The organism is Lachnoclostridium sp. An169 (assembly GCF_002160525.1).
In the GTDB taxonomy this organism is placed as follows: Bacteria; Bacillota; Clostridia; order Lachnospirales; family Lachnospiraceae; genus Mediterraneibacter; species Mediterraneibacter cottocaccae.
In genome coordinates this window covers 1-114,540 of the sequence record NZ_NFKT01000015.1, presented here as the reverse complement: position 1 = coordinate 114,540, position 114,540 = coordinate 1, and the positions used below count along the sequence as shown (strand labels likewise).

118 protein-coding genes and 1 pseudogene are annotated in these 114,540 nt (G+C 50.5%); 84 read left to right on the top strand and 35 right to left on the bottom strand.

Annotated features, from left to right (window positions below):
• The first annotated feature begins 134 nt into the window (after nt 1-134).
• The 9 genes from B5F07_RS12095 to B5F07_RS12065 all read left to right on the top strand — a co-directional run bounded on the left by B5F07_RS12095 (nt 135) and on the right by B5F07_RS12065 (nt 5,030).
• Nucleotides 135-377 (top strand): type II toxin-antitoxin system Phd/YefM family antitoxin, encoded by a 243-nt coding sequence (locus B5F07_RS12095; protein WP_087161541.1) that lies wholly within the window; start codon nt 135-137, stop codon nt 375-377.
• Nucleotides 374-778: a type II toxin-antitoxin system VapC family toxin gene (locus B5F07_RS12090; protein WP_087161540.1), complete on the top strand. Its 405-nt coding sequence runs from the start codon at nt 374-376 to the stop codon at nt 776-778. The genes B5F07_RS12095 and B5F07_RS12090 overlap by 4 nt, the downstream gene beginning before the upstream one ends.
• 95 nt (nt 779-873) lie before the next feature.
• The gene (locus B5F07_RS12085) at nt 874-1,464 is read left to right on the top strand and encodes a GNAT family N-acetyltransferase (RefSeq protein WP_087161539.1); all 591 of its coding nucleotides are present in this window, start codon (nt 874-876) and stop codon (nt 1,462-1,464) included.
• Complete coding sequence (locus tag B5F07_RS23285; RefSeq protein WP_275533118.1) at nt 1,461-1,592, top strand: hypothetical protein; 132 nt, start codon at nt 1,461-1,463, stop codon at nt 1,590-1,592. Before B5F07_RS12085 ends, B5F07_RS23285 begins: the two co-directional genes overlap by 4 nt.
• A 168-nt stretch (nt 1,593-1,760) precedes the next feature.
• Nucleotides 1,761-1,952, top strand: a complete 192-nt coding sequence (locus tag B5F07_RS12080) for a GNAT family N-acetyltransferase (RefSeq protein ID WP_140398010.1) — start codon at nt 1,761-1,763, stop codon at nt 1,950-1,952.
• Nucleotides 1,953-2,085: 133 nt separating this feature from the next.
• Entirely contained in the window at nt 2,086-2,535 is a 450-nt protein-coding gene (locus B5F07_RS12075) for a GNAT family N-acetyltransferase (protein WP_242972516.1), read from the top strand.
• On the top strand, nt 2,532-2,666 hold the full coding sequence (locus B5F07_RS23090; RefSeq protein WP_140398009.1) for a GNAT family N-acetyltransferase: 135 nt from the start codon (nt 2,532-2,534) through the stop codon (nt 2,664-2,666). The genes B5F07_RS12075 and B5F07_RS23090 overlap by 4 nt, the downstream gene beginning before the upstream one ends.
• Nucleotides 2,667-2,840: 174 nt before the next feature.
• Complete coding sequence (locus B5F07_RS12070) at nt 2,841-4,136, top strand: ATP-binding protein (RefSeq protein WP_087161536.1); 1,296 nt, start codon at nt 2,841-2,843, stop codon at nt 4,134-4,136.
• Between the two features lie 36 nt (nt 4,137-4,172).
• The gene (locus tag B5F07_RS12065; protein ID WP_087161535.1) at nt 4,173-5,030 is read left to right on the top strand and encodes an AAA family ATPase; all 858 of its coding nucleotides are present in this window, start codon (nt 4,173-4,175) and stop codon (nt 5,028-5,030) included.
• On the opposite strand, the gene B5F07_RS12060 is transcribed toward B5F07_RS12065, so the two are convergent.
• Nucleotides 5,031-6,059 (bottom strand): AraC family transcriptional regulator, encoded by a 1,029-nt coding sequence (locus tag B5F07_RS12060; protein ID WP_087161534.1) that lies wholly within the window; start codon nt 6,057-6,059, stop codon nt 5,031-5,033. It lies immediately after the preceding gene.
• 189 nt (nt 6,060-6,248) lie between these two features.
• Here B5F07_RS12060 and B5F07_RS12055 point away from each other — a divergent pair, with 189 nt between their 5' ends.
• From B5F07_RS12055 to B5F07_RS12045, 3 genes are all read left to right on the top strand, one after another.
• Nucleotides 6,249-8,477, top strand: coding sequence for an alpha-L-rhamnosidase (locus tag B5F07_RS12055; protein WP_242972515.1), 2,229 nt, complete (start codon nt 6,249-6,251; stop codon nt 8,475-8,477).
• 138 nt (nt 8,478-8,615) lie between these two features.
• The gene (locus B5F07_RS12050) at nt 8,616-9,047 is read left to right on the top strand and encodes a MarR family winged helix-turn-helix transcriptional regulator (RefSeq protein WP_087161533.1); all 432 of its coding nucleotides are present in this window, start codon (nt 8,616-8,618) and stop codon (nt 9,045-9,047) included.
• 111 nt (nt 9,048-9,158) lie between these two features.
• Entirely contained in the window at nt 9,159-9,689 is a 531-nt protein-coding gene (locus B5F07_RS12045; RefSeq protein ID WP_087161532.1) for a hypothetical protein, read from the top strand.
• Between the two features lie 124 nt (nt 9,690-9,813).
• Here the strand turns inward: B5F07_RS12045 and B5F07_RS12040 are convergent, their stop codons facing one another.
• Nucleotides 9,814-11,118: an AAA family ATPase gene (locus tag B5F07_RS12040; RefSeq protein WP_087161531.1), complete on the bottom strand. Its 1,305-nt coding sequence runs from the start codon at nt 11,116-11,118 to the stop codon at nt 9,814-9,816.
• Between the two features lie 235 nt (nt 11,119-11,353).
• Here B5F07_RS12040 and mdcA point away from each other — a divergent pair, with 235 nt between their 5' ends.
• The 7 genes from mdcA to brnQ are packed head-to-tail and all read left to right on the top strand — an operon-like array spanning nt 11,354 to nt 18,952.
• Nucleotides 11,354-12,991, top strand: coding sequence for a malonate decarboxylase subunit alpha (mdcA, locus tag B5F07_RS12035; RefSeq protein ID WP_087161530.1), 1,638 nt, complete (start codon nt 11,354-11,356; stop codon nt 12,989-12,991).
• Between the two features lie 22 nt (nt 12,992-13,013).
• A complete protein-coding gene (locus tag B5F07_RS12030) occupies nt 13,014-13,313 on the top strand; it encodes a malonate decarboxylase subunit delta (protein WP_087161529.1) in 300 nt (99 codons plus the stop codon).
• 2 nt (nt 13,314-13,315) lie between these two features.
• Entirely contained in the window at nt 13,316-15,004 is a 1,689-nt protein-coding gene (gene mdcD / locus B5F07_RS12025) for a biotin-independent malonate decarboxylase subunit beta (RefSeq protein ID WP_087161528.1), read from the top strand.
• Nucleotides 15,001-15,723 (top strand): phosphoribosyl-dephospho-CoA transferase MdcG domain-containing protein, encoded by a 723-nt coding sequence (locus B5F07_RS12020; RefSeq protein WP_087161527.1) that lies wholly within the window; start codon nt 15,001-15,003, stop codon nt 15,721-15,723. Before mdcD ends, B5F07_RS12020 begins: the two co-directional genes overlap by 4 nt.
• Before the next feature lie 4 nt (nt 15,724-15,727).
• Nucleotides 15,728-16,612, top strand: coding sequence for an ACP S-malonyltransferase (locus tag B5F07_RS12015; protein ID WP_087161526.1), 885 nt, complete (start codon nt 15,728-15,730; stop codon nt 16,610-16,612).
• Complete coding sequence (locus B5F07_RS12010) at nt 16,612-17,547, top strand: triphosphoribosyl-dephospho-CoA synthase (protein ID WP_087161525.1); 936 nt, start codon at nt 16,612-16,614, stop codon at nt 17,545-17,547. Before B5F07_RS12015 ends, B5F07_RS12010 begins: the two co-directional genes overlap by 1 nt.
• Before the next feature lie 52 nt (nt 17,548-17,599).
• The gene (gene brnQ, locus B5F07_RS12005; protein ID WP_087161524.1) at nt 17,600-18,952 is read left to right on the top strand and encodes a branched-chain amino acid transport system II carrier protein; all 1,353 of its coding nucleotides are present in this window, start codon (nt 17,600-17,602) and stop codon (nt 18,950-18,952) included.
• Here the strand turns inward: brnQ and B5F07_RS12000 are convergent.
• The gene (locus B5F07_RS12000) at nt 18,930-21,839 is read right to left on the bottom strand and encodes a glycosyl hydrolase (RefSeq protein ID WP_087161523.1); all 2,910 of its coding nucleotides are present in this window, start codon (nt 21,837-21,839) and stop codon (nt 18,930-18,932) included. The two genes, brnQ and B5F07_RS12000, sit on opposite strands and share 23 nt — an antisense overlap.
• 220 nt (nt 21,840-22,059) lie before the next feature.
• On the opposite strand from B5F07_RS12000, the gene B5F07_RS11995 reads away from it, so the two are divergent.
• The 56 genes from B5F07_RS11995 to B5F07_RS11705 all read left to right on the top strand — a co-directional run bounded on the left by B5F07_RS11995 (nt 22,060) and on the right by B5F07_RS11705 (nt 79,556).
• On the top strand, nt 22,060-22,995 hold the full coding sequence (locus tag B5F07_RS11995) for an AraC family transcriptional regulator (protein WP_087161522.1): 936 nt from the start codon (nt 22,060-22,062) through the stop codon (nt 22,993-22,995).
• 570 nt (nt 22,996-23,565) lie between these two features.
• Nucleotides 23,566-24,060, top strand: a complete 495-nt coding sequence (locus B5F07_RS22635; RefSeq protein ID WP_162613122.1) for an RNHCP domain-containing protein — start codon at nt 23,566-23,568, stop codon at nt 24,058-24,060.
• A complete protein-coding gene (locus tag B5F07_RS11985; RefSeq protein WP_087161520.1) occupies nt 24,044-24,472 on the top strand; it encodes an RNHCP domain-containing protein in 429 nt (142 codons plus the stop codon). Before B5F07_RS22635 ends, B5F07_RS11985 begins: the two co-directional genes overlap by 17 nt.
• A gap of 350 nt (nt 24,473-24,822) precedes the next feature.
• Entirely contained in the window at nt 24,823-25,770 is a 948-nt protein-coding gene (locus tag B5F07_RS11975) for a hypothetical protein (protein WP_087161518.1), read from the top strand.
• Between the two features lie 23 nt (nt 25,771-25,793).
• Complete coding sequence (locus B5F07_RS11970; protein ID WP_087161517.1) at nt 25,794-26,198, top strand: DUF5655 domain-containing protein; 405 nt, start codon at nt 25,794-25,796, stop codon at nt 26,196-26,198.
• On the top strand, nt 26,195-27,082 hold the full coding sequence (locus tag B5F07_RS11965; RefSeq protein WP_162613121.1) for a damage-control phosphatase ARMT1 family protein: 888 nt from the start codon (nt 26,195-26,197) through the stop codon (nt 27,080-27,082). Before B5F07_RS11970 ends, B5F07_RS11965 begins: the two co-directional genes overlap by 4 nt.
• Nucleotides 27,083-27,116: 34 nt before the next feature.
• A complete protein-coding gene (locus tag B5F07_RS11960) occupies nt 27,117-27,845 on the top strand; it encodes an HAD family hydrolase (protein ID WP_087161515.1) in 729 nt (242 codons plus the stop codon).
• A 96-nt stretch (nt 27,846-27,941) separates the two neighbouring features.
• Nucleotides 27,942-28,535: a hydrolase gene (locus B5F07_RS11955; RefSeq protein ID WP_087161514.1), complete on the top strand. Its 594-nt coding sequence runs from the start codon at nt 27,942-27,944 to the stop codon at nt 28,533-28,535.
• A gap of 268 nt (nt 28,536-28,803) precedes the next feature.
• Nucleotides 28,804-29,817, top strand: a complete 1,014-nt coding sequence (locus B5F07_RS11950) for an aldo/keto reductase (protein WP_087161513.1) — start codon at nt 28,804-28,806, stop codon at nt 29,815-29,817.
• A 27-nt stretch (nt 29,818-29,844) separates the two neighbouring features.
• Nucleotides 29,845-30,321, top strand: coding sequence for a MarR family winged helix-turn-helix transcriptional regulator (locus B5F07_RS11945; RefSeq protein WP_087161549.1), 477 nt, complete (start codon nt 29,845-29,847; stop codon nt 30,319-30,321).
• Nucleotides 30,322-30,347: 26 nt separating this feature from the next.
• Nucleotides 30,348-31,124, top strand: coding sequence for an ABC transporter ATP-binding protein (locus B5F07_RS11940; RefSeq protein ID WP_087161512.1), 777 nt, complete (start codon nt 30,348-30,350; stop codon nt 31,122-31,124).
• A complete protein-coding gene (locus tag B5F07_RS11935; RefSeq protein ID WP_087161511.1) occupies nt 31,114-33,198 on the top strand; it encodes an FtsX-like permease family protein in 2,085 nt (694 codons plus the stop codon). The genes B5F07_RS11940 and B5F07_RS11935 overlap by 11 nt, the downstream gene beginning before the upstream one ends.
• Nucleotides 33,199-33,259: 61 nt before the next feature.
• Nucleotides 33,260-33,943 carry a response regulator transcription factor gene (locus B5F07_RS11930; protein WP_087161510.1) on the top strand — a complete coding sequence of 228 codons (684 nt, stop codon included), beginning with the start codon at nt 33,260-33,262 and terminating at the stop codon, nt 33,941-33,943.
• Nucleotides 33,940-35,043: a sensor histidine kinase gene (locus B5F07_RS11925; RefSeq protein ID WP_087161509.1), complete on the top strand. Its 1,104-nt coding sequence runs from the start codon at nt 33,940-33,942 to the stop codon at nt 35,041-35,043. The genes B5F07_RS11930 and B5F07_RS11925 overlap by 4 nt, the downstream gene beginning before the upstream one ends.
• A gap of 228 nt (nt 35,044-35,271) precedes the next feature.
• Nucleotides 35,272-35,643, top strand: a complete 372-nt coding sequence (locus B5F07_RS11915) for a hypothetical protein (RefSeq protein ID WP_140398008.1) — start codon at nt 35,272-35,274, stop codon at nt 35,641-35,643.
• A gap of 31 nt (nt 35,644-35,674) precedes the next feature.
• Complete coding sequence (locus B5F07_RS11910) at nt 35,675-36,181, top strand: pyridoxamine 5'-phosphate oxidase family protein (RefSeq protein ID WP_087161506.1); 507 nt, start codon at nt 35,675-35,677, stop codon at nt 36,179-36,181.
• Nucleotides 36,182-36,186: 5 nt separating this feature from the next.
• Nucleotides 36,187-37,002 (top strand): hypothetical protein, encoded by an 816-nt coding sequence (locus B5F07_RS11905; RefSeq protein ID WP_087161505.1) that lies wholly within the window; start codon nt 36,187-36,189, stop codon nt 37,000-37,002.
• A 198-nt stretch (nt 37,003-37,200) separates the two neighbouring features.
• Entirely contained in the window at nt 37,201-37,440 is a 240-nt protein-coding gene (locus B5F07_RS11900; RefSeq protein ID WP_087161504.1) for a hypothetical protein, read from the top strand.
• Nucleotides 37,441-37,821: 381 nt separating this feature from the next.
• Nucleotides 37,822-38,118, top strand: a complete 297-nt coding sequence (locus B5F07_RS11890; RefSeq protein WP_087161502.1) for a Dabb family protein — start codon at nt 37,822-37,824, stop codon at nt 38,116-38,118.
• A 34-nt stretch (nt 38,119-38,152) separates the two neighbouring features.
• Nucleotides 38,153-39,466, top strand: a complete 1,314-nt coding sequence (locus B5F07_RS11885; protein WP_087161501.1) for a pyrimidine-nucleoside phosphorylase — start codon at nt 38,153-38,155, stop codon at nt 39,464-39,466.
• Nucleotides 39,467-39,539: 73 nt separating this feature from the next.
• Nucleotides 39,540-39,827, top strand: coding sequence for a YabP/YqfC family sporulation protein (locus tag B5F07_RS11880; protein WP_242972514.1), 288 nt, complete (start codon nt 39,540-39,542; stop codon nt 39,825-39,827).
• Nucleotides 39,824-41,140 carry a sporulation protein YqfD gene (locus tag B5F07_RS11875; protein WP_204248841.1) on the top strand — a complete coding sequence of 439 codons (1,317 nt, stop codon included), beginning with the start codon at nt 39,824-39,826 and terminating at the stop codon, nt 41,138-41,140. The genes B5F07_RS11880 and B5F07_RS11875 overlap by 4 nt, the downstream gene beginning before the upstream one ends.
• Nucleotides 41,115-42,110, top strand: a complete 996-nt coding sequence (locus B5F07_RS11870; protein ID WP_087161499.1) for a PhoH family protein — start codon at nt 41,115-41,117, stop codon at nt 42,108-42,110. Before B5F07_RS11875 ends, B5F07_RS11870 begins: the two co-directional genes overlap by 26 nt.
• Nucleotides 42,107-42,607 carry an rRNA maturation RNase YbeY gene (ybeY, locus tag B5F07_RS11865; RefSeq protein ID WP_087161498.1) on the top strand — a complete coding sequence of 167 codons (501 nt, stop codon included), beginning with the start codon at nt 42,107-42,109 and terminating at the stop codon, nt 42,605-42,607. Before B5F07_RS11870 ends, ybeY begins: the two co-directional genes overlap by 4 nt.
• A 90-nt stretch (nt 42,608-42,697) precedes the next feature.
• Entirely contained in the window at nt 42,698-44,398 is a 1,701-nt protein-coding gene (locus B5F07_RS11860) for a polysaccharide biosynthesis C-terminal domain-containing protein (RefSeq protein WP_162613120.1), read from the top strand.
• 69 nt (nt 44,399-44,467) lie between these two features.
• Nucleotides 44,468-44,848 (top strand): hypothetical protein, encoded by a 381-nt coding sequence (locus B5F07_RS11855; RefSeq protein WP_087161496.1) that lies wholly within the window; start codon nt 44,468-44,470, stop codon nt 44,846-44,848.
• Between the two features lie 227 nt (nt 44,849-45,075).
• On the top strand, nt 45,076-46,089 hold the full coding sequence (locus B5F07_RS11850) for a LacI family DNA-binding transcriptional regulator (protein WP_162613119.1): 1,014 nt from the start codon (nt 45,076-45,078) through the stop codon (nt 46,087-46,089).
• A gap of 280 nt (nt 46,090-46,369) precedes the next feature.
• Nucleotides 46,370-47,668, top strand: coding sequence for an extracellular solute-binding protein (locus B5F07_RS11845; RefSeq protein ID WP_087161494.1), 1,299 nt, complete (start codon nt 46,370-46,372; stop codon nt 47,666-47,668).
• A gap of 145 nt (nt 47,669-47,813) precedes the next feature.
• Nucleotides 47,814-49,259 carry a carbohydrate ABC transporter permease gene (locus tag B5F07_RS11840; protein WP_087161547.1) on the top strand — a complete coding sequence of 482 codons (1,446 nt, stop codon included), beginning with the start codon at nt 47,814-47,816 and terminating at the stop codon, nt 49,257-49,259.
• Nucleotides 49,259-50,101, top strand: coding sequence for a sugar ABC transporter permease (locus B5F07_RS11835; protein WP_087161493.1), 843 nt, complete (start codon nt 49,259-49,261; stop codon nt 50,099-50,101). Before B5F07_RS11840 ends, B5F07_RS11835 begins: the two co-directional genes overlap by 1 nt.
• A 57-nt stretch (nt 50,102-50,158) precedes the next feature.
• Nucleotides 50,159-51,271, top strand: a complete 1,113-nt coding sequence (locus B5F07_RS11830) for a glycoside hydrolase family 53 protein (RefSeq protein ID WP_087161492.1) — start codon at nt 50,159-50,161, stop codon at nt 51,269-51,271.
• Nucleotides 51,272-51,329: 58 nt separating this feature from the next.
• Nucleotides 51,330-53,183, top strand: coding sequence for a hypothetical protein (locus B5F07_RS11825; RefSeq protein WP_087161491.1), 1,854 nt, complete (start codon nt 51,330-51,332; stop codon nt 53,181-53,183).
• Nucleotides 53,156-53,371 carry a hypothetical protein gene (locus B5F07_RS11820; protein ID WP_087161490.1) on the top strand — a complete coding sequence of 72 codons (216 nt, stop codon included), beginning with the start codon at nt 53,156-53,158 and terminating at the stop codon, nt 53,369-53,371. The genes B5F07_RS11825 and B5F07_RS11820 overlap by 28 nt, the downstream gene beginning before the upstream one ends.
• Before the next feature lie 138 nt (nt 53,372-53,509).
• Complete coding sequence (locus B5F07_RS11815) at nt 53,510-55,570, top strand: beta-galactosidase (protein ID WP_087161489.1); 2,061 nt, start codon at nt 53,510-53,512, stop codon at nt 55,568-55,570.
• Nucleotides 55,571-55,694: 124 nt separating this feature from the next.
• On the top strand, nt 55,695-55,916 hold the full coding sequence (locus B5F07_RS11810) for a DUF896 domain-containing protein (protein WP_087161488.1): 222 nt from the start codon (nt 55,695-55,697) through the stop codon (nt 55,914-55,916).
• Nucleotides 55,917-55,944: 28 nt separating this feature from the next.
• On the top strand, nt 55,945-56,481 hold the full coding sequence (locus tag B5F07_RS11805) for a 5-formyltetrahydrofolate cyclo-ligase (RefSeq protein ID WP_087161487.1): 537 nt from the start codon (nt 55,945-55,947) through the stop codon (nt 56,479-56,481).
• Nucleotides 56,451-56,633 (top strand): DUF4250 domain-containing protein, encoded by a 183-nt coding sequence (locus B5F07_RS11800; RefSeq protein WP_087161486.1) that lies wholly within the window; start codon nt 56,451-56,453, stop codon nt 56,631-56,633. The genes B5F07_RS11805 and B5F07_RS11800 overlap by 31 nt, the downstream gene beginning before the upstream one ends.
• A 26-nt stretch (nt 56,634-56,659) precedes the next feature.
• On the top strand, nt 56,660-58,126 hold the full coding sequence (gene miaB / locus B5F07_RS11795) for a tRNA (N6-isopentenyl adenosine(37)-C2)-methylthiotransferase MiaB (protein WP_087161485.1): 1,467 nt from the start codon (nt 56,660-56,662) through the stop codon (nt 58,124-58,126).
• Between the two features lie 183 nt (nt 58,127-58,309).
• Complete coding sequence (locus B5F07_RS11790) at nt 58,310-58,726, top strand: putative ABC transporter permease (protein WP_087161484.1); 417 nt, start codon at nt 58,310-58,312, stop codon at nt 58,724-58,726.
• A gap of 96 nt (nt 58,727-58,822) precedes the next feature.
• A complete protein-coding gene (gene mutS / locus B5F07_RS11785; RefSeq protein ID WP_330397802.1) occupies nt 58,823-61,474 on the top strand; it encodes a DNA mismatch repair protein MutS in 2,652 nt (883 codons plus the stop codon).
• A 29-nt stretch (nt 61,475-61,503) separates the two neighbouring features.
• Nucleotides 61,504-63,654, top strand: coding sequence for a DNA mismatch repair endonuclease MutL (gene mutL, locus B5F07_RS11780; protein WP_087161482.1), 2,151 nt, complete (start codon nt 61,504-61,506; stop codon nt 63,652-63,654).
• The gene (gene miaA, locus B5F07_RS11775) at nt 63,654-64,631 is read left to right on the top strand and encodes a tRNA (adenosine(37)-N6)-dimethylallyltransferase MiaA (RefSeq protein WP_087161481.1); all 978 of its coding nucleotides are present in this window, start codon (nt 63,654-63,656) and stop codon (nt 64,629-64,631) included. Before mutL ends, miaA begins: the two co-directional genes overlap by 1 nt.
• Before the next feature lie 72 nt (nt 64,632-64,703).
• Complete coding sequence (locus tag B5F07_RS11770) at nt 64,704-66,017, top strand: methionine gamma-lyase family protein (RefSeq protein ID WP_087161480.1); 1,314 nt, start codon at nt 64,704-64,706, stop codon at nt 66,015-66,017.
• Between the two features lie 29 nt (nt 66,018-66,046).
• A complete protein-coding gene (locus B5F07_RS11765) occupies nt 66,047-67,303 on the top strand; it encodes an NAD(P)/FAD-dependent oxidoreductase (RefSeq protein ID WP_087161479.1) in 1,257 nt (418 codons plus the stop codon).
• Nucleotides 67,296-68,870 carry an NAD(P)/FAD-dependent oxidoreductase gene (locus tag B5F07_RS11760; protein WP_087161478.1) on the top strand — a complete coding sequence of 525 codons (1,575 nt, stop codon included), beginning with the start codon at nt 67,296-67,298 and terminating at the stop codon, nt 68,868-68,870. Before B5F07_RS11765 ends, B5F07_RS11760 begins: the two co-directional genes overlap by 8 nt.
• A 252-nt stretch (nt 68,871-69,122) precedes the next feature.
• The gene (gene radC, locus B5F07_RS11755) at nt 69,123-69,833 is read left to right on the top strand and encodes a RadC family protein (protein ID WP_087161477.1); all 711 of its coding nucleotides are present in this window, start codon (nt 69,123-69,125) and stop codon (nt 69,831-69,833) included.
• Nucleotides 69,834-69,858: 25 nt separating this feature from the next.
• The gene (locus B5F07_RS11750) at nt 69,859-70,884 is read left to right on the top strand and encodes a rod shape-determining protein (protein ID WP_087161476.1); all 1,026 of its coding nucleotides are present in this window, start codon (nt 69,859-69,861) and stop codon (nt 70,882-70,884) included.
• A 1-nt stretch (nt 70,885) separates the two neighbouring features.
• Entirely contained in the window at nt 70,886-71,770 is an 885-nt protein-coding gene (mreC, locus tag B5F07_RS11745) for a rod shape-determining protein MreC (protein WP_087161475.1), read from the top strand.
• Nucleotides 71,771-71,784: 14 nt separating this feature from the next.
• Nucleotides 71,785-72,318, top strand: a complete 534-nt coding sequence (mreD, locus tag B5F07_RS11740; RefSeq protein ID WP_087161474.1) for a rod shape-determining protein MreD — start codon at nt 71,785-71,787, stop codon at nt 72,316-72,318.
• 40 nt (nt 72,319-72,358) lie between these two features.
• A complete protein-coding gene (locus B5F07_RS11735; protein WP_087161546.1) occupies nt 72,359-75,163 on the top strand; it encodes a penicillin-binding transpeptidase domain-containing protein in 2,805 nt (934 codons plus the stop codon).
• A 46-nt stretch (nt 75,164-75,209) separates the two neighbouring features.
• Nucleotides 75,210-75,854, top strand: a complete 645-nt coding sequence (locus tag B5F07_RS11730) for a septum site-determining protein MinC (protein WP_087161473.1) — start codon at nt 75,210-75,212, stop codon at nt 75,852-75,854.
• 48 nt (nt 75,855-75,902) lie between these two features.
• A complete protein-coding gene (gene minD / locus B5F07_RS11725; RefSeq protein WP_087161472.1) occupies nt 75,903-76,694 on the top strand; it encodes a septum site-determining protein MinD in 792 nt (263 codons plus the stop codon).
• An 11-nt stretch (nt 76,695-76,705) separates the two neighbouring features.
• Nucleotides 76,706-76,915, top strand: a complete 210-nt coding sequence (locus B5F07_RS11720; protein ID WP_087161471.1) for a cell division topological specificity factor MinE — start codon at nt 76,706-76,708, stop codon at nt 76,913-76,915.
• Nucleotides 76,906-78,048, top strand: a complete 1,143-nt coding sequence (locus B5F07_RS11715; RefSeq protein WP_442911414.1) for an FtsW/RodA/SpoVE family cell cycle protein — start codon at nt 76,906-76,908, stop codon at nt 78,046-78,048. Before B5F07_RS11720 ends, B5F07_RS11715 begins: the two co-directional genes overlap by 10 nt.
• A 16-nt stretch (nt 78,049-78,064) precedes the next feature.
• Nucleotides 78,065-78,460 (top strand): methylglyoxal synthase, encoded by a 396-nt coding sequence (locus tag B5F07_RS11710; RefSeq protein WP_087161469.1) that lies wholly within the window; start codon nt 78,065-78,067, stop codon nt 78,458-78,460.
• A gap of 106 nt (nt 78,461-78,566) precedes the next feature.
• Nucleotides 78,567-79,556, top strand: coding sequence for a D-alanyl-D-alanine carboxypeptidase family protein (locus B5F07_RS11705; protein ID WP_087161545.1), 990 nt, complete (start codon nt 78,567-78,569; stop codon nt 79,554-79,556).
• 117 nt (nt 79,557-79,673) lie between these two features.
• Here B5F07_RS11705 and B5F07_RS11700 read toward each other — a convergent pair whose 3' ends face one another.
• The gene (locus B5F07_RS11700; RefSeq protein WP_087161468.1) at nt 79,674-79,877 is read right to left on the bottom strand and encodes a DUF378 domain-containing protein; all 204 of its coding nucleotides are present in this window, start codon (nt 79,875-79,877) and stop codon (nt 79,674-79,676) included.
• A gap of 114 nt (nt 79,878-79,991) precedes the next feature.
• On the opposite strand from B5F07_RS11700, the gene B5F07_RS11695 reads away from it, so the two are divergent.
• The 7 genes from B5F07_RS11695 to B5F07_RS11665 all read left to right on the top strand — a co-directional run bounded on the left by B5F07_RS11695 (nt 79,992) and on the right by B5F07_RS11665 (nt 85,971).
• On the top strand, nt 79,992-81,389 hold the full coding sequence (locus B5F07_RS11695) for an HlyD family efflux transporter periplasmic adaptor subunit (protein WP_087161467.1): 1,398 nt from the start codon (nt 79,992-79,994) through the stop codon (nt 81,387-81,389).
• 50 nt (nt 81,390-81,439) lie between these two features.
• A complete protein-coding gene (locus tag B5F07_RS11690) occupies nt 81,440-82,132 on the top strand; it encodes a YggS family pyridoxal phosphate-dependent enzyme (protein WP_087161466.1) in 693 nt (230 codons plus the stop codon).
• A gap of 107 nt (nt 82,133-82,239) precedes the next feature.
• Nucleotides 82,240-82,788, top strand: a complete 549-nt coding sequence (locus B5F07_RS11685) for a cell division protein SepF (protein ID WP_087161465.1) — start codon at nt 82,240-82,242, stop codon at nt 82,786-82,788.
• Nucleotides 82,789-82,796: 8 nt separating this feature from the next.
• Complete coding sequence (locus B5F07_RS11680; protein ID WP_087161544.1) at nt 82,797-83,597, top strand: YlmH/Sll1252 family protein; 801 nt, start codon at nt 82,797-82,799, stop codon at nt 83,595-83,597.
• Nucleotides 83,598-83,662: 65 nt separating this feature from the next.
• Nucleotides 83,663-84,220 (top strand): signal peptidase II, encoded by a 558-nt coding sequence (lspA, locus tag B5F07_RS11675; RefSeq protein WP_087161464.1) that lies wholly within the window; start codon nt 83,663-83,665, stop codon nt 84,218-84,220.
• Nucleotides 84,221-84,235: 15 nt separating this feature from the next.
• Complete coding sequence (locus B5F07_RS11670) at nt 84,236-85,153, top strand: RluA family pseudouridine synthase (RefSeq protein ID WP_087161463.1); 918 nt, start codon at nt 84,236-84,238, stop codon at nt 85,151-85,153.
• 170 nt (nt 85,154-85,323) lie between these two features.
• Entirely contained in the window at nt 85,324-85,971 is a 648-nt protein-coding gene (locus B5F07_RS11665; protein ID WP_087161462.1) for a cytidylate kinase-like family protein, read from the top strand.
• A 134-nt stretch (nt 85,972-86,105) separates the two neighbouring features.
• Here the strand turns inward: B5F07_RS11665 and B5F07_RS11660 are convergent, their stop codons facing one another.
• The 3 genes from B5F07_RS11660 to B5F07_RS11650 all read right to left on the bottom strand — a co-directional run bounded on the left by B5F07_RS11660 (nt 86,106) and on the right by B5F07_RS11650 (nt 88,636).
• The gene (locus B5F07_RS11660; protein ID WP_087161461.1) at nt 86,106-86,840 is read right to left on the bottom strand and encodes a tRNA 2-thiocytidine biosynthesis TtcA family protein; all 735 of its coding nucleotides are present in this window, start codon (nt 86,838-86,840) and stop codon (nt 86,106-86,108) included.
• Between the two features lie 134 nt (nt 86,841-86,974).
• Entirely contained in the window at nt 86,975-88,069 is a 1,095-nt protein-coding gene (locus tag B5F07_RS11655) for a tyrosine-type recombinase/integrase (protein WP_087161460.1), read from the bottom strand.
• A 231-nt stretch (nt 88,070-88,300) separates the two neighbouring features.
• A complete protein-coding gene (locus tag B5F07_RS11650) occupies nt 88,301-88,636 on the bottom strand; it encodes a LysM peptidoglycan-binding domain-containing protein (RefSeq protein WP_087161459.1) in 336 nt (111 codons plus the stop codon).
• A 211-nt stretch (nt 88,637-88,847) separates the two neighbouring features.
• Here B5F07_RS11650 and lexA point away from each other — a divergent pair, with 211 nt between their 5' ends.
• Nucleotides 88,848-89,465: a transcriptional repressor LexA gene (gene lexA, locus B5F07_RS11645; protein WP_087161458.1), complete on the top strand. Its 618-nt coding sequence runs from the start codon at nt 88,848-88,850 to the stop codon at nt 89,463-89,465.
• A 137-nt stretch (nt 89,466-89,602) separates the two neighbouring features.
• Here lexA and rsfS read toward each other — a convergent pair whose 3' ends face one another.
• From rsfS to B5F07_RS11505, 28 genes are all read right to left on the bottom strand, one after another.
• Nucleotides 89,603-89,953 carry a ribosome silencing factor gene (gene rsfS / locus B5F07_RS11640; RefSeq protein ID WP_087161457.1) on the bottom strand — a complete coding sequence of 117 codons (351 nt, stop codon included), beginning with the start codon at nt 89,951-89,953 and terminating at the stop codon, nt 89,603-89,605.
• Nucleotide 89,954: 1 nt separating this feature from the next.
• A complete protein-coding gene (gene yqeK / locus B5F07_RS11635) occupies nt 89,955-90,527 on the bottom strand; it encodes a bis(5'-nucleosyl)-tetraphosphatase (symmetrical) YqeK (protein ID WP_087161456.1) in 573 nt (190 codons plus the stop codon).
• A complete protein-coding gene (gene nadD, locus B5F07_RS11630; RefSeq protein WP_140398007.1) occupies nt 90,527-91,219 on the bottom strand; it encodes a nicotinate-nucleotide adenylyltransferase in 693 nt (230 codons plus the stop codon). The genes yqeK and nadD overlap by 1 nt, the downstream gene beginning before the upstream one ends.
• Complete coding sequence (gene yhbY / locus B5F07_RS11625) at nt 91,188-91,481, bottom strand: ribosome assembly RNA-binding protein YhbY (protein WP_087161455.1); 294 nt, start codon at nt 91,479-91,481, stop codon at nt 91,188-91,190. The genes nadD and yhbY overlap by 32 nt, the downstream gene beginning before the upstream one ends.
• Nucleotides 91,482-91,514: 33 nt before the next feature.
• Nucleotides 91,515-92,798 carry a GTPase ObgE gene (gene obgE / locus B5F07_RS11620; protein ID WP_087161454.1) on the bottom strand — a complete coding sequence of 428 codons (1,284 nt, stop codon included), beginning with the start codon at nt 92,796-92,798 and terminating at the stop codon, nt 91,515-91,517.
• Between the two features lie 117 nt (nt 92,799-92,915).
• Nucleotides 92,916-93,200 carry a 50S ribosomal protein L27 gene (gene rpmA / locus B5F07_RS11615; RefSeq protein WP_087161453.1) on the bottom strand — a complete coding sequence of 95 codons (285 nt, stop codon included), beginning with the start codon at nt 93,198-93,200 and terminating at the stop codon, nt 92,916-92,918.
• 5 nt (nt 93,201-93,205) lie between these two features.
• Nucleotides 93,206-93,538, bottom strand: coding sequence for a ribosomal-processing cysteine protease Prp (locus B5F07_RS11610; protein ID WP_087161452.1), 333 nt, complete (start codon nt 93,536-93,538; stop codon nt 93,206-93,208).
• A 12-nt stretch (nt 93,539-93,550) separates the two neighbouring features.
• Nucleotides 93,551-93,859, bottom strand: a complete 309-nt coding sequence (rplU, locus tag B5F07_RS11605) for a 50S ribosomal protein L21 (protein ID WP_087161451.1) — start codon at nt 93,857-93,859, stop codon at nt 93,551-93,553.
• 150 nt (nt 93,860-94,009) lie between these two features.
• Nucleotides 94,010-94,429, bottom strand: a complete 420-nt coding sequence (locus B5F07_RS11600; protein WP_087161450.1) for a CBS domain-containing protein — start codon at nt 94,427-94,429, stop codon at nt 94,010-94,012.
• A gap of 19 nt (nt 94,430-94,448) precedes the next feature.
• Entirely contained in the window at nt 94,449-95,768 is a 1,320-nt protein-coding gene (locus B5F07_RS11595; RefSeq protein WP_087161542.1) for an aspartate kinase, read from the bottom strand.
• A 136-nt stretch (nt 95,769-95,904) separates the two neighbouring features.
• Nucleotides 95,905-96,393, bottom strand: a complete 489-nt coding sequence (ybaK, locus tag B5F07_RS11590) for a Cys-tRNA(Pro) deacylase (RefSeq protein WP_087161449.1) — start codon at nt 96,391-96,393, stop codon at nt 95,905-95,907.
• Between the two features lie 46 nt (nt 96,394-96,439).
• Nucleotides 96,440-97,633: a ribonuclease E/G gene (locus B5F07_RS11585; RefSeq protein ID WP_087161448.1), complete on the bottom strand. Its 1,194-nt coding sequence runs from the start codon at nt 97,631-97,633 to the stop codon at nt 96,440-96,442.
• Nucleotides 97,630-98,409, bottom strand: coding sequence for a TIGR03936 family radical SAM-associated protein (locus B5F07_RS11580; protein WP_087161447.1), 780 nt, complete (start codon nt 98,407-98,409; stop codon nt 97,630-97,632). Before B5F07_RS11580 ends, B5F07_RS11585 begins: the two co-directional genes overlap by 4 nt.
• On the bottom strand, nt 98,393-100,258 hold the full coding sequence (locus B5F07_RS11575) for a TIGR03960 family B12-binding radical SAM protein (protein WP_087161446.1): 1,866 nt from the start codon (nt 100,256-100,258) through the stop codon (nt 98,393-98,395). Before B5F07_RS11575 ends, B5F07_RS11580 begins: the two co-directional genes overlap by 17 nt.
• A 161-nt stretch (nt 100,259-100,419) precedes the next feature.
• Nucleotides 100,420-100,740, bottom strand: coding sequence for a hypothetical protein (locus tag B5F07_RS11570; RefSeq protein ID WP_087161445.1), 321 nt, complete (start codon nt 100,738-100,740; stop codon nt 100,420-100,422).
• A 166-nt stretch (nt 100,741-100,906) separates the two neighbouring features.
• Entirely contained in the window at nt 100,907-102,190 is a 1,284-nt protein-coding gene (gene hisIE, locus B5F07_RS11565) for a bifunctional phosphoribosyl-AMP cyclohydrolase/phosphoribosyl-ATP diphosphatase HisIE (protein ID WP_087161444.1), read from the bottom strand.
• A 43-nt stretch (nt 102,191-102,233) separates the two neighbouring features.
• The gene (gene hisB, locus B5F07_RS11560) at nt 102,234-102,824 is read right to left on the bottom strand and encodes an imidazoleglycerol-phosphate dehydratase HisB (RefSeq protein WP_087161443.1); all 591 of its coding nucleotides are present in this window, start codon (nt 102,822-102,824) and stop codon (nt 102,234-102,236) included.
• A gap of 15 nt (nt 102,825-102,839) precedes the next feature.
• The gene (gene hisD, locus B5F07_RS11555; protein ID WP_087161442.1) at nt 102,840-104,135 is read right to left on the bottom strand and encodes a histidinol dehydrogenase; all 1,296 of its coding nucleotides are present in this window, start codon (nt 104,133-104,135) and stop codon (nt 102,840-102,842) included.
• Nucleotides 104,136-104,137: 2 nt separating this feature from the next.
• The gene (hisG, locus tag B5F07_RS11550) at nt 104,138-104,785 is read right to left on the bottom strand and encodes an ATP phosphoribosyltransferase (RefSeq protein ID WP_087161441.1); all 648 of its coding nucleotides are present in this window, start codon (nt 104,783-104,785) and stop codon (nt 104,138-104,140) included.
• 12 nt (nt 104,786-104,797) lie between these two features.
• Nucleotides 104,798-106,048 carry an ATP phosphoribosyltransferase regulatory subunit gene (gene hisZ, locus B5F07_RS11545; protein WP_087161440.1) on the bottom strand — a complete coding sequence of 417 codons (1,251 nt, stop codon included), beginning with the start codon at nt 106,046-106,048 and terminating at the stop codon, nt 104,798-104,800.
• 75 nt (nt 106,049-106,123) lie between these two features.
• On the bottom strand, nt 106,124-106,657 hold the full coding sequence (locus B5F07_RS11540) for a Holliday junction resolvase RecU (RefSeq protein WP_087161439.1): 534 nt from the start codon (nt 106,655-106,657) through the stop codon (nt 106,124-106,126).
• Nucleotides 106,630-107,739: an RluA family pseudouridine synthase gene (locus tag B5F07_RS11535; RefSeq protein ID WP_087161438.1), complete on the bottom strand. Its 1,110-nt coding sequence runs from the start codon at nt 107,737-107,739 to the stop codon at nt 106,630-106,632. Before B5F07_RS11535 ends, B5F07_RS11540 begins: the two co-directional genes overlap by 28 nt.
• 33 nt (nt 107,740-107,772) lie before the next feature.
• Nucleotides 107,773-108,351 carry a hypothetical protein gene (locus B5F07_RS11530; RefSeq protein ID WP_087161437.1) on the bottom strand — a complete coding sequence of 193 codons (579 nt, stop codon included), beginning with the start codon at nt 108,349-108,351 and terminating at the stop codon, nt 107,773-107,775.
• A complete protein-coding gene (locus B5F07_RS11525) occupies nt 108,348-109,115 on the bottom strand; it encodes an SDR family NAD(P)-dependent oxidoreductase (RefSeq protein WP_087161436.1) in 768 nt (255 codons plus the stop codon). The genes B5F07_RS11530 and B5F07_RS11525 overlap by 4 nt, the downstream gene beginning before the upstream one ends.
• Nucleotides 109,116-109,126: 11 nt before the next feature.
• Nucleotides 109,127-111,028, bottom strand: coding sequence for a YgiQ family radical SAM protein (locus B5F07_RS11520; protein ID WP_087161435.1), 1,902 nt, complete (start codon nt 111,026-111,028; stop codon nt 109,127-109,129).
• 39 nt (nt 111,029-111,067) lie between these two features.
• Nucleotides 111,068-111,742, bottom strand: coding sequence for an HAD family hydrolase (locus tag B5F07_RS11515; protein WP_087161434.1), 675 nt, complete (start codon nt 111,740-111,742; stop codon nt 111,068-111,070).
• Entirely contained in the window at nt 111,736-112,488 is a 753-nt protein-coding gene (locus B5F07_RS11510; protein ID WP_087161433.1) for a pseudouridine synthase, read from the bottom strand. The genes B5F07_RS11515 and B5F07_RS11510 overlap by 7 nt, the downstream gene beginning before the upstream one ends.
• Nucleotides 112,485-113,870, bottom strand: a complete 1,386-nt coding sequence (locus tag B5F07_RS11505; protein ID WP_087161432.1) for an RsmF rRNA methyltransferase first C-terminal domain-containing protein — start codon at nt 113,868-113,870, stop codon at nt 112,485-112,487. The genes B5F07_RS11510 and B5F07_RS11505 overlap by 4 nt, the downstream gene beginning before the upstream one ends.
• A 278-nt stretch (nt 113,871-114,148) precedes the next feature.
• On the opposite strand from B5F07_RS11505, the pseudogene B5F07_RS11500 reads away from it, so the two are divergent.
• A pseudogene (locus tag B5F07_RS11500) lies at nt 114,149-114,540 on the top strand (hypothetical protein); the annotation flags it as partial.

Sequence of the window (114,540 nt, the reverse complement as noted above, 5' to 3'; positions counted from 1 at the left end):
AAAAATGCGTAACTGTTAATAACATACATGATGCATTGGCGATTTTAAATTGACTGAGATTGGCGTTTTTAATCCGACTCTGAATGGCGAAAATCGCCCGACGCTAACAGCTAAAAAATGACCGGAGGTGGAATATGAGAAAAGTAAATATGCTTGAAGCCAAAAGTAATCTTTCCAAATTAGTAAATATGCTTGAGACAAAACAGGAGGATGTAATATATCTGGCAAAAAATGGCACTGCAGTTGTACAGATGACGCTTATTCCGAACAGAGAAGAAGAAAAAAGAATAGGGGTTGCTGCCGGAAAGTTTACCGTGCCGGATGAATTTGACTTATGGGATACAGAAGTGGAGGAAATGTTTGGAGGGGAATTATGAAAATTTTGCTAGATACTCACATCATGTTATGGGCTTTATCCGGAGATTCAAAGCTTCCTGAAAAAGCGAGAGAAATGATCCTCGATAGCAGAAATGACATATACTACAGCCTTGCTTCTTTATGGGAAATAGAAATCAAACATCTGTCGCATCCGGAAGCACTGCCCATAACTGCAAAAGAAGTATCGGGATACTGCTTTCAGGCGGGATATCAGTCTCTTCCAGTCAGAGAAACACATATTTTTGCATTGGGATCCCTTTCGCGGGCAGAAGGGGCTCCTCCTCATAAAGATCCATTCGACCGCATTTTAATCTGTCAGGCTTTGGTAGATGACATGCTCTTTTTAACGCATGACTCATTAATCCCTGCTTACAATGAGGCATGTATAATAGCGGTCTGAAAAGCAGGAAAACCAGCCTTCCGCTTTTATAAGAAAAACGGGTTTTATGAAAAGGATGAACAGGTATTTATGGTATATGAAGGAGGAACTCACACATGAACACCCCTCACCTTGAAACCTCCCGTCTGGTCCTGCGCAGATTCACAGAAGACGATATAGACGCACTGTTTGACCTTCTTGGCGACGAGGAGGTCAATACATTTCTTCCCTGGTTCCCCACCCGGACAAGAGACGAGGCCGTGCAGTTCTATGAAGAGCGGTTTGCCCGGAACTATCGGAAACCTTCCGGATATAATTATGCCGTCTGCCTGAAAACGGATAATATTCCGATCGGATATGTAAACCTCAACATGAGTGACAGTTATGATCTGGGATATGGACTTGCAAAAAGATTCTGGCATCAGGGGATCATGACGGAAGCCTGTCAGGCAGTTGTCAGCCAGTTAAGGAAAGACGGCATCCCCTATATCACCGCCACCCATGATGTGAAGAATTCCAGGAGCGGAGGCGTTATGAGGCAGTTGGGCATGAAGTATCAGTATTCCTATGAAGAGCTGGTACAGCCGAAAAATGTTCTGGTCACATTCCGGATGTATCAGTTGAACCTTGACGGAAATCAGGAGAGAGTGTACTGGAAATACTGGGATGAATCGGAAGTGCATTTTGTAGAAAGGAGCCTGCTGTGAAAGAGATCATCTTAAGTGCTGACGGCGGCAGTATCGTATACTCTGTTCCCGTCAGAAATCTCGGATGGACAGGACTGGGTGATGAACTGCCGGAAGAATACAGAGACTTATCGTATTACAATTTTTAAATTTAACAGAGCGGTAACTGCGTCAACTATGATGTGTGATTTATTAGAGCAGATGAATAGTCAATAGAGTGTGAAAAATGGATTTAATTATACCAGAGTTTAATTTTTATGAGTCTTATAAGGAAGCAATAAAGGAATACAAAGAACATAATATAGATACATATGGTCATGCTTTCTAAAGGGTTAAAATATTCCAAAGAAGTTCTTGGATTAAAGAAAGTATTAATAACATGTGATGAAAGCAATATAGCATCAGCTCGAATTATAGAAAAAAATGGAGGAAAATTGCAGGATACTATTGTAAATGTTATTGATGATGTTGAAAGAAAAACGAAAAGGTATTGGATAGAAAATGTATAGTTAAGGGAGGGGACCGTTTTGAAACATGAAAGAGATATTTTATCACACGACTCACTAATCCCTGCTTACAATGAGGCTTATATAATAGCGGTCTGAAAAGCAGAAAAATAAAAAAAACAGGAGCAGATACATTATGGAACTTCGTGAACTCAGCAAAGAGAATATTGACGCGATCAAAAGTGTATTCCTGCAGATCTTTTCCGCAGAGCCCTGGAACGATACGTGGACGGATGAGCAGCTCCGGCTCTATATACTTGAGCTGATGGGGAACAGTAATCCTCTGCTGCTTGGGCTTTATGATGATGAGAGGCTGACAGGGATCGCGCTAGGAAGGATCAAGCACTGGTATACCGGGGCGGAATACTGGATCGATGAGTTCGGCATTCTCCCGGAATATCAGAAAAAAGGCACCGGTTCGGATTTCATGAGAAAGATAAAAGAGTTTCTCTCTGACCGGGACATAAAAAAAATCACACTCCTCACTGACCGGACATTTCCAGCTTTCCGCTTTTATAAGAAAAACGGGTTTTATGAAAAGGATGAACAGGTATTTATGGTATATGAAGGAGGAACTCACACATGAACACCCCCTGCCTTGAAACACCCCGTCTGATCCTGCGCAGGTTCACAGAAGACGATATCGACGTACTGTTTGACCTTCTTGGCGACGAGGAGGTCAACGCATTCCGCCCTTGTTTTGTAGAAAGGAGCTAGCTGTGAAAGAGATCATCTTAAGTGCTGACGGCGACAGTATTATATTCATGTCATTTAGTGTAATATTTCTAAAATATTTGATTAAAAATTCCACGAATATTTTATTGATTTTTGCATTAACAAATGTTATATTGTGCATAACAGATAGTCTGCATTATGTACGGAGGGATATCCATGTATCGTAAAATTTCACAATTCTTAGAAGCCTGGAAGGAGAGTAAGCACCGCAAGCCCCTGATCCTGCAGGGAGCAAGGCAGGTCGGAAAGACTTATTCTGTTCTGGAGTTCGGCCGTCTCCATTACGAAAATGTTGCCTACTTTAATTTTGAGACCAATCCAAAACTGAACAGGACATTTGAGGAGGATATCAGCCCTGACTATTTGATCCCGATTTTATCACATATCGCAGGGCAGACAATCGTCCGCGAAAAAACCCTGATTGTATTTGATGAGATACAGCTCTGTGAAAGGGCGCTGACTTCGCTGAAATATTTCTGTGAGATGGCTCCGGACTATCATATTATTGTAGCAGGGAGTCTTCTTGGCGTGGCAGTAAACCGGGCAAAATTTTCTTTTCCGGTAGGAAAAGTAGACATCAAAACTCTTTATCCCATGGATCTGGAAGAATTTATGCTTGCTCTCGGGGAAAAGGATCTGGTAGAGCAGATACGGAGATCATTCGACAGCGACACCCCCATGCCGGAGGCTCTTCATGATATAGCAATGAAGATATACCGCCAGTATCTCGTAATCGGCGGTATGCCGGAATGTGTGACGCAGTTCGCCGAAACGGGAGACTATATACTGGTGCGCCATACACAGGATACAATCCTGGCAAGTTATCTCAATGATATGAGCAAATATAATACATTAAATGAAATTAAAAAAACACGTCTTGCCTATGATAATATTACCGTACAGCTGTCAAAGAAAAACACCCGGTTTCAGTACAAACTGATCAAAAAAGGCGGGCGCGCTTCTGAATTTGAAAATGCGATCGAATGGCTCACTTTGTCAGGGATTGTTTCCCAGGTTTACAAAGTAGAGCAGATCAAAAAGCCTCTGGAAAACTACCGGGATATTGATTCTTTCAAAATTTATGTATCAGACCTGGGACTTCTCTGTGCAAAGAAAGATCTCTCTGCGAATGATATTCTCTACATGGTTGATGAGATCAATGATTTCAAAGGTGGTATGACTGAAAACTATGTAAATGTACAGCTTACGATAAACGGATACCGGACTTATTATTGGGAGTCAGCCCGCGGAGCAGAAATTGACTTTATTATACAGAGGGAAGGAAATCTCATCCCGATCGAGGTCAAATCTGCTGATAATACAAAAGCCAAGAGTTTGAAAATCTATATGGAGACATACAATCCGGCTTATGCGATCAAACTTTCGGCAAAAAATTTTGGCTTTGAAGATGGGAAAAAGACTGTGCCGCTCTATGCCGCATTCTGTATCTGAAAAAAACGTTTACGGAACGAGTGAGGAGTTACCGCAATGATATACCTTGACTATTTTACATTCCCGGACAGCGATGAGGAATTTGAGTTTTTCCTCAGGCAGAAACGAACCTGCTACGATACCTATTACCCCTTTCAGATCCTGTCCCGGCACCATTTCCACCGAATCGATTTCGATCCGGTGACGATCCTGTACGGCGGAAACGGTAGCGGCAAGACGACTGCCCTGAATGTGATCGCGGAGAAGCTCCGGATCTCCCGGGACAGACGCTTTAATCATTCCAACTTTTATGAGGACTATCTGAAACTCTGCCGTTGCGGGCTCAGAGGCGAGATCCCGCAGAACAGCCGGGTCATCACAAGCGACGACGTGTTCGACTACATGCTGGATATCCGCAGCATGAATGAGGGGATCGACCGGAAGAAAGAAGAACTGTTTGACGATTACCTCGATGCGAAGTATTCCGATTTCCGGATGCGGTCCCTGGATGATTACGAAACCCTGAAAAAAGTTCGAAAGGCAAGAAAGCTCACGCAGTCGAAGTATGTGCGCTCGGAACTGATGGATAATGTCCGGGAGTATTCAAACGGGGAGAGTGCTTTTCTCTATTTTTCCGAGAAGCTCACTGACAACGGTCTGTTTCTCCTGGATGAGCCGGAGAACAGCCTTTCTCCGGAAAAGCAGAGAGAACTTGTGAAATTTCTTGAAGACTCGGCTCGTTTCTTCGGATGTCAGCTTGTAATCTCCACCCATTCGCCGTTTCTTCTCGCTATGCGCGGAGCGAAGATCTACGATCTGGACAGTGACCCCGTAGATGTAAAACGCTGGACGGAACTGGAAAATGTCCGGCAGTATTATGATTTCTTTAAAGAACATGAGACGGAATTTTCCTGATCAGAAATGTCTCTTTTTCCGATATTCAGCCGGAGTACATCCCACATGCTTTTTAAAAGCCCGGATAAATGTCTCTGGATTTTTATACCCTGTCTTTTCACTGACAGAGGCAATGCTTAAGGAAGTGGAGCCCAACAGGTTCCGTCCTTCCTGAATCCGGATATTTGTCAGCAGGTCGGAGAATGTGCAGCCGAAGATATCTTTTATCATTCGGGAGCAGTGCTGCCTGGAAAAATGCAGACGGCACGCCAGGTCTTCCAGAGACGCGTTCGCGAAACCGTTTATCATATAGTCCAGAATCTCAGCTTCATAGTTTCCTTTCTGGCAGCGGACTCCCGGGAGTACAAGATCTTTCCTGTGGCGCCGCATCAGCTGGGTAAAGAAGATCGTCATCAGACTGCAGATAATCCGGTTGGAATACTCGTCCATCATCAGCTGCTCCGAATACATGTCAAGGATATAGTTTCGGATTACCTCATCTCCATCGGTATGAAAAAGCATGTAATCGATCTTGTTTCTTGTATAAAGGTTGTTAAAGAAAAACTGGGACAACTGGGTTTTATCCCGGATCGTATTCATGAAAATATCCATAAATGTACTCTGACGGATCAGAAGATTCAGCACAATACTGTCACTGTTTACCTCGATGCTGTGCTTGACGCCTGTCGCAAGAATACAGAGATCCCCTGCATTGAGATCGAACTGCTGTGTTCGGAAATGCTGCACGCACTGACCTGTCAGCACATAGATCAGTTCAAAGAAAGCGTGATCATGGAAAAACATGGGGGCATAGCGGGCGGATTTGCTGATCACAACATCCCTTCCGCTGTGTATGAAATCATTTTCCAGAAGCGTCGCCGGAGAATTCTCCTGATACATGGCATAACGGATGCCATCGGGATCCGCCGCATATTTCCGGACAAACAGATCAAAAGACAGTTCCCCCTTCTTTACGCGGTAAGAATCGCGGAACAGACATTCGTCCGGCTGCCACGCATTCAGGCTGTCAATTACCATCTCGTAGTTCAATATCTTGTCCTCCTGTCTTAAAATTCCCGAAAAAAGCTTCCCTGAAAAATAGTACCACTGCAGTTTTTGAATTACAAGCTTTTGTATTCCGAAAAGTCAATGAAATTGATTCCGACAAGTCATTGAAGGTTGATCTTTTGGACGACTATAATTAATCCATCAGAAATTAAAAGCGGACCGCAAAAATATATGAAACTGAGAAAGGACAGGGTGGCAATCATGGAATGGAAAGCAAAATGGATTAAACCGCAGAAAGATATGGGGGATGTAGTACCGGAATTCCACCGGACATTTTCTTGCGGAAAGGAAGTAGCGAAAGCGGTGCTGAAAATCACCGCCCTCGGTGTATATGAGGCGGCAATTAACGGAAAGAGAGTAGGAGAATTTATCATGGCTCCCGGTTGGACTACCTATGAGCACCGTCTTCAGTATCAGGAATATGATGTCACAAAACTGCTGAACATGCCGGGAACAGGGAACTGTTTTACTGTGCTTGTCGGAAAAGGATGGTACCGTGGAAGACTTGTGGGATGGCAGAGTTCTCCGGCGCAGCAGGAACTTCAGAAGAATCCTGCCGGACTTCTTGTTCAGTTGGATATCGAGTACAGTGACGGGACCTGTACACAGGTTCTTTCCGACAGCACATGGAAGGTACGGGAAAGCAGTATCCGGTTTTCCGAGATCTACGACGGAGAAATCTGTGATGCCGCTGCAGAGCAGAGTGCTCCGGAAGAAACGGAAGAGTTCGACGGCCCATTTGACCATCTGATCCCGCAGGAAGGGGAGGAAGTTCGCGAACATGAGCGCCTTGTCCCAAAGGAAATCTTCCGTACCCCTGCAGGCGAAGTTGTGGTCGATTTCGGGCAGGAGATTACCGGGTATGTGGAGATTTCAGTGAATGCGGAAAAAGGCGACGTAGTTGATCTTTCTTTCGCGGAAGTAATGGATAAAAACGGGAATTTCTATACAGAAAACTACCGGTCTGCAAAAGCGTTATACAGGTATACCTGCCGCGAGGGACAGCAGACATATAAGCCGAGACTGACATTTTACGGATTCCGCTATATCCGTGTCAACGCATTCCCGGGCGGACCGGAGCATGTAAGTCCGGATGCATTTACTGCAATTGCAGTATACTCGGATATAAAGCGGACCGGCAGTCTGCGTTCATCCGACCCGCTTTTAAACCGGCTGATCGAGAACATCTTCTGGTCCCAGAAAGATAATTTCCTGGATGTTCCCACAGACTGCCCGCAGAGAGACGAGCGTCTCGGATGGACGGGAGATGCACAGGCCTTTGCAAAGACAGCGGCCTATAACTTTGACACAGAAAAATTCTATACCAAATGGCTCGGTGATCTGGCAGCGGATCAGGGGGCAGACGGATACGTGGGATTTGTAATTCCGGATCTTTTAAAAGCTGATGATCCGAGCACTGCCTGGGGTGACGCGGCGGTTATCGTTCCCTGGGAGGTCTATCTGGCATATGGAAATAAAGAGATCCTGGAGAGACAGTATTCCTCCATGTGCGGATGGGTGCGCTATATAACGGAACACACCACAACGCCGGGACTCTGGACCGGAGGCACCCATTTCGGAGACTGGCTCGGACTGGATGCGGAAGAGGGAAGCTACAAGGGGGCAAGCCGGGACGACTTTATTGCCAGCGCATTCTATACACACGCAATCATGCTGGTGATTAAAGCCGGTAAAGTACTAGGAAAGGATACACGGTCTTATGAGGAACTTTATCACACCTGCCGGGATACTTTCCTTCGCACTTTCGGGGAATGTAAAACTCAGACAGAATGTGTTCTCGCCCTTCATTTTGACCTGACAGAGCAGAGAGAAAAAGTGAGTGCACAGCTGGCGGATATGATTCAGTCCTGCGGATGCCATCTGCAGACCGGATTTGTGGGGACGCCTTATCTGCTCCATGTGCTGAGTGAAAACGGTTATGAGGAGCTTGCCTACACCCTGCTTCTCAGACAGGAGTATCCGTCCTGGCTCTATCCGGTGACAAAAGGGGCAACCACGATCTGGGAACACTGGGATGGCATTAAGGAAAACGGGGATTTCTGGAGCAGTGACATGAACTCCTATAATCATTACGCTTACGGTTCCGTCGCAGACTGGATGTACGGCGTAATGGCGGGAATCAAACCGGTGGAGGAAGCGCCTGGCTATGAAAAGGTAAGGATCGCCCCGGTTCCGGACTCCCGTCTGGAGTGGTTCGAAGCTTCTCTCGATACAAGACACGGACATATCCGCTCAGGATGGTATCAGGAAAACGGCAGTTTCCGCTATGAGATCGATGTTCCGGTAGAGGCGGAGATCGTGATCGCAGGCAAGACTTATGACGCAGCGCCGGGAAGCTATATTTTCTACAGCAGTGCGAAGAAAGAAGCGCAGTGTTAGTACGGAAATGCAATGTCTAACAGGCATTTTCTCCTGAGGCGGCTCTTGACAAAAGTTCATTTTCCATTTATATTATAAATAGTTTAATAGTAAATCAAATTGCAAACGATTAAACAAGGATTTATCCTGGAGGGGAAAATGAATTATTCACTGGATACACTGCTGTATGGAATGCAGTTCCGCCGCCTGCTCGAGAAAGAGATGAAGCCCATAGAGACAGAGTACGGGCTGTACAGGATCGACATGCAGATTCTGCTTTACCTGAAACATTCCCATGAGCATAATACGTCGAAGGACATCATGCAGCTCAATATGTTTACGCGGGGACACATTTCTCAGTCCTTAAGCCGGCTGCAGAAACTCGGTTATGTGAAGATGGAGCAGGATCTCAATGACAGAAGATGTACGCATAATTATCTGACCGAAGAGGCGGACGCCGTAATCCGCAAGATTGAGAAGATTTCCAAAATAGTCTGGGAGATCATCATGGACGGCGTGACGGAAGAGGAACAGAAGGTTCTTTCCACCGTAGCGAAAAAGATGAACCGGAATATAGAAAAAGTTCTGTAAATCAGCAGAGTGCCTGGAGTAAGATTCGGGCACTCGTCTTTGTATTCATAAGGTTTAAAAATAAAATATTTCACATCCGGAGTTCAACCGGCAGGAAAGGAGAAGATGGGTATGGAAAAAACAATTATTTTTTATGAAGACACAAAAAAGAGCTGCTGTGACGGGGCCGCCAGATTTGCAGCGCAGGAAAATGTGGAGTGCAGGAAAATTTCGGAATATCAGGACAAAAAGCTGATTTTTGCAACCGGCGGCAGACTGGGATTCCTGTTTGAAAGCGAGAATGGAAAAGTGCCATACGATGTATCCCATGTCATCTGGAGAGTAGTAGCGGACAAAAAAGGTGATCATATGATCATGGTGACAGGAGGACAGCGGGAACTGGCTGCGATCCGTTCCGCTCAGGATGATATGGAAAAGAGAGGCTATCATGTGGCTCATATCTATATCCGCTATATTCTCGAAAAGTATAAACTTCGGGAAGAAAACGCTGTTCAGTGGATCATGACGGATATGGAGACCGGACAGTCCGGGAAGGATCTGCGGGAGAAATATCTGAATATGCCTAAGAAAGAACTGCGGAAAAGTCTGCGCAGGGAGAGGAAGGCTTACAGAAAATACCAGAAAAAGAATGCACAAATGTGAAAAGAAAATGGAGTTTCTTGACAAGAGAAGAAGAGTAGGTTCGAACCGATTTGATTTCTTGATTTTGGTCCTGCTCCTGGCGATAATACCTATTCTTTCGCCAGGGGCAGAATAAGTCGCCGGCTCAGATTTCTTTATGATCCGTCATCGTATTTCCAACCTTCTGCATCCACCCCTGGATCTGCGTGACAAAAATATTGCGGATCTCTTCGTTGGGTATCATAAGATTAAGTAAACTGCGGTTCTTCCGGTCCGGCATTCCGCATTGGGTCAGGTATCCGGTCATAAAAAGAACGCTCCACACATTTTCTATTGAACTGTAAATATCTTTATAAGTCAGTTCATTGCGGATTTCCTTTGTTATAAATTCTCCTGCAATCAGTTTTTCGATTTCATTTCTTGTGTTTGCAGAAGCCATTTCCAGTAAATGCCTTATAATATCGTTGCTGCTTGTATTTGACCAGTAAGATTCCGGATAGAGATCCGGGTCGCTTAACTTCTGATCGCAGTAGCTGATCACATCCCAGGGGCAGTAAACATCTGTACTGCCGAAATGATATCCGTCATACCATTCACGCACATCATGATAGGCATCCGATATACCGTAATATTCCAGAATCCCCTTTACCTCCGTGTCTGTAAATCCAAAATATTCATCGAACTGGACATCCAGAATAGATCGGACCTTCGGATTGTTTAATCCGGTAAATATACTTTCCTTTGAAACTCTAAGGCATCCGGTCAGTACGGCAAAATAGAGAGATTCATTTGTCTTCAGCGCCTGTTCGAATATATTGCGGATCAAAGAGATCATTTCGTCGTAATATCCGTTTTCGTTTGCTTTTGCAAGGGGGACGTCATACTCATCGATCAGTATGATCACCTTCTGACCGTAATGCTTCTGCAGAAGAGCAGAAAGGGTTCTCAGACTTCCCATCAGAGCGGCGTCAGACATTACAAACATTCCGCTGTCTGCGGTATCGGCTGTAATAAGCTGACGGTAAATAGTTTTTTCTTCGCTGTTCAACATCCTGCTGTCCAACAGATCATAAAAGCGCATGGCTTCGTTTCCGATGACAGAACAGATCAGCGATCTGGCAGTGCGGAAATCCGTCCCGTTTACACTTTTCAGGCTGACAGAGATTACCGGGAACTTCCCCATGTACTGATCACAGAGTTCTTTATCTCTTGAAATCTCCAGGCCATCAAACAGTGTCCTGTCGCAGCCGAGTTCCAGAAAGGAACGAAGCATGCTCATATTCAATGATTTCCCAAACCGTCTGGGACGGGTAAAAAGATTGACTTTTCCCCAGCTGGTTAAAAGTTCCCGGATCATACCAGTCTTATCCACATAGTAAAATCCTTCTCTGCGTATTTCTTCAAAATTTTCAATCCCCACCGGCAGTTTCATCTTTTCGGAACGTTTCATGTCGTCTGAGCACCTCTTTTCAGTTTGTCATCAACTAAACACATTCTATCATCTGCTCGAAGAAATAACAAGAACAGACGCACTTCTTTACTGAAACGTTATGCTATTTTTGATAACCAAATCGATATAGATATATAAATAAATATAATTTTACAGAATGAATGAAAAGTTTTATCCTGAAATCAGAAAACAGATCCAACCTTAAAAAATTCAGAAAGAAAGGTGTTGAGATATTATGTCAGAACAGCAATGGTCTGTCAGAAGAGATACAAAAAAGAAACGTCTGGAACAGGCTGACGGGCTGTGCAGAGGAAAGCAGATCGATACAGAGAAAATGACGGAATTTCTGGAAAACATCCTGTTCCCCGGTGATACGGTTATTCTCGAGGGCGACAATCAGAAACAGGCGTCTTTTCTCTCGGAAGCCCTGGAAAACTGTGACCCTGAGAGAGTCCATGATCTTCATATGGTCATTCCCAGCGTATCCCGTCCGGAACATCTGAACCTGTTTGAGAAAGGGATGGCTTCCCTTCTCGATTTTTCCTACGCAGGAAGCCAGAGCATGCGCATCGCACAGATGATCGAAGACGAAACACTGAGAGTGGGGGCTATCCATACTTATGTGGAGCTTTACGCCCGGCTCTTTATCGACCTGATTCCGGATATATGTCTGGTTGCGGCGGATGAGGCGGACCCGGAGGGGAACCTGTACACCGGCCCGAATACCGAGGAGACTCCGACGCTGGTGGAAGCCACGGCATTTAAAAACGGCATTGTGATCGCTCAGGTAAACCGTATACGTGACCGGGTGAGCCGGGTGGATATTCCCGGGGACTGGGTGGACTTTATCGTAGAGTCACCGGAACCTTACGAGATCAAGCCTCTTTTTACCAGGGATCCCCGCAACATCACGGAACTGCAGATCCTTATGGCTATGATGTGCATCAAGGGAATCTATGCAAGACATGGGGTTCAGTCTTTAAATCACGGGATCGGATTCAACACGGCAGCCATCGAACTGCTGCTTCCGACATACGGAGAACAGCTGGGACTGAAAGGGAAAATATGCAGCCACTGGGCGCTGAATCCCCATCCCACGCTGATTCCTGCCATCGAGAGCGGTTGGGTGAAAAGTGTATCCGCATTCGGAGGAGAACTGGGGATGGACCAGTATATCCGGGCACGGTCCGACATTTTTGCAACCGGATGCGACGGCTCCCTGCGCTCCAACCGGACGCTGACACAGCTTGCCGGACTTTACGCCATCGACCTCTTTATCGGCTCCACTCTGCAGATCGATGAGTACGGCAATTCTTCCACCGTGACCAGCGGAAGGCTCTCCGGTTTCGGCGGCGCCCCGAATATGGGAAATAATCCAGGCGGAAGAAGACATTCCACAAAGGCATGGCAGGATATGAGACAGGGAGACGATGAACTTGGCATGGGACGCAAACTGGTGGTACAGGTGGTTGAGACATATGGTTCCGGCGTTACTCCGGTATTCGTGGAGAAACTGGACGCCGTTGAGATCGGAAAGAAAGCCCACCTGCCAAATGCACCGGTCATGATCTACGGCGATGACGTCACGCATGTGGTGACCGAGCAGGGGATTGCCTATCTCTATCTGACGCAGGACAGGGAAAAACGGCGGAAAGCCCTTCAGGCGATTGCCGGAGTGACGCCCTTTGGAAGAGGGATCAGCAATGAGGAGACGGAAGCGCTCCGAAGGGAAGGAATCGTAGCTTTCCCACGGGATCTCGGTATCCGTGTGACGGATGCGAAGCGGAGCCTTCTTGCCGCGCAGAACATGGAACAGCTTGTGGAATGGTCCGGCGGACTGTACCGTCCTCCCGTACAGTTCAAGAGCTGGTAAACGAAAGGATGGTGCAGAAAATATGGAATGTCTGACATTTACTTACCCGGCAGAAAAAGAGGTCAGCAAATCCTCCCATGTGGGAGTCGTCGGGTCCGGGAATCTGGAGGTGCTTATGGAGCCTTCCGTTTCCGGGCAGGCAGAAGCAGAAGTAACAACAAGCCTGGACGGGAACCGGGAGATATGGAACTGTGTTCTGGAACGTTTCTTTCAGGAAAATCCGGTGGCTGTGCATCTGGAGATCAATGATTTCGGCGCAACTCCGGGAGTAGTCCGGCTACGGCTGCTCCAGGCGCTGGAGCTGGCAGAGGAGGTGGAGTGACAATGGTCAGAATTCATGCAAGTTTTACAGAACTCTCTGCAAGGGAGCGGGCGGAAAATCTTCTGGATACGGGCAGCGCCCGGGAACTGCTGGGACCTTTCTCCCATTTGAAATCTCCCCATCTGCTCAAGCAGGGAATCGTTCCCCAGAATGACGACGGAATGATCGTCATGAAAGGACGCTTCGAAGGCAGAGATACGGTAGTCATTGCCATGGAAGGAAAATTCCAGGGCGGCGGGATCGGAGAGATCTCCGGAGCCAAATTCGCCGCTGCCCTTCAGGAAGTGTTAAATGACAATCAGGCAGGACATCCGGTCTTTCCTGTGATCATCATGGACACCGGCGGTGTGCGCCTCCAGGAGGCAAACTACGGGCTGCTTGCGATAGCGGAGATCCAGGATCTTCTCGTATCTATCCGGGAATATGTACCTGTGATCGGACTGATCCCCGGAAAGGTGGGATGCTTCGGCGGCATGTCCATGACCTGCAGCCTGTTCAGCTATATTATTATGACAAAGGAAGGCCGTCTGACCCTGAACGGTCCGGAAGTCATCGAACAGGAAGCGGGAATCGAAGAGTGGGATTCTTCCGATAAAGCATTCACCTATCGGACCATAGGCGGGGAACACCGGGTGGCCCAGGGACTTGCAGATGTACTTACAGAGGACAGCCGGGAAGCCGTGCATCAGGCGGTGAAAAACTGCATGGAAAAAGGAATCCCGGTTCACCGCAGCACGATGGTGGAAGAGTACCGCGCGAAGATTGACAAGGCGGCGCCGGGAAATGCAGTTTCGAAGAAAGCGGTGCCAGCTAATGCAGCTTCGGAAAATACCAGGTCAGAAAATGTAGCGCCGGGGTCAGAAAAGAATTCTGCCGGACTGCGTGGCAGAGTTTGGTTTGAGGCACTGACAGAAGATGCCATCACCGGTAATCTGGGAAGTATCGGATCTGTCCTGTGCAGGGATATCATTCTCGGCAACAGAACATGCCGGGTGCTTGCCGTCACAGCAGATCCACACACCATATTCCCGCGGACACGGAAAGGAGAAGTAGGACTTCAGCAGGGCTGGGAACTGGCACGCCTGATCCGGCAGGCTGTGGAGGAAGACAATGACAGCCCGGAGAAGAGAGCGCTCATCGCGGTTGTGGACGTTCCGAGCCAGGCTTACGGATATCTGGAGGAGTATCACGGGATCTTCCTGTCATGCGCCGCATCCGTCAACGCCTACGCTATGGCGCGCCACGCAGGACACCCGGTAATCACGGTGATCGTGGGAAATGCCATTTCCGGAGCATTTCTCGCCCACGGACTGCAGGGGAGCCATATGATCGCGCTGGACGATGAGACCATCACAGTCCATGCCATGTCGAAAAAGTCAGCGGCAAGGATCACGAAACGCTCCATCGAGGACATGGACAAAGCGGCAGATTCTGTGGCAGCTATTGCCTACGATATTCATTCCTTCAACTGCCTTGGCGCAGTGAATACGCTGCTGAAATTTCCGGACCACGACCATCCGTCAGAGGATGATGTACGGGTAATGAAAGAAAAGATTGCAGAGGGAATCCGGGAATCCGAGGCAAACGGTAACACTCTGGATTACCGGCTGAAGACTCCGAATGCCCCGAAGTACCGGGCACTTTCCATCCAGGTTCGCAGGCAGATGGCGGAGGCGTGGAGAGAAAAATGAAATATCGTTTACAGGCGCATGATCTGCTCCGGCTTCGTTTCCCATTCCCGCCGGAAACCGGGAATCTCTTTGACCGGACGATTCCCGGCTGGGCAGGAAGATTTCTGACGGAAACGCCCTGGGTCGTTGTGCGAAGGGAAAAAACAGAAAGCGGAATTCCGGTGGGGATTCGCGGAGACAGTAAACAGCAGCGGTTCGGATGTGTTCTGCATATCCGGAGTACGCCGCCGGAAGGCAGAATAACACCGAAACCGGTCTTCCCGGTAGAGGAAATCCGTACTCCGGAACAGATCTTTCAGGGACTCCTGCAGGACTATAAAGCCGGGAAACGCAAGGGAAACGGACCCTGGAGCGGGTGGGAAGAGGAACTTTTAAAACTTACGGAAATGTCCTGGTACAAAAAGGAAGTCAGCGGCATCGGTATCGGCGGAAGTGCCGGGTTTGAGCTTGCAAGCGGCAGAAAAGTCACATCACCGGAAAGCGATCTTGACCTGCTTTTTACCGTCACCCGGAACTGTACAAAAGAACTCTGCCGCGAGATCTTTGAATCTCTGCAGGTGCTTCCGGTGCGCACAGACGCCGTGCTTGTGACAGATCGTGGTTTTACCTCTCTGGACGAATATGTTCACAGCAGCGGGAGATTTCTGATCAAGACGGCAGAGGGGTGCTGTCTGGCAGAAGATTTATGGCAGGAGGAGCAGGTAAAAAAGGAGACTTGAGAGGATGAAAACAGCGTTTATCTATACAGGACAGGGATTTCAGCGTCCGGGGATGCTTCACGCACTCCCGGACCATCCTGCAGCAGGCGAATACCTGCAGAGGACGGAGGACATACTGGAATGCAGCATTGATCAGCTGGATACGGCGGACGCTCTTTCCTCCAATGAGAACACTCAGATCTGCATCTATGTCTGCGAGACCGTATGGAGCCGGATCATGAGAGAAAAATGGCAGTGTGACACCGTTTCCGGACACTCGGCAGGGAGCTTTGCCGCAGCGGTTGAGGCGGGTGTTCTGAGTTTTGAAGACGGACTGGCGCTGATCCGTACACGCGGAAAATATATGGAAAAGATGTTTTCCTCCGGCTACGGAATGTATGCGGTATCCGGGATCACCGAAAGTCTGATGTATCGGATCCTGGAACAGTTTAAACATGAGTATCCGGATGCCCTGGTCTTTCCTGCCACTGTAAACGAAGAACTGCAGTGTACCATCTCCGGCAGTCTGGAGTGGCTGGAGCGACTCACCGGATTTATTCACAGAGATTATCCGGCAAAAGTGACGCCTCTGCGGGTCAAAGTACCGTCCCACTGCTGTCTTATGGATCCCGTAACTGATGTCCTGCGCAGGGCAAGTGAAAAGATGCAGTGGAAGCGTCCGCGGATTCCGGCAGTTGTAAACAGCAGGGCGCGCAGAGTGTGGACAGCAGAAGAGGTAAAAGAGGATCTGATTGTGGGAGCTGCCCGCATAGTACGGTGGTACGACGGCATCACCCTGATGAAGGAACTTGGAATCGATACATTTATCGAGATCGGATCTGCCCACACCCTGACCGAGATCGGAAGGAGAAGCTTTCCGGAACTCCGGTGGCTTTCAGGTGAAAGATAATGAGAGTGACAGATCTGCGCGTTTTCCTCTCCTGCATGGAAAGCTGCATCCGACAGGGACTTATGGGCGAAGTCTGTACAACACCAAAGCCGGGACTTGTGGACTTGAAAGACAATGGGGCCCATCATGATATGGATATACATACTTTTGAACGCAGTACAGATGCCATTACCCCTTATCTTGTGAAAATGGCAGAAACCGGCTGCCTGTTTGATGGAGAGATCACCGAGCTGTTTCCCCTTATCCGCGCTCTGGGGATCGAGGCGGAGGAAGCCATGCTGGAGGCAACCGGAGGAGTGAATACCCATAAAGGGATCATTTTTACCCTGGGTATCCTGGTCTCGGCAGCAGGATACATATACGGGAAATACGGCTGCGGAAAAGGAAAAACAACGAGTCTGCCGCCGGATTCTCTGACAGCGATGCTCACAGATGCCAGAAGAATGGTAACACCGCATCTGAGAAAAGACATGTCCAGAATGCGTAAAGCCGCACCGGTGACTCACGGGGAGAAGATTTTTCGGAAATACGGAATCCCGGGTATCCGGGGAGAAGCCATGGGCGGTTTTCCTTCCCTGGCTTACATCGCCGTTCCTGCCATGAAAAAAGGACTCAGGGAACAGCCTGATGAAAACGCAGCAAGGCTTCACGTCCTTCTGTCCCTTATGGCTTCCGTGGACGATACAAATATTCTTACAAGAGCAGGTTATTCTGCACTCTGCGGGGTCAGGACGAGTGCCCGGGATTTTCTGGAGCATTATCCGGTTATCGATTCCCGCGCAGTAAAAAGACTGGAAGAGATGAACCGGGAGTTTATCCGGCGAAGAATCAGTCCCGGAGGATGCGCGGATCTTCTGGCCGCAGCGATCTTCTGGGAGAAGTATGAATCAAGGATTCCCTTGCTTTATCCGGAGAGAATTGCTATATTATTGTAAATGTATGGGAAAACTAAAAAACAAAATGCAGAATCGAAAAGGATAAAGCGCCATGAGTACACAGAGCAAAAAACTGACTTTCAAAGAGATCATTTTTATAGCGAGCATGCTTTTCGGCATGTTCTTCGGAGCGGGCAACCTGATTTTTCCGGCGTCCATGGGACAGCTTGCGGGGAGTAATATCTGGCAGGCGTCCGCAGGCTTTCTGATCACCGGAGTCGGGCTGCCTCTTCTTGCTGTTGCAGCCCTGGGAATCAGCCGGGAAGAAGGGCTTTTTGAGTTGAGCAGCAGAGTGGGAAAGCGGTACGGACTGTTTTTCACCTGCGTGCTCTACCTGACAATCGGCCCTTTTTTCGCAATCCCCAGATGTGCTACCGTCTCTTACACGGTGGGAATTGAACGGGTACTTCCGGGAACAGGACAGACAGCAGGGCTGGCTGTATTTTCCATGCTTTTTTTCGCGCTTGTTCTGTTTTTCTCTCTACGCCCGGGCGAGATCCTGACCTGGATCGGAAAGGTACTGAACCCTCTGTTTCTCGTTCTTCTGGCAGTATTTGTTATCTGCGCGATCGTTTCGCCTATGGGGAATATGATGGAAGTCGAGCCTTCCGGAAGCTATATAAGCGGTGCATTTTCAACCGGACTTCTTGAGGGATATAATACGATGGATGCCCTGGCGGGACTTGCCTTTGGAATTGTCGTCGTGGATGTGATCCGGGGACTTGGAGTAAAAGAGCCTGGAGAGATTGCAGAAAATACAGTAAAAGCAGGGCTGTTCAGCTCCCTGCTCATGGCTCTGATCTATGTATGTGTCACTATAGTCGGCGCCCAGAGCCGCGGCCTTTTCGCGGCGGCACCTAACGGTGGGGAAGCTCTGGCGCAGATCGCAGAGCATTACTTCGGAAAGGCAGGTGCGGTCATCCTCGCCGTAACTGTGACAGTCGCCTGCCTGAAGACAGCAGTAGGGCTGATTACAAGCTGTTCGGAAACCTTTAGTAAACTCTTTCCGAACGGTCCCTCTTACCGCATATGGGCAGTCCTTTTCTGCCTTTTCTCCTTCCTGATCGCCAACCTGGGACTTACGATGATCATCGGATGGTCTGCTCCGGTACTGATGTTTCTCTATCCCCTTGCCATTGTACTGATTCTTCTGACACTCTTCGGACGTCTGTTCCAAAACGACAGGAGAGTGCTGCAGTGTACCCTTGCCTTCACTGCAGCGGCAGCGCTCTTTGATTTTCTCCGGGCGCTGCCTTTGAGTGTGCAGGAAGTTCTGCATGTAAACGGTATCGTGAAAGCTGCCGATGCTATTCTGCCTCTGGCGGAATATGGTTTCGGCTGGGTAGGGCCGGCTGCAGCGGGGCTGGTGATCGGTCTGGCTGTCAGATGGGCTGGGAAACAGTGACTTTCCACACCCTCACATCTCCGGTGATCCCGGAAAGTCCTTTCACCTCGCTCTTTCTGCCGAAACGATCCGGGATCTTTGCCATCTCCCGTTCCAGCGTGGTCGCCACTTCGATGCGGATCCTATTCTCTCCGTCTCTTAAGTGACCGGTCAGATCATAGCGGTATACAGGGACGATCTGAATGCCCAGGCTTCTTTCATTTACAAATACTTCCACACCTTCATATGCATCCGTGATCTCCAGATAGATACAGTCATCCGCCGATGCTTCCAGAGTGTTCTCATAGCGGACGAATCCGGAGAACTCCGGCATTTCCTCTGCGAGGCGGTCGGGAAGTATGACTTCCTTTTCCTCTGCAAAAGCAGGATATGCCTTGGAACTGCAGATGCTTCGTCTCCAACCGCTCTTCATTGCAAGCTGCTGCTTTTTAAAAGCAGGGTCCTGTTTTTGGAAATCCGCCCCTGTCTTTTCTGCTTCTGTATCTGAACCGTCCCAGATGTTCTTCTTCTGGAATTTTGCAGTCTCCTCTGCAGAAGCGGCAGGATCCGCAATAAAAATCCGGCTTTTCAGGGGTTCGATCTCCAGGAACAGAGTATTGCCTTCTCTCTTTACAGGCTCGATGCAGTTTGTCCAGGCATCATATCCGTACAAGACCAGCCGCCTGTCGGAATAATCTGATGCCGGCAGCGTTACTTTCCCGCGGTAGACTTCTCGCCCTTCATTTACAAACATCCACATCGAACTTCCGTCTTCGTGGATATAATGAATATAGCGGATCCGGTTGTCGGCGGGAGAGATGGTCAGCTCCGGTATTCCCTTCTTTCTAAGGACAGTTACCAGTTCATCCGGCGTTGCAATTTCACCGTACTTCTGAAAAATCTCCTGAATTCTTTCCTGCGTCGCCAACGTCTCCTCCTGTGATTTTTCCCGGTTATCTGCGGCTGCTTCATCTTCCGGCATATCGCAGAGACCTTCCGGCAGTCCGCCCACAAAGATCACCGGAACATGATGGGAGGAGAGTTCTTTTACTGCCTCTGCAAAGGCTTTCGTCACAAACTGCATATATGGCACAATCACCACGCGGTATTCCTGGGGATTTACCTGGAGCGCCTGATCACGGATCTGTGTTTTAAAATCTTCCGGGTGGGCGAAGACATCCTGAGGAATATAGTCATACTCGATCTGCGCATCGGCAAGCAGATGCCCGATTTTATCTGCGGTCATGCATTTTCCCGTCCAGTCACCTTCCGCATGGTAGAGTATTGCAGCCGGAGCCGCGTGATGTCCGTCGCTGATGAGAGAGCAGACCCGGTTCATATATGCCATCAGATACCCGAAATGGCGGTACTGCGGATTATGCCCGTGTGCGTAAAAATGCGGCGGACAGTCCGGATCGGGGAACTCCTTCGGGCTGAAGGCATGGGGAACATAGTGGTTGATTCCCCGCACAAGGAAATGGTCCGCCAGATATTTCTCAAGCCGTACGCCCTCAGACCAGCCGTAATTTCCGAAGATCTCACACATGGAATTCCCGTTTTTGCGCGGCTCTATGGCAGCTGCCGAGCTTCCCAGCTTTCCGAGCATATAGTGATAGAACTCTCCGTTTCGGTGTTGGAATGTACCGTTATTGTAGCTGACGTCCTCCCCCTGAGGGAAAACCTGCCCGCCGATATCATCGATTCCGGACATATCCTGTCCCCAGAGTCCGCGGAAATAGTGTCCGAGAGAAGAACCGGTCCGGGTATGATGGTTGTCGTCCTCGATCAGGTGACCGATATACATAACACCGCGCTCGCGGCACCATTCTCCGAGCTGCATGGAGAAATCTTCTTTTACCAGTTCTGTCACCGCATCCATAAAGGCGTAGCGGGCACGGGCAGTCGCGGTTGGATCTGCCTCCTGTTCCCAGAGCAGCGCCATCTGCAGGGAATACTCATCACCCAGTTTCTTCTGCAGCTTTTCCTCCAGTTCCCGGCTCCACGGATAATCCATTCCTTTCGTCCCGAAAGGATCATTGACCTCGTAGAGATGTCCGTTTCCGAGCTCCGGCTCGTCGGAGAAGAATCCGGCGATTGTCGTGCCGAAGTCGTCTTTGTAATGAGCATAGTGAGGCTCGTACACAGCATCGATCAGTACCCGGCAGGAAGTCTTGTCCATCATATTGATATAAGACCTGTGATATCCGTAATTTCTCGTCAGATGCAGGGCATAGACCTTCCAGTTTCCCTCCGGAATTTCCCAGTTCAGTTCCCCGTCTTTTATCATCGGCAGGAGATTGATCCTTGCGGCAGAGTTTTCATTCCGGAAGCCATCCGCGGTTTTCCCCGCCTCTGTGCCTCCGGCTTCTTCCGTTTGACCGCTGACATGTCCGTCCAGACGGACCGCCCACAGCCCCAGAAGCCGGTCATCATCGAAAGCACGCTGTTCATCCCTCATGACGTATGTTTCAATCATGGATTTTTGAAACGGATCCGGGTGGAGCAGTTCCTGAGATGAAATGTGCAGTGTTTTTGCATTAACAGCCTGCTCTGCGCCCGGTCTCATGTCATAGACCCTGCAGCAGATGCTCTGCCTGCACAGTTCGTCCGGCTGATCCGCCATGGCCCCGTTTGCAAATCCGGTGGGGAAGTGGCTGTCATCCAGAATCCACACTTTCATATTCCGCTTCCGCGCCTCATCCAGGATCACGTCCATGTCCTGCCACCATTTTTCCCCGCAGAAATCCGGGTGGGGACGGCTTTCCACGCAGACAGCTTTGATATTGCTCTCGTCAATCACCTTCATATATTCGCGCAGAACTTCCTCCGTTTCCCCGTGCTGCCAGAAAAACGGGAAAATATAATTGCCGCCTTTCCCTTTCAGCAGTTTTTCCATTTTTGTGTTCATAACATCTGCACCTCCATTGCCAGATTTTTGTTTCATGCTGCACACTTTTTACCACATTTTATTGTAATCTTTCTTTCCCCGGATTTTAATCACCGGATTACATATATTTATTGACTGATTTACAGATTATTGTTTTATCCGGTTTCCGGCAGGGCGCATTCCCTTCTGTATTGACCTGCCGGTATTTTCTGCTATACTTTATTCTCAGGAGGTGCACACGATGGACACTGTAAATCTTGACAAATATCTTCGAATGCCTACAGAAAATGAAATCCGCCGCGACAATACACTTCCCGCCGAATCCACCTGGGAAATGTGGCGTACTTTCCCGGCTTCCGGGGGAATCCTTGTTGCAAAACAGGACCGTTACCGGGAGGTTCCTTATCACAGGCATCCCTGGTTTGAACTGGTATACATGTATGACGGTTCCGAAACGATCCTGGTAGAAGGGCAGGAAATTTTACTGCAGAAAGGCCAGTGCCTTCTTATCAACCGCGGTGTGACACATTTCTGCCGTGCCTGCGGGGAAAGCGATATTCTCCTGAATTTTCTCATTACAGAGGGATATCTGACGCAGAATTTTTTCAACCGTTTTTCCGAAGAAAGCTACCTTTCCCGTTTCTTTATCAACGCACTGAACAACCGCACTGAGACGGATCACTATGTATTCTTTTCCTCGGAAGAGAGCAGACGCCTTCCCGTCTTCATCAGGGAATTTCTCTGTGAATACTATGACAAAAGCCTTTATTCGGATGATTATCTTGACAGCCTGATGACACTGATCCTCCTGGAACTTGCCAACGTATTCCGGCGGGACATGAACCTGGGTAATGGGAAGAGAGGAAGAGAACACATCATCCCGATTCTCCGGTATATTGAAGAGAACTACTCGACCTGCACGCTGAGAACAACCGCGGAATTCTTCAATATGAATTCCAATTACCTCTCCAATTATATCAAACAGGAGACCGGGATGACTTTCACACAGCTCGTACAGGACCAGCGCCTGAGATATGCGGCGAATCTGCTTCGCAATACCGGAATACCTGTAACAGAAGCGGCGAATCTGGCGGGGTATGAAAATGTCAGTTTCTTTTACAAAAAGTTTGCGGAAAAATATCACTGCTCCCCGAAAGAGTACCGGGAAAATTTTTAATATTTTTTCTTGCCACAGAAAGCTCTCTGTGTTATGCTGATAAAAGCAATTTGAAAGGGAGGTGGCTTGATGTCGGCTATTCGCTAATGATAGGGACGATAATTTTTTCTCATCAGATAATTACGATGGGTTTTTTTGTTGTACCTGTACGCGGATAGAGTCATCAGGCTGACTTTCTTTTTTTCATGCCCTTATACAGGGAGCTTTACATGGATCAGATCCTTTTACAATATGCACCGGATCTGCCAGTTGCGGATGATCGAATGCTTTTTTCGGGAGCCTGCGCTTGTGCATGACATATGCCCCCTGCAGGAAAGCGGCGCTCCGGTCTGCTGTATCGGACTATCGGGCAGATATTATCGCTGGCGGATGTCATGTGCTGGCGGATATCATGAAAAGATCGGAAAAAAGTCAGATAATGGTTCACACACGACAGGTATACGGATAACTCAGAGTAATGGGTTATCCGTTTTTTATTTCGCAGGCAGATTATCCGTGAAGACCTGCCGGATAAATACGATCACATCGTGTATCTGCAAAAGAGTACGGAAAAAGGAGTGTATAGATAAAATGAAACGAGAGACAGAACAAACGATTAAAAATAGCGCTGTTTTCCGCTGTCCCAACTGTGGATGGACACCGTCTGCCGGGCGGAAGGACAGCGAACGTCCGATGAACAAAGAATACCAGGAATGCCCGACAGATCCCGGACCGGAAGAGATCCTGACCCACTGTCCCAACTGCCTCGCCGGCATACATGGCAGAAATTTTGCCGGCAGATCAGGCGGAACAAGCGAGGAAGAAGAGGAGTGCGGCGGGATTCTGGAACCTGTCGGCATCTGGGTCAGAGGGGAAAGTGAATGGGAGATCATCCAGAGATGCAGTTTCTGCGGAGAAATGACGACCACACCGCTTTCCCATAAGGACAACCTGATCAAGGTACTGTCCGTAGCATCAAAACCATTATCATCACCGCCGTTCCCCATAGAGAGGCTCGAAGATCTGACAAAGATCATGGGCGGACGCGGAGAAATCGGAGGAGATAGCAATGAACAGAGAAAATAAGAAGAGGAAATACGACAAAAAATATTTCCGGACCCATCCCTGCACGGATTCCTTTACCTGCAAAGTATGCGGATGGCCGGTCGTCTCAGCAGGGGCGGGGAGCAATCACAGAAACCACTGTCCCAACTGCCTTTACAGTATCCACCTGGACAACGAACCCGGCGACCGTGGCTCAGACTGTCACGGCCGCATGGAACCCATCGGTGTCTGGGTGAGAAAAAACGGAGAGTGGGCCGTTATCCACCGGTGTACAAGGTGCGGGAAGGTAAGTTCCAACCGCACCGCAGCCGATGACAATCCTATGAAACTTATGGCACTGGCTATGAGACCCTTTGGAGGGAAGATGATTCCGCAGTCCGCTATCCGGAGGATGACCGTATCAATGGAGGGAGAGTACGGGGGCCTTTCATAATGAACGTCGGGTTTACGGCAGTACGGTCCTATATTATCCCGGCGGCCACGCTTTCGCTCGGGAGGGAAGCGCAGCGGTGCTAAGGCTGCAAAGGACGCAGCCTAAGTACCGGCGCTTCCCTACGGGCCTTCGTGACAATGTCGTCCCGCACAGCCTGGGAACCGGCGCGGGAATGAAAAGGAACCCGTATAAAGAAAAGGAACCCGTGCTGAGAATTTTATGTGGACACGGGGACGGGGAAGAGATAAAATCTTTAATATGGAGCAGGGAGGTTGTATAAGAACTTATGAACTGCAAAGCGATAGAAAGGTAACAAAACAAAAGGAATGTGACGGGATGAGGAGGGTATTATGGTTTATTATGACAGTGAACTCAGGAAACTGCAGGAAGAGATCCTGGAGAAGGAGCGTCTGGATGCTCAGCTGGCTGATCTGCTGATTCAGCAGGATGAACTGAAAAAGAGGACTGCTGAACTTGAGCATCAGAAGTTTGAGGAGCAGGAGGATGTGGACCGTTTAAAGGGCAGGAGCCTTGCCGCTTTCTTTTACAGGATTTCCGGGCAAATGGAAGACAGGCTGACCATCGAAGAGGAGGAGGCTTATGCTGCTGCAATGAAATATGATGCAGCGGCTGCGGAGCTTGAGTCCGTGGAACAGGATATTGACAGGTGCCGGAGCCGTCTGGCAGAACTTCGCTGGTGTGAGACCCGGTATCAGAGAGCTCTGGATGCCAAAAAGGAGGCGGTCAGAAACTCCGGGCGGCCCGAAGCCTCAGATATTTTGAGCCTCGAGGCGCAGAAAACTGCCCTGGAAAGCCAGCAGAAAGAGATAGATGAAGCGATCCGCGCAGGAGTGCGTGCCCGCGATATCTCCCAACAGCTGGTGGGCGAACTGGAAAGTGCGAAAAACTGGGGCACATGGGATGTGATCGGCGGAGGATTTCTGACAGATATGGCAAAATATGAGAAACTGGATCAGGCTCAGAATCTTGCTCAGGATCTGCAGAGCGCCCTGAGAAATTTTCGTACTGAGCTGGCGGATGTGAAAGAAGAAATGTCTGGAGATATTCAGCTGAACATTGGAGATTTTCTGCACTTCGCCGACTTTTTCTTTGACGACATCTTTTCCGACTGGATGGTACTGGACAAGATCAGCTCCTCAAAAGAGCGGGCAGAAAAGACATATGACCAGATCCAGAAGGTCCTGGGACGCCTGCGAAATCTTAAGGATACTATCCTGGAGAACATGAAAACCCTGGATAGGAAGATCGAAGCCATCGTCACAGGAACCGAGCTTTGATCTCTTAAGAAAGGAATGATATCATGGACGAGAACATTTTACATTTTTTTGACCAGGATCCGGACGCCCTGCCGTTATATGAGAGACTGGAAAAGCGGATCCTGTCTGAGATCAGTGACGTCCGCATCAAAGTCCAGAAAACCCAGATCACATTTTACAACAGCCACCTGTTTGCCTGTGTTTCTTTTGCAAAAGTGAGGAAAGCAGCCGATCGTCCGGATTCCTATATTGTGGTAACCTTCGGCCTGGAACACCGGGCAGAGTCCCCGCGGATCGACATTGCCACGGAGCCTTATCCGAACCGCTGGACACACCATGTCCTGATCAGCGAACCAGCGGAGATCGATGACGAACTGATGGCATGGATCCGGGAGGCGGCGGAATTTTCCGCGAAGAAAAAGAGTGCCGGAAGGAGGAACGCTTCATGAAGATCAATTCTTTCTGCCTTACCTGTCTGATCCAGATGCAGGAATCCCAGGTAAGGGAGTTTACCGATGAAGAAAAGAAAATGCAGTACATGCGGGAAGTGCTCGCCTTTCTTTCCTCCTGTAACCCGGATCTCTCCGCCCCGGCACTGATCCGTCCCCTTTCCCGTATCTATCAGAAATACTGGGGCGAACAGTCCGGACTTGACGCGGTGAAGAAGGAGTTCAACGACTATCTGCTCTCTCTGGAACAGGACATCGAAGCAGAGATACGCGCTCACCGGGATCCCCTGACGGCATCCCTTCTCTATGCCCGGACGGGAAATTATATCGACTATGCTTCGGTGAAAGATATCTCAAGAGAAAAGCTTCTTGAGCTATTTGAAAACCAGGCCCGGGACGGACTCGATGACCGGGAATACACGCATTTTCTAGACGACCTGTCACAGGCGTCCTTCCTTGTTTATCTGACGGACAACTGCGGGGAGATCGTCCTGGATAAGATCGTGCTGAAGCTTTTGAAAGAACAGTACCCGCACCTTTCCATTCAGGTGATCGTGCGCGGGGCTCCTGTAGTCAACGACGCAGATCTGGATACCGCCGTCTATGTGGGACTGGACAAGATCGTTCCGGTCATGGGAAACGGCAGTTCCATCGCAGGCACGGATCCGGATGACATCAGCGATGAAGCGCTTCGGGCCATAGAAGAGGCTGATCTGGTCATTTCCAAGGGGCAGGGGAATTTTGAGACACTGCATGGATGCGGCCTGAATGTCTATTACCTGTTTCTCTGCAAATGTGACTGGTTCGTCAGACGTTTTCATGCCGAACGCTTCCAGGGAATGTTCCTGAATGAACGCCGGATCGATCCGACTGACAGAAAATAGAATGACCGAAAATAAAATGACAGGAGAGAAGACGATGTACCAAACATGTATTTTTGATCTGTACGGCACGCTTGCCGACATCCACACCGACGAGGAAAAACCGGAACTCTGGGAGAAGCTCGCCCTGTTCTACGGCTATTACGGAGCCCGGTATACAGGGGAGGAACTGCAGGAAGCCTACCGCCGGCTGACCGGAGAGATGGCGGAAAAGGATCCCCTCAGAAAAGATTCCCACGAGGCTTATCCGGAGATCCGGCTGGAAAATGTGTTCTTACAGCTGTTTGCGGAAAAAGGCGTGAAAGCGGACATGACTCTGGCTGTCCATGCAGGCCAGTTCTTCCGTACCCTGTCTACCGATTATGTCCGCCTTTATGCGGGAGTAAAGGAACTGCTGGCAGACTTAAAAGAGCAGGGGAAGAAACTCTATCTTCTGACAAACGCCCAGAAGATCTTTACGGAGCATGAGCTCTTTTATCTGGGGATCCTCGACTGTTTTGACGGGATCCTGATCTCTTCCGAGGCGGGAGTGAAAAAACCGGATCTGCGGTTATTTGAAAAACTCCTCGATACTTACGGGATTGACCGGGAGACTGCGGTGATGATAGGGAACGACGGCATCTGCGACATCAGAGGGGCAAAAGGAGCCGGTCTTGCCACGGTTTATATCCGTTCCAATCTTTCTCCAGAGGAGGAACTGCCGGAAGCGGATCATATTCTGGAGAAGGTTGACATGGCAGAGCTTGCGAAGATCCTTCTGTCGTGATAGCATGGGGCAGTACAGCATGGGACCGGCAAAGGTGTGGAAAGAAATATAAAAATTAAAAGATACAGATAGCAAAAAAGAAAGGTGGAATTTACTATGGCAGACACAATCAGCAGGGAGGAAGCGCTTTCGCTTCTGATGAAATACAATAAGGAGGCATTTCATATCCGGCATGCACTCACCGTGGAGGGTGTTATGAAATGGTATGCCGGAGAGCTCGGTTTCGGAGATGAGGCAGAGCACTGGGGGATCGTGGGTTTGCTCCACGATATCGATTTTGAAATGTATCCGGAGGAGCACTGTCAGAAAGCGCCGGAGCTTCTGCAAAACGGTGGCGTCGGAGAGGATATTATCCACTCTGTCTGTTCCCACGGATACGGGATCTGCAGTGATGTAGAACCGACGCACCTGATGGAGAAAGTCCTTTTCGCCGCGGACGAACTGACCGGGCTGATCTGGGCCGCAGCCCTGATGCGTCCCTCGAAAAGCGTCATGGACATGGAAGTATCCAGCGTGAAGAAGAAATTCAAAGACAAACGTTTCGCCCAGGGCTGTTCCCGGGATATCATAAAGCAGGGCGCGGAAATGCTCGGATGGGAACTGCCGGAACTTTTTGAGAAGACCATTCTTGCCATGCGTTCCTGCGAGGAGAGCGTCACAGACGAGATGAAAGCGCTCGGGCTGGAATAGAATGGTCTGCTGTTCCGTTCATCCGGCTGTATTGTTCCATGCTGCCCCGGCGGCCACGCTTTCGCTCGGGAGTGGAGCGCAGCGGTACATAGGACCGCAAAAGACGCGGTCCAAGGACCGGCGCTCCACTACGGGCCTTCGTGGCAGTATGGAGCACTACAGCCTGGTAATCGGCAAAGACATAAAAAATTAAGAAGAGTTCAGGCGACAAGAAGATAATAAGATAATAAATAAAAGAAGATACAACAAGTAGGAGGTACTATATAGTATGGATAAGGTTGTTCTCGGCAGGACAGGTATTGAAGTGAACAAGAATGGATTCGGAGCGCTTCCGATCCAGAGAATCTCCAAGGCAGATGCGGTATATCTGCTGCAGAAGGCATTTTACAACGGGATCAATTATTTCGACACTGCCCGTGCCTACACAGACAGCGAGGAAAAGATCGGCGCTGCTTTCGAATACACACGGGAAAAGATTATCATCAGCACAAAAACGGCAGCCCAGGATGCGGCAGGGTTCTGGAAGGATCTTGAGACCAGTCTGAAGACGATGAAAACAGATTATATTGATATCTACCAGTTCCATAATCCCGCATTCTGCCCGAAGCCGGGAGATGAATCGGGGCTCTACGACGCCATGCTCAAGGCAAAAGAAGAGGGCAAAATCCGTCATATCGGCATTACGAACCACCGCATTGCCGTGGCAAAGGAAGCCATTGAATCTGGTCTGTACGAGACTCTGCAGTTTCCGTTTTCTTACCTGGCAGCGGATGCGGACCTGGAGATCGTGAAGGCATGTAAAGACGCGGACATGGGATTCATTGCCATGAAAGCGCTCTCCGGCGGCCTGATCCACAATTCGGCGGCGGCATATGCATACCTGGCACAGCCGGAATTTTCCAATGTTGCGCCTATCTGGGGCGTTCAGAGAGAGTCAGAGCTGGATGAATTCCTTTCCTACCAGGACAATCCGCCGGTGCGTGACAGTGCCCTCAACGAGGAAATTGCACGAGACAGGAAAGAACTCTCCGGCGACTTCTGCCGCGGATGCGGATACTGCATGCCATGTCCGGCAGGAATCGAGATCAACAACTGTGCCCGCATGAGCCTGCTTCTGCGCCGTGCGCCGCAGGCGGGATGGCTGTCAGAAGAGTGGCAGGAGAAAATGAAGAAAATCGAAGGGTGCCTGCACTGCAACCAGTGTATGAAAAAATGTCCGTACGGACTGAACACGCCTGCGCTTCTTGAGAAGAATTATGAGGATTATAAAACATTTTTATAAAACATTTCTTTGAAGGGATATGATCAGATGAAACGCAACACCCAGTTTCTGCTCGGGATCAACCGGATGCTGAAACTGCACGAAACCATGTTAAAAAGTGTCTGCGGCAAATACGGACTCACTGTCGTAGAGACAGAAATTGTCAGCTTCCTGTGGAATAACCCGGGAAAGGACACTGCCACGGATATCGTAGAACTCCGCATGCTCTCAAAAGGATGCGTCTCCAAGGCCGTGGAATCCCTGATCCGTAAGGGCTGCCTGATCCGCACCCAGGATTCCTCCGACCGGAGGATACAGCATCTTCAGCTTACGGAAAAGACCGCTTCTGTTACCGGGGAGATTGACCGTCTCCAGGAGGAACTCTGGGAAATACTGCTCTCAGGCTTTGACTCCGGAGAGGTCAGCCTCTTTGAACAGTTTATGGACCGGATGTTTGACAATATCCGGGATGCCTCGGAACTTACATCATCTGTAAGTGTTCAGAACACCTCCCTGCAGTTATAATAAAACTGCAAGGGAGGTTTTAACATATGGAGAAAAAAATACTGGATATCCGTTCACTTAAAAAATACTACGGAAAAGGAGAAAACATTACGAAAGCCGTGGACGGCATTTCGTTCTATGTACTGGAAGGGGAGTTTGTAGGGATCATGGGTCCCTCCGGCAGCGGAAAGACAACTCTGTTAAACTGCATCTCTTCCATGATACGCCCCACGGAAGGGGAGATCTTTCTGGAAGGCGAGAACATCGCGGCATTCAACGAGAAAAAGCAGATGGAGTACCGGGGCAGCAAGATGGGATATCTGTTCCAGGATTTCAAGCTGCTCGACAATCTGACCGGACTGGAAAACATCATGATGCCTGCTGCCATCCACGGCATGAAAGAAAAGGAGAGCAGAAAACGGATCGAAAAACTGACCGGTTTCCTGGGAATCCGCAGGATCCTGAACAAATATCCGTCCCAGATGTCCGGCGGAGAGAAGCAGAGGATCGCTGCGGCAAGGGCGCTGCTCCTTGATCCTGCAGTAATACTCGCAGATGAACCCACAGGGGCTCTGGACACGAAAAACGCCCGTCATCTGATGGACGAACTTTCTGCACTGAACAAAGAGATGAACCGGACGATCCTCATGGTTACCCACAATCCGGATGCTGCGGCCTACTGCTCGCGGATACTGTTTTTGAAAGACGGCACGATTTTCCATGAGCTCCGCCGCAGAGAGGAGACGGAAACACAGAGTGATTTCTATGCCAGAATCGCAGACGTGATGGCACAGTTGGGAGGAGGGGCTTCGAATGTTCTTTGATCTTGTCCGGAAAAACGGCAGGCGTACAAGAAAAGAAAACGGGATCTTTTTCGTATCCCTGATCATTTCTGTTGCCGCCTTTTACATCTTTCTCTCCCTGGAGAACCAGGATGTGATTATTTTCCTGAAAACCATGGAAAGCGATGCGGTGCAGAAGCTGCTCATGCTCCTGCCGGCATTTTACATGGTATCGCTCTTTCTGCTGTTTTTCCTGGTCTGGTTTTCCGGGGTATATCAGTTGGAGCGCAGGAAATATGAACTGGGTGTATACCTGATGCTTGGCATGAAGCGCAGCCGGCTTTTTCTGCTTCTTCTCGCCGAAGATCTGTGGAACAGCCTGACCGCTCTGGCAGTGGGCATTCCCGTGGCCGTGTTTCTCTCCGAGATGATCAGCCTGATCACCTCAAAGATTGTAGGACTGGGGATTATCGGGCATCACTTTTCCTTTTCTCTTCAGGCAGTGGTGCTGACTGCCATCGGGTTCGCGGGGATGAAGCTCTGTGCGTTCGGCATTTTAAGCGGCAGAATGGCACGCCGGGAGATTCTCTACTATTTTCAGGACTCTGAGGAAGTGGAAGAGAAGCGCAGGAGTACGGTCTTTGCCATTATCCGTATTCTGGCAGGCGTGCTTCTCCTCGGCGCTGCCTACGCTCTTGCCATCTCCGGGAGAGCCTGGGCAGGGCTCGGGATGATGAGCCGCACGGTAATCCTGGGGATTGCAGGTGTTTTTCTGATCTTTTCTGCCATTGATACTGCACTTGGAGGAATCTGGAGACGGAACCGGGGACGGCTTGGCATCTTTACGTTCCGCCAGCTGACCGAACAGGTTTCACGGCAGTGGAAATCTCTTGCCGTCACAAGCCTTCTGTTTCTCGCGGCGTTCTGCTGTCTGGCCTATGGAATCTCCGCCGCTCATTCCCTGGGCGGTTCGGGAACAGCGCACAGCGCTGACTTTACCTTCCGCGAGGGAGAGGACAGTCCGGAGGGAGAACTGGAACAGACCCTTACGAAGACCGGAGCCGGGGAAAACCTGCAGGAACCCTACGAGGTGCGGATGGGGCTGCTCTATACCCAGTCGATTCCCACGGATGATCCGGATACTGTCCGTGAATTTTATTATGACCAGCTCACGGAGGCAGCCGAATCCCTGGAGGATGAGACGGAAAGGACCGGGCTTACCCAGGCGCTCCGCTATTATGATGATCCCTATCTGATCAACCTGTCCGGTTACAACGGCATCCGCAAAGCCATGGGAGAAGAGCCCGTCGAACTTGCCTCCGATATGGTCATGATCTATCGCGGACCGCAGACGGTTTATGAAGGGGAGATCTCTGCATGGGAGAAGATTCTCGCCCGGGATCTTTCCGTAGAGATCGATGGGAAAAACTACCGGGTCGGAAGTCAGGTGTGCAATGATCCTCTGGTAGCCGACCGGCTCATCACCATCAGCGAGGGGCTGATTGTCCCGGATGAAGTATTTGACTCTCTTGTGGGGGATCATGCCACTTCCTACTGGAATGTTATGCTGAATAAGGATCTGGTGGAAAAAGACGGTATGATGCAGGCGGTATACCAGACCAACCGGCTTCTGCAGGATTCCGGACTGGACTACGAGAGTTATCTGCAGAGTATGGGGCGCCAGCTCTTCTACATTGTGGCAGCATCCTACCTGACAATCTACATTGCCGTCATCCTGCTGGTGATCGCCAATACCGTGATCTCCGTGCAGTTCCTCATGCATCAGAGGAAAACTTCCGGCAGATGCAGAATTCTTGCGCTTCTGGGCGCCGGATATGACGCTCTGTGTGAATCTGCCCGAAGCCAGGTGCGCTGGTATTTCCTTGTTCCGCTTGCCGCGGCTGTGGTCAACAGTATCTTCGGGCTTCCGTCCCTGCTGACCGGGCTGTGGTCCGGGGCAGCGGAAGACCGGACGGCGCTGTTCCTTACGGGAATGGTTGTCATCGCTGTTCTGTTCGTGATAGAATATGTCTACATGAAAGCGGTCGTCCGCCTGAACAATACCCATCTGCTGCATACTGTGCGGCAGATGGAGGAGGCGCAGGAGAGGCTGTGACAAAAGAAAATACGGCGGCAAAGACTGCCGGATGAAATAGTGAACAGGAGTGGTTACTGGAATGCGAACAATTTTGATTGCAGAAGATGATATCTTTATGCGGGAGGAGCTGGAGCTGATCCTGAAAAACAGCGGATATCACCCCTGTATCCTGACACATTTTGAAAATGCAGCGGACGAGATTATCCGGTTAAATCCGGATCTCGTCCTTCTTGACGTGAACCTTCCCGGAGTCAGCGGATTTGATATCTGCCGGGAGTTAAAGCGCAGGTGCAGCATCCCCGTTCTCATCCTCACCTCCCGTGATTCTCTGAAAGACGAGGTCCACGCCCTGGGGCTGGGGGCAGATGAATATCTGACCAAACCCTGCCGGATGGAGCGGCTTACTGCCAGAATCGAAAATCTCCTGCGCCGCTATGAAGTCAGCAGAAATATCATAGACGGAGGAGATTTCCAGTACGACAGGGAGACCCATACAGTCTTCTGCGGAGATTCCCCGGTGATCCTTCCGGATAACCAGGGCGTGATTCTCACAGAACTGATGTGTGCAAAAAGCGGGGAGCCTGTGACAAAGGAACGACTCTGCGAAGCACTCTGGGGCACCACGGAATTTATCGATGAAAACGCCCTTCAGGTAAATATGACACGTCTGAAAAAGACGCTGTCCGGCATGGGGCTTGCCTGGCATATCGCAAATGTACGGGGAAAAGGGTATCAGTTTATCCGGGAGGAACAATCCGAATGAAAAGAATCCGAACGAAAATAAAGGAAAAAACAAAAGCAGGAGAAAGAGTGAAAGAGATTTTTCGGGAGAACTGGTTCTGGCTTGCCTTTCTCCTTCTTACGGATGCAGTCTGCGCACTGTTTCTCTGGCTTCTGGATGCAGAGGCTTTCCTGGTTCTTGCCGGACTTCTGGCATTCTCCTCTGCGGCGGTTTTTTTCGGTGCCATTCTGTTTCTCTGCCGCAGGGAGGAAAAACGGGAACGCCTGTACCGGGAATTTCTGGATGATCCGGACGAGCTTCATGCCAGACAGGCTTCCGAGGCGGCCTCGCCCCGGGAACAGCGGCAGATCCGGGCGGTACAGGATATGATAAACGGGGACCGCATGGCACTTTCGGCGGAGATTGGCAGACGCACCGATTATGAAGAGTACATTGAGACCTGGGCACATGAGATCAAGACGCCCCTTTCCCTTCTGACCCTGATGCTGGACAGCAGGAGCAAAGAGATGTCGGAGACGGTCCGCTCCAGACTGGACTGCGCCCAGATACAGATCCAGGAATATGTGGAGCAGATGCTTTATTACTCCCGTGTCCGTGCGGAGCACAAAGATTACGTCTTTGAACGCCTGCAGCTCTCCGAATGCTGTCACGAGGTGCTCGATGAGTACCGGCTCTTTCTCTCCGTTTACGGCTTTCAGGTAGAAGAAGCTTACACAGAGATTCCGGTTCTGACAGACCGGAAAAACTTTGCCTTTATTTTGCGCCAGGTTTTCGCCAATGCAGTAAAATATCGGAAACAGGACGGCACGGTGCCGCGCCTCTCTCTGAAAGCCTTTCCCGTTGAAAAAGACGGCGTCTGCCTTTCTGTTGCCGATAACGGCATCGGTGTGATGCGGCAGGACCTCCCCTTCCTTTTCGACCGGGGCTTCTGCTCGGAGACCGGAGAAAACGGCAGGAAATCTACGGGGATGGGGCTCTATCTTGTAAAACAGCTGGCGGACGATCTGAAGATCCGGGTGGAAATCCGGTCCGAGTACGGAAAAGGATTTGAAATACGGTTTTATTTTCCGGAACTTGCAACAATATCCCGGCTGCCGGACTCTTATATATCGATGGAATAAACTTTCGGGAGGGGGAATGAAGGTGGAAAGACAGAGAATTTTTCCGGTGCCTTCCGCGATATCCGGGTACTGCCTTCGGGCTTCTGACTTTTGCCCTGTATCTCGGATTTCTGCCTGTATATGCAGGGGCAGCCTCCGGACTTTCGGTTCCCTCTGTGTATGCAGCGCTGACTGTTCTTTCTCTGGTCTTGCTGTGTGCCGGACTGATGAACAGAGCAGGTGATGCAGATGGATAAAATAATAATATCTCTTGTTGTTTCCTGGGTTTTGACCGTGATTCTGGAAGGAGCGGCCGCCTGCCTTGTGTTCCGGGTGCGCAGTTGGAGGGATCAGTTTCTTCTGGTTCTCATCAACACACTGACAAATCCCATCGCCGTGCTCATCTGTACTTTGACCGTTGAATATACCGGAATCTCCCGTACAGCGCTGATTATTCCTGTAGAAATCCTCGTTTTCCTTATGGAGGGACTCATGCTTGGAAAAGCGATGGAATCAGCCTCACACCCCTGGATTATGTCGCTGACGCTTAATCTGTTTTCCTTTTTAACGGGGCAGATTCTGAATTTCACGGGACAGATTCACGGCTTTCTGCTATACTGAGGTCAGAAACGCAAAAAAGGAGGAATTAACTATGCAGCCTATGAGACTTTATAAAAGAGAGATAAAAGATCCGGAATTGTTAAAAGAAATCGTGGAGAAATGTGATGTGATCCGTCTTGGTATGACCGATGAGGACGGCATGTTTATCGTTCCCGTCAATTACGGATACACATTTACTTTTACAGATGGAAAGCCGTCGCTGACCTTCTATATCCATGGAGCAGCAGAGGGGCGCAAAGCATGTGCCTTCGCCTCCGCCCCCGGAATTGCATTTGAGATGGATTATATGCATGAAATCATCCGGGGAGATTATTCCTGCAGCTATTCCTACGCCTACCGCAGTATAATGGGGAACGGCATTATTCACCCTCTGGATGATATAGAGGAGAAAAAGAAGGGACTCGCCAGACTGATGGAACATATGGCTCCCGGCTCGGAGATATCATTTTCACCGGAAGCGCTGGAGCGAACCTGCGTTTACCGGATCGATGTAACAGAATTTACCGGGAAGGAACGTCTTCCAAAGAAAGGAAGTTGAACGGTATGAAACAATTTCAGAATATAAAAAGGATTCAGAATGTGAAAAGATTTCAAGGTCTCATTCTCGCCCTTGTTATGACGCTGTTTGCAGGAAATCTTTTCCGCCCGCTTATTGTATCGGCGGATGTGATCTATGAGCCGGACAATTCATTTTACCGAAGGCACAGCATGGAATGCACCTATCTGAACCGGTCCTGTATCGCGGGAGAAGATACATTGCTCTGGAACTCACCGAATTCTTATTTTTCCCGCGAGACAGTTGCCGAAGGACAAATTTTCTCCGTGTCTTATGTTTACACGGATGAAAACGGACTGGAGTGGGGACTTGCGGATTCCTTTGGAAAATGGGTACTGATGGCAGATGTTTTTCTCCCCTATTCCAGCCGTGAGTTCATCCGTGACCATAAGGATGAGATTTATGAAGGCGAGCCTTATATCCTGGAAGAAGGCACCGATTATGTCCGGTGGTCCTATCCAGGCTCCGGAAGCTCTGATGAAGAAACAAGTTCTCTGATGGGCGATATTACATTCACGACATTTTATGAAGACCCGGCAGGGCGTCTCTGGGGATATCGGGAATATATGTTCGGTTCTCGCCACGTGTGGCTCTGTCTGTCGGATCTTACCAGTACACAGATACCAAAGCTTGCCGACTATGTCCCTGCTCCCGGTCAGGAAGCAGATCCGGCGTTGATCACTGAAGCCAAGGAAAACGGACAGGTAAACATATGGTTTCTGGTGATACCTGTTGTGGCTGTTGCTGTTGTGTCTGGTCTGCTGATCTGGAGATTCTGGATTCACAGGCGCAGAAAGCTGTAGGATATCAGGCAGCTTCCTTCCGTTATAAGCCGGAATCTGAGCATTTTTTCTATTTTACACGCAGGAAATTTTGTACAAAATCACTTTTGAAATTTTATGAAAATTTAGTTAAAATAATATTACAACGTGTAGCTCTCATGCGTAATTCCGGTTGTGCAGGAGCTGCACATTTATTTTTTGAAAGAGAGGTATTGCAGAATGAAACGTGTAAAAGCAGCCTGCATATGTCAGACTCTCCACTTCCTGCTGAAGGAAGATCTTGGTCATGATTATGCTGTAAATCTTGTAAAGCAGGAGGTCGAACAGTATAAAAAGGGACTGGACAGAAACCATACCCAGTATAAGATTCTTGAGGAAACGGAACAGCCGGACGGATCGATCATCGTAAAAGTGATCAAACAGTATAATTCCAGTCCGGTAGGAAACTATCTGGATTAATTGTCAGAAGAAACGTACAGGACGATGAGCCGGTCTGGCTGATGTGTTCTGTACGTTTTTTATATTTATTTTATTTGTCTCACTTTCCGCTCTGTGATATAGTATATTTACTCTTTGACGATTATACATATCTGTCTGAACCCGGATGATTCCGGAGGATCATTACTGACAGGGATGCTGAACGTGCTTTTATCGCCGCGTATTTCTGCCGAGAAGAAGATCCTGACATTAAACTCAAAATACCAGGATGTAATTGCAGAAGAGCTTGAGGAGGAACCGGCCGCACTTTCGGTTTACTACAATGCTGTTACAGAAAATCCTCATGCTTCTGCCGATGAAATCTGGGAAAATCTGCAAAAAAAATAAAAGGAGGAACCTGACATGGTACATCATATTGTTATGTGGAAATTCAAACCGGAGATCCCGGAGGAAAAGAAGCCGGAATTAAAGGCTGCAATGAAAGAGAACCTGGCTTCTCTTGTCGGCAGAGTACCCGGTCTGCTGAGCCTGGAATTCGTCGAGAATCCGCTGCCTTCAAGCACCCATGACGTGGCGCTTGTCTCTACCCTTGAAAAAGCAGAGGATATTGCAGTTTACGCAAATCATCCGGCGCATGTTGCTGTTGCCGATACTTATGTCCGTCCATTTGTGACAGAAAGAGCCTGTCTGGATTACTGAGTAATGCGAGGTCGGAAAAAGGAGGCGAAGCGCAATGAATATGTACGATCTGATCGTCAGAAAGAAGCGGGGCGGCGCTCTGACAAAAGAGGAAATTGACTGGATGATCCGGAACTATACTTCCGGTAAAATCCCGGACTATCAGATGTCTGCCATGATGATGGCAATCTGTTTTGTCGGCATGACAGACGAGGAGACGAAAGACCTCACGCTGGCCATGGCGCACAGCGGGGACGTGCTGGATCTTTCCGCCATCCACGGTATAAAGGTGGACAAACACAGCACCGGAGGAGTGGGAGACAAGACCTCTCTTGTCCTGGCGCCCCTTGTCGCTTCCCTTGGTGTTCCGGTGGCAAAAATGTCCGGACGCGGACTGGGACATACAGGAGGAACCATTGACAAACTGGAGAGTTTTTCCGGTTTTTCTACCAGTCTTTCCCCGGAAGAGTTTATCCGCAACGTAAACCAGATTCACATCGCCATTGCCGGTCAGACGGCCAATCTGGCTCCTGCGGACAAAAAGCTGTATGCCCTGCGGGATGTTACCGGAACGGTAGACCAGATGTCCCTGATCGCTTCCAGCATCATGAGCAAAAAGCTCGCTTCCGGAGCAGACGCCATTGTGTTGGATGTGAAGACCGGAGACGGAGCATTTATGAAAGAACTGTCAGACGCCCGCGCACTTGCCCGTGAGATGGTAAGCATCGGGACACTTGCCGGAAAAGATGTGACCGCCGTGATCTCCGATATGGATCAGCCCCTCGGATATGCCGTCGGCAACGCTCTGGAAGTGAAAGAAGCCATTGACACTCTGAAAGGGCAGGGACCTGCGGACCTGCGGGAACTGGTACTGGTGCTCGGAACTTACATGGCGGTAAAAGCGGGTGCAGCAGCAGATCCGGAAACCGCGCGGAAACTTCTGGAGGAATCTCTGGACAGCGGAAAGGCCTTCTCTGTTTTCCGCCAGTTTATTCAGGCACAGGGCGGTAACCCAAGCCAGGCGGATCAACCGGAGCTGCTTCCTTTGGCACCGTATCAGGAGGAAGTTCCTTCTCCGGCCGGAGGATATATCAGTGATATTCATACTGAGGAGATCGGACGGATCTGCCTTCTGCTCGGCGGAGGACGCAGGACAAAGGAGAGTCCCATTGATCTCTCTGTAGGAATCGTCCTGAAAAAGAAGAAGGGGGACAAGGCTGCCCCGGGAGAGGCTCTTGCCGTAATTCACGCATCAGATGCCTCCCTTCTGCCGGAAGCATCCCGGCGTCTTGCTGCTGCTTATGAATTTTCACCGGATCCGCAGCAGGATATCCCGCTGATTAAGGAAATCATTGATTCCGGAAGGTAGAATTCCGGAAAAGGAATAGGACATCAGATGCCATACATATACTGACTATAAATAGCATATGTGTGGCATTTTTATGGAAAGAGAACAGTTCCGGGAAAAGCTTGCATCCGCCGCAAGCATGCCCAAGGATGTGGTGCTCGGCGCTGCAGTGACTACGATCCTCGGACGAAATGAAGTATGTATTGAGAATTACCGGGGGATTATTGAATATACGGATACACTGATCCGTGTTGCAGTAAAAGGTTCGCAGATCCGTCTTACAGGGAAACGTCTGCAGGTTGAATATTACACCAATGATGAGATGAAGATCACCGGAAAAATCTGCACACTGGAATTTGCCGACGGGAGGAATGACGATTGATCCGCTCACTCATCCGTTACCTGAAAGGATATGTCAAAATCCGCGTGGAGGGATATTCCCCAGAACGCTTTCTGAATATGTGCTGCTTTCATCATATTCTGATCTGGGGGCTGTATCCGGCCGACGGTTCCTATGAGCTTTACATGCAGCTTTCCGGTTTCCGCAGGATCCGTCCCTTTGTCCGGAAAACCCATACAAAAGTAACCGTCCTGGAACGCTTTGGCTTTCCCTTCTTTCTGGCAAGATACCGGCGCCGGAAACTTTTCTTCGGCGGTCTGCTTCTCTGCATTTTTCTGATCTACGGATATTCCCTCTTTATCTGGGATATTCATTTTGAGGGGAATGAACGGTGGACGGATGAAACACTGACGGAATTCCTGGCCTCGGAGGGCGTTGCACCAGGGATGTTAAAACGTACTGTGGACTGCCCGGAAATCGTCAAAGAGATCCGGACGGCATATAACGATATTGTCTGGGTATCCGCCTCCATCGACGGAAGCCGCCTGAAGATCCAGATCAAGGAGAATGATGATACTTTCCGGAAAGATACGGTTTCGTCCGGCACAGGTTCATCCGGCACCGCATCCTCTGACGGACAGAATCCGGAAGAAATCGAAACCGCAGGCGAAGGGGATGCCACAGACCTGATCGCTTCGTCCGACGGCACGATTACAGAAATCATTACACGCTCCGGAGTGCCCCAGGTTCATGCCGGAGATCAGGTAAAAGCGGGTGACATCCTTGTTCTCGGCAGGATTGAAGTAAAAAACGACAGCGGGGAAGTCATCGGGTATCAGTATCAGCATTCGGATGCCGATATCTACGCAGACACACAGATGGAATACTCAGACAGTGTTCCTCTTACGGAACCGGAAAAAACGTATGACGGAAAGAAGCGTTTCCAGTTCTTTTTCCGTTTTTTCGGCTGGACAGCGTCTGTCGGCACAGTCCGGAATTCCTTTGAAAACTGCGAAATTTATACAAAAGAAATACAGATGAAGGCGGGAGAGAACTTCTATCTGCCCTTTTCTTTCGGCTTTAAGGAGGCAAGATCCTACACGGCAGAAGAGCGTACATGTACGCAGGAGGAACTTCAGAAAAAGCTGAGCCTGAATTTCAGGCGCTTTTGTGAGGATTTGGAGGAAAAGGGTATTCACATCCGCGGGAATAGTGTTAAAATACACATAGGCGAAAATTCTGCCGATGCTTCCGGTACGATTTATCTGAACGAACGGATCACCCGGGAAGCAGACACGGAAATATTAACAATTGAAAGGAAGGAACCAGATGAGCCTGTCGGAACTGATGATTGATATACCGGCCGAACATGAGGCAAATGTGTTCGGCCAGTTTGATTCCTATGCAAAAAAAATCGAGCGTACCTTTCACGTTACGCTTATTGCCCGGGACGGGCAGACAAAGATCGTGGGGGAGAACAGCGCCGCCCAGAAGGTGCTTCGTATTCTCACCCAGCTTGTGGAGCTGTCCAGGCGGGGCAATACAATAACAGAACAGAATGTGGACTATGCGATCTCGCTTGTCTACGAGGATCAGGAGGAAGACCTTGTCGCTATCGATAAAGACCTGATCTGCTACACGCTTCAGGGGAAACCGGTGAAGCCGAAGACACTGGGGCAGAAGAGGTATGTGGACGCCATCCGCGAAGGCATGATCACCTTCGGGCTTGGTCCCGCCGGAACCGGAAAGACCTACCTTGCCATGGCCATGGCGATTACTGCATTTAAGAGAAATGAAGTCAGCCGGATCATCCTGACCCGTCCCGCCATCGAAGCGGGAGAGAAGCTGGGATTTCTGCCCGGGGATCTGCAGAGCAAGATTGATCCCTATCTGCGCCCGCTGTATGACGCGCTGTATCAGATCATGGGGGCGGAGAGCTTTATCAAGAACTCGGAGAAAGGCCTGATCGAAGTGGCGCCTCTTGCATATATGCGTGGACGTACCCTGGACAATGCCTTCATCATCCTGGACGAGGCGCAGAACACCACCCCTGCCCAGATGAAGATGTTCCTGACACGAATCGGTTTCGGCTCCAAGGTCGTTATCACCGGAGATTCCACCCAGAAGGACCTGCCTGCCGGAGCCGCTTCCGGTCTGGATGTTGCAGTGCAGGTTGTGAAAAATCTGGATGACATCACCATCTGCTCTCTGACGAGCAAGGACGTTGTGAGACATCCTCTTGTACAGAAGATTGTCAAGGCATATGAAGACTATGAGAAAAAATCTGCCGCCCGGCAGAAGAATACACGGAGGAGAAAAGCATGAGTCTGTTTATCGAGGAAGAAGGATCTGTCTGTCTGCCGTTTGATGTGGAGAATACGGCGGAGCTGGTGGTATCCGCTGCGTTGGACTATATCGGCTGTCCCTATGAGGCAGAAGTGAATCTCCTTCTCACCACAGATGATGAGATCCATGAGATGAATCAGATGCACCGTGGCATTGACCGCCCTACCGATGTTCTTTCCTTTCCCATGCAGGAATACGATATTCCCGGAGATTTTTCGAGATTCGACGAGGAGTCGGAAGATATCTTTAATCCGGAATCCGGGGAACTGATGCTGGGGGATATTGTGATCTCCAAGGACCGCGTCCTTGCGCAGGCAGAACAGTACGGTCATTCTCCGAAACGGGAATACGCCTTTCTGATCGCCCACAGCATGCTTCATCTCTTCGGATACGATCACATGGAAGAGGACGAGCGTCTGGTGATGGAACAGAAGCAGCGTGAGATTATGGAGAAGGTAAATATTCCGCGGGAATAGCTGGCGCGGGCAGAAACATACCGTGGACTTGTGTGGTAAGAATATACCATCCGGATAAGAAGATCAAAAATGCAACAGAAGGAGTACGGAATGCAGGAACAGATCAGAAGAAAGAAAACAGAAGAACGGCGAAAAGCAGACAGGCATTTTGTTGAGGCAGCTGCGGCATTCTCCGCGTCCTTTCCTGCCGTATTGTTTGCCGCGCTCTGCCTGATTCCGCTTACCCGGCTGCTTGGAGACAGGGAGAGCGGCGTTCTTGCTGTTACTTTCCTGTTCGGGGCGACGTTGTCCGCCATCGGCTCCCTGGGACTGCCTGCTGCCGTCGGGAAAACCATAGCCGGAAAGTCAGCGCAGAATCAGGGAAAAAACAGTTCCCGCATCTTATTTACTGCTCTGGTTCCTGGAACCGTATCCGCCTTTGCCCTTTCTCTGGCATCCTTTCTGGGTGCCGGCTTCTTTGCGGAGCGTATGTTGTCAGACCCGTCTGCCTCCATTGTGCTGCGCTGCCTTGCCCCCGGGATTTTTCTCTTCCCCGCAAATGGAATCCTTCAAGGATATTTCCTGGGCATCCGCAGTTCCGGCACTGCTGCCGCATCCCGGATAATTGCATGTCTGTCCGGTGTCATTCTGGCACTGGCAGGAGTATTTGTGCTGCCCCTTATCTTAAAACATTGGATCAGCGGTTCCTCAGAGGGACTTCCCGCCGTTTCCCGGGCGGCCGGAGCTGCTGCCGGATGGGTGGCAGGGACAGCATTAAGCCTGATTTTTCTTGTTCTCGCCCTGCGCACTTCCTGTGTTCTGATACAGAAAAAAGCAACCGGAAAGCACATTGATACCGCCCGGAAGGAAAAGATTCCATCCCTGCTCCGTTCACTGACTGTTGCCGCCGCACCGTCCCTTGCCCTTTCAGCCTTCTTTTTTCTCCGGAAACCGGCCGGACTTGCCCTGTTCCGTTATGCCCTTCAGTCCCGGGAAACTTCTGCAGAACAGATGCTTTCTCTGACCGGGACATATCTGATGAAATACGGCGCAATGATCCTGTTTCCCCTTATTCTCACCTGTGGAATCGGTGCAGGATGTGTCCGCGTTCTTGCTTCCGCATATGAGAAAGGGGAACGCCGTGTGTTTCGCGCCCGGTACGATCAGGCTCTGCGTCTGACAGCCGTTGTATCGATTCCGTCCTGGGCTATGCTTGCCATTTTCGCTGCTCCGCTTATGGAACTGCTCTTTCAGAATACGGAATCTGCAGCTATCCCTCTCTTCTGGTACGGTTCCTCTGTCATATTTTTCTTCGGAACAGCAGGAGTATCCGGTGTGATTCTGGCATTCACAGGGCACCTGACAACGCTGATCCGGAATACATTTGCCGGGTTTCTTCTTTCGATAGCTGTTCTGTGTATCGGACTTTTCGGCATAAAAACAGAACTGGCGGGACTGGCTGCCGCAGACGCTGCATTCTTTCTTGTCCTCGGCCTGATGAATCATTTCAGCCTGAAACGCATTTTCGGTTTCCGCATCAACACAGCCCGTTCCTTCGTCAGACCTGCTGCCGCAGCGGCGGTGATGGGAGCTGTCGGAGATGCGGTGTATCTGGTTACAGATCTTCTGGCAGGAGGAAGATTTCTCCCGGTCATTCTGGGAATTGCAGTGGGAATTCTGGTGTATGTCACAGCACTTCTGAAACTGGACACGCTCTCCAAAAGCGATATTCTTCTTCTGCCCGCCGGCAGCAGGATATTCCGGCTGTGCCGCACGCTTCATCTGCTACCCTCCAGGACAGAAAAACACTGACACAACCGCAGTATTCTGCATAAAAACGGAGAAAAAGCCAATACTTCCTGTAAAAAGGAGCTGAATGATATGAAACCAAAATATATTGCCGGCTTTTTCGCGTTTTTACTGCTGATCCTTCTTCTCCTTGCTGCAGGATACCAGATGAGCTACCGGGCTGTCATGGACAGACAGGCGGCGCGGTCCGAAGAACACGCTCCCGTATCAGAGAGTATCTCCGCGGAGGGAGAAGCGGTAAAAGAGGAGAATCCGGATGCCGTGGAAGGCTATTATATCTGTGAACTGCACGGGTTTGTCGTGGTTTATCTCGGAAACCGGACAACGATCTATGAACTGACAGAGATCCCGACTGACGAACTGCCCGATGACGTGGCAGCAGAAGTAAAAGCCGGAAAATATGCTGCCTCGGAAGGAGAGCTGTACGCTTTTCTGGAGAACTATTCCAGTTAAGCAGGTTTTGGGCGTCCCCTTCGCAGAACCGTTTCCGTACCGGTCCTATTCTCTGCTGAACTGATCAGTGAAGAGAGGTTTTTCCGGCAAAACAGAAGGAAAAATCACGAGATTGGTATAATATATTTTGCTCGTCAGAGCGGCTGATTTTGCGCAAATGATTGACAGTATGCCCCGAAGAGGGCATACTAGAGGAAAATAACTGTGAAATAAAGAGGTGCAGTACGGTGAACGGGAATGAGGAAAAAGAAAAGAAACTGACCATCAATGACGTGGCGGAACAGCTCGGAGTTTCGATCAGCACGGTCTCCCGCGCGATCTCCGGCAAAGGGAGGATCGGGAGCGAGACGCGCCGGAAGGTGCTGGAATTTATCGAGGAGCATGATTATCATCCGAACAGCAGCGCAAAGAGTCTTGCGCAGGCAAAGACGGAGAATATTGCCCTTCTGATCCCTGAGGTGCGCACACTGGTGGCGCAGCCGTTCTTCTACTTATGTATGTGCGGCGTAAACGAGGTGGCGCAGGCGCGGGGCTACGATATGTTCGTCGTGACGACGAACGGCAGGGATACGACCCGGCTGAAGCGGCTTCTGGACAATGAGAAAGTAGACGGCGTGATCCTCGGGAATACCCACAGGGATGATTCGTTCGCGCGATTCCTGAAGTCGAGGGGGTGCCCTTTTGTAGCCATCGGTTCCATGGACGACGATACGGTCGTGCAGGTGGACCATGACAATATGGGCGCCTGCAGGGATCTGACGGCGATCCTGCTCTCCCGCGGGATGCGGCGGATCGCCTATATGGGACAGGCGGGCAATCTGATCGTCAACGAGGAGCGGTACAAGGGCTACCGGCAGGCGTTCAATGACATTGGCACGGACGTGGATATGGACCTTGTATACAGGGACAATACGACAGAGATGATTATGCGCAAAAATACCGATGAACTGGTGCGCAAAAAGGCGGACTGCATTCTCTGCCAGGATGACGCTGTCTGCAATATCGTGCTTCAGGAACTGTACTGCCAACAGGTAAGGATCCCACAGGATATCCGCGTGGCGTCGTGTCATAACAGCAAGGCGCTGGACAGTTATCCGGTGACGGTGACGTCGCTTAAGTTTGACAATACCGAGATCGGACGCGTTGCCTGCGACGTGCTGATCGATATGCTGGAGGGCAGGGAAGTGCCGCCGAAAACGGTGCTTGACTATGAGGTCGTGCTCAAGGAATCGACGAAATAGCGGGAATTCCCGGCAGGGAGACGCCTTGAAAAAAGAAAACAGAGGAAGATTGACACGCGGCTGAAATGCGCAAGTTGCGCAAATTCAGCCGCTATCTTTGTATAAAAGATATAAAAATACTTTGAAATGAATGTGTATTATGCACATTGTACAAAAATACGGCAGGTGCTATAATAGTCTACAGAGCAAGCGATTGCGCAACTCTTGAATGCGAAAACATCGGAGAGTGCAGGAGCATTAACAAAGCACTCCGGCAAAGGCCGGAAAAGGAGGTTATTTTATGAAGAAAAAGTTGGTAAGCGTACTGTTGTCAGCGGCAATGGTTTCAACACTGCTTGCAGGCTGCGGCAGCAGACCGGATGATACTTCGGACAAGTCCGAGGGCACGGTGTCAGGCGAAAAGCAGGATGTATCCTTGAGACTGTGGGGCGCAGAGGAAGACCAGACGCTTCTGCAGAGTCTGATCGATTCTTTCGAGGAAGAATATGCCGATGCGGCAAATATCACAGTCGAGCTCGGCGTTGAGAGTGAGTCTACGGCAAAAGATACAGTCCTGACAGACGTTGAGGCCGCGGCAGATGTATACGCATTCGCATCTGACCAGCTTCCGGATCTGGTAAATGCGGGAGCACTTCAGTCCGTTGACGAGATGGACGAGGCTCTCCAGGCTTACGCAGGCAAGAGAGTGGAGGATATCGAGAGTGCTAACTCTGCTGATTCTGTCGAGGCGGCTACATTCAACAATACGCTGTACGCTTTCCCGATGACGGCGGACAACGGATATTTCCTGTACTATGATTCTTCCGTGCTTTCAGCGGATGACGTGGCTACATGGGACGGCATGCTTGCAAAGGCGGACGAGGCAGGAAAGAAAGTTGCCATGACTCTGGCGTCAGGCTGGTACAATGCATCATTCTTCTACAGCGCAGGCTTTACGACGGGACTTAATGACGACGGAAGTACATCCATGGACTGGAACGGGAATGCGGATTACACAGGCGTGGAAGTGACGCAGGCGATGCTGAATATCGCAGGAAGCCCCGCGTTTATGGCAGTTGCAGACGGCGATATTTCCAACCAGATCGCATCCGGACAGCTCTGCGCGGCAGTATCCGGCACATGGGATGCGAAAGCGGCTCAGCAGGCATTCGGAGACGGATATGCAGCAACGAAGCTTCCGACATTTACCATCGCAGGCGACCAGCTGCAGCAGGCTTCTGTATCCGGTTACAAGCTGGTAGGCGTGAACGCACATTCTGAGAACGTAGGATGGGCAGCACTCCTGGCAGACTGGATCACAAATGAAAACGCACAGCAGCAGCGCTTTGAGGAGCGCCAGATCGGGCCGTCAAACAACACGGTGCTTGAGTCTGACGCAGTACAGTCAAATGTAGCTCTTGCAGCCCTTGCAGCGCAGAATGAGTTCGGTGTTGTACAGTTTGCAGGACAGAACTTCTGGGATCCGGCGGCTACATTCGGCGAGATCGTCGCAAAAGGAGAGCTTAATGCAGATGATACGGACGCGATCCAGACAGCGCTTGATACGCTGGTAGAAGGCGCTACGGCTCCGGTCAACTAAAGGAATTAGGAACGATAGAGATAACAACCGGCAATAAAAATGCCTGATCAGCCGGCCGGCCACATGGAATACAGCAGTGAGCCGGCCGGTTTTTGAAAGAGGACCGGATGAAATGATCTTTTATCCGGCTTGGAAGGAGAAAAGTATGGAAAAATCGAAAGGGAAGATCGCAGGGGTCTTCGGCGGCATCGGCAGATTCTTTCGTGGATTCGGAGAAGCCGTTGCAAAAGGCGACCTTTTCGTAAAACTCTCCATGATCTGGATGGGCGCGGGGTATTTCCGCAGGAAGCAGTATGTAAAATCCGTCCTGATCACTATATTTGAAGCGCTGGTCATCGTGTTCAGCGTTGTCTGCTCTTCACATTACATACCGAAGTTCGGCACGCTGGGAACCGTAAAGCGGGCATCGGAGTTCAATCCGGTGACCATGAAAAATGAGATCAACGATTACGACAACTCGTTTATGATCCTTCTGTTCTCTGTGGTAAGCATCGTGATCTGGGCTGTATTCCTTGTGGTCTGGATCTCCAATGTAAAACATGCTTATGAGCTCCAGAAGATGGCGGAGAACGGAGAACATATCAATACATTTAGAGAAGATCTGAATACTTACCGTAACGAGAACTTCTATAAGACGCTGCTGGCGCTTCCGGTAGCGGGAGTCGTAGTCTTCACAGTCGTGCCGCTTCTGATCCTGATCCTGGTGGCGTTTACGAACTACGACCAGCAGCATATGCCGCCGGCACAGCTTTTTACATGGGTGGGGCTTGACAACTTTATCAGTCTGTTTGGAGGCGGCGGGCTTACGATCACGTTCGGATACTCTTTTGTGAGAGTCCTGATCTGGACGCTGGTGTGGGCTCTGTTCTCTACATTTACCACATATATCGGCGGTATCCTGTTATCCCTGCTGATCAACCATAAGAGGGTCAAGCTTAAGAAAATGTGGCGTACCCTGTTCATGGTGACGATCGCAGTGCCCCAGTTCGTATCCCTGCTTCTGGTGAGAAACTTCTTCGCGGACGGAGGCATCGTCAATACGATCTGCGCAAATATCGGACTGACGGGCTTTCTGAGAGATATCGGGCTGATCAGTACGTCCTATATCCCGTTCCTTACATCGCCGGGATGGGCGCACGTGATGATCATTCTGATTAATATATGGGTCGGCGTGCCTTATCAGATGTTGATCGCAACCGGCGTACTGATGAACCTGCCGACGGATCAGGTGGAGAGTGCCCGTATCGACGGGGCGACTCCGGTACAGATCTTCCGTCATATTACCATGCCGTACGTGCTCTTTATCACGGGGCCTGCGCTGGTGACGGATTTTGTAAAGAACATTAACAACTTTAACGTAATTTACCTGCTGACGCAGGATGTGTACACGACTACGGATCAGGCGCTCGCCAACTCGCAGGCGAAGGAAGTGGACCTGCTTGTTACATGGCTGTTCCGTCTGACGCAGGAATACTATAACTATAAGATGGCGGCTGTTATCGGCATTGTTGTCTTTGTACTCTGCGCAGCGTTTACACTGATCGCCTTCGGCCGTATGACCAGAGGAGACCGAGAGGAGGTATATCAATAATGAAGATCAAAGTATCCGATGTTCTAAGACATGTACTTCTGGCGTTTCTTGCGGTGGTGTGGCTGATACCGATCGTGTGGCTGCTCGCCACATCGTTCAGCAAATATACGGGTATGAACTCGTCCACATTTTTCCCGAAAGAGTGGGCGCTCGACAGCTATAAGAACCTGCTCTTCGGAGCGGACACGGTGGCGCAGTTCCCCCAGTGGTTCTGGAATACGTTTATCATCGCATGTTTTACCTGCATCATCTCCACGGCGTTTGTGCTGATGGTGGCGTACGCGACGTCCTGTATGCGTTTCCGCGGCAGGAAGACGCTGATGAACATTGCTGTTATCATCAATCTGTTCCCGGGCGTGCTGGCGATGATCGCCGTATACTTTATCTTAAAGAGCATCGGGCTTACGAACAGCCATCTGGGCCTGATCTTTGTCTACTCGGCGTCGTCCGGACTGGGCTATCTGATCGCCAAGGGCTTTCTGGATACGGTTCCGGTCTCCCTGCGTGAAGCAGCGTACCTTGACGGGGCGAGCGAGGCAAAGGTGTTCTGGAGAGTGGTCATGCCGATGAGCAAGCCGATCATCGTATATACAGTCATCAGTTCTTTCCTTGTACCGTGGATGGACTTCGTATACGCGAAGATGATGCTCAATTCCGGCCTGGCGTCCCAGTGGACGGTTGCTATCGGACTATACAATATGCTTGAGAAGAGCCTGATCAATACATACTTTACACAGTTCTGCGCGGGCGGCGTGATCGTATCGATCCCGATCTCGATCCTGTTTATCATTATGCAGAAGTTCTATGTAGAGGGCGTGACAGGCGGAGCAGTCAAAGGTTAATAAAAGCGCCGCCGGTGCACTTTTACACCGGCGGCATTCTGACAGAAAGGGAAGTATATGGAAGCGTTTATCAAGGGCATGGATGTCTCCTCGCTGAAAGAACTGGAAGAGCTGGGAGCAAAATACTATAAAGACGGACAGGAGAAAGAGCTTCTGGAAATATTGAAAGCGTATGGCGTGAACTCGATCCGCCTGCGGCTGTGGAATGATCCGTACAGCGAATCGGGAGTTCCGTACGGTGCGGGCACCAATGACCTGAAGACGACGACAGAGCTTGCGAAGCGGGTGCTCGCCAGAGACATGGGATTTCTGCTGGATCTCCATTACAGTGATTTCTGGGCGGATCCGGGCAAACAGCGCATCCCCAAGGCATGGCGCGGCATGGATGTGCCGCAGCTTGAGCAGGCCGTATATGATTACACCAGACAGGTGCTTGTGTCGCTGAGGGAGCAGGATGCGTTCCCGACGATGATACAGGTTGGAAATGAGCTTTCAAACGGCCTGCTCTGGCCTTACGGGAAAGTACCGCAGTATGACAATATCGCGAGGTTTATAAATGCGGGGATACGGGCGGTGAGAAGCGTTGATCCGGATCTTCCGGTCATGATCCATCTGGATAACGGCGGCAGCAACGCGCTCTACAGAGAGTGGTTTGACGAGTTTATGAAGCGGGGAGAGGAGTTCGAAGTGATCGGGCTGTCTTATTATCCGTTCTGGCACGGCACACTGCAGGATCTGGAAGACAATATGCGCGACATATCCGCCCGGTACGGAAAAGAGCTGATCGTGGCGGAAGTGTCCATGGGACATACGATGGAAGATTACGCTTCTTTCGAACAGCTCCCGGACGGGCAGCGCAAAGGCATGGCGACGAAGCCGGAACTGGCGGCAAAGGTGGAGTATCCGATGACGCCGCAGGGGCAGAGTGATTTCATGCAGGATTTCCTCACGAGGATCTCGGGGGTGAAAGGAACCCGCGGCTTTTATTACTGGGAGCCGGGCTGGCTTCCGGTGAAAGGAAGCGGCTGGGCAAACGGGGCGGCGCTCGCATATATAGAGGAGAAAGGTCCGGGCGGAAACGAATGGGCCAATCAGGCGCTCTTTGACTACCGGGGCAATGCCCTTCAGGCGCTTGATACGATCCGGGATTTTGCAGCAGTCCGGCCGTAGGGCGCGGCTTGGAATGCGACACGGATTTTACAGAAACAGAAAGGTTTGGTACATAAACATGGATAAATTTATCGTAAATATTATTCATCGTCCCGAGATGGTGCCGGAGTACGCAGAGAAAGTGACCGGACACGGGAAAGAGGAAGATATCGGAAGAAAGTCTCTTCTCACAGAGTCTCTTGATATCTTTAAATTCCAGCAGGAAACTGCGCATAAGAACGGACTTAAGACGACGATCCAGATGACATATGCATCTCTCTTTAATGAAGAGGCGATTCAGATCGCGAAGGAAGATCACGAGAAATACGGGGATGAGATCGCGCTGTCGCTTCTGGGGCTTCCGTGCACGGAATTCCGTGAGAAATATAAGACGAAAGATTTCTGCATCTGGATGTTCTCCATGGAGGATAAGAAATCGATCGTGGACGATGTATTCGGAAAATTCTACGACACATTCGGCTTCTATCCGGAGTCAACCGGTTCCTACTATATGGACGCGGAGCTGACGAACTACATCAAGGAGAAATATCCGTCCGTAAAGTGTGAGATCGCGACCTGTTGGGAAGAAGGACCGAAGGCGTACCACACGTGCAACAATTCGTGGTACACGCTGTTCGACGGCGGCCCGTGGAACCCGTGGATCCCGTCAAAGCAGAACACACACGCGCCGGCGGCGAATGAGGCGGAGGACAGCGGCGTGGTGGCGATCCCACATCTCTCCCGTGACCTGCTGGCATGTTACGACGGGAACGGATCCAACTTCGGAACCCATCCCCAGAACGTGCTGCGCGGAATGATCTATGATACAAAGACATGGGAGTATCCGTATCTGTACAACCTCATCGACCAGTACCGCGCACTTGAGAAATATAACAACGGTTATGCCTACAATATGATGTTCGTAGGACCGGGCTGGCTCAATAAGATGGGACGCTGGGAAGCTCCGTACGAACTCCTCAAAAAGTCCTATGAGGACGGCATGGCATATTACGGGCAGCTCAAAAAAGAAGGCAAACTCGTCGATATGACAATGGCGGAGTTCGCGGATCATTACCGTCAGAAAAAGACTTATACGGAACCGGAGTGCGCGCTGTGGAGAGATATCCTCTACGGATCGGATAAACAGGTCTTCTGGTACTGCGATCCGTATATGAGAGCCTGCGTCAATATGGATCAGGGCGGCGCGATCGTAGATCTGCGGCCCTATGCGGCGAAGCTTAAATGGGAAGTCGGAATCGGGACAAAACATGTGCAGGACGCGTCTTATCCGTTCCTGATCCAGGAGAAATACAGAGCCGGATACTTCACGCATTACGCAGGTGAAGGAACCGTGCGCAGCGCGAAACTTACCCACAACGGCGAAGAAGTGGATCTGTGCCTGTGCCGCACGAAAGCGCATTTCTCGGAAGAAGAAATGGAGGGCGGCAGGAAAAAGAGGATCCTTACCCTTGATCCGGTGGAGATTGAGTTCGCGGATCTGACAGTGAAGCTTCAGACACGGGTGATCTTTGCGGAGGGCGAATCCGATATTCAGATTGAGAGAAATATACTGGAGATGAGCGATCCGTCCGCCAAAGTCGAACTGAACGAATACATGGTCGCATGTTACGGAACAACTGAATATCCGGAGGATATGACGGGCATTACTCTTGCCTGCACGAAGGTGGGAGAAGAGAAGACTATCCGCTATGAATATAAGTGCAGGGAAGCTGATCTGGAAGGAGCAGACAGCGTCAGTGCAGTGATCCCTGAGATTGAGACAAAGGTGTCCATGAGCATGGATAAAAAAGAGGCGAAAGGCTACGTCCGCGAGGGCTATGCATTCTCACCGATGTTTACGCTGGGATATACGACAGAAGTTTCTGATAAGGAGGTAGTGTCCACATGGCTCAAGCTGGAAAAGGCAGATTAAATTACCGCTGTCCGATGTGTTTTATGAGAGATCTTGATATCGATATGTTCTATGATAAGGATAAGGACGAATATTACTGCATCCGCTGCCAGTATGTCGGGAATGAGGAGGATGTTCTTAAGAGAAATGAAGTCATCCGGATGAAATACGGCGCAATGATGAGGCGATATAAGATGGAAGATTTCTAAATCTGTGATTTTATGAGACAAAAGTGCGTCCCGGGCATCTTGGGAAAAATGCCCGGGGCGCACTTTGTTGCGGAAACATTTTGAGCTGTTTCAAAATTTTACATTTTTTAAAGAGTAATAAGAAAAGGAGACTGATTGATGTTAGGAGGACATTTGCTCCATGGCGGAGATTATAATCCGGAGCAGTGGCTTGACTGCCCGGAGATCTTAGAAGAAGATATCAGACTGATGAAAGAAGCAGGCGTCAACTGCGTGACACTGGGAGTGTTCTCATGGGCGGTACTTGAGCCGGAAGAGGGAGTCTATGACTTTGACTGGCTTGAAGAGATAATCGACAATCTGGGCGATGCGGGGATTCAGGTAATCCTCGCGACGCCGTCAGGAGCCATGCCCCACTGGATGACGCAGAAGTATCCAGAGGTGATGCAGGTGCGCGCCGACGGCCGGAGAAATCTGCCCGGAAAGAGGCACAATTTCTGCTATACTTCTCCGGTGATGCAGGAAAAGACAAGGGCTGTTGACGAGGCGCTCTCACGGCGGTTCGGCAGGAAGGAAAATGTGATCCTCTGGCACCTCTCCAACGAGCTGGCGGGAAACTTCGGAGACGGAGCCTGTCATTGCAGTCTGTGCCAGAGCGCTTTCAGAGAGTGGCTGAAAGAAAAATACGGTACGCTGGATGCGCTGAACCACGCGTGGTGGGGACGATTCTGGAGCCATGTATATACGGACTGGGAGCAGATCCACAGCCCCGCGCCCCACGGAGAGACGACTGTGACCGGACTGGAGCTTGACTGGCGCAGATTTGTCACGGATCAGATCAGTGATTTCTGCGGTATGGAGCGGCGCGCGGTGGCAAAACACTCGGATCTTCCGGCAACTACGAACTTTATGGATACATTTAAGAACATCGATTACAACAGGCTGCAGAAGGAGCTGGACGTTGTGTCGTGGGATAATTATCCGTTCTGGCACAAAGAGAAAGATGAAGTACCCGTGGCGGTTCAGTCAGCATTTAACCACAGTATGATGCGCGCCATGAAGAAGAAACCGTTCCTTCTGATGGAGAGCGCGCCTTCTGTGATCAACTGGAGAAATAATAATCCGGTGAAGCGTCCGGGAATGCATATGCTCTCCTCCATGCAGGCGGTGGCACACGGGTCGGACTCTGTCCAGTACTTCCAGTGGAGAAAAGGCCGCGGCTCTTATGAGAAGTTTCACGGCGCCGTGCTGGATCACAAGAACAGGAGTGATACGCGGACATTCCGCGAAGTGGCGGAAGTCGGGAAGCGGCTGCCGGGTCTGGAGAAGATCCTTGACGGAACGGTAAACCGTCCGGAAGCTGCGGTTATCTTTGACTGGGCAAACTGGTGGGCTGTGGAGGATACGACCGGTCCCAGACTGGATCTGGATTACCCGAAGTATGTCATGGAACATTACCGTGCGTTCTGGGAGCAGGGCATCGAGGCGGATATTGTAGATATGGATGCGGATCTCAGCGGTTACAGGCTCGTATCCGCGCCTCTTAACTATATGTACAAGGCGGGATGGCCGGAGAAAGTCCGTGCGTTCGTTGAAAGCGGGGGTACGTTTGTCACCACATTTTTCAGCGGCATGGCGGACGAAACGGATCTGTGCTTTACCGGGCAGCATCCGTTGGAGGATGTGCTGGGTATCGTTCAGGAGGAGATCGACGCTCCATCGCAAGAATTTGAAAATCAATTCGCATATAACGGCACGGAGTATCCGGCGCGTCGGATGTGCGAGATCGACCACGCGAAAGAAGGGACGGAAGTGCTCTCTTCCTATGAGAGAGATTTCTATGCGGGATGTCCGGTGGTGACGCACAATACATTCGGAAAAGGAGCGGCGTATTATCTGGCGGCGGAGTCCGACACGGAGTTCCTGCGGGCATTTTACAGGGATGTGTTCGGAAGCACCGGTTTAAAGAATGCGCTGGGGACAGAACTGCCTTACGGCGTGACAGTGACAAAGCGGACATGTGCGGATCCGGCTCTGGCAGACGGAGCTGCGGAGAAAACCGGGTACGGGGACGTCGTATTTGTGATGAACTTCAGGAATGAGCCGGTCTGTGTGGACGGCATCGGAAAATGGACGGATGCCGAGAACGGGGCGGTCTGTGAAGGAAAGCTGGAACTGGAAGCATTTCAGTGCGCGGTGCTTGTGGAACAGGACAAATGAGATAATTGATTTTGCCCGTCAGAGCTGCTGAACCGATTCCGGTACTGGACGAATCAGCAGGAATCGTGTATAATACTGTGCGTCAAATGACATCAGAAGAAACAAAAAGACAAGAGGGAATACCATGGATCAGAATAAGATAAAACGGATCAACGAGCTGTACCGCAAATCGAAAGCCGAAGGGCTGACCGATGCGGAGAGGAAAGAGCAGAAGATTCTCCGGCAGGAATATCTGGAGCTGGTAAAGAGAAATCTTCGCTCCCAGCTCAACAATATCGATATCGAAGAAAAAGACGGAACGGTTGTGAATCTCGGTGAAAAATACGGAAGCCAAGAAGGAAATTAGGGCACAGGCATTAGCAAGGAGAGCAGCCATGTCTCCCGGTCGGAGAGAAGAACTTTCCCGGGAGATGGCGGGGCTGCTCTTTTCGTGCCCTCTTTACATAAACGCAAAGAAAGTGTTCTGCTATGTGTCCTTCCGGGATGAAGCAGAAACCTTTCACATTCTGGAAGAGTCGCTGCGGCGCGGAAAAAGGACGGCGGTGCCGAAGGTTCTGGGGAAGAGAGAAATGGAGTTCTATTACATACAGAACCTTGATCAGCTCACTCCCGGAACATTCGGGATTCCCGAACCGGCAGGCCCTCCGGCAGAAGAAGCGGTTCCGGATGAGGATACTCTGATCATCATGCCCGGGGCCGCCTTCGACTGCCGGGGAAACCGCCTCGGTTATGGCGGAGGCTACTACGATACGTATCTGTCACGCTTTCCGCTCTGCCGGAGGGCAGCCCTCTGCTTTCCGGAGCAGCTCATTCCATCCGTCCCCGCAGAGCCATCAGATATCCCCGCAGAGATTATTATTACAGGAAAGGAGATCATCGAATGTTTACCGGACTGCCAAAAGATCCGATGATTCTTCTGAGCGTTGTGAATACAAAACTCAGAGATTTTTATCACTCCCTGGACGAGATGTGCGAAGATATGCAGATCGACCGGGAGGAGCTCACAGAAAAACTTTCATCGATTGATTATGAATATGATGCACAGAGAAATCAGTTTGTATAGAGAAAGAAAGGAAAACACTTAGGGAAATGTTTAACGAACTTAATTTCGATAGAATTGATCTGACTGCAGAGCCCCCGGCAGAGGAGCCTGCAAGACAGTATTATTTTATGGCAAAATGCCGGGAGTGGGTCAGTGATTTTCAGAAAAAGAACGAACGCCTGCCGAAAGCCTGCGTCGTAAATATGGGATGCCAGATGAACGCCAGAGATTCGGAAAAGCTTGCCGGCATCCTGGAACAGGTGGGCTATACGGAAGAAACCGACGAACAGAAGGCGGATTTCGTCATCTACAACACCTGTACCGTCCGGGAAAACGCAAACCAGAAAGTTTACGGACATCTGGGACAGTTAAGCCGCACAAAGAAGAAGAATCCGGACATGAAGATTGCGCTCTGCGGATGTATGATGCAGGAGCCGGAAGTGGTAGAGAAGCTGAAAAAAAGCTACCGCTTTGTGGATCTCATTTTCGGTACCCACAACATTTACAAATTTGCCGAACTTCTGTATGTCTGCCTGCAGTCGCCGGGACGCATGGTTATTGACATCTGGAAAGACACGGATAAGATCGTGGAAGATCTCCCGAGCGAACGGAAATATTCCTTCAAATCCGGGGTAAACATCATGTTCGGCTGCAACAATTTCTGCAGCTACTGCATTGTCCCCTATGTGAGAGGGCGGGAGAGAAGCCGGGATCCCCGCGCCATTATCCGGGAAATCGAGCGGCTTGTGGCTGACGGCGTGGTGGAGGTCATGCTCCTGGGCCAGAATGTCAACTCCTACGGAAAGACTTTTGATTCGCCCATGAGCTTTGCCCGGCTTCTTCAGGAGATCGAGAAGATCGAAGGTCTGGAACGGATCCGTTTTATGACCTCCCATCCCAAGGATCTCTCCGACGAGCTGATCGAAGTTATGGGAAGCTCGAAAAAGATCTGTCCCCATCTGCATCTTCCCATGCAGTCGGGAAGTACCAGGATTCTGGAGAAGATGAACCGGAGATACACCAAAGAGCACTATCTGGATCTTGTGGAGAAAATACGCCGGGCTGTTCCGGGGATTTCCCTGACAACGGATATCATTGTGGGATTTCCGGGTGAGACCGAGGAGGATTTCCAGGAGACGCTGGACGTGGTCAGAAAAGTCCGGTTCGACAGCGCATTTACGTTCATCTACTCCAAACGGACAGGCACGCCGGCGGCAGCTATGCCGGACCAGGTGCCGGAAGATGTGGTAAAGGACCGTTTTGACCGGCTTCTGAAAGAAGTCCAGGAGATCGCCTCTGAAGTCTGCGCCGTCCATCAGGGAACCGTGCAGGCTGTCCTTGTGGAGAGCGTAAACGACCATGATCCGCAGCTGATGACGGGGCGCCTCGGAAACAATCTTCTCGTCCATTTTCCGGGAGACGAATCCCTGATCGGAAAGATTGTGAAGGTCCGTCTGGACGAATGCCGGGGATTCTATTATCTCGGTGAGGCTGTTGATATGGATTGTAAGTGAAAATTCCTGCTGATGAAATTTTCCCAGGTAATAGAATTATCCATCAATAAATAAAAAAGAAATTTTTCCATCAATAAAAAGAAGAAAAACTGCCCAAACTATCTATAGTCAGAGAACTGCGCATTGCAGGGTTTCCTGTGATACGTCAGTCCTCCACATCATAGACAGGAGAGGGCGTTTTTTGTGAGAAAGGTTAGCGAGTACTTGTTTCTGGGCGCACTGGGCGGCACGATCTACTACGGGTTCGAGATGATTTTCCGCGGATTCTCCCACTGGACCATGTTTCTGCTGGGAGGGATCTGCCTGATTTTCTGTGCCCAGCAGGGCATATGGACGCACTGGACGGCGCCGCTGTGGAAGCAGGTGCTCTGGTGCGTCACATTTGTGACCGCCGGCGAATTTATTACAGGAATCATTGTCAACCGCATTCTGCACTGGAATGTCTGGGATTACTCGGGGCTGCCCTTTCAACTGATGGGACAGATCTGCCTGCCTTTTGCCATTATTTTTTCCGGGCTCTGTGCAGTCGGAATCCTCATGAGCGGCTTCATTCTGCACTACGTTTACCGGGAAGAAAAACCTGGGTTTCATGTACTTTAATTTCTTTTGTTGAACTGGATTTTCAAAAATGTTATACTGTTTTGAAGGGGCTTTTTTGCCCTTCCAAGATTATTTCACAGAAAAAGGAGTAGGAATGTGGCTGAATTAACACCAATGATGAAACAGTATATGGAGACAAAATCACAGTATCCGGACTGCATTCTCTTTTATAGACTGGGCGATTTCTATGAGATGTTCTTCGACGACGCACTCACAGCGTCGAGGGAGCTGGAGATCACACTCACCGGGAAAAACTGCGGCCAGGAGGAGCGCGCGCCCATGTGCGGCGTACCCTATCACGCCGTGGAGGGATATCTGAACCGGCTGGTTTCCAAAGGATACAAGGTGGCAATCTGTGAACAGCTGGAGGATCCCAAGACAGCAAAAGGGCTTGTAAAGCGGGATGTGGTACGTATCGTGACGCCGGGGACCAACGTGGATCCGCAGGCTCTGGACGAGACAAAGAACAATTATATCATGTGTATCGTCTACATTGCGGACCGCTATGGCGTATCCATTGCAGACATCACCACAGGAGACTATTTCGTGACAGAGATACCGGACAGTTCCAAACTGATGGATGAGATATACAAATTCTCTCCATCCGAGATCATCTGCAACGAGGCGTTCTATATGAGCGGAATGGATCTGGACGGTCTCAGGGACCGGCTGGGAATCACGATCTATTCTCTGGACTCCTGGTATTTTGACGATGATATCTGCCGGCAGAAGCTTCTGGAACATTTCCATGTCCGGGACTTCAAGGGACTCGGGCTGGAGGATTATGACTGCGGGATCATCAGCGCCGGCGCCCTGCTTACATACCTGCTCGAGACACAGAAGAACTCCCTGTCCAACCTGACCCACATCACACCGTATGCCGCGGGAAAATATATGATGCTGGACAGTTCCACCCGGAGGAATCTGGAGCTGTGCGAGACGCTGCGTGAGAAGCAGAAGAGGGGATCCCTCCTCTGGGTTCTGGACAAGACGAAAACAGCCATGGGCGCAAGGACTCTGCGCAAATATGTGGAGCAGCCCCTGATCGACAAGGCGGAGATCATCCGTCGGCTGGATGCCGTGGAGGAGCTGAAAAACCAGGCTATTTCCCGGGAGGAGATCCGGGAATACCTGACTCCGGTCTACGATCTGGAGCGGCTGATCACAAAGATCACCTACGGATCCGCCAATCCCCGGGATCTGACGGCTTTTAAGACTTCCCTGGAAATGCTCCCCCACATCCGCTGTATTCTGGAGGAGATGCAGACGCCTCTGCTCCGGGAGATTTATAAGGACCTGGATGCCCTTACGGATCTGTGCGATCTGGTCACCCGCGCCATCCGCGATGAACCGCCCCTCGCCATGAAGGAAGGAAATATCATCAAGGACGGCTACAACGAGGAAGTGGACAAACTCCGCCGCGCCAAATCCGACGGAAAGGACTGGCTGGCAAAACTAGAAAATGACGAGCGGGAGAAAACCGGAATCAAAAATCTGCGGGTCAAATACAACAAAGTATTCGGCTACTACCTGGAAGTGACAAACTCCTACAAATCCATGGTGCCCGATTATTATATGAGAAAACAGACGCTCGCCAATGCGGAGAGATACATCACGCCGGAACTCAAGGAGCTGGAGGATATGATCCTTGGGGCGGAAGACAAGCTCTATGCCCTGGAGTACGACCTCTACTGCGAAGTCCGGGATACCATTGCCGCTCAGGTGGAGCGGATCCAGCGCACAGCACGGGCGGTCGCGGGGCTGGACGTATTCGCCTCCCTGGCTCTGGTCGCGGAGCGGAACAACTATGTCCGCCCGAAGATTAACGAAAAAGGAGTGATCAACATCAAAGAGGGACGTCATCCTGTGGTAGAGAGGATGATTCCCAACGACATGTTCATTGCAAACGACACGTATCTTGATGATAAAAAGAACCGGATCTCCATTATCACCGGCCCCAACATGGCAGGAAAATCCACCTACATGCGCCAGACCGCGCTGATTGCCCTGATGGCGCAGATCGGCTCCTTTGTCCCCGCGTCAAGCGCGGATATCGGTCTGTCCGACCGTATCTTTACGAGAGTGGGAGCTTCCGATGACCTGGCATCCGGCCAGAGTACTTTCATGGTGGAGATGACGGAGGTTGCCAACATCCTGAGAAATGCGACCTCAAAAAGCCTTCTTATCCTGGATGAGATCGGAAGAGGAACCAGTACCTTTGACGGTCTTTCCATTGCCTGGGCGGTTGTGGAATATATCAGTGACAGCCGTCTTCTGGGAGCCAAGACCCTCTTTGCCACCCACTACCATGAACTGACCGAGCTGGAGGGAAAGATCGACAATGTAAACAACTACTGTATCGCCGTCAAGGAAAAAGGCGATGATATCGTATTCCTGCGCAAGATCGTCAAAGGCGGGGCGGACAAGAGCTACGGAATCCAGGTTGCAAAACTGGCAGGGGTTCCCGATCTGGTGATCGAGCGCGCCAAGGAGATCGTTCAGGAGTTAAGCGACGCTGACGTCACTGCCAGAGTCAGCGAGATCGCATCCAAAGAACGGGTCGTAAAGAAAAAACATAAAGTGAAAAAATATGACGAGGTGGATATCGCGCAGATGTCCCTCTTCGACACTGTTAAGGATGACGATGTCCTGGAGGAACTCAAAAACATTGATGTGGGCAACCTTACGCCCATCGAGGCGCTCAACACCATCTACCGGCTGCAGAACAAACTGAAGAACCGCTGGTAGTACAGCTATAACACAAAAAGGAGACAGTTATGCCGCATATTCAGGTACTGGATCAGGTTACAATCGATAAAATCGCGGCCGGGGAAGTGATCGAACGCCCGGCCTCCATTGTCAAGGAACTTGTGGAGAACGCCATCGATGCAGGGGCGTCCTCTGTTACCGTAGAGATTCGGGACGGTGGGATTTCTTTTATCCGGATTACGGACAACGGATGTGGAATTGCCTCTGACGAGGTGCGAAGTGCATTCCTCCGCCATTCGACGAGCAAAATCCACAGCGTGGAGGACCTTTCTCATATTTCCTCTCTGGGATTCCGAGGGGAAGCACTCTCCAGCATTGCAGCCGTTACGCAGACAGAGCTGATTACAAAGACGGCGGATGCCGAAACAGGCACCCGCTACGTCATCGAAGGGGGAAAAGAAGTATCCCTGGAGGAAACCGGCGCGCCCAACGGGACCACGTTTCTTGTAAGACAGCTTTTCTACAATGTCCCGGCGAGAAGAAAGTTTCTGAAAACTCCCATGACGGAGGCAGGGCATGTCCAGGATCTTCTCATCCACCTGGCCCTTTCCCACCCGGAGGTTTCCCTTCTTTTTAAAAACAACGGGCAGGAAAAACTGCGCACCTCGGGAAACGGAAAGTTAAAAGACGTCATTTATAACGTCTACGGCAGGGATGTGGCTGCCAATCTCCTGGAGATTGACTATGAGAAAAACGGTCTTCGCATCCGCGGCTATCTGGGCAAGCCCATCATTACCCGGGGCAACCGCAATTTTGAAAACTTTTTTGTAAACGGAAGATATGTAAAGAGCGGGATGATCTCAAAATCGCTGGAGGACGCCTATAAAGATTTTACCATGCAGCACAAATTTCCCTTTGCCGTTCTCCACTTCTCGGTGAACGGGGAGGAGATTGACATCAACGTCCATCCCACCAAGATGGAGCTGCGTTTCCAGAAGCAGCAGGATGTCTATAACGCAGTCTTTGAAGGGGTTCACAGGACGCTTCTCGAACCGGAGCTGATCCAGCGCGCGGAAGTCCCGGATCCTGTGTCCGGTCCGGCTCCCGCGCCCGGGGATACCGCGGCAGATGCGTCCGGAAGAACAGGAAACACAGGAAGCCCCTTTCTGCTGCGACCCAGACAGCCGCAGCAGACACCGGCACAGCCGTCACAGACACAGCAGATGCAGGCGCAGGCGCAGCCTCAGCCGGAATCGTCTTATCCCAGTCAGATTCGGGAGGAGCCTGCGGCCTACCGGACCGGCGGGGCAGCGGATAATGCGGCTCCCGTGAATCCTGCCCGTTCCACAGAACCGGAAGTCCGTGATGAAGACTATTTCATCCGCAAGATGCGGGAGAGAGTCATGGCTTACCACGAGCGCAAATCCGCCGCGGAGGTTTCCGCCCGGAATGAGATTCACGGACAGAAAGAAGTCGTCCTTCCGGTTCACCAGGAGGAGGACGGAGCTGATCCGGTTCGCCGGGAAGAGGACGGGACTGATCCGATTCGCCCGGAGGAGAACCGGACCGATCCGGCTCCTTCAGAAGCGCCGCGGCAGATGGATTTATTCGAAGAAAACTTTCTCAAACGGGACGTGCGGGCAGAATACCGTCTGATCGGACAGGTATTTGACACATACTGGCTCGTCCAGTTCCAGGACAGTCTCTATATCATCGACCAGCATGCCGCCCACGAGAGAGTTCTGTATGAGAAGACACTGCGGGGAATGAAGACGAGAGAGTTTACCTCCCAGTATCTGAGTCCCCCGATTATCCTGACACTGTCCATGCAGGAGGCCCAGGTCCTTACCGAGCATATGGACCGTTTCTCGCGGATCGGCTTTGAGATCGAGCCTTTTGGAGGAGATGAGTTCGCCGTCCGCGCGGTTCCGGACAACCTCTTCGGCATTGCAAAGAAAGAGCTCTTACTCGAGATGATCGACGAGCTCTCCGACGGGCTCACCACATCCATGACGCCGGATCTGATCGACGAGAAAGTTGCATCCATGTCATGCAAGGCTGCGGTAAAGGGCAACAACAGGCTCTCCGCGGCAGAAGTGGACGCCCTGATCGGGGAACTTCTGACCCTGGACAATCCCTATCACTGTCCTCACGGCAGACCGACGATTATTGCCATGACAAAACGGGAACTGGAGAAAAAATTCAAGAGGATTGTATGATGAAACAGCCACTGATTATACTGACAGGGCCGACCGCGGCCGGAAAAACAGACACTTCCATCGCCCTGGCCAAAGCCGTGGACGGAGAGATTATTTCCGCGGATTCCATGCAGGTATACCGGCATATGGATATCGGATCGGCGAAGATCCGGCCGGAGGAGATGGACGGGATTCCCCATCATCTCATCGATGTTCTGGAACCGGAGGAGGACTTTAATGTGGTGCGTTTCCAGGAACTGGCAAAGCGCGCCATCCGCGAGATCTGCAGTAAGGGGAAAATTCCCATTCTTGTAGGCGGAACCGGGTTTTACATCCAGGCAGTTCTGTATGACATTGACTTTACGGAGAACGACGGCGACATGTCCTACCGGGCCTTCCTTGAAGAGACCGCCCGCAGGGAGGGCGCCGAATATCTTCACGGGATGCTTGAAAAAGTTGATCCGGAAGCTGCGGAGCAGATCCATGCCCATAACGTAAAGAAAGTGATACGTGCCCTGGAATTCCACCATCAGACCGGGCAGAAAATCTCGGAACACAACGCCCGGGAGCGGGAGAAAACTTCTGTTTATAATTCTGCTTATTTTGTGCTGACCCAGGACCGCTCCGTTCTCTACGAAAAGATTGACCGGCGGGTGGACCAGATGATGGAAGCGGGGCTGCTGGACGAGGTCCGCGCTTTAAAAGCCAGAGGACTGGACAAAAACTGCGTGTCCATGCAGGGGCTCGGGTACAAGGAGATTCTCGCTTATCTGGACGGAGCGTATTCTCTGGATGAGGCAGTGCGCATTATCAAACGGGATACCCGGCATTTTGCAAAGCGGCAGCTCACATGGTTCCGCAGAGAAAAAGATGTGATCTGGATCGACAAGACCGGCTCCGTCTCTGCGGAGGAGATCGTAGAGCGGCAGATTCTGCCCGTCCTGCATAAACGCAATATAACGGGCTCTTTTTCCGGGACACAAAAGGACGTTTCATAACAAGCGGTCACGGAAATATTACAGATAAGAATTTCAATATATTTACAACATATCACAGAGGAAACAGATATTATGGAAACGAAGAGAAACACAGAAATGAAAGAAATCTACAACAGTCTTGGCATTTCTCCCGAAGTCTGGGAGCTGGGACAGGAGACCGAGAAGGCCCTTTCCGAAAGATTCCGGGAATTTGACGAGACGGCGGAATATAACCAGCTCAAGGTGATCCATGCCATGCAGGAGAACCGGGTCAGCGAGGGATGCTTTAATTATGCCAGCGGATACGGCTACAGCGACCAGGGACGAGACACCCTGGAGAAGGTATACGCCTCGGCGTTCCACACGGAGGCGGCTCTTGTGCGTCCCCAGATCACCTGCGGGACCCACGCCCTTGCCATCGCCCTGGCTGCAAACCTGCGCCCGGGAGATGAGCTTCTTTCCCCGGTGGGCAAGCCTTATGATACTCTGGAAGAGGTGATCGGGATCCGTCCTTCAAACGGATCCCTGGCAGAATACGGCGTCACCTACCGTCAGGTGGAGCTTCTCCCCGACGGATACTTCGACTATCCCGCTATCGAAGCGGCCTTAAACGAGCGGACAAAGCTTGTCACTATCCAGCGTTCCAAAGGATACCAGACCCGTCCGAGCTACTCCGTGGAGAAGATCGGCGAGCTGATCGCATTTATCAAGGAACGTCGTCCGGATGTGATCTGCATGGTAGACAACTGTTACGGCGAATTTGTAGAGCGCATCGAGCCCAGTGATGTGGGCGCGGACATGATCGTGGGCTCCCTGATCAAGAATCCGGGAGGCGGACTTGCCCCCATCGGAGGCTATATTGCCGGAAGAGAAGATCTGATTGAAAACTGTGCCTACCGTCTGACTTCCCCGGGACTGGGAAGAGAGGTTGGCGCTTCGCTGGGGGTCATGCAGTCCTTCTATCAGGGATTCTTCCTGGCGCCTACAGTGGTGGCCTCCGCTTTGAAAGGAGCCGTCTTTGCAGCAAATATTTATGAAAAGCTGGGCTTTCCGGTCATCCCGGACGGCAGGGAATCCCGTCATGATATCATCCAGGCAGTGACTCTCGGCTCCCCGGAAGCAGTGATCGCTTTCTGTCAGGGAATCCAGGCTGCTGCCCCTGTTGACAGCTACGTTACGCCGGAGCCGTGGGCGATGCCGGGCTATGACAGCGACGTGATCATGGCAGCAGGCGCGTTTGTGCAGGGTTCTTCCATCGAGCTGAGCGCCGACGGTCCCATCAAGCCGCCCTATGCCGTCTATTTCCAGGGGGGACTTACCTGGTACCACGCAAAACTTGGGATTCTCAAATCCCTGCAGTGCATGATCGACGCGGGAGTTATCGATATCCGGAAGATCCGTCAGTAATCCGTTAAAAAAAAGACAGGAGTCAGATTATGAGAACAGTTACTGTTGTCGGAGGCGGAGCCTCCGGTATGATGGCAGCCATCACAGCGGCGGAATGCGGAGTGAGGGTGATCCTTCTCGAACACAATGCAAGAGTGGGAAAGAAGATCCTCTCCACCGGGAACGGCCGCTGCAACTTCACCAACATCCACCAGGAGTCCCTCTGTTACCGGTCGGAGGATCCGCTTTTTCCCTGGGGGATTATTCAGAAGTTCAGTGCCCAGGATACCATTGCATTTTTTCTGAAGCTGGGCATATATTCCAAAAACAGGAACGGATACCTTTACCCCAATTCCGACCAGGCGTCCGCAGTACTGGACGTGCTTCGCATGGAGCTTTCCCGTCTCAATGTGGATGTGCGCACAGAACAGGAGTGCCTGGAGATCCGTCCGGTGCATCCGTCCCGGGGAAAACATTCATCGCAGGAAGATTCTGCGGGCTTTTCCGTGCGAACAGATAAGGAGTCATTTTTCACCGACCGGGTCATTCTCTGTGCCGGTTCCAAAGCCGCTCCTTCCTCCGGATCGGACGGGTCCGGATACTCCCTTGCAAAAAAGCTGGGACATCATCTGATCCCTGTGCTTCCGGCTCTTGTACAGCTCAGATGCAGAGAAAATTTCTTCAAAAGCATTGCCGGTGTCCGGGCAGACGGAAAAGTGTCCGTCTTTGCCGGGGAGGAACTTCTGGCTTCGGACCGCGGGGAAATCCAGCTGACCGATTACGGGATCTCCGGAATACCGGTATTCCAGGTGAGCCGTTTCGTATCCCGCGCCCTTTACGAAAAAGAAGAGGTGACTGTCCGGCTTGATTTCATGCCGGATCATACGCAGGAACAATTTGCGCAGTTTTTAAAGAGCCGCATCCGCATGCGCCCGGATAAAACACTGGAGCAGTTTTTCACCGGTCTGTTCCACAAGAAGCTCTCTGACCTGTGGATCCGCCTCTCCGGGATCCCCCGCACAAAGACGGTGGAGAAGCTGACAGAGGATGAGATCGAAACCCTTGTCCGCCTGGTCAAACAGTTCCGCGTAACCGTCCTGCGCACCAATTCCTTCGAGCAGGCGCAGGTCTGCTGCGGCGGAGTGGACACCGCGGAAGTGAACCCGGATACGCTGGAATCCCTGCTTGTCCCCGGTCTGTACTTTGCCGGCGAGATCCTCGACGTGGACGGCATGTGCGGAGGATACAACCTGCAGTGGGCATGGTCCAGCGGACACCGGGCAGGAGAGGAGGCAGCCCATGCTTAGAATCAGTCAGCTCAAGCTCCCGGCGGAGCACACGGAGGAACAGCTCCGCAAAAAAATCGTGAAAACACTTCATATAAACAGCGGCGACCTGACCTGCATCCGGATCCGCAAACGCTCCCTGGACGCCCGGAAAAAGCCGGAGCTGTTCTATGTCTATACCGTGGATGTGGAAGTGAAAAATGAACCGGCTGTAAAAAAGAGGGCAGGAGAGAAGGTCAGTATTGTAAAAGATATCCCCTATTCCGCACCGGAACATGGCACGGAAGACGGAGAGGGGATCACTGCCGTGATCGGAAGCGGTCCTGCCGGACTGTTCTGCGCCTACCTGCTGGCCAGGGAAGGATACTGCCCCGTTGTGATTGAGCGGGGAGCCCCGGTTCAGGAACGCCGGGCGGATGTGGAGAAATTCTGGGAGACGGGCGTTCTCAATCCTGCATCCAACGTACAGTTCGGAGAGGGAGGCGCAGGCACTTTTTCTGACGGCAAGCTGAACACACTGGTCAAGGATTCCCGCGGCCGGAACCGGTTCGTACTGGAGACCTTTGTCGCTTTCGGCGCGCCTCCGGAAATTCTTTATGACCAGAAACCGCACATCGGCACGGATATCCTGATCCAGGTGGTGGAGGCAATGCGCAGGGAGATCATCCGCCTGGGCGGTACCTTCCGCTTTCACAGCCAGGTCACGGACATTCTTCCCGAAGAGCAGTTCCTGGTCATCAACGGAACCGAAAAGGTCCGGGCCCGGGCAGCAGTCCTGGCTGTCGGGCACAGTGCGCGGGATACCTTTGAAATGCTGCACCGCCGCGGATTCCCCATGGAACCCAAGGCTTTCGCTGTGGGCGTGCGCGTGGAGCATCCCCAGAGCCTGATCGACCACTCCCAGTACGGGCGCGCAGAACGGGGAAATCTGCCGGCAGCCGCCTATAAACTGACGGAACACACGAAGAGCGGGAGAGGAGTCTACACCTTCTGTATGTGTCCCGGAGGCTATGTGGTAAACGCTTCCTCCGAAGAACACCGGCTTGCAGTCAACGGCATGAGCTATCATGACCGGGCAGGAGTAAATGCCAACAGCGCGGTAATCGTCACCGTGACACCGGAAGATTACGGAGCAGACGGTCCCCTCGCCGGAGTGAGCTTTCAGCGCGCCCTGGAGGAGCGGGCATGGAAGGCGGGAAATGGAAACGTACCGGTCCAGCGCTTTGAAGATTTCCGGGAAAACCGGATCAGCACCTCTTTCGGGCACATTCATCCCTGCATCAAAGGCTCATATACTTTCGGCGATGTGAGAGGTATCTTTCCGCCGGAACTTGCGGAATCACTGGAGGAAGGGATCACCGCCATGGACCGGAAGATCCACGGCTTTGCCGACGATGACGCCCTGCTGTCCGGTGTGGAGAGCCGGACTTCCTCCCCGGTTCGGATTCTGCGAAATGAAAACTTCACCTCCGAAATTTCCTGGATCTATCCCTGCGGCGAGGGCGCCGGATACGCCGGCGGAATCACCTCGGCGGCGATGGACGGACTGAAGACGGCGGAGGCGGTGATCCGGAGATTTTGCATATAGAGAAGGACATCAGATATCGGATCCGTCCAGCCATGCACAAAGCCCGACCGCGCTCCGCACGCCCGGGCTTTACGGCTGCGCCGTATGCCCCCAAAACAGAATCTCCGGATATATGCGAGCATATATCCGGCGTTCTGTTTTGGGGGCGCATGGCTTTTTTCACAAAAAATTAAGATTCGTTCTCTATACATGTCTTTTATTCTGTGCTAAAATTAATCGTTGTATTGTTTCGTCGCAGTGATAAAATAGAATATGAAGAGCAATACGATCAAGGAAATGTACCGCGAAGAGCGGCCTTATGAAAAATGTGAAGAGTATGGAGCGGAGAATCTCACGGATGTGGAACTGTTGGCGGTTCTTCTTCGGACCGGAACAAGAGGCGAGAATTCGATACAGCTCGCCCAGCGGCTTCTGCACACAGGTTTCACCGGGGAGGGCGTGCTAAGCCTCCACAAGTGGAACCGGGAAAGTCTGATGCAGGTGAAAGGAATCGGGAAAGTGAAAGCTGTCCAGATCCTCTGTCTGGCAGAGCTTTCCAAGAGAATGGCGAAAGCCGCAGCATCGGAGGGGCTTAATTTTTCCGCGCCTGAGACAATTGCCCGCTACTATATGGAAGATCTGCGCCACAGGGACAGGGAGGTTCTCAGACTTCTTCTCCTCAATGCAAAGGCACGGCTGATCGGGGAGAGCGACGTTTCTACCGGTACGGTGGATATGGCGCTGATTTCGCCGCGTGAACTTTTTGTGGAGGCGCTGCAGCGGGGCGCGGTCTTTATTATCCTGCTGCACAATCATCCAAGCGGAGATCCCACACCGAGCAAAGAGGATGTTCTCATCACGCGCCGGGTGCTTGAAGCCGGACGGCTGATCGGCGTGGAGCTGCTGGATCATATTGTAATCGGGGATAACTGTTTTGTCAGCATGAGGGAAAAGGGCTTTTTGAACACAGGGCCCGACAAGTAGTTTCTAAGGGGATGGAATCAGATTTATGGCCAGGAATGTTTACGGACTGGATTTGGGAACATATGAAATAAAGATATTTGACAAAAAAAAGGACAGTATATGGCGGGAAAAGAACGTAATCGCCATGAAGGACAAAAGGTATATTTTTTCCGTAGGCGACGAAGCCTATGAGATGTATGAGAAAGCGCCGGACAATATCCAGGTGGTTTTTCCGATGAAGAACGGGGTGATCGCTCATTTCGACGATATGCAGTATCTTCTGGGAACACTGCTGAAGACGGACCGGCACTTTGTGCGCGGATCCGAATATGTGATCGCTGTACCCACAGATGTGACCGAGGTGGAAAAGAAAGCTTTTTATGATCTTGTCTTCCACTCGGAGGCACGGGCGAAATCCGTGCGCATCGTGGAGAGAGGACTGGCGGACGCCATCGGTTTCGGCATCGATATCATGAATGAAAAGGGCGTCTTTATCGCTAATTTCGGGGGCGGGACGACAGAGCTTTCCGTTCTTTCTTCCGGCGGTATGGTAATGAACCGCCTGGTCAAGACGGGCGGGGAGCATTTTGACTCTGCCATCGCCGGACTGGTGCGGCACAACAGGGATTTTCTGATCGGAAGGCTTACGGCAGAACGGCTCCGGCGGGAATTCGGAGTGTTTGACCAGTCTACGGACAGCAGGCTTACCGTTGCAGGAAGAGATCTGATCACCGGCGTTCCCTCACAGACGGACGTTCCCATCAGTCTTGTGCGCGCCGCCATGAAGGAGCCGCTGGAGGACTGTGTCCACGCGATCAGATCCATGCTTGACCGGACTCCTCCTGATGTAAGGAGAGGAATAGAGGCAAACGGGATCTGCCTGACCGGCGGCATCGGCAATCTGAAGGGGCTGTCTACATACCTGGAAGAGAGCATCGGACTTCCGGTGTTGACAGTGCCATCCCCTGAACTCTGTGTTGTCAGGGGGCTGCAGAAAATTATTCAGAACAAAACATATTACAGGCGTCTGACCTATTCCATGTTGGACGAAGATTACAGGTGGTTGAGATAATATGAAAAAGAAAAATCAGAAATCCGTCGTAAACAGATATATCCTGATCGGTCTTTCTGTTTTCTGCATTTTTATGATGGTTTTGTCCTCATTTTCAGACCGGGTCGGAGGCCCGTTCCGGGCTGTTGCAAATGTCACGGTCATTCCCCTTCAGCAGGGGATTAACCAGATCGGCATCTGGCTGAGTGATATTACGGAGAACTTTGCTACCATGCAGGACTTGCGGGCAGAGAATGAACAGCTTCAGGAGCAGGTGGACAGCCTGATCTCGGAAAATAATTACCTCCAGGAGCAGCAGTATGAATATGAGCGTCTTCAGGAGCTCTATAAGCTGGACCAGAATTACGCAGACTATGAAAAGACCGCGGCCCATGTAATCGGCAGTGACTCCAACAACTGGTTCAGCACCTTTACGATTGACAAGGGAAGCAATGACGGTATTGAGGTAGATATGAATGTAATGGCCGGAAGCGGCCTTGTCGGAATTGTCGTTGATGTGGGGCCTACCTGGGCGAAAGTCCGCTCCATCATTGACGATTCCAGCAATGTCAGCGGTATGGTTCTGTCCACATCGGACCGCTGTATCGTCAGCGGCGATCTCTCGCTTATGAGCGAGGGGCAGATCCGCTTTGAACAGATGGAGAACAACGATAATACGGTTGCAGTAGGCGATCAGATCGTCACATCATATATCAGTGACAAGTATCTGCAGGGAATCCTGATCGGATATGTCAGTGAAGTCAATGTAGATTCCAATAACCTGACCCGTTCCGGTTATATTATTCCGGCGGTGGACTTCAAGAACATCCAGGAGGTACTCGTCATCACCACAACCAAGGCGGAGCTTACCGGTGAAGGGACCTCCGGCGATGCTTCAGGAGAATAGGAGAGGAGCTTTTCATGAAAGCATTAAAAATCAAGCGGTTCGCTGTGACCGCCGTCATTCTTCTTACCGCCTATTTGCTCCAGTGTACGGTGTTTTCCTTCCTGGAGCTGGCGGGAATCCGGCCCAACCTGCTGATTATTGTCACAGCTGCTTTCGGATTTATGAGAGGATCCCGTGAGGGGATGCTGGTCGGATTTTTTTCCGGCCTGTTCGTCGATATCCAGTTCGGGGATATAATCGGCTTCTATGCCCTGATTTATCTGCTGATCGGATTTATCAACGGTCTGTTTGAGCAGATGTACTTTGATGAGGATATCAAACTTCCCCTCTTTCTGATTGTTATCAGTGAGTTTATCTATGGGGTTGTTATTTATTTTCTTGAGTTCCTTTTGAGAAGTGATTTCAATTTTCTGTATTACTTAAACAGGATTATCCTGCCGGAGCTCATCTACACTTTGGTGATAACACTCGGGCTTTATCCGTTGATCCTTTTTATCAACCAGAAGCTTGAAGCAGAAGAAAAAAGGAGTGCAAGCAAATTTGTTTAGAGAAATTTTAGACCGCTTCAAAGAAGCCGGTGAATACCTGATGCGTAACAGGCTTGTAATGCTGATTGTCGTTTTCTGCCTTACGTCCTCCATTCTGATAGGACGGCTGTTCTACCTGCAGATTATCCGGGGAGAAGACTATCTGGAGAATTACGAGCTGCAGATCCGGAGAACTACGACGATACCTGCCACCCGAGGAAACATCTACGACCGCAACGGCAGCCTGATTGCATACAATGAGCTGGCATATTCCGTCACGATCGAAGACAGCATTCCCAGCGGGAAGGACAAGAACGAGCTTCTGAATGCCGTTCTTGACAAGGTTCTCTCCATTGTGGAATCCCATGGCGACTCTGTGATCAGTTCATTCGGAATCACGCTGAACTCTTCCGGAGAGTACCAGTTTACCCAGCGCAGCGAGACCCAGCGGCTCCGTTTCGTGGCAGACGTATACGGGCTGGCAACCATTGACAAGCTGTCTGCCGATCAGAAGAATCAGACTGCAGCTGAGATCATTGATTATTTATGTTCGGAGAAACGCTATGACCTGGACCAGGAGAGCCATGATGCGGCCTATATCCTGAAGATGATCAACATGCGCTATGCCATGAGCCTTACCAGCTACAGCCAGTACATGGGGACCACCCTTGCCTCGGACGTGAGCGATGAGACTGCGGCGGCAATTATGGAAAACAAGGATTCCCTTACCGGTGTTGACATTTCGGAGGAGTCGCTGAGACGATATCCGGACGGAGAATATTTCGCATCGATCGTCGGCTATACCGGCCAGATATCCCAGTCGGAGTACGATGCTTTAAGCGATGAGGACAAGGAACGCTACTCCCTGTCAGATATCGTCGGAAAGACCGGAATCGAGCAGACTATGGACAGTGTGCTCCAGGGTACAAAGGGCGAGTCCACCTTCTATGTGGACAACCTCGGTAAAATACTCGATACTGTCAGCCGGAAAGAGCCGGAAGCCGGAAATGACGTCTACCTTACCATAGATAAAGATCTGCAGATCTACGCCTATAACCTGCTCGAGGAGAAGCTTGCGGGAATTATCCTGAACAAACTGCGCAATGTGCTTGATTACGATCCGGCGGAGGCCAAGAGCCAGAGCGATATTATCATCCCGGTGGGAGATGCCTATAACAGCTTTATCTCAAATGAGATCATCGACATGGACCATTTCGGCAGTGCAGACGCCCAGACGGCAGAGCGCACTGTATACGGCATTTTCCAGGAGAAAAAGACTTCAACTCTGTCCGCTATCCTCTCGGAGATGCAGAATCCCGATGCATCCGCATACAGGGACCTGTCAGAAGAGATGCAGGCTTATATGTCCTATATTGTAAACGACGTTCTGGATGACCAGACCGGCCTGCTTCTGACGGACAGAATCGATACAAGCGATCCGACCTATACGGCATGGCGCAGCGATGAATCCATCAGCCTTTACACATTCCTGAACTATGCGATCACCCAGAACTGGATCGATACATCACTGATCGACGACAGTTCCTATTCGAGTTCGGAGGAGATTTACCAGGCACTTGTAAATTATTTGCAGGAATATTTGAATGAGGATAGTGATTTCGACAAACTTCTCTATGAATATCTTATAAAATCAGGAAGTGTCAGCGGAGCTTATATCTGTGCGATCACCTATGAGCAGGGCGTCCTTCCCATGGATGAGAGTGCATACAACGGCCTGCTTGACGGAAGCGTCAGCGCTTATTCCTGGCTGTACAGCAAGATTGATAATATCGAGATCACACCCGGCCAGCTGGCGCTTGACCCGTGTTCCGGCGGTCTGGTACTGACCGATCCGAATACCGGCGATGTCCTGGCATGTGTTTCCTATCCGGGATATGACAACAACAGACTTGCCAACACGATGGATTCGGCTTATTATACCCAGCTCAATACAGGGGATGCAAACACCTTTTACAACCGTGCCACACAGGAGCTGACTGCTCCGGGTTCTACTTTTAAGATGGTTACATCCGTTGCCGGACTGACGGAAGGCGTGATCGACGGCGGCACATATTTAAGCTGCAACGGCCCGTTTACAAAGGTTACGCCCAGCCCGAGATGCTGGATCTATCCCAGCGGGCACGGAAGCCTGAATATTACCCGGGCGCTGCAGGTATCCTGCAACAACTTCTTCTACGAAGTGGGCTACCGTCTCGGGATTGATGAGAACGGGAATTACAACAGCGAAACCGGAACCGACAAACTTGCAAAATATGCCGAGATGTTCGGTCTGGGACAGAAATCGGGTGTGGAGATTTCCGAATCTTCGCCGCAGATTTCTACAGAAGACTCCGTTCGTTCTGCCATCGGCCAGGGCAACAGCAACTACACGGTCAGCCAGCTCAACCGCTACGTCACAGCCGTGGCAAACCGCGGAACCGTCTATGATCTGACCCTGATTGACAAGACGACAGATTCCAACGGAAAGCTGATCAAGGATTACTCTGCGGAAGTGATCAACACTATGGATGAAGTCAGCTCGACGACCTGGGATCTCGTCCAGGAGGGAATGCAGAGGATGGTGGCTAACTCATCGACCTTTACCGGATCCGGCATCTCCATGTCCGGTAAGACAGGTACTGCACAGCAGAGCAGTCTCCGCTCCACACACGCGCTGTTTGTCGGCTACGCGCCGTCAGACTCCCCGGAAATCTCCATTGCAATCCGTATCGCTTACGGATACACTTCCTCCTATGCAGCGGAAGTGGCGAGAGATCTTGTAAGGATTTATTTCAACCGGGATCTTGCAGGCGAGCTGATCACAGGAACGGCTGCCGACCTGGGTACTGCGATTTCCGGAGACTGATGCGCTGCACTTTATAAAACGGGATTACAAACAGGGGGAATGCAAAGTGGACAGACTGGTGACGATCAGGAGCAGCCGTTACGGTATGGATATACAGCTTGATCCGGATGTACCGTTTCTGGAACTGACGGAAGCACTGAACCGGAAATTCAGCGACTCCTCGAAGTTTTTCAAGGGCGCCCGGATGGCTGTCAGCTTCAGCGGCCGGACGCTCAGCCGGACGGAAGAAGCACGGATCTTAAAGATCATCAGTGACACGACCGATATCGAAGTGGTATGCATTATAGAGAAAAATGAAAAAAATGAATTAATGTACAAAAGCGTCGTCGAGCAGACTCTCTCCAACATTCAGAAAAAAGAGGGTCAGTTCTACCGGGGTACTCTCAGGAGGAGACAGATCCTTGAATCGGACTCGAGCATCGTGATTCTCGGCGATGTGGAGCCCGGTGCGAGGGTGGCTGCCAAAGGAAATATTGTCATCGTAGGAGCTCTTTACGGTTCGGTTCACGCCGGCGCATCAGGAGACAGGAACGCGTTCATCGTAGCTCTTTCCATGCAGCCGAAGCAGCTCATGATCGGTGACATTGAGGCAAAACGCCAGATTATCTATCAGGAAAGCCTGAACATCAGCGGTCCGAAGATCGCAGTAATCGACGGAAAACGAATTTACCTCGATCCGCTTGTAGACTGACCGCAGAAGAGGGCAGGCCGTTGCAATATATGTAGGAGGAAAAACAGCATGGGCGAAGTTATTGTCATTACTTCAGGAAAAGGCGGCGTCGGCAAGACGACGACAACAGCAAATATCGGCATTGGTTTGTCGCGGCTCGGGAAAAAGGTCGTAGTGATCGACACGGATCTCGGACTGCGGAATCTGGATGTAGTCATGGGACTGGAAAACCGGATTGTCTACAATCTTGTGGACGTCATTGAGGGAAACTGCAGGCTGAAGCAGGCGCTCATCCGGGACAAGCGTTTCCCGGAGCTCTATCTGCTCCCATCTGCCCAGACGCGGGATAAGACAAGTGTCTCTCCGGAGCAGATGAGAAAGCTGGTTGACGGCTTAAAAGGAGACTTTGATTTTATCCTTCTCGACTGTCCCGCCGGCATTGAACAGGGATTCCAGAATGCCATCGCCGGGGCGAACCGGGCGATTATCGTCACCACCCCGGAAGTGTCTGCCATCCGGGACGCAGACCGCATTATCGGTCTCCTTGAGACATCAGGGATCCGGCAGAATCAGCTGATTATCAACCGCCTCCGGGTGGATATGGTAAAGCGGGGCGATATGATGACCGTTGACGATGTCACGGAGATTCTTGCCATCGGACTGCTCGGCGTTATCCCGGATGACGAACAGGTTGTAATTGCCACAAACCAGGGAGAGCCGGTAGTAGGAGAGGAGTCCGCTGCGGGAGCAGCATATGAGCGGATCTGCCGCAGGCTTCTCGGAGATGAGATTCCGATCAATGACTTCACCAGGCCGGAAGGATTCCTTGAGAAGATCTCCAGCCTCCTGCACAGGAATTAGGAGGGAGCGCCATGAGTGTACCTTCTGTTTCCATTGCAAAAGAGCGGCTCCGGAATCTGCTCATATCCGACAGAATACAGTGTACACCTGATGCGGCGGACAGGCTCTCAAAAGACCTGTACAATACCGTCTCAAAATACATGGAAATCCGTCCGGAGGATTTCAGGATAGAGATAACACGTACTGACATACATATCAGATATACAGGAGAATCAAATTGAATTTTATTTTAAAGAATCTAAAACAGCGCTACAATTTAAAAGATTACCGATTCAGCCTTGTTGCATTCGTACTTGTACTTTCAACCATAGGTGTTTTTATGGTGAGAAGCGCCCGCCCGGATCTCATGACCAGACAGATTATGGGAATCGGACTTGGCGTTGTTGCCATGATTGTAATTTCACTGATTGATTACAAGTGGGTGCTCGGACTGTACTGGCTGATCTATGTCGTAAATATCATCCTTCTTGTAGTTGTTCGCTTTACTCCGCTTGGAAAGGTTGCAAACAATGCAAAGCGTTGGATCGAACTCTTCGGATTTCAGTTCCAGCCATCAGACCTGACAAAGATTCTGATGATTCTGTTCTTTGCCAAGTTCCTGATGGACCGGGAGCATAAAATCAAAGACCCGAAGACGATCCTCCAGGCCATCGCCCTGATTCTGCCTTCCCTGGCACTGATCGTTATCCAACCGAACCTCTCAACCACACTATGTCTTGCAGCTCTGTTCTGCGCGCTGCTCTACCTGGGAGGCCTGAGCTACAAGGTAATCGGCACGGCTCTTGCCATAGCGATCCCTGCCTTTATCATTGTCCTGGTGATTGCCGTACAGCCCAACCAGCCGTTTCTCAAGGATTATCAGCAGGAGCGTATTCTGGCATGGCTGGAACCGGAGAAATACGCGGATGACACTGCTTACCAGCAGCTCAACTCGGTTATGGCGATCGGGTCCGGACAGCTCTCAGGGAAAGGATACAACAACGACGCCACTACCTCAGTAAAAAACGGAAATTTCGTATTGGAACCGCAGACGGATTTTATTTTTGCAATTATTGGTGAAGAATTAGGATTTGTGGGTTGTTGTGTCGTTATATTTTTGCTATTATTAATAATAATAGACTGCATCTTGGTTGGTTTGAAAGCAAAAGATACAGGAGGGCGGATTATCTGCGGCGGAGTTGCCGCGCTGATAGGAATCCAGAGTTTTATCAATATCGGCGTGGCTACCATGATCCTTCCAAACACAGGTCTGTCCCTTCCCTTTGTAAGTTATGGACTGACTTCCGTTGTATGCTTTTTTATGGGAATCGGGTTCGTACTGAATGTTGGCCTGCAGCCTAATAAATATCAGTAAGGAGAGAGTTGCGACTATGAATATCGGATTAATAGCACATGATGCGAAAAAGAAACTGATGCAGAATTTTTGCATAGCATACCGCGGAATACTCAGCAAACATGAACTGTATGCGACAGAGACAACGGGAATTCTCGTGGAAAATGTCACGAACCTGAGCATTCACAAATTTTTGCCCGGACACCTTGGCGGCAAACAGCAGCTTGGTTCCCAGATCGAACACAATAACATCGATCTGCTGATTTTTTTCCGTGATCCGCTTACTCCGCGTTCCCATGAACCGGATGTCAACGATATTGTAAAACTTTGCGATATGTATAATATTCCGATTGCCACGAACATTGCTACGGCAGAAGCTCTGATTCTGGCACTCGACAGAGGAGATTTGGACTGGCGTGAAATGTACAAATAATAACCGGACTTCTGTAAACAGGGTCTCCGTGAACACGGGACCGGGAGAACATACCGGCCGGGGCGCATCCGCCAGAAGCAGGGCGGCGGCCCGAAAGCGCCGGCTGATGAAAAAAAGACGGAGACAGCAGCGGATTGCAGCCGTGCTGATCTCCCTTGTCGTTCTGATCGGAGCAGGTTCTGCCGCATTTTTCCTGTTTTCCGGATTATCAGGTGACACCGTGGCCGCTTACGGGGCGGAGAAGTACAGCAGGAGCCTTTATGAAGGCACTCTTTTTGCGGACGACCTCTGTGTTTCCACAGAAGATGTGGCGCTGGATGGCTTCGCGGATGACGCTTCCTTTTATGCGGCCGGACTTTTTAATCTGAACAGCAGGAGCGTAGTATGCGGTTACCATCTGTACAACCGGATCTATCCCGCCAGCACGACAAAAGTTCTGACAGGATATCTGGCGCTGAAATACGGGAACCTTGAGGATGTCGTCACAGTCAGTGAGCATGCCACTGATTTTGAGTGGGATGCCTCTGTGTGCGGACTTCGCACAGGTGATCAGATCACACTGTACGATCTGGTATGCGGCCTGCTTCTTCATTCGGGAAATGACTGCGCCACTGCAATTGCCGAACATATATCCGGAAGCGAGGAAGCTTTTGTCGAGCTGATGAATAAGGAGGCCCGGGCGCTCGGTGCGACGGGAACACATTTCGTCAATCCCCACGGCCTTCCTGATGAGGAACATTATACGACGGCATATGATCTCTACCTGATGTTCAATGCGGCTATGAAAGATGAGCGGTTCGCCGAGATCATATCCATGACATCCTATAAGGGCACGCTGACCGGCGCGGACGGCACAGTGCGCACGGAGACATGGGAGGCGTCCAATTACTATTCTTCCGGACAGGTACAGGCTCCCGATGGGATCCGTGTTCTGGGCGGCAAGACAGGGACGACAGATCTCGCCCGCAACTGTGTAATCCTTTACTGTGTGGATTCTCAGGAGAATCCATATATTTCAGTGATTATGGGGGCTTCCAGCCGTAACGCCCTGTATGAAGCGATGAACCGTCTTTATACAGCCGGAATCAGCGCATAAGACTATGTGACGCATAAGCCGGTGAGAATGAATGGAAATGCAAAAGCCTTCCGCGCGGAAGGCTTTTGTTGTGATCATCCTGCGGATGTGATCCTTTTTTTGCAGATGTGATCTCCTTTATTCTGACATGCCTCTGATTCTGCCGTACAGGCTGATAAGGTACAGACCACACAGCCCTACGATCGTGTAGACAATCCTGGAAAGCCAGCTCAGGTCGCCGAACAGGAACGCCACAAGATCGAAGCGGAACAGTCCGATCAGAAGCCAGTTCACAGCACCGATGATAACAAGTGTCAGAGCGGTATAATCAAACCATTTCATGTTATTTCCTCCTTTTCCATGTCAATGATTTTATTATTACCGTAAAAACTGGAAATATACATGAAGAAATGTTATACTGTCTAAGTTATGAATATGCAGGAGGTTTATCCCATTTTGGCAGAGAAAAAAAATAAATCGGTCAGCATAAAAAAATACAGAAACAAACGGGAATTTAACGTCGGACTTCTCCTTTTTGCCATTATCTTTCTCTATCTTATCGTCACGGTCATCCGCTCTCTTACAGGGACGCAGATCGCGGCTTATGAAGTGAGAGAGGGGAGTATTGTCCGGGACAACTCCTATACCGGCCTGGTAATCCGGGAAGAGACGGCTGTGCTCTCGGAGGGAAACGGATATGTGATCTACTACCAGAACGAAAACAGTAAAGTGAAAGCGGGAAGCAATATTTACGCGCTTTCCCCGAACCGGCTTGAGCCCCGGGAAAACACCGGTCAGACGGATACCTCCACCGCAGAACTCAACGCGGAGGTGCAGTCTGCCATCGTTCTTCAGATTCAGAATTTCAATGAAAATTATCGGGAGAATGACTTTTCTTCTGTATACACATTAAAAAATGAAGTCATCTCCTCACTGCAGGATGCTCTCAGTGAGACAAAGACAGATTATATCGGGGCTGCGATTGCCGCCAGCGGTCAGAATGTCACTTCTTACCAGACTTCCCGGGACGGAATCGTTGCATTTACGGTGGACGGCTGCGAGAGTCTGACTGCGGAGAATTTTACGGAAAAGGATTTTGACCGTTCAGATTATGAAAACACGCTCCTGCAGGACCAGATGAAGGTGCAGACCGGCGATCCCGTATACCGCCTGATCACCTCTGACAACTGGTCGGTCATCGTCCCTCTTTCCGATGAAACCGCTGCCGAACTTGCAGAGGATGAAGTGTCACGGATCCGCGTGCGCATCGACAAGGACAGCGAGACAATGGTCGCCGGGTTTTCCATTATAGAAAAGGACGGAAAATCTTACGGGCGTCTTGATTTTGACAATTCCATGATCCGCTACGCTGAGGAGCGTTACCTGAACATTGAGCTGATTCTGGAAGATGAAAGCGGTCTTAAGATTCCCCGTTCATCGGTTGTGGAGGAAGATTTCTTTGTAGTTCCCGGGGAATATATTACCACGGGAGGGAACAGTTCTTCCAATGGAGTCATGATTTCTGACGGGAATGGAAACGCCACCTTCCAAAGCGTGGGCATCTATTCTACATCGGAAGACGGGGAAGTATATTTAAGCCGGGACGAGCTGAAAGAGGGCGATATTCTGATCCGGCCGGATTCCACGGAGACGTTTACCGTCGGGGCGGTGAAGCCGCTGACCGGCGTGTATAACATCAACCGGGGCTATGCCGTATTCCGGAAGGTTACAATCCTCTGCGAGAGCGATGAGTTTTACATTGTACAGGAAGGGGACAGCTACGGGCTGTCGAATTACGATCATATTGTCCAGGACGGCAGTACCGTTGATCCGGACGAGGTTGTATTTCAATAGCGCCGTTTGATCATTTACAATAACATATATAAAGACAGGAGGAACAGATAATGTTGAAAGATCAGCTGGAGGATGTGGAACAGAAGATTCAGGCAGCCTGCGACAGGGCAGGGCGGAACAGGGACGATGTCACCCTGATTGCAGTCAGCAAGACAAAGCCGGTGGAAGTGTTGAAAGAGGCATATGATCTTGGTATACGTGTATTCGGAGAGAACAAAGTCCAGGAACTGACAGAAAAATACGAGGCGCTTCCCCGGGATATTCACTGGCACATGATCGGACATCTTCAGACAAATAAGGTAAAATATATCATCGACAAAGTCGATCTCATCCACTCCGTAGATTCTCTGAAACTTGCCGAAACAATTGAGAAAGAAGCAGCCAAGCATGGGAAAGTCATGGATATTCTGGTCGAGGTAAACGTTGCGGAAGAGGAGAGCAAGTTCGGGCTGAAAACAGAAGAGGTGATTCCTTTCATCGAAAAGATTTCAGAATTTCCCCATATCAGAGTGAAAGGTTTAATGACAATTGCGCCTTTTGTTGAAAATCCCGAAAAAAATCGTACAGTTTTCGCAGATTTACATAAATTATCTGTTGACATTAACGATAAAAACATTGATAATGTTACTGTGAGCATACTTTCGATGGGGATGACCAATGACTACGAGGTTGCGATCGAAGAGGGCGCTACTATGGTACGTGTCGGAACCGGTATCTTTGGTGCCAGAAATTATGCTGTATAGATCTGCCGGCGTCGCTGTGTCCCGCTGATCTTCAGCAGAGCCTGGAACAGAAAGTATGAAAAAAAGAAGGCTGCATGCGCCATCGCATGCAAGATAGGAGTGTAAAAATGGGTGTATTTGATAAATTTCTGGACATCATGAAATTGAACGACGATGACTACGATGACGATGAGTTTTATGATGATGACGAGTATTATGACGATGATTATGAAGAGAAGCCCCGTCGTTCCCTGTTCGGAAAGAAAAATGCAAAAGAAGAGAACTATGACGACTTTGACATGGAAGAGGAGAAGAAGTACCAGCCTGCGGGAAGCAGCAGCAGTAAGGTAACTCCGATGAGACAGCCTGCCCAGAAGAGAGGCGGCAACATGGAAGTCTGTGTTGTGAAACCGACTTCCGTTGATGATTCCAGGGAGATTACAGAGACACTGCTCTCCGGGCGCACGGTTATTCTGAATCTTGAAGGCATGGATCTCGAGATTGCGCAGAGAATTATCGATTTTATCTCGGGCGCTACTTTTGCAATCAGCGGAAACCTGCAGAAGATCTCTAATTATATCTTCCTTGTGACGCCTACCAACGTTGATATTTCCGGTGATCTTCAGGATCTTCTCGGCGGTTCGATGGAAACACCGAGTGTGAGAGGCAGATATTAGGATTGAACATGTACAGAGACAGTCAGGAAAAAGATGTGCAGATGCTGGAAAAACGTTTTATCGAGCTTTCCCGGTTGGCATATCAGCGCGAGATTATTACATATACGGATTTTCTGAATCTGAATGAGCAGAATATTTTACATACCCTGCCAAAAGACAGACTTTTTACAGGCTACAGATCTTTTGGCGGGTATTTTATGGCAGAGCGTCAGATGGCGGCATTCATCCCTGATGCTCTTTATTTGCGTTACGGAAAATCAGAACTCACTATGGAGGAACTGGATTTTCCTTTCTGTGCAGTGAAAATCTCTCCCCTGAACCGGAAATTTGCCGGGGAGATGTCGCACAGGGATTATCTCGGCGCAGTGCTCAACCTGGGAATCGACCGTTCCAAAACCGGGGATATCCTCATAGACGGCAGCGACGCCGTTATTTTCGTACACCGGGATCTGGAATTCTTCCTGAAGGAAGAGCTTACAAGAGTGCGTCACACCTCTGTCAGACTGGATTCCATTGATATTCAGGACTTTGACTATACGCCGCGTTACGAGGAGATCAGGGGCACTGTAGCGTCCGTAAGGCTTGACAGTCTGTTAGCCCTCGCCTTTTCTTCCTCCAGATCCAGGCTTTCCGGCCTGATCGAGGGCGGCAGGGTCTTTGTAAACGGGAAACTTATCACAAGCAACGGATACCAGCTCAAAGACGGCGATATTGTTTCTGTGCGCGGAATGGGAAAGTTTCGATTCGAGGGAACGCAGGGGACAACCCGCAAGAACCGGATTACCGTCTCTGTCCGCAGATATGTGTAGTAGCGGATTTACAGACATGTGTTGCAGAACAGACGAAATTACTCAGTAAGGATGGACATATCAGAATGAATGCTTTGCAGAAAAGAAAAAATATTACAAGTTATCTACTGGCACTTGCCGGGTTTGCGGTGGCTGTTTTTGCCGACCAGCTCACAAAATATCTGGCTGTTCTATTTTTGAAAAATGCTCAGCCGTTTACGGTAATTGACGGGGTATTCGAATTTCACTATCTGGAAAACCGCGGTGCGGCTTTCGGGCTGATGCAGAACCGGCAGTTCGTCTTTGTGATCGGTGCAGCGGCAATTTTCATTATATTTGCTTATCTGTACGGTAAACTCCCGCACGAGAAGAAGTATTATCCGCTCCGTATCTGTGCGGTTCTCCTCTGTGCCGGAGCCGTGGGAAATATGATTGACCGGCTCAGACTGAATTACGTAATCGACTTTCTCTATTTCAAGCTGATCGATTTCCCGATTTTTAATGTTGCGGACTGCTATGTGGTGATTTCCTGCATCTCTTTCGTACTTCTTATCTCTTTCTATTACAGGGATGACAGCGACTTTGATTTTCTCAAATCCGGGAAGAAGAACGGGACGCAGGATGAAAGCAAAAAGGAGAATTAGGAAAAGGAGAATCAGATGGAACAGATTAATCTGACTGCAGATCTGTCAGGGGAAAGGATTGACCGTTTTCTGTGCGGAAAGCTCAATGACCTTTCCCGTTCTTATATCCAGAAACTTCTGAAAAACGGAAGTATTACCGTAAATGATAATCCGGCAAAATCAAATTATAAGGTATCTTCCGGCGACAGAATCTGTGTGGAAATTCCGGATCCGGAACCACTGGACATCGTCCCAGAGGATATCCCCCTCGATATTCTTTACGAGGACGACGAAATCCTGGTGGTAAACAAACCGAAAGGGATGGTTGTTCATCCGTCCCCCGGGCATTACAGCCACACTCTGGTAAATGCCCTTCTGTATCACTGCCGGGACCGTCTTTCCGGGATCAACGGCGTTCTGCGCCCCGGGATCGTCCACCGGATTGATATGGACACCACAGGTTCCCTGCTTGTCTGCAAGACGGATCACGCCCATCAGATTCTGGCTGAGGAGCTGAAGGAACACTCTATTACAAGGCGGTACCACGCGGTTGTCTGCGGAAATATAAAGGAAGATTCCGGAACTGTAAATGCTCCTATAGGAAGACATCCGACAGACCGGAAGAAAATGAGTACAAAAGCGGTAAACGGGCGTCCGGCTGTCACCCACTACAGAGTCCTTGAACGGTATGGAGACTATACTTATATTGAGTGTGAGCTTGAAACCGGGCGCACACACCAGATCCGTGTCCACATGGCGAGTATCGGTCATCCGCTGCTCGGTGACGCGGTATACGGACCTTCCAGATGCCCTTTTAAGCTTCAGGGACAGACGCTCCATGCCAAGATTCTCGGGATACGTCATCCGGTTACAGGGGAATATATGGAATTCGACGCGCCGCTTCCCCAGTATTTTACAGAGCTTCTTGAACGTCTGAGGAAGAGCCGGGGCTGACGGAATAACAGCACAGAGCGCCGGCAAAATCATAAGAGAATGAAGAAGAATTTATTTTAATATTGTCATTTTCCTTTTTTCTCGTTATAATAGTCATATAGTAAGTGATTGAAGCACTGTTTTTTATGCAAAATCACAATATATGCTGACGCAAAGGAGAGTGGCTAATTATGAAAACAAATACGATCATTACAATCGGACGGCAGTTTGGAAGTGCAGGCCGGGAAATCGGGCGCAGGATTGCGGAAGATTTTGAAATTAAACTCTATGACAAGGAGATGCTTGCCAGAGCGGCCAAAGAAAGCGGGATCTGCGAGGAAATATTCGAGACTCACGACGAAAAGCCGACGAACAGCTTTCTTTATTCTCTCGTGATGGATACCTATTCCCTCGGATATTCCGGCAACAGCTACACAGACATGCCGATCAACCACAAGGTGTTTCTCGCACAGTTTGACGCGATCAAAAAGATTGCCGATGAAGGTCCCTGTATTCTGGTCGGAAGATGTGCTGATTACGCTCTGGAGTCCTACAAAAACGTCGTCAGTGTATTTATCCACGCAGATATGGATACAAGAATCCGTCGTATCGCACGGATCTATGATCTGACAGACGCCAAGGCAAAAGATCTGATCATCAAGACAGATAAAAAGCGCTCCAGCTATTATAATTATTACACCAACAAAAAGTGGTCGGATGCAGAGAGCTATGAGCTCTGTCTGAACAGCGCAGAGCTGGGCATTGAAGGGACAGCTAAGATGATCGAGGAATATGTGCTGAGAAAGGAACAGATAAAGAGAGAAGACCGGAAAATCTGATATTAAAAAAACTCCTCCTAAAAAAAATAAAATGAAAATGCGGATACTCAGAATATTGAATTTACATATAATCTGAGCATCCGCATTTTCTGTTTTTCAGTTATTCTTTTTCCGCATTTCTTTCGGCATTCGGCTCATCGGGTATGAATTACCCGCTCCGGCCATCCCTGAATATTTCCGTTCAGAATTGCATGGAACATGCGCTCTTTGGCGCCGGGATGGTCATGGTTGAGCTGATGAAGAAGCTCTTTGGCATACTGCCGCTTCGTGTATCCGTCCACCGGACATTTGCTCTTTACCACCGGAAGATCATATTTGTTTTTAAACCCGATGACATCCATCTCGTCCACAAACATGATGGGGCGGATCACCGTCAGATCCATGCGGTCCAGATAGGTCTTCGGGGAAAAGGAGTGGAACCTGCCTTCAAAGATCAGGGAGAGAAGCATGGTTTCGATAATATCGTCCTTATGATGGGCATATGCCACCTTGTTGCATCCCGCCTCCTTGATTGCCTGGTTGAGCGCTCCTTTTCTCATCTTTGCGCAGAGAGAGCAGGGATTCGACTCCTTGCGCACGTTAAAAAGAATATTATAGATATCCGACTTGACGATTGTATAAGGGACATCCATCTCCCGGCACATTTCCTGAATCGGGGAAAGATCAAAATCCTCGAACCCCAGATCCACCGTTATGGCGCTGAGTTCAAATTTCTTCGGGTAAAAGCGCTTCAGGCCGTGCAGGGCGCACAGAAGCGTCAGGCTGTCCTTTCCTCCGGAGATACCTACCGCAATATGGTCGCCCTCCTGGATCATTTCATATTCGTCAACAGCTTTTCTTGTAAAGCTCAGTAATCTCTGTAACTGCATTGTACTCTAATCACTCCATCGTCACTTTTTGATAGTTTCTGTATTCCGCAGAGTTTATCCCGGAATTACGCTCCAGTCATATATTATACTGAGATCCCGGCATAAATACAAGAATAAATATCAGTAGCAATCAATCACACTTCACGGAGTTTCACAGCGCCGGCGGCCTGTCTGCGGCGGTTTTCATCGATTGCCGCATAGTGCTTTTTCGTGGTATTGACATCCTTATGCCCGAGAACGTCCGCTACAAGATAGATGTCCCCGGTTTCCCGGTAGAGCGCCGTGCCGTATGTACTGCGCAGCTTGTGGGGGGTAATCTTCTTGTTGGGCGTCACTTCGCGGGCGTATTTCTTCACCATATTTTCCACAGCCTGAACGCCCATACGTTTTCTCTGGGTTGACAGGAAAAGCGCATTTTCATGTCCGGGAAGAGGAACCGTTGTTTTCCGGGTCGTGTAGAGATACATTTTCAGAGCGTTCTCCACCTCCTCGCCGAAATAGACGACCATCTGATTGCCGCCTTTCCGTGTGACAGTAATCCCGTTGTTTTTGAAATCCACATCCTGAATATCCAGCCCCACACACTCTGAGACTCGGATTCCGGTGCCGAGCAGGAGAGTAAGGATCGCCAGATCCCGGTTCTTTGTCTTCTCATAGTAAACTTTTCTCTGTCCTGTCAGGTTGTCCCCGCCATGGTCAACATAATCCAGAAGAAGCGCCACCTCGTCCGCGTCCAGACGGATAATCGCCTTGTCATGGATCTTCGGCATATCCACGAGAAGCGTGGGATTCTTTGTTATCATCTGGTGTTTGAAATAGTAACCGTAGAAACTACGCAGAGCGGACATCTTCCTGGCAAGTCCTTTTTCCGTGTTTGTGAGCTGTTTGTCATCGTTTTCATATACTTTCAGGTATTCCTGATATTCCTCGATATCTACGGGCTCCAGGCGCTCCAGATCATGGACCGTAAACTGATCCATCGTGTAATCCCTGTAAACCGGGTTATTTTCGATCAGAAAATGAAAAAAGACCCGGATATCGTATGCGTAGGAAATCCGCGTCCTGGCAGACGTTACGGGCTCCATGGCGCGGAAATAATCCTTCGCAAAAGGCGGCAGCGTCTTCAGAATATTCCGCAGCCTGAGCGTGTTGTCTATATATTTCTGTTCCTGATAGGTTTTCGTATCGTTTCCATTGTTTCCATTTGCGTTTTCATTTTTCTGTGGCATAACTGTTTACCTCTTATTTTTATACTCCATATTTGCAGATTTTCCTTAGTGCCTGTATAATTATAACAAATTCCCGGACTTTCGTCCACATCTTTTGGAAAAATCGGTATTTGTCGTATAGATCTATTTCTCAGTTTAAAACCGGACGCTCCAGGCAGCCTGCCCTTCCCGTCCGGTTTTATCTTGGAGTGTATATATATCAATACATAGGGATGTATATTGATACCTGATTTATCTGAACTCTGTGTCGTTATAGGCGATGATCAGATTCTGTCCGGCCTCAATGGAATCAGAGGTAAGATTGTTCATCTCTTTGAGAACCTCTACATATTCCGGAATGGAATCATATTCGGATGTCATTGTCTCTGACGCGATTCCCCATAACGTATCACCCGGTTCAATCACGATGCTTGTATAATATTTATAGAGAACCTGTTCCTCATTCTTTTCCTTTGCAGATACAAAAAATACACTGCAAAAAAGAAAGATGCATAATACAGCTGCAAATCCTGCGGCAGCTCCTGTGAGTGTTCTGATGTTCCTTTTTCTTCTGTTCGCTGTTCTCATTTTCCATTCCCCCTGGATAATACCCCGAAATTAATTTGATCGAACGTTTGTTCTCTACGTGTTTTATTATATGACACGAACATATGTTTGTCAATCCGTAATTTTTAAAAAAACCGAACATATTTTCGTAACATATGTTTGCTTTTTAAAAACTGCTGTGGTACTATAGTTAATAGCTGAAAATGTAAAGTTCTTGGAGGAGTAAGATATTATGTCACAGGGGAAAATAAGTCCGAAGCAGACGGAAATACTTGAGTATATAAAACTGCAGATTTTAAAGAAGGGGTTCCCGCCGTCTGTGCGGGAGATCTGTGAGGCAGTCGATCTGAAGTCCACCTCTTCTGTCCACTCTCATCTTGAGACACTGGAGAAGAACGGCTACATCCGCCGGGATCCCACGAAGCCGCGTGCCATCGAAATTCTGGATGACGATTTTAATCTGGTTCGCAGGGAGATGGCCAACGTGCCGGTGATCGGAAGTGTCGCTGCAGGAGAGCCGCTCTATGCGGAACAGAATATTGAGGACTACTTCCCCATTCCGGTGGAACGCCTTCCCAATAAGCAGACTTTCCTGCTGAAGGTGAAAGGGGAAAGCATGATCAACGCGGGAATTCTGGACGGCGATATGGTCCTTGTAGAAGAGACTTCCACGGCTTCCAACGGTGATATGGTTGTTGCCCTTGTGGAAGACGGTGCTACCGTAAAGACCTTTTACAAGGAAGAAGGCATTTACCGCCTGCAGCCGGAGAATGACTTTATGGATCCGATTATCGTACATGACGTTATAATACTCGGAAAAGTGATCGGTGTATTCCGCTTTTTTAAATAATTTTTACGGACAGAATATTACAATATTATAAAAAAAAGCAGCGGTCTCTGTTTTACTGATGTAGTATCAGCTTGACAAATACTGCTGCTTCTTTTCTATTTCACTTTTACTGTCATTTTCGCTTTTGCTGTCGTTCACTACAGCTCTTCTGCGCTGATAAGCTTTCCGTCCTTCCAGATCCTCTCCAGATCGTAGAACAGCCTGTTTTCCTTATCAAACACATGCACAATGATATCGCCGTAATCCATAAGCACCCATCTCCCGGTGCCCTGCCCTTCGCACTGGCGCAGCGAATAGCCTGCCCTGTGAAGCTGCTCTTCCACGCTGTCCACAAGGGCGTTCACCTGCGTGTCGCTGTTCCCGTTGGCAATGATAAAGTAATCCGCCAGAACGGAAATTCCTGTGATATCGATCACTTTGATGTCCTCGCCCTTTTTATCGCTCAGCGCGGCACAGGCGATCTTTGCCATCTCTCTTGACTGGTTCATCCTAGACCTCCTTTTTATAGAAATTATACGTTTTTACCGTCATCGGGTCAACTGCTTTCCCGCCGTTTTCCAGATATCTCACCGTGGAGCCTGCCGACAGACAGACCGCCTGGTCAATATCCCGGAAAACGATACCGCGGATCTCCTGAAGGCCCGGGATCTCTTTCCTGTTTGGCTCAATATAATCTGCAATATAGATAATCTTCTCCAGAAGAGTCATGTCCGGTCTTCCTGTTGTATGGTAGGTAATGGCATCCAGAATCTCCTGATCCCGGATCCCGTAATCATACTGTGCCAGGCAGGCGCCCAGCTTCGCATGGACGAGTGCGGGCATCTGAAGTTCGGACTCTGTCAGCTTGATCCCGATCGTCCGGCACATCTCTATCTGCTCCTTCGCCGGACAGAATTTTCCGCAGTCATGGAGCAGTCCCGCTGTCAGGGCTTTCTGCATATCCGCGCCGTAACACATTGCCAGTGACGCGGCTGTATACATGACTCCCAGGGTATGTTCGTATCTTTCCTTTTTCAGTAATTTGGATAATCTTTTTCTGATCTGTTCCAGTTCTTCCGTCATTATTGCTCTTCCTCCAGGTTCTCATGATCTTTCTGTCCGCCGTCCTTCTGATAGAGCCGGTGGACCCGGATGTATTCCGCCACAGTATCCGGCACCATATAGCGGACGCTTAAATCCCTGGCAGCCCGCTCCCGGATCGTCGTCGATGAAATCTCCAGAAGCGGCGCCTGAAGCAGCTCAATCTCCGCCCCGTACTTCTCTTTCAGGTATCCGATCTGCCGGCGCATCTCGCAGGCATCCTTGTCATCCCTCATGGCTGCCAGTATGGTGCATGTAGGAAAAATCTCCCTGAAATACATCCACTTTTCAATGGAAAAAAGGGAATCCGCTCCCAGTATAAAATAGAAGGAATAATCCGGATAGATCCGGTTAAACTCCCTCATGGTCTGATAAGTGTACGAATGATCCTTAATATCCGCCTCATACAGATTCAGACGAAAATAAGGCACACCGTCAATAGCCTGACGTATCATCTCCACGCGGTGCCCCAGCGCCTGTTTTGTGTCCTCCGTATCCTTGTGCGGCGGATTCCCGTTGGGGAGGAACCAGATCTCATCCAGCCCGAAATCCTCATAGGCAAACTCTCCCAGAAGAAGATGTCCGATATGAATGGGATCGAACGTTCCTCCCATAATTCCTATTTTTTTATTGTCTCCGTCTTTACCGGGGAAGCATGATTTTCTTCTTGTCATCTTTTCCTTCTCTGTAGAGTACGATCTTTTTCCCGATTACCTGTACAACCTGGGAACGTGTCCGCTCGGCGATGATCTCCGCAAGCTCCCGCGGGTCGTCCGCGCAGTTCTTGAGTACGCTGATCTTGATCAGCTCACGCGCCTCAAGCGCCTCGGAGATCGCCTGCGTCAGCCCCGGCGTCATACTGGATTTCCCGATCTGGAAAATCGGCTCCATGGTCATGGCAAGGCTCTTCAGATAAGCCCTCTGTTTTGTCGTCATTCCTGCTCTTCTCCTTGCTGTTTTGAATCAAAATTACTTGTAATAATCAAACTGGAAGCCATACATCTTTACCGTATCGCCTTCCTGAATTCCTGCCGCCTCAAGTTCATCGAGAATTCCCGTCTCCTTTAAAAATTTCTGGAAGAAGGCAAATCCCTTCTCGGAATCGAGGTTCGTATAGCCGAGCATCTTCTCGATCTTCGGTCCTTCCACAACAAACATGCCGTCCTCCTGCTCCACAGTATACGGCAGCTGCTCGTAGATCAGCTCGTCATCCGGGAAATACTCCTGCTCGAAGATAACCGGAGGCGTATCCATTGTCTCAAGCTGTGAGCTCACATAATAGAGGAGCTCGGATATTCCTTTCCCCGTTGCTCCGGATATGGGGAACACACGGATCCCTTTGGGCTCAAATTCCTTTTTCAGGCGCTCCACCGGATCATTCTCCGGATCATAGATCAGATCCGTCTTGTTCGCCGCAATCACCTGCGGGCGCTGTGCAATCTCCGGATTGTATGCCTCCAGTTCGGCATTGATCTTGTAGATGTCATCCACCGGATCACGCCCTTCCGTGCCGGCCGCATCCACGACATGAATCATCATCTTTGTTCGCTCGATATGCCGCAGGAACTCGTGCCCGAGCCCTACGCCCTCGGATGCCCCTTCAATGAGCCCCGGGATATCCGCCATAACGAATCCTTTTGCTCCATCCAGATCCACTACTCCCAGATTCGGGTTCAGTGTGGTGAAATGATAGTTGGCGATCTTGGGCTCCGCGTTGGTCACACGGGAAAGCAGGGTGGATTTCCCCACATTCGGAAAACCGATCAGCCCCACATCTGCAATCACCTTCAGCTCCAGACTGACTTCCAGCTCCCGGGCAGGCTGTCCCGGCTGTGCGTATTTCGGCACCTGCATGGTCGCCGTGGCGAAGTGCTGGTTGCCCAGTCCCCCTTTTCCGCCCTTTAAAACGACCTGCCGCCGGTTTTCTCCGGACATATCGGCAATTACCTTACCGGTCACAGATTCTTTGATCACCGTGCCCTCAGGGACGCGCAGGACGAGATCCTGTCCGTCCTTTCCGTGGCAGCGGCGCTTTCCTCCCGGCTCCCCGTCTCCGGCCGCATATTTTCTCTTGTGGCGGTAATCAGCCAGGGTGTTCATTCCCTCGTCCACTTCAAAGATCAGATCGCCGCCGCGCCCGCCGTCTCCGCCGTCCGGTCCGCCGTTTGGGACATAAAGCTCCCTGCGGAAACTGCAGTGTCCGTCGCCGCCCTTGCCGGATCTGATATAGATTTTCGCTCTGTCTGCAAACATAACTACTCCTTTTAAAATTCCTTCTGGTATACAAAAGCCCCAGACGAAAGGTCTGGGGCCATTACTGCCTTGATATACGAGTGAAAAGTTCCGGCCGGACTCTTCCAGTCAGTCCTCTTATTCAGCTACCGGATAGATAGAAACCTGTTTCTTATCTCTGCCTTTTCTTTCATATCTCACTACGCCGTCAACGAGTGCAAACAGAGTGTCATCTCCGCCGCGTCCAACATTCAGACCCGGATGGATCTTTGTTCCGCGCTGTCTGTACAGGATGTTTCCTGCCTTAACAAACTGTCCGTCCGCTCTCTTCGCGCCCAGTCTCTTAGCTTCGGAATCACGTCCGTTCTTTGTGGAACCAACTCCCTTTTTATGAGCAAAAAACTGAAGATTCATTTTCATCATGGTACTTACACCTCCTTGAAAACAATGTCAATGTATGGTTCTGAGTCGTCGCTGTCTTCTATTGCTTCCAGACCAAGAATCATGGAATCCAGCAAAAGTCCGGCATCGTGGGAGGGACGTCCCGCAAAGCGGAATTCAATGCTTCCCTCGTCCTCGTCGCTGACGCAGCTCGTCTCATCATCCGTAAAACGCTCAACAGAATTGACCGCATTGATGACAAGCGCGGAAACGGCAGCGCAGACAATATCATGTCCCGCCTCTGCAGCTCCTGCATGTCCCGTCACGTCAAACCCCGAGTATTCATGCCTTCCGGTCTTATAAACGGTTACCTTTATCATCGGACAGACCGCTTACGCGTTGATCTTGTCGATCTTGACAGCCGTATACTGCTGTCTGTGGCCATTCTTTTTGTGGTAGCCGGTTTTTCTCTTATACTTGTAAACGACAACTTTCTTCGCTTTTCCGTCGCCGATTACAGAAGCTGTAACTGTTGCACCTTCAACAGTCGGGTTTCCAACGACCAGCTTGTCGTTATTCACTGCAAGCACCTGATCGAATGTGTAAGTCTCTCCAGCTTCAACACCAAGTTTTTCTACTTTAATGATATCGCCTTCAGCTACTTTGTACTGTTTACCACCTGTTGCTATAATCGCGTACATATGGCACCTCCTATTATCATTACTCGCCAATTACGGTGGCTGTCACAGAGACAGCACTTTAAAAACCTCATTGTGCGGCATACTAGTGTAGTATATCACAGAGATTTTCAGGAAGTCAATACCTTTTCTGAAAATTTCTGTTTTGAAATTTCAGTCCCGGAAATTCCGGTTCTTCATATTTTCATAGCAGTATTCAATGATACTGCGCCGGGTAATGATTCCGATGAACTTCTTCTGGTCATCGACCACCGGAACGAAATTCTGGTTCATCGCCTTGCGGATCAGATCCTCCATATCCGAATCAGCCGAAACTGCTTCATAATCCGCTTTTCTCGGGAAGTCCTGGATAAAGATATTCTCCGCTTCCTTCAGGTTGAGATTCGTATATCTCTTGATTCCCCACAGAAGATCTCCCTCTGTAATTGTCCCCACATACTCTCCGCTCTTGTTCAGCATGGGAATGGATGCATATTTATGGTATTCCATCGTCTCCAGAACCTGTCGGAGCGTGCAGTGATCGTAGACAAAGGCAACTTCGCTCTTGGGTTTCAGAAAAAACAAAATATTCATAATAATTAAAGCTCCGTTTTTACAGTTCTGTCAGCACAAAGATCTCGTACAGCGCGCGGATCGCATTCTTGAAATCATCGTGGCGCACACCGATGATGATGTTGAGCTCACTGGATCCCTGGTCAATCATCTTTACATTAATATGTGCATGGGCAAGAGCAGAGAAAATTCTTCCCGCTGTACCTCTCGTGGACTTCATTCCACGTCCCACGACAGCAATCAGGGCGAGATCAGATTCCAGCTCAATATGATCCGGATTTACCGCCTTGTGGATGCCGGCCAGAATCTTCTGCTCTTTTTCCTCGAACACATCCTTGTGTACAAAGATCGTCATGGTATCGATACCGGAAGGCATATGCTCGATGGACACTTCATTGTCCTCAAATACCTGCAGGACCTTGCGGCAGAACCCGATCTCGGAGTTCATCATCGCCTTTTCCACTGTGATTGCGGCAAATCCGTCTGTACCTGCGATACCTGTGATCGTATATTTCGGTTTGCGGCAGGTTCCTTCCACGATAAGCGTGCCCTTGTCCTGAGGCGCGTTCGTGTTGCGGATATTGATTGGAATTCCGGCCTTTCTCACCGGGAAAATGGCGTCCTCATGGAGCACGCTCGCTCCCATGTAGGAAAGCTCTCTTAATTCCTTATAAGTAATCGTCTCAATAGACTTCGGATTCTTCACAATTCTCGGATCTGCAATCAGGAAACCGGATACATCCGTCCAGTTCTCATACATATCCGCATGCACGGCAAGCGCCACCAGAGATCCGCTCACATCCGAGCCGCCTCTGGAAAATGTGACAACCGTACCGTCTTCCTTTGCCCCGTAAAACCCGGGAATCACGGCATTGTCAAGATGCTCCAGACACTCTGACATCAGATCGTTGGTCACTTCGTCATTAAAAGAGCCGTCCTCATTAAAACGCACCACTTCCGCAGCATCGACAAATTCAAACTGCAGGTACGCCGCCATGATCTTTCCATTTAAATACTCGCCTCTTGAAGCCGCGTAATCTTTCCCTGCTTTTTCGGAAAAGTTCTTCCGGATCACCTCAAAATCTTCATCCAGGGAAAATTTCAGTCCAAGCCCGTCAATGATCTCCTGGTATCTCTCGTGAATCTTTTCAAGCTGGTCCGTAAAATCCTGCCCCGCTTCCGCAGCAGCATAGCAGGCATACAGCATATCCGTTACCTTCGTATCGCTGGAAAAACGCTTTCCGGGCGCAGACGGCACTACATATCTCCTCGACGGATCCTCACGGATAATCGCTCCCACCTTCTTAAACTGCTCTGCACTGGCAAGGGAACTTCCGCCGAATTTTACTACTTTCTTCATCTCTTTTCTCATCCTCTCCAAACCTGTTCTCCATTCGTCTGGTATGCGCCGGACCCTTCCGGCACACTCTCGGTTCATTATTATAACGCCTGAAATCCGGCTTGTAAATGAAAAATGTAAATTACCCGGGTAATTTTTACAGTTCTTCTTTCGTGATCTGACCGTACTCCGCTCTTGCAGCCCGCTTCAGGTCATCCGGCTTCAGACGGATCTGCATTCCCAGCTTTCCGCCGCTGACATACATGTATTCCAGATTTTCCGCACTCTCGTCAATTACTGTGGGAAACTGCTTCTTCATGCCGATGGCAGTGCAGCCGCCCCGCACATATCCCGTAACCGCCGTGATATCCTTTACGTGGAGCATCTCCACAGACTTCTCTCCCACTGCTTTCGCCGCTTTCTTCAGATCCAGCTCGGCAGCGATGGGGAGGACAAATACATAATGGCCGCCGCTTTTCCCCGTCGTGACAAGAGTCTTGTAAACATGGTCGTGAGGGAGACCAAGGTGGTCTGCAACCGTAATCCCGTCCACAAACTCCTCGCATTCGTAGGTCTGATATTCATAAGGTATCTTGTTTCTGTCAAGAATGCGCATGGCATTCGTCTTTAATTCTTTCTTGCTCATAAGTTCACCTGCTTATAAAATTTCACCAGTCCATAATTTTACCCGTTCATAATCTTACCTGCTCATATAATGGCCGCCGCACCTTCTTCCGGGTCACCTCCACCAGATTCAGCGGTGTCATATCCACCAGCGTAGTCTGGATCGGATCTGCGGCAAGGAATGTTCGGAACTCTTTCAAAAAAGAGCTGACATTTTCTTCCGATTCCATATTGATAAAGTCGATGATGATAATTCCGGAGAGATTCCTCAGACGGATCTGACGTGCCGCCTCGCGGGCTGCCTCCAGATTCATCCTGAAGATTCCCTCTTCATTTTTCGCCTTCCCGATATTTTTACCGGAGTTGACGTCGATCACAGTAAGCGCTTCCGTAGGCTGTATCACCAGATAACCGCCGTGTTTCAGCCAGACCTTCTCTCCCAGAGCTTTCTCCAGGGCAGTCTGTGTGCTGTATAACTTTCCAAGGGGGAATTTCTCATCGTCATAGAGCCTTAAAAGTCCAAGTTTATCCGGTATTTCCACCTCAAAATAATTTCGTATACTTGTATACAATCCCTTATCTCCAACGATAATCTCTTCCATTCCTTCCATATAGACATTCTTCAGGTCTGAAATATAGGACGGCGGCGCTGATTTGAGACAGGAATAGCACACCCGCATCGGAGCAGTCTCCACGATCTTCTCGTATTCGCTGCGCAGACGCTCAATCTCCTCAATCACTTCTCTGAAATCCGCATCCTTTGCATTAGTGCGGACTATAATGCCGAAACGGTCGTTCTGTAGTTCCTTCAGGCGCTGTTTATACTCATCCCTCAGGCTGCGTGGCAGCTTCGACGATACACCGATCCTCGTATTCCCATGGGTCAGCACGGCAAATCTCCCGGTAAAGCTGATATTGCTTGTCACGGTCGGCGCCTTCGTCTTTACCGCCTCCTTGCTGATCTGTACCACAAGCTCGTCACCGATGCAGAGAGGCTTTTTCCCGATTTTATTCGTAAAAAGAGCTGTTCCGCACTCTTTCATGTCATAATAGCAGTTCACGCCGCTCTCGATTTCCACGAAAGCAGCGCCGATATTCTGCACAATATTCCTGACTTTTCCAATATAGATGTCCCCGATCAGATGACGTCTCTTTCCATCCCCGTCATCCGAAGCACAGTGGATCTCCACGATGTCATCATCCTCCAGAAAGAAGGTGCGGATCTGATGTTCCGTTTTTTCAATCAGAATCTTTCGTTTCATTCCAGTTCTTCCCCCAGATGTTCCAGAGTCACAAGTCTGCGCTCCCCGTCTTTCCCGCAGTCTGCATACATCTCCAGCCTGTGATATGAGAACACGGGCATCTCCCGCTCTTCGCCAGTCTCATGCCCACCGCCGGCGTCTTCTGTCCCGCCGCCATTCTTCACAGTTTCCGTATCCGCGGCGCCAATCCCGGCATAATCCATGAACGCCTCCATCACCAGATCCGGTTTCAGGTTCTCCGAACTTCCCGCTGCAAGCTGGAGAAAAATATCGTCTCCCCGGAGCTCCCACTGATAGATCAGCGGCCGGATATCCACTTCCCTCTCGCTCCGCTTTGTCTGTTTGACGATCCGGATCTCCGGCATAGACATAAACTCCCTGAACTTTTCTTTCCAGTCATCCGGCAGTGTCCCTTTTCTGAGGGAAACCAGATAGTCCGCCCCTGCAAGAATCGTCATGCCGGTCATCTTCTTCTCGTCGGAGATTTTCCGGAAGCTTAACACTTCGATTCCTTCTACGCACGCCTCATTCATCCGCCGCACTGCCTCATTGCTGCTGATCGGTTCAGTCAGCTCGATATCGAAATACTCGCCGTCACTGGAGAGTCCGATTCCCAGCGGACTGGCAAAAGACATAATCATATGCGGGCTGTATCCCCCGGTAAATGCGATGGGAATGTCTGCCCGCCGCATCACTTTCTGAAAGAAGCGCATCACATCGAGATGTCCGATAAAACGAAGCGCCCCGTATTTCCTGAACTTAATTCTTGCCTTCATAACAGACACCTCCTCCGAATTTTGCCGCGCCGCAGCCGGAACACTGCATCCGGCAGTTCGGCGTCACTTCGCCTTTCATAGCACGCTCCCACTCCCGGTATAAAAACTTCCTGCTCACGCCGGTATCGATGAAATCCCAGGGGAACAGCTCGTCCGGCTTTCTCTCCCTCAGGTTGTAAAAGTCAATATCCACTCCGGTATTCTCAAACGCCTGCATCCACAGGTCGCTGCGGAAACTCTCTGTCCAGGAATCGAACAGACAGCCCAGGCGGTAAGCCTCTTCAATCACAGCGCCCACTTTCCGGTCTCCCCGTGCCATCACGCCTTCCAGAACCGTACCTTCCGCGTCATGCCAGTTGTATTTCAGGCTCTTCCGGTTCAACTGCTCTTGGAACTCGTGCTTCACGATGGAAGCCCTTCTCACATACTCCTCCGCCGGATACATGGATGCCCACTGGAACGGGGTAAACGGCTTGGGAACAAAGAAGGAGGAACTTGCCGTGATCTGGCACTTCCCGTTTCTCTGATCCTTGGGAATCTCATAATATCTGCGCGCCACTCTGTCCGAAAGCCGTGCGATCTCCTTCATGTCCTCCTCTGTCTCCGTAGGCAGTCCGAGCATGAAGTAGAGCTTTACCTTGCTCCATCCTCCCTCGAATGCCTGTCCGGCGCCTTCCAGAATATCTTCCTCCGTCAGCCCCTTGTTAATCACATCACGCATTCTCTGGGACCCCGCTTCCGGAGCAAAGGTCAGGCTGCTCTTCCTCACATCCTGCACCCGGCTCATCACATCCAGAGAAAAAGCGTCGATCCGCAGGGACGGAAGAGAAATATTGATCCCTTTATCCTTGAACTCATCGATCAGGAAAAGTACCAGTTCTTTCAATTCCGAATAATCACTGGAACTTAAGGAGCTCAAAGAAATCTCCTCATGGCCGGTGCTTTTGAGCATGGCACGCGCATATTCTTTCAGGCGCTCCACATTTCTCTCCCTGGTGGGACGGTAGATCATGCCCGCCTGGCAGAAACGGCATCCGCGGATACATCCTCTCTGGATCTCCAGCACCACCCGGTCCTGGGTTGCCTTGATAAAAGGCACCACCGGTTTCTCCGGATACGGTGCGTCTGTCACATCCATAACCACCTGCTTTTTCACCACGGCAGGAGCATGCACATTGTTGGGTGTAAAGGACTTCAGCGTACCGTCTTCGTTGTACTCTGCATCATAGAAGGCCGGCACATAGATGCCCTCAATCTGTGCCGCCCTCTCCAGAAATTCCCTCCGGCTTCCGCCGCTTTGCTTCCATTCTTTATAGGCGTCAAAAAGCTCATCATAAGCGGTCTCTCCCTCGCCGACATAAAACAGATCAAAAAACTCTGCCAGAGGCTCCGGATTATATGCACATGGACCCCCGCCGATCACAAAAGGATCCTCATCTGTCCGCAAAGATGCATGGAGCGGGATATGGCTCAGCTCCAGAACCTGGAGAATATTCGTGTAGCACATCTCGAACTGGATCGTAACCCCCAGAAAATCGAAATCACGTACCGGATCCTGGGACTCCAGCGCAAAAAGGGGAATATTCTCCTCCCGCATAATTTTGTCCAGGTCCAGCCACGGCGAATAGACACGCTCGCACCAGACGTCTTGCCGCCGGTTGAACATGTCATAAAGGATCTTGATTCCCAGATGAGATTCGCCAATTTCATACGCATCAGGGAAACACATGGCAATCCGGATGTCCACCTGCTCCCTGTCCTTCATCACCGAATTCACCTCGCCGCCGATATAGCGGGCAGGTTTTTCTACTTTTAATAAAATATCATCACTTAAAGCCAGTTTTCTCATACTCAATTCCTTATTTTTCATTCTATATTTCATTCATTTTTTGCCTGTCCTTAATTGTACTATATGCATTATCATCTGTCAAAGTCTTATTTTCTGCTGTATACAGGGATACATATGAAAAAACACGGTCAAAAAATCACTCGGGAAATCCCGGGTGATCGTCACAGTTCTCCCCATGCCTCTTTCACCGCCTCCACATCGAAATCCGCCCCGATCTGATCCACGATCGCCGTGCTGTCCACCTCTGCTACAGACGTCCCGTTCTGATCCATGTACACGAAAAAGATAAAGCACAGAATCCCGATCACCAGGCGTATGTAAAAGCTGCCGCCGGACGGCCGGCTCTCCTCTTCACTGTTTTCATAGAGACTGTGATAGATATTTCCATACCGGGGATGCACAGCAGGCACATCCCGGTGTTCGTCGTAAAGTTTCCTTGTCTGCCGGAGCAGTTCTCTCCTGCGCATTTCCGAATCATTCATGACATTTCCTTCCCGGTTCCCGCATCAGCTTTTCCGGCTTTCCATTTCTGCATCCCACGGATTACAGAAAAATGCAGGAGCTCATTTACTGTCCTTTGCAATAAATTATTCTCCTGCATTTTCTCTTAGAACTTTATTTCCGCTCTTAATTTTCAAGCTTACCGATCTACCTGTCTGCCAGCTCGCTTGTAATATCTTCCCAGGTCACGCCGCGCTCAACCATGAGCACCATGGCGTGATAGAGGAAATCACAGATTTCATACTTGATCTCCTCCGGATTGGGATTCTTCGCGGCAATGACGATCTCAGTCGCCTCCTCGCCGACTTTCTTCAGGATCTTGTCGATTCCCTTATCAAACAGATAATTGGTATAAGATCCCTCTTTTGGATGAAGCCTGCGGTCCACAATCGTGTCATACACGGACTCGAATACCTGAAGCGGATTTTTCGCGTCATAGTCCGCGCCCACAATCGTCGTGTAGAAACAGGAGCGGTTCCCTGTATGGCAGGCGGCTCCCACCTGTTCTACCTTGGCAAGCAGGGTATCCTTGTCGCAGTCGATGGTCAGAGATTTCACATACTGGAAATGTCCGGATGTCTCGCCTTTTACCCACTGGCTCTGACGGCTGCGGCTGAAGTAGGTCATCCTTCCCGTCTTCACGGTATGTTCAAAAGCTTCCTCGTTCATGTACGCCATCATCAGCACCTCGTTGGTCTTGTAATCCTGGACAATCACAGGGATCAGACCGTCCGAATTCAGTTTGAATTCACTGAAATCCATCAGGCTCTCAAAGGACGTCATCTGGATTCCCGCATCCGCACAGATCTCCTTGAAGCGGTTGAAATCCATATCTGCGCTGCTGATAAACATACCGGAAACGCCTTTTACCCCGTCGCTCTTCAGGATGCGCAGGATCTCGCTCTCATCCATGGTATCCGTCACCACAACGCAGGGAATGCTAGTCACATTCATCACGGAATTCAGATCCAGCCTGTGCATGAATATCAGTTCGGAGCTGTATTCTTCCAGAAGATGCTGCTGCTTGAACAGCGCGTCAAAGTCGTTTAAGGACACGGCGATCCGCTCTTTTCCGAAACGTTTGGACACTTCCTCGATCAGGTCCAGGGACAGTTTCTTGGAGAAATTCAGCATGGCGCGCTTCGCGCCTGCGTAGAGAATCTTTTTCACATCCTCCGCCCGTCTTATATTTCCTCCGGCAGTCATCGGGATGCTGATGACCCGGTTTATCTTCTTCATCAGATCAATTGATTCATCATGTTCTTCATCCGAATTGGAGAGGTCGAAGACAATCAGTTCATCTGCGCCCCTCTCACAGTATTTTTTTGCCAGTCCGACGACATCGTCCGAGACAACGTTTCTGTCGTCAAACCATTTTACTGCCTTTCCACGGTCAATGAAGATACATGGAGTCAGTCTTTTATAACTCATAGTTCTGTATCTCCTTTTATTCGCTTTCCAGTTGTATATTTCCTTACAGGGACCCCTTGGTGGACCAGACATCTCTGATTCTCGGCTCCTCGGAAACCGCCATGTCAAGGGACTTTCCGAATGCCTTGAACAGAGCTTCCGCCATATGGTGGTTATTCCCCGGGTCCAGGATCTTCAGATGCAGGTTCATAGCTGCGCTGTAGGAGACGGCATAGAAAAATTCCCGCACCATCTCCGTGTCCATTCCGCCAAGACGGGGCACGGTAAACTCTGCCTGAAAATTCAGATAGGGTCTTCCGGAAAGATCCACTGCCCCAAGCGCCAGCGTCTCGTCCATGGGCAGGATAAAATATCCGTACCGGCGGATTCCGGCCTTGTCGCCCAGAGCGCGGGCGATTGCACTTCCCAGTACAATTCCGGTATCCTCGATGGTATGGTGGCTGTCCACCTCCAGATCCCCCTTTACGCTGACCTCCAGATCGAACAGCCCGTGACGGGCGAATCCGTCCAGCATATGGTCAAAAAACGGGATTCCCGTATCAATCTTTGTCTTCCCCTGCCCGTCCAGGTTCAGGGTAAGCGTTATGTCGGTTTCTTTCGTCTTCCGGCTGCATGACGCAGTTCTTCCTTCCATCCTGCTACCTCCTGCCTATTTCTCCTCAAAACGCACATGAATGGAATTCGCGTGTGCGGTCAGGTGTTCAGCCTTTGCAAATTTCTCAATATCCTCATGCACCTCTTCCAGCGCCTCCCGGGAATAGGAGATGATGCTCGATTTCTTGATAAAATCATCTACCGAGAGGGGAGAGAAAAACTTCGCCGTCCCATTGGTCGGAAGCACGTGGTTGGGCCCTGCGAAGTAATCGCCCAGAGGCTCGCTTGAGTACTCTCCGATAAAGATCGCTCCGGCGTTGCGGATCCGCGTCATTACATCGAAGGGATTAGCCGTCATAATCTCCAGATGTTCGGACGCAATGGCGTTCGCCGCGTCAATGGCGTCACCCAGCGTATCCGCCACAAGGATATGCCCGTAGTTGTCCAGTGACTTGCGGATGATCTCGCTTCTGGAGAGTTCCTTTAAAAATTCATCGATCTGAGCGGACACCTTCTCAGCCAGCTTCATACTCGTCGTGACAAGAATGGCACTTGCCAGTTCATCATGTTCTGCCTGGGAGAGCAGGTCTGCCGCCACATAGCGGGGATTGGCCGTCTCATCCGCCAGCACAAGAATCTCGCTGGGACCGGCGATGGAGTCGATACTCACATGACCGTATACGGCTTTCTTTGCCAGGGCAACGTAAATATTCCCCGGTCCCACAATCTTGTCCACCTTCGGAATGGATTCCGTTCCGTAAGCGAGCGCGCCGATGGCCTGGGCTCCCCCCACCTTGTAGATCCGGTCTGCCCCCGCCTCATTTGCCGCCACTAGGGTCGTCGGAGTTACCTTTCCGTCCTTTCCGGGCGGCGTCACCATAATGATCTCCTCGACGCCTGCCACCTTTGCCGGCATGATATTCATCAGCACAGAGGACGGATAGGCTGCTTTTCCTCCGGGTACATACACACCCACTCTCTGGAGAGCAGTCACCTTCTGTCCCAGGATCGTCCCGTCCGGACGGCTGTCGAACCAGCTGTACTGCATCTGTTTTGCATGGTAGGATTCAATATTCTTCAGGGCCCGGCGGATAATCCCCACCAGTTCATCGCCCACGATCCCGTACGCCTCATCGATCTCTTCCTTCGTCACGACAAGACTGGACGGATCCATATCCACACCGTCAAATTTCTTTGTGTAGGCAAACAATGCCTCGTCTCTTTTTTCCTTAACATTACGAAGAATTTCCTGAACGCTCTCCTCATACTGCCCGTAGCTGTTGGGGCTTCGTCTGAGCAGATCTTCCAGAAGATTACTCTTTGTATTTTCATCCAGTTTCTCAATACGCATTTTTATTTTCCCTCCTGAAGCAGGTTTCTCAAATTCGTAATCAGTTCCCGGATCCGCTCATTCTCCATCCGCATGCTGACCGGATTGACAATCATCCGTGCGGAGAGCGGGCAGACCTCCTCCAGAACCACAAGACCGTTCTCCTTTAACGTGGAACCGGTTTCCACAATATCCACGATGACCTCGGACAGCCCCACAATAGGCGCCAGTTCAATGGACCCGTTCATCTTGATGATCTCGACAGTCTGGTGTTTCTTATTATAAAAATAGTCCTTTGCGATCTTCGGATACTTGGTGGCAACCCGGATCAGCTCATGGTGCTTCAAAAGCTCCGCCGCATCCTGATAGCCGCACACGCACATCCGGCATTTTCCGAACCCGAGGTCAAGAACCTCGTGGACCTTCCTGCCCTCCTCGATGATGGTGTCCTTTCCGACCACGCCGATATCCGCCGCGCCGTACTCCACATAAGTCGGAACATCCGGCCCCTTTGCAAGGAAGAACTTCAGCTTCAGCTCTTCATTGGTAAAAATCAGCTTCCGTGAATTCTTATCCTTCATCTCCTCACAGGTGATGCCGAGCTTTTCAAGCATCTCGATGGTCTGGCTGGCAAGGCGCCCCTTGGTGAGGGCAAATGTCAAATATCTCATAGCAATGCTCCTTTATTTCTGCTTCTTTGCATCCACAGTTTTTTCTTCTCCGGTAGTCAGGTTTACCATCTCGATTTTCAGTTCGTCCCTCAGATACATCAGGCTTGAAATGGAGGAACGTTTTGCATATTCCTCGAACTTCTCCCTTGTATCCTCACTGTCCCGTTTGATCAGCACAATATTTCTCCCTCTGCTGCGGAAACTTCCCGCCAGGGAAACTGCCCAGTTCTCCGTGGCTTCCGTGTAGACGATCAGGTTCCTGTGTACCGGCTCAACCGTGATCTTCTGCCGGGAAAGAGCGCTCATCAGCTCATCGACAATAATGGCAAAACCGATGGACGGCGTATTCCTTCCAAATTTTTCAAGGAGATGGTCGTATCGGCCGCCCCGCACGATGGCATCCCCGGTTCCGTATGTGTAGGCACGGAAAATAATACCGCTGTAATATCCGTAGCTGCCGTTCATGCTCAGGTCAAAGGAGACATGGTCTTCCGCCCTGTATGCTTTCAACAGCTTATAGATCTGCTGCAGCCTGGTGATGGCCAGTCTGGCGTTTACATTGGGCGCAATGGCAGCAGCCTGCTCCAGGATCTCCGGACCGCCCATCAGTTCCGGCAGAATCTGGAACGCCTTCTTGACACTTCCCTTCACGCCGCGGTTGTCCAGAATCTCTTCCACGCCGAAATAATTGCGGTTGTTGATCAGAGTCCGGATCTCTTCCTTTTCTTCCTCCTCAAGTCCTGTGGATTCCATCAGGCTCTGGATAAAATCCACATGTCCCACATTGACCTGGAACTCCGTAAGCCCTGTCTTTTTCAGTCCGTCCACAACCATGGCAAGCATCTCCGTATCCGCTTCAATAGAGTCCAGACCGATCAGTTCGGCGCCAAGCTGGGTGTTCTCCTTAAGCCTTCCCTGGTAGCTGCTGTGATTGATAAACGTATTTCCCACATAGCAGAGACGGATGGGAAAGTCTTCCGTCTCAAAAAGCGTTGCCGCCGCCCGTGCCACGGAAGGCGTAATATCCGGCCGCAGTGACAGAATATTCCCCTCCCGGTCAAAAAACCGGTAAAGCTCCCGGGTGGAAGTCGATCCGATCTCCTTGCGGAACACGTCGTAATATTCAAAAGTCGGCGTCTGTATGTCCTGATAGCCGTACAGATGAAGCACATTTCCCAGCTCCCTCTGAAGTGCAAGCTTTGTCTCACATTCTCTGTTATATATATCCCGAACGCCCTCGGGGGTATGCAGTTTCTGTTCCATATAACGTCCCCTTTCACTTTAACGTGCTACTACGTTAAAATCCTTTTGTCATTATACGCACTTTCTTTTCTCCTGTCAATCCCGAATATCCAGGTCTTTCTGGATAAATTCAAGATAAGGAATGAAATACCCGTTCTTAAGTTCCATAAACCATCCCGGCTCCAGCTCCTCAAAGCGAAAGCTTTTCCTGCCGCCCGCTGCCGCCCGGTCCCAGAACTTCTTTATCTGCATGTATCTCATATAATATAGTTCACCGCGTGTACTGTAATAGATCAGAAGGAACGAGATGCCGCCCTGCTTCTCGAATTTCCCCATAAAATCCATCTGGTGCTCATGTACATTCTGAAGCGGAAAAGTATCTGCGCTGCACTCTTTCGCATCAAAGCAGACCGGAATTCCCTGAACCGCACCGATATAGTCCACTGTACTGATCTTTTCGAAATATGCCAGCGTGATGTGCCGGTGTTCCTTGTCGATCTTCACCGGTGTGATGGGGGTCGGAATCTTCTGGATCAGAGCCAGTCCCTGTTCCGAGTAGCGCTCGTTGGTGCGGTTTACCAGCTCCTCAAGGGTGGAGCCCCTCAGTCCTCTTGAATTCCAGGTTGCCATCCGTCCATCACTCCTTTGTCCCTGCAGATTCTCTCGAACAGTTCCGGCAGCGGGGCGCAGATTTCCTTTCCTGACAGGGATGAAAGAACACCCCTGTCCACCTGCGGCATGCACAGCCGGTATGCATGCAGCATCTGGGATGCAAGTCCATATGTCCGCTTCAGGTCATCGTTAAACCTTCTGTCCCCGTACTTGTAATCCCCTGCAAGAGGGTGCCCCTGGGAAGCCAGGTGGGCGCGGATCTGATGCGTCTTCCCGGTAATCAGATGAACCTCCAGAAGGGTCACTCCTTTGCTGCTCTTCAGGGGACGGTATTCCGTCTCAATGAGGGATGCACCATCGCGTCCGGCACTTCCCGGATTTTCTGCCGTATGCGGCTGCCCGGCTGTACGCCTGCCGCTTTTCCCGGCAAAAACCTCCACCCGGTTTGCCTCGTGATCCTTGACCAGGTATCCCCGGATGTACTCCGGACGCTCCACCTCACCTTTGACCAGACAGAGATAGTATTTCTTCATCGTCCTCTCCCGGAACATGGCGCTTAACTCCTGCAGCGCCGCCAGAGACTTTCCTGCAGCCACGATTCCGCTCGTGTTCCGGTCCAGACGGTTGCAGACCGCCGGATGGAACGTTCGCAGCTCCTCCTCTGTGATCTGCCCGGATTCAAGAAGATAGGCGGTCAGGTACTCCGTCAGGGATATGTCCTCCGGTCTCGCCTTCTGGGAAAGCATCCCCACAGGTTTGTCTATGAAAATGGTATCCGCGTCCTCATATAATATGTGCAGGCTTCCAGAAATATGTCCTGCCCGCTTCCGGTCATCCCGTCTGTCCGTGTGGGTCTTTCCGGCCACCGGAACAGCCGGAACCTGTGAAAATTTCCCGATTGTCTCGTCCGACAGGAACAGCTTCACCTGATCGCCCTCGGAAAGGATCTCGGAGCCGGACGCCTTCTTCCCGTTTAAGGTAATATTCTTTTTGCGCAGCATCTTGTAGAAAAAACTCCTGGGCGCCAGATTCATATATTTCCCGAGGAACTTGTCAAAACGCTGTCCCGCCTCGTTTTTCCCGATTGTGATCTCTTTCATGGCCTCTCCTAAATGAAAATATTCCGGTCTTTCCTACATGGATATATTCAGGATAATGGAGCGGATCTGCTCCTCTCTCTCCTTCGTATCTTCCTTCTCCACGGCGGCAATATTGTTCAGCCCTTCCGCCCTTGCCAGAAACGGCTTGTACTGGTTCAGGATCTTCACAGTAAGCCCCGTGATCTGGTTCTGCGCCAGAATACTCTTGATATGCCTTGCCAGCTCGTTTACATCCACCTTCTCATAGTGGGTATAGCCGAAAATATTATGCCCGGATATAACGATACAGTCCACCGGCATGATCTTCTCCCGGCTTGTGATGACCATATCGTAGCACACCGTCAGATGCCCGGTCTTCGCATCAATCTCCTCCGCCTTCTTCCGGTCAATGGACGGATACGGGAAGCGGGCGATCACGCCCACCAGAGCCTTGGCGGAGGGCAGACATCCCAGGATCGCCACTACGGTGAGAAGATTCAGCCTTGTGCCGGTCTGAAAATATCCCAGGAAAAAGATCGCCGCCACGATCCCGAAATAGATCACCGTCCGGATGATCTCCACCTTCTTTTTATAATCCAGATACCCTGGTGTTCCTTTTGCTGCTTTTTTCATTCTGATAATCTCTCCTCTATCTTCAGTATCAGCCCGTGGGGGATCAGTTTCGTCCCCACATGGACTGCTTTCATCGGCAGTCCGAATACAGACAGCGCTTTTCTCTTCCTGCTGTCCTTCAGCGCCTGGTGTACAACCTGAGGTGCCTTCGCCATGGTCAGCTTTTTCAGGGGGCTGTTCAATGCGCCGCTGACTGTGAAAAATTCCGTATCCACCGGTCCGGGACACACAGCTGTCACACAGATGCCCCTCTTTTGCAGCTCTGCCCCGAGTCCCCTGGAAAAACTCAGTACATAGGACTTGGTGGCCGCGTAGACGGCAAAGGATGGCTGGGGACAGAAGGCCGCTGCAGACGCCAGATTGATGATTCTGCTCCCCGCCGACATGTAGGGCAGACACATAAGCGTCATCCGGGTCAGCGCCCGGCAGTTCAGATCCACCATGTCTGTCTGGATCTTCGGATCCTCCCCGGCAATTTTCTCCACGGTTCCGCTCTTTCCGAATCCCGCCCCATTGACCAGCATCCGGATATCCGGATGTTCCTCTTTCAGAGCGGTATATAATTTCCTGTAAACCGGTTTCTTCCTCAGGTCTCCGTCAAAGATACGGACCTGGACCCTGCTGTTCTCTGCCAGGCGCTCCAACCGTTCCTTCCGCCTGGCAATCACCCAGATCTCGTCCAGATCCCGGTAAAAATATCCGATCTGCCGGACAAATTCCCGGCCCATCCCGGAGGAAGCCCCGGTGACTACTGCTGTCTTCATTCGGTCATCTCCTATTTTTTTCTGTGAATATTCCGGATCTTCTTCCTGCGTTTGTCCGGCTTCTGCTTTACAGATCCCCGGGACCTTTCCTGTCCCTGCCGCTCTGCCTGCCCGGACTTCTTCGGGCGGATCAGGCACTTCGGGCCGTATCCGACCAGATCCATGCGCCCGGCTTTCTCCAGTGCCTCCAGCACCAGGTCATAGAGCTTCGGGTTCCGATACTGGATCAGCGCCCTCTGCATGGCTTTCTCATGAGGACTTTTCGGCACATACACCGGCTTCATTGTCCGCGGGTCCAGACCGGTATAGTACATACAGGTGGACAGCGTGGAAGGCGTGGGATAGAAATCCTGCACCTGCTCCGGCATATATCCCAGATCCCGGCAGAATTCGGCAAGGCGCACCGCCTCTTTCAGGGTAGAACCGGGATGGGAGGACATAAGGTACGGCACAAGATACTGTTTCTTTCCGAGTTTCTCATTCATTTTCTGAAAGCGGCGGGTAAACTCCTCATACACCTGATGCTCCGGTTTTCCCATCAGTGCGAGCACCGGCGGCGCCACATGTTCCGGAGCGACTTTCAGCTGCCCGCTCACATGGTACTCACACAGCTCCCGCAGGAAATCATCCTTTTTGTCTGCCAGGAGATAATCAAATCGGATTCCCGAGCGGATGAACACCTTCTTCACCCCCGGAATCTTCCGCAGCTTCCGCAGCAGGCTGACATAGTCGCTGTGGTCTGCATCCAGATTGGGGCAGGGCTTCGGGAACAGGCACTGGCGTTCCCGGCACACGCCGTGTTCCATCTGCTTCTTACAGGACGGGTGCCGGAAATTCGCGGTGGGGCCGCCCACATCATGGATATACCCTTTGAAATCCTTCTCCTTTGTGATCTCCTCTGCCTCGTGAATCAGCGACTCGTGGCTCCTTACCTGAACGATTCTTCCCTGATGGAATGTCAGGGCGCAGAAGCTGCATCCGCCGAAACATCCTCTGCTGCTGATCAGGCTGAAACGGATCTCCGCGATGGCGGGAACACCGCCTTTCTCCTCGTAAGACGGATGATAAGTTCTCGTGTAGGGCAGTCCGTACACATCATCCATCTCCGTCTGGCTCAGAGGCGTAGATGGGGGATTCTGCAGCACATAGAGATAATCCGAATAGGGCTCGGCAAGCCGCTTTCCGTTAAAGGCGTCTGTGTTCACATACTGGGTATAAAAGCTCTGGGCATATTTTTTCTTATCCGCTGTCAGTTCCCGATAGGAAGGAAGAATCAAAGCATCCGGAAAATTCTCCAGGCCCTTTACCTTCACCACCGTCCCGGAAATATATGTCAGCTCTTCCACCGGAATTCCTGCATCCAGAGCATCAGCGATCTCCACGATGGAGCGTTCTCCCATGCCGTAGGAAATCATATCAGCCCCGGAATCGAGAAGGATGGAACGCTTCAGGGAATCAGACCAGTAATCATAGTGCGCGAGCCTGCGCAGGCTCGCCTCAATCCCGCCCAGGATAATCGGCGTCTTCTTATAGGTCTGACGGATCAGGTTGCCGTACACTGTGCAGGCATGATCCGGCCGCTTTCCCATCTCTCCGCCGGGAGTGTATGCATCCGTCTTCCGATGTTTTTTCGATACCGAGTAATGATTCACCATGGAATCCATGTTCCCCGCAGTCACCAGGAATCCCAGTCTGGGTTCCCCGAACACGCAGACGCTGTCCGGATCTCTCCAGTCCGGCTGTGAAATGATCCCCACCCGGTAACCACGGGATTCCAGAACGCGGCTGATGACAGCATGACCAAATGACGGATGATCCACATAGGCATCCCCGATCACGTAGACAAAATCCACCTGATCCCATCCCCGCTCCTCCATCTCTGCTTCTGTCACCGGCAAAAATCTCTGTTCCATCTGTCCACTCCCGTATGGTTTATTTGATGCATGTCACACTTACTTTCTGCATCTCTCATATGTATTGTCCCTGATCTCAAAGAAATCATGAATAAAATAATCCGCCAGACGCTTCTTCTCCGCCTCGTCCGGCCTGGAAAATTCATCGTCCACGGCGCACACTTCCATGCCCGCATTCTTTCCCGCCAGAATCCCGTTTGGCACGTCCTCGAACACCAGGCACTCTTCCGGCTTCACGCGGAGATCTTCCGCCACTTTCAGGTAGACGTCCGGCGCCGGCTTACCTGCCGCCACCTCACAGGAGGTACGGATTGAATCAAAATATTTCATCAGGTCCCTGGCACAAAGCGCCGCCTCGGCGATGGTCCTGTCATTGCTTGTGGCGATTCCCATCAGCACACCCCGGCTCTTCATAGCGTCCAGGAACTCCACGGCTCCCGGCTTCGGAAATACCCGGGTTGCATAGAGATCCACCGTCATCTCCTGCCATTCCGCTTTCACCTGATCCACTGTTCTGTGCAGGTTGGAAAAAGTATCTACAAAATACTGTGCTGTCTCCGTATAGCTCTTGCCCTCGATGGCCTTATGGAAATCATCCGGCTGTACCAGATCGTATTTCTTCATGTAAATACGGTCCACCTCCGGCCAGATCCACATGGAATCCACCAGTGAACCGTCCATATCAAAAATCACTGCTTTCTTTCCGCTTAACATAACGCTCTGATCTCTTCCTCCGTCAGTTTCCGGTATTCTCCGGTTTTCAAATCTTCATCCAGCACCAGGCTTCCCATACGGATCCGCTTCAGGTACACGACTTCTTTCCCCACAGCCTGAAACATCCGCTTAACCTGGTGGAATCTGCCCTCCCGGATCGTCAGCCGGATTTCCGAAAAGAACATTCCCTCAGACGCAGCTCCTTTTTCTGCCGCCGCCTCTTTTTCCACCCGCAGAATCTCCAGTTCTGCAGGAAGCGTCAGCTTCTCATCCCCGATATCCACCCCACGGGCAAAAGCCTCTTTGTCCTCTTCTGTCACCTCTCCCGCGACACGGGCAAAATACACTTTGTCCACATGCTTTTTCGGGGAGAGAAGCCGATGCGCCAGATCCCCGTCATTTGTAATCAGGAGCAGCCCCTCTGTGTCTTTGTCCAGTCTTCCCACGGGAAACAGATCCTTCCTCTGCCGTTCCCCGATCAGACCGACCACAGTGCCGTCCCGGCTGTCTTCCGTCGCGGAAACCACTCCCGCAGGCTTGTTCAGCATATAATATTCATAGCGGATGTAGGAAATTTCCGTTCCCTGAAATGTAACCCGGTCTGTATCCGGGTCTACTTTCTCCTCCGGGCGCAGAGCTGCTTTTCCGTTGATGTTTACATTTCCCCGGCTGATCTCCTTTTTAACCTGCGTTCGTGTGCCGCATCCCATCTCCGCGAGATATCTGTCCAGTCTCATCCTGCTCATGACTGCCACCGCCACCCGGGAAGATATTTGTTCTTGAGCATCTGGTTGCCAAGTTTTCCAAAACCGAGCGGATATCCGTCCACACAGACCAGATACCAGCCTTTCTCTTTCCGGGAAACCAGATCTTCCACATCCAGAGTCTCCCCTTTCAGGTAACGCACCACCCGCTCGTCCGACACCGGCAGGTCAAGAATGTTGGCATACTCTTCCCTTTTCAGGTTCATTGCCAGAGCCTGGCTCGGTTCGAAACGGTTCTTTTTCAGCTCTCCCAGGAGCAGTCCGGTCCTCAGGAAACGGATTCCTTTCAGCTCCGGCACGCCCTCCGGCATGTAGCAGACTCTCTCCCCGCGGATCTCGATTCTGGAAGGTTCCAGATCCCGGTCGATCAAAGCAAGGAACTCCGCCAGTTCTCCCGGCAGCCTGACCGGTTTTCCGGAGAGACTGACCTGCCTTCCTGCTGACGTCGCTTCCCCTTTTTTCAGCAGGGCGAGAAAATGTCCCTCTCCTTTCATTCTGTGAGGGAAAATCCGCACCGTCTTTTTCAGATCTTCCCGCTTCGACTGCGAAGCCTCCGGAATTCCCTCCGAAAAACCTTCATAGCCTTCCATCTCACAGATCGTGAACTCCGGATGGTTCTCAAGCAGATACTCAATGGTCTGCTCGTTTTCCTCCGGGGAAAAGGTACAGGTGGAATAAAGCATCAGCCCGCCCGGCCGCAGCATATCCGCGGCCTGCATGACAATACTCCTCTGGATCTTCGAGAAAAATCCGGGGCCGTGTTCCTCCCAGGCACGCACCATCTTTCGGTCCTTGCGGAACATCCCTTCCCCGGAACATGGGGCGTCGATCAGAATCTTGTCAAAGTATTCCCGGAAATAAGGCACCAGTTTTCCCGGCTCTTCACTCAGGACAAGGACATTTCCGATGCCGAAAAGTTCCAGATTCTTTAACAGTCCTTTTGCCCGGGAATTGCTCAGATCATTTGCCGCCAGAAGTCCCGTCCCGCCAAGTTTTGCACCCAACTCCGTGGCCTTTCCGCCGGGGGCGGCGCACACATCAAGCACCCGGTCCCCTGCCTCCACGGGAAGCCGGTCCGCCGGCGTCATGGCGCTGGGTTCCTGCAGATAGTAAAGTCCCGCGAAATAATAGGGATGTTTGGCAGGCTGATATTTCTCCCCGTCATAATAGAATCCGTTGTGAATCCACGGCACCCTTTCAAGCGGCCATGGCGCAATCTCAAGGAAGTCCTCCACGGATATCTTCGATGTATTGACACGGAGCCCGTAGTGCCGGGGTTCGTCAAAGCAGGCGAGATAGCGCCCATACTCTTCTTCCCCAAGAAGCTCCCTCATGTTTTTCTCAAATGTATCTGGCAGATTCATCTGTCTCCTCCATTATGCAAATAACAATAACAGATCTATTATACCATGCACCCCCGGGAGATGAAAGGTGAAATTTATTCTTTTGTTTTTTGGCAAAAACTCTCTTGAAATTATCCGCATAATGTGTTAACATCAACCCATCTTAAACGGGATGCGTATCGCAATATTCTTCCCCGTCAGAGATTCCGGTAGTTCTTTGCCCTACATATTTCCGGGGTAAAAATCAACCACTTGTAACTGTAAACCGCATTCGCTATAATGTAGAAAGGGAAAAGTCTATGAAAAATGAACTTGCCGGGGATCTCACTCTGGCGAAAGGGAAAAGCCAGTATGATACATACTGCAAACGGATTCTTGCAAACAAGGTCATCCTTGCCTGGATTCTGAAATACGCGACAGAAGAGTTCAGGGAAATGGAGATCAGCCAGATTAAAAAGTGTATCGGGACGGATATACAGGTGGCTGAGGTAAAAGTCCTGCCCGGCCAGACCAATACACAGACCGGTATGGCAGACAGAATGGTGCCCGGCATGACGGATACAGAGAAGGTTGCATTAGAAGCGCAGGAAGATTCCGTACCGGGAGAAGGAGAACTCTATTATGACATCCGCTTCTCCGTATACTATGCCCGCATGAAACGTCAGATCAAGCTGATTATTAACGTAGAAGC

Bases quoted from the DNA above. Each gene is read 5' to 3' on its own strand.
- B5F07_RS11910 (WP_087161506.1), top strand. From the start codon at position 35,675: ATGCAGCCTATGAGACTTTATAAAAGAGAGATAAAAGATCCGGAATTG.
- mreD (WP_087161474.1), top strand. From the start codon at position 71,785: ATGAAAGCATTAAAAATCAAGCGGTTCGCTGTGACCGCCGTCATTCTT.
- B5F07_RS11830 (WP_087161492.1), top strand. From the start codon at position 50,159: ATGGAAGCGTTTATCAAGGGCATGGATGTCTCCTCGCTGAAAGAACTG.
- B5F07_RS12055 (WP_242972515.1), top strand. From the start codon at position 6,249: ATGAAACTGAGAAAGGACAGGGTGGCAATCATGGAATGGAAAGCAAAA.
- B5F07_RS12085 (WP_087161539.1), top strand. From the start codon at position 874: ATGAACACCCCTCACCTTGAAACCTCCCGTCTGGTCCTGCGCAGATTC.
- B5F07_RS11670 (WP_087161463.1), top strand. From the start codon at position 84,236: ATGGAACAGATTAATCTGACTGCAGATCTGTCAGGGGAAAGGATTGAC.
- B5F07_RS11950 (WP_087161513.1), top strand. From the start codon at position 28,804: ATGGATAAGGTTGTTCTCGGCAGGACAGGTATTGAAGTGAACAAGAAT.
- brnQ (WP_087161524.1), top strand. From the start codon at position 17,600: ATGAGTACACAGAGCAAAAAACTGACTTTCAAAGAGATCATTTTTATA.
- B5F07_RS11690 (WP_087161466.1), top strand. From the start codon at position 81,440: ATGTTGAAAGATCAGCTGGAGGATGTGGAACAGAAGATTCAGGCAGCC.
- ybaK (WP_087161449.1), bottom strand. From the start codon at position 96,393: ATGAGCAAGAAAGAATTAAAGACGAATGCCATGCGCATTCTTGACAGA.
- nadD (WP_140398007.1), bottom strand. From the start codon at position 91,219: ATGACAAGAAGAAAATCATGCTTCCCCGGTAAAGACGGAGACAATAAA.
- B5F07_RS11845 (WP_087161494.1), top strand. From the start codon at position 46,370: ATGAAGAAAAAGTTGGTAAGCGTACTGTTGTCAGCGGCAATGGTTTCA.
- miaB (WP_087161485.1), top strand. From the start codon at position 56,660: ATGTTTAACGAACTTAATTTCGATAGAATTGATCTGACTGCAGAGCCC.
- B5F07_RS11820 (WP_087161490.1), top strand. From the start codon at position 53,156: ATGGCTCAAGCTGGAAAAGGCAGATTAAATTACCGCTGTCCGATGTGT.
- hisG (WP_087161441.1), bottom strand. From the start codon at position 104,785: ATGAGATATTTGACATTTGCCCTCACCAAGGGGCGCCTTGCCAGCCAG.
- B5F07_RS11520 (WP_087161435.1), bottom strand. From the start codon at position 111,028: ATGGAACAGAGATTTTTGCCGGTGACAGAAGCAGAGATGGAGGAGCGG.
- B5F07_RS11610 (WP_087161452.1), bottom strand. From the start codon at position 93,538: ATGATAAAGGTAACCGTTTATAAGACCGGAAGGCATGAATACTCGGGG.
- B5F07_RS11685 (WP_087161465.1), top strand. From the start codon at position 82,240: ATGGGTGTATTTGATAAATTTCTGGACATCATGAAATTGAACGACGAT.
- B5F07_RS11960 (WP_087161515.1), top strand. From the start codon at position 27,117: ATGTACCAAACATGTATTTTTGATCTGTACGGCACGCTTGCCGACATC.
- B5F07_RS11930 (WP_087161510.1), top strand. From the start codon at position 33,260: ATGCGAACAATTTTGATTGCAGAAGATGATATCTTTATGCGGGAGGAG.
- B5F07_RS12080 (WP_140398010.1), top strand. From the start codon at position 1,761: ATGCTTTCTAAAGGGTTAAAATATTCCAAAGAAGTTCTTGGATTAAAG.
- minD (WP_087161472.1), top strand. From the start codon at position 75,903: ATGGGCGAAGTTATTGTCATTACTTCAGGAAAAGGCGGCGTCGGCAAG.
- B5F07_RS11535 (WP_087161438.1), bottom strand. From the start codon at position 107,739: ATGAAAGAGATCACAATCGGGAAAAACGAGGCGGGACAGCGTTTTGAC.
- B5F07_RS12010 (WP_087161525.1), top strand. From the start codon at position 16,612: ATGAGAGTGACAGATCTGCGCGTTTTCCTCTCCTGCATGGAAAGCTGC.
- B5F07_RS11810 (WP_087161488.1), top strand. From the start codon at position 55,695: ATGGATCAGAATAAGATAAAACGGATCAACGAGCTGTACCGCAAATCG.
- B5F07_RS11750 (WP_087161476.1), top strand. From the start codon at position 69,859: ATGGCCAGGAATGTTTACGGACTGGATTTGGGAACATATGAAATAAAG.
- ybeY (WP_087161498.1), top strand. From the start codon at position 42,107: ATGAGTCTGTTTATCGAGGAAGAAGGATCTGTCTGTCTGCCGTTTGAT.
- B5F07_RS11570 (WP_087161445.1), bottom strand. From the start codon at position 100,740: ATGAATGATTCGGAAATGCGCAGGAGAGAACTGCTCCGGCAGACAAGG.
- B5F07_RS12090 (WP_087161540.1), top strand. From the start codon at position 374: ATGAAAATTTTGCTAGATACTCACATCATGTTATGGGCTTTATCCGGA.
- B5F07_RS12075 (WP_242972516.1), top strand. From the start codon at position 2,086: ATGGAACTTCGTGAACTCAGCAAAGAGAATATTGACGCGATCAAAAGT.
- B5F07_RS11510 (WP_087161433.1), bottom strand. From the start codon at position 112,488: ATGAGCAGGATGAGACTGGACAGATATCTCGCGGAGATGGGATGCGGC.
- B5F07_RS11580 (WP_087161447.1), bottom strand. From the start codon at position 98,409: ATGAAGGCAAGAATTAAGTTCAGGAAATACGGGGCGCTTCGTTTTATC.
- B5F07_RS11660 (WP_087161461.1), bottom strand. From the start codon at position 86,840: ATGCAGTTACAGAGATTACTGAGCTTTACAAGAAAAGCTGTTGACGAA.
- B5F07_RS11860 (WP_162613120.1), top strand. From the start codon at position 42,698: ATGCAGGAACAGATCAGAAGAAAGAAAACAGAAGAACGGCGAAAAGCA.
- B5F07_RS11870 (WP_087161499.1), top strand. From the start codon at position 41,115: ATGAGCCTGTCGGAACTGATGATTGATATACCGGCCGAACATGAGGCA.
- B5F07_RS22635 (WP_162613122.1), top strand. From the start codon at position 23,566: ATGAAACGAGAGACAGAACAAACGATTAAAAATAGCGCTGTTTTCCGC.
- hisB (WP_087161443.1), bottom strand. From the start codon at position 102,824: ATGGAAGGAAGAACTGCGTCATGCAGCCGGAAGACGAAAGAAACCGAC.
- B5F07_RS11525 (WP_087161436.1), bottom strand. From the start codon at position 109,115: ATGAAGACAGCAGTAGTCACCGGGGCTTCCTCCGGGATGGGCCGGGAA.
- B5F07_RS11890 (WP_087161502.1), top strand. From the start codon at position 37,822: ATGGTACATCATATTGTTATGTGGAAATTCAAACCGGAGATCCCGGAG.
- B5F07_RS11935 (WP_087161511.1), top strand. From the start codon at position 31,114: ATGTTCTTTGATCTTGTCCGGAAAAACGGCAGGCGTACAAGAAAAGAA.
- B5F07_RS11710 (WP_087161469.1), top strand. From the start codon at position 78,065: ATGAATATCGGATTAATAGCACATGATGCGAAAAAGAAACTGATGCAG.
- B5F07_RS11985 (WP_087161520.1), top strand. From the start codon at position 24,044: ATGAACAGAGAAAATAAGAAGAGGAAATACGACAAAAAATATTTCCGG.
- B5F07_RS12095 (WP_087161541.1), top strand. From the start codon at position 135: ATGAGAAAAGTAAATATGCTTGAAGCCAAAAGTAATCTTTCCAAATTA.
- B5F07_RS11855 (WP_087161496.1), top strand. From the start codon at position 44,468: ATGAAACCAAAATATATTGCCGGCTTTTTCGCGTTTTTACTGCTGATC.
- B5F07_RS11770 (WP_087161480.1), top strand. From the start codon at position 64,704: ATGGAAACGAAGAGAAACACAGAAATGAAAGAAATCTACAACAGTCTT.
- B5F07_RS12050 (WP_087161533.1), top strand. From the start codon at position 8,616: ATGAATTATTCACTGGATACACTGCTGTATGGAATGCAGTTCCGCCGC.
- rpmA (WP_087161453.1), bottom strand. From the start codon at position 93,200: ATGATGAAAATGAATCTTCAGTTTTTTGCTCATAAAAAGGGAGTTGGT.
- B5F07_RS11705 (WP_087161545.1), top strand. From the start codon at position 78,567: ATGAAAAAAAGACGGAGACAGCAGCGGATTGCAGCCGTGCTGATCTCC.
- B5F07_RS11940 (WP_087161512.1), top strand. From the start codon at position 30,348: ATGGAGAAAAAAATACTGGATATCCGTTCACTTAAAAAATACTACGGA.
- yhbY (WP_087161455.1), bottom strand. From the start codon at position 91,481: ATGACGACAAAACAGAGGGCTTATCTGAAGAGCCTTGCCATGACCATG.
- B5F07_RS12030 (WP_087161529.1), top strand. From the start codon at position 13,014: ATGGAATGTCTGACATTTACTTACCCGGCAGAAAAAGAGGTCAGCAAA.
- B5F07_RS11835 (WP_087161493.1), top strand. From the start codon at position 49,259: ATGAAGATCAAAGTATCCGATGTTCTAAGACATGTACTTCTGGCGTTT.
- B5F07_RS11970 (WP_087161517.1), top strand. From the start codon at position 25,794: ATGGACGAGAACATTTTACATTTTTTTGACCAGGATCCGGACGCCCTG.
- B5F07_RS11515 (WP_087161434.1), bottom strand. From the start codon at position 111,742: ATGTTAAGCGGAAAGAAAGCAGTGATTTTTGATATGGACGGTTCACTG.
- B5F07_RS12040 (WP_087161531.1), bottom strand. From the start codon at position 11,118: ATGAAACGTTCCGAAAAGATGAAACTGCCGGTGGGGATTGAAAATTTT.
- B5F07_RS11760 (WP_087161478.1), top strand. From the start codon at position 67,296: ATGCTTAGAATCAGTCAGCTCAAGCTCCCGGCGGAGCACACGGAGGAA.
- B5F07_RS11700 (WP_087161468.1), bottom strand. From the start codon at position 79,877: ATGAAATGGTTTGATTATACCGCTCTGACACTTGTTATCATCGGTGCT.
- obgE (WP_087161454.1), bottom strand. From the start codon at position 92,798: ATGTTTGCAGACAGAGCGAAAATCTATATCAGATCCGGCAAGGGCGGC.
- B5F07_RS11595 (WP_087161542.1), bottom strand. From the start codon at position 95,768: ATGAAGAAAGTAGTAAAATTCGGCGGAAGTTCCCTTGCCAGTGCAGAG.
- B5F07_RS11955 (WP_087161514.1), top strand. From the start codon at position 27,942: ATGGCAGACACAATCAGCAGGGAGGAAGCGCTTTCGCTTCTGATGAAA.
- B5F07_RS11800 (WP_087161486.1), top strand. From the start codon at position 56,451: ATGTTTACCGGACTGCCAAAAGATCCGATGATTCTTCTGAGCGTTGTG.
- B5F07_RS11540 (WP_087161439.1), bottom strand. From the start codon at position 106,657: ATGGCAACCTGGAATTCAAGAGGACTGAGGGGCTCCACCCTTGAGGAG.
- B5F07_RS11925 (WP_087161509.1), top strand. From the start codon at position 33,940: ATGAAAAGAATCCGAACGAAAATAAAGGAAAAAACAAAAGCAGGAGAA.
- B5F07_RS12000 (WP_087161523.1), bottom strand. From the start codon at position 21,839: ATGAACACAAAAATGGAAAAACTGCTGAAAGGGAAAGGCGGCAATTAT.
- B5F07_RS11880 (WP_242972514.1), top strand. From the start codon at position 39,540: ATGGAAAGAGAACAGTTCCGGGAAAAGCTTGCATCCGCCGCAAGCATG.
- B5F07_RS23090 (WP_140398009.1), top strand. From the start codon at position 2,532: ATGAACACCCCCTGCCTTGAAACACCCCGTCTGATCCTGCGCAGGTTC.
- mdcD (WP_087161528.1), top strand. From the start codon at position 13,316: ATGGTCAGAATTCATGCAAGTTTTACAGAACTCTCTGCAAGGGAGCGG.
- B5F07_RS12020 (WP_087161527.1), top strand. From the start codon at position 15,001: ATGAAATATCGTTTACAGGCGCATGATCTGCTCCGGCTTCGTTTCCCA.
- miaA (WP_087161481.1), top strand. From the start codon at position 63,654: ATGAAACAGCCACTGATTATACTGACAGGGCCGACCGCGGCCGGAAAA.
- yqeK (WP_087161456.1), bottom strand. From the start codon at position 90,527: ATGACGGAAGAACTGGAACAGATCAGAAAAAGATTATCCAAATTACTG.
- lspA (WP_087161464.1), top strand. From the start codon at position 83,663: ATGAATGCTTTGCAGAAAAGAAAAAATATTACAAGTTATCTACTGGCA.
- B5F07_RS11530 (WP_087161437.1), bottom strand. From the start codon at position 108,351: ATGAAAAAAGCAGCAAAAGGAACACCAGGGTATCTGGATTATAAAAAG.
- B5F07_RS11720 (WP_087161471.1), top strand. From the start codon at position 76,706: ATGAGTGTACCTTCTGTTTCCATTGCAAAAGAGCGGCTCCGGAATCTG.
- B5F07_RS11600 (WP_087161450.1), bottom strand. From the start codon at position 94,429: ATGAATATTTTGTTTTTTCTGAAACCCAAGAGCGAAGTTGCCTTTGTC.
- B5F07_RS11665 (WP_087161462.1), top strand. From the start codon at position 85,324: ATGAAAACAAATACGATCATTACAATCGGACGGCAGTTTGGAAGTGCA.
- lexA (WP_087161458.1), top strand. From the start codon at position 88,848: ATGTCACAGGGGAAAATAAGTCCGAAGCAGACGGAAATACTTGAGTAT.
- B5F07_RS11805 (WP_087161487.1), top strand. From the start codon at position 55,945: ATGTCTCCCGGTCGGAGAGAAGAACTTTCCCGGGAGATGGCGGGGCTG.
- B5F07_RS11900 (WP_087161504.1), top strand. From the start codon at position 37,201: ATGAAACGTGTAAAAGCAGCCTGCATATGTCAGACTCTCCACTTCCTG.
- B5F07_RS11505 (WP_087161432.1), bottom strand. From the start codon at position 113,870: ATGAATCTGCCAGATACATTTGAGAAAAACATGAGGGAGCTTCTTGGG.
- radC (WP_087161477.1), top strand. From the start codon at position 69,123: ATGAAGAGCAATACGATCAAGGAAATGTACCGCGAAGAGCGGCCTTAT.
- B5F07_RS12070 (WP_087161536.1), top strand. From the start codon at position 2,841: ATGTATCGTAAAATTTCACAATTCTTAGAAGCCTGGAAGGAGAGTAAG.
- rsfS (WP_087161457.1), bottom strand. From the start codon at position 89,953: ATGAACCAGTCAAGAGAGATGGCAAAGATCGCCTGTGCCGCGCTGAGC.
- rplU (WP_087161451.1), bottom strand. From the start codon at position 93,859: ATGTACGCGATTATAGCAACAGGTGGTAAACAGTACAAAGTAGCTGAA.
- hisD (WP_087161442.1), bottom strand. From the start codon at position 104,135: ATGCGTATTGAGAAACTGGATGAAAATACAAAGAGTAATCTTCTGGAA.
- B5F07_RS11945 (WP_087161549.1), top strand. From the start codon at position 29,845: ATGAAACGCAACACCCAGTTTCTGCTCGGGATCAACCGGATGCTGAAA.
- B5F07_RS12015 (WP_087161526.1), top strand. From the start codon at position 15,728: ATGAAAACAGCGTTTATCTATACAGGACAGGGATTTCAGCGTCCGGGG.
- B5F07_RS12065 (WP_087161535.1), top strand. From the start codon at position 4,173: ATGATATACCTTGACTATTTTACATTCCCGGACAGCGATGAGGAATTT.
- B5F07_RS11765 (WP_087161479.1), top strand. From the start codon at position 66,047: ATGAGAACAGTTACTGTTGTCGGAGGCGGAGCCTCCGGTATGATGGCA.
- B5F07_RS11885 (WP_087161501.1), top strand. From the start codon at position 38,153: ATGAATATGTACGATCTGATCGTCAGAAAGAAGCGGGGCGGCGCTCTG.
- B5F07_RS11575 (WP_087161446.1), bottom strand. From the start codon at position 100,258: ATGAGAAAACTGGCTTTAAGTGATGATATTTTATTAAAAGTAGAAAAA.
- hisZ (WP_087161440.1), bottom strand. From the start codon at position 106,048: ATGGAACAGAAACTGCATACCCCCGAGGGCGTTCGGGATATATATAAC.
- mdcA (WP_087161530.1), top strand. From the start codon at position 11,354: ATGTCAGAACAGCAATGGTCTGTCAGAAGAGATACAAAAAAGAAACGT.
- B5F07_RS12045 (WP_087161532.1), top strand. From the start codon at position 9,159: ATGGAAAAAACAATTATTTTTTATGAAGACACAAAAAAGAGCTGCTGT.
- B5F07_RS11995 (WP_087161522.1), top strand. From the start codon at position 22,060: ATGGACACTGTAAATCTTGACAAATATCTTCGAATGCCTACAGAAAAT.
- hisIE (WP_087161444.1), bottom strand. From the start codon at position 102,190: ATGAGTTATAAAAGACTGACTCCATGTATCTTCATTGACCGTGGAAAG.
- B5F07_RS11915 (WP_140398008.1), top strand. From the start codon at position 35,272: ATGGATAAAATAATAATATCTCTTGTTGTTTCCTGGGTTTTGACCGTG.
- B5F07_RS11825 (WP_087161491.1), top strand. From the start codon at position 51,330: ATGGATAAATTTATCGTAAATATTATTCATCGTCCCGAGATGGTGCCG.
- B5F07_RS11650 (WP_087161459.1), bottom strand. From the start codon at position 88,636: ATGAGAACAGCGAACAGAAGAAAAAGGAACATCAGAACACTCACAGGA.
- B5F07_RS11655 (WP_087161460.1), bottom strand. From the start codon at position 88,069: ATGCCACAGAAAAATGAAAACGCAAATGGAAACAATGGAAACGATACG.
- B5F07_RS11965 (WP_162613121.1), top strand. From the start codon at position 26,195: ATGAAGATCAATTCTTTCTGCCTTACCTGTCTGATCCAGATGCAGGAA.
- B5F07_RS11840 (WP_087161547.1), top strand. From the start codon at position 47,814: ATGGAAAAATCGAAAGGGAAGATCGCAGGGGTCTTCGGCGGCATCGGC.
- B5F07_RS11585 (WP_087161448.1), bottom strand. From the start codon at position 97,633: ATGAAACGAAAGATTCTGATTGAAAAAACGGAACATCAGATCCGCACC.
- B5F07_RS11815 (WP_087161489.1), top strand. From the start codon at position 53,510: ATGTTAGGAGGACATTTGCTCCATGGCGGAGATTATAATCCGGAGCAG.
- B5F07_RS11735 (WP_087161546.1), top strand. From the start codon at position 72,359: ATGCGTAACAGGCTTGTAATGCTGATTGTCGTTTTCTGCCTTACGTCC.
- B5F07_RS11975 (WP_087161518.1), top strand. From the start codon at position 24,823: ATGGTTTATTATGACAGTGAACTCAGGAAACTGCAGGAAGAGATCCTG.
- mutL (WP_087161482.1), top strand. From the start codon at position 61,504: ATGCCGCATATTCAGGTACTGGATCAGGTTACAATCGATAAAATCGCG.
- B5F07_RS11905 (WP_087161505.1), top strand. From the start codon at position 36,187: ATGAAACAATTTCAGAATATAAAAAGGATTCAGAATGTGAAAAGATTT.
- mreC (WP_087161475.1), top strand. From the start codon at position 70,886: ATGAAAAAGAAAAATCAGAAATCCGTCGTAAACAGATATATCCTGATC.
- B5F07_RS11680 (WP_087161544.1), top strand. From the start codon at position 82,797: ATGTACAGAGACAGTCAGGAAAAAGATGTGCAGATGCTGGAAAAACGT.